The organism is Streptomyces sp. NPDC002870 (genome assembly GCF_042888505.1).
Taxonomy (GTDB): Bacteria; Actinomycetota; Actinomycetes; order Streptomycetales; family Streptomycetaceae; genus Streptomyces.
The window spans coordinates 1-112,477 of record NZ_JBIAPW010000010.1 but is presented as its reverse complement, the minus strand read 5'-3'; the positions used below and the strand labels follow the sequence as shown (position 1 = coordinate 112,477).

Sequence of the window (112,477 nt, the reverse complement as noted above, 5' to 3'; positions counted from 1 at the left end):
CCAGGCCGAGCCCTCTGATCCGGCCAAGCGTGACAAGGACTTTGAGGAGCTCAAGACGAGCCTCAAGGACTTCAATCAGAACGAGGCCGGGTTGATCACGCGTGACGGCGTACTCGTCAACGGCAACACCCGTGCGGCAGCACTGCGCGAGCTTGGTGTCCCGAACATCCGGGTGGGTGTGCTGCCGGAGTCCTGCACTTGGGCTGACGTCAACAAAGTCGAGCTCTCCCTGCAGTTGAGGCATGACACCCGCCGCCCGTACTCGTACATCAACCGCCTGCTAACCATCGATGAGCAGGTAGGGGCCGGCCGGCCCCTACGTGACGTTGCGAGGGATTTCCGCATTCGGAAGGAGACTGCGGAACAGGATCTCTGGGTCCTGGCCTGTCTCCGTGACCTGAGGGACAGGTCCATCACCGCCGAGGCGGAACTGCGCCTGCTGGACTTCGAGGACGCCCAGGAGAAGCTCCGCGAAGTGCACCGCGCCTACGGCAAGGAGTCCAAGGCAAACAAGGAGAAGGCCGAACTGCTCAAGGAAAACCGCCTGGCGGCTATCGTGATGGATTTCTCCAAGACCGACGTGCGCCTCATCGAAGCCGACTTCCGGACGCGGTATCTGGAGCACAGGCTGCCGGAGGAACTCAAAGCTGCTCCCGCTGCCACCGCTCCCGCAGAGCGCAGGATTCCCGGGATCAACCGGCCCGTGAGGGCCGAGGTGCCCCAAGTAGCCGCCGCCCGGGCCTTCACGGACACTCTCCTTCGGGCTAAGGCCGTTATTCGCGCAGGCGACAAGGTCCCGGCAGCCGAGGCTGAGAAGGCCGCCGCTGTGTTCACTCAGGCGCACCGGACTGTAGAGGACGCCCTGGAGCCGGCTGGCAAGGATGCCCGGGTGCGCAAGCGCAAGCAGGCGGCACCCGACCGGCTCAACGATGCTTGCATGGACATTGAGCAGTGCATCACCGACATGGCGCTGGCCCAGGCATCGCGCAGCCTTGATGAGGAGGCTCTCGACGAGGCGGTGCTCAAGCTGAAGGCCAGCATGCGCAAGCTCGCTCTGGCGGCTGCCCAGAGCATCGAAGTGCCCGGTGACGGTGTCGCGTGGCTGCTGGATGCCGTGCGTCAGGAGGAGGCGTGACCGAGACGGCAGAACCGTCCCTGCGGATCGGCTTCGACGTATCGCGGACCAAGGCTGTGCTGCGGGTGGGTGAGCAGTACCGCCGTGAGCTGACCAGGCTGGCTGCCCGCTTTCCCGCGGGTGGCCAGCGCGGCCCCCTTGCTATGGAGCTGACCCTCGATGACTTCCTGGTGGGCATCGACGTCCTCGCTGACTGGCCGCACCCGGATTCCGTTGCGTGGGAGGACGAACTAGCTGCGCTGGTCGGGGGAGTTCTTGACGACGCCGACTTGGCCGAGCAGCGGCTCCAGGAACCTGGCGGCTCGCCTGCCTGGGACGGTAGCCGGGTGGAAGCGGCGCTGGGATCCGAATGGTGCGCGGATCTCACTGAATTCCAACGGCGCGACATCGGACGGCTGTTGTCATTGCAGCACGGCGCCAACTTCAGCGTCCCTGGCTCTGGGAAGACCCGCGTCGGTCTCGCGGTATACGCGGCTATGCGGGAGCGCAAGGAGGTCCGGCGGCTGCTCGTTGTGAGCCCTAAGTCCGCTTATGAGTCTTGGCTGTTCGAAAGCAGGCAGTGTTTCGAGAGGCCTCCTATCACCGCCGTCATGGGGAAGAGCCCCGACCCCAGGGCAGAGATCCTGATCGTGAACTACGAGAGGCTGGACAAGTCACTTGCCACGCTTGCCTCTTGGCTTCGTGTCATGCCCTCTATGGTGATCCTCGACGAGGCACACCGCATGAAGCTCGGGGCGCTGGGGACCTACGGAAGTGCCTGCATGGCCCTCGGGCCGCTCAGTCGCCGTCGTCTCATCCTGACTGGAACGCCGGCACCGAACGGGGCACGGGACTTGGAGAACCTGCTTTCGTTCGTGTGGCCGGGGCACGGCCGCCGGGTGGTGACTCAGGCCGTCGCAGGAGGCGATCTTGCGTACGCCAGCTCAGTGCTCCGTCCCCTGTTCACCCGGACGACCAAGAAAGAGCTGGGACTTCCACCGTTCGAGACCCGCATCAGGCGCCTGAAGATGCCCGATCTGCACCGCGAGGTGTACGACGCCCTCGTAGGGCGTTTTACTGCCCGGGCTGAGGCTTCGCGCGCTGACTTCGATGCCCTCGGCAAGGCGATGCTACGCCTGCTCATGGCGGCCACGAGTCCGGCGCTGCTCGTTGAGGGAGGAAGCCGCTATGAGCCCCTGACGTACCAAGTGCCGCCGCTCGAAGTCCCCGAGGACGAATCGCTGTATTCGCTGATGCGGAACTTGCCACGGCACGAGCTCTCCCCGAAGTACAAGGAAACGCTGAAGATCGTCGCGGAGAACGCCGCGATGGGCCGCAAGACCCTGGTCTGGACGACCTTCGTACGTAGCATCACCACGATGGAGAATATGTTCGCGGCGTATCAGCCTGCTGTGGTGCACGGCGGTACACCCGACCGCGAGGAGCAGATCCGCCGCTTCCGCGAAGACCCCGACTGCCAGGTGCTGCTGTCTAACCCGGCGACCCTTGGCGAGGGCATCAGCCTGCACCACGTGTGCCATGACGCGGTCTACGTGGACCGTGACTTCATGGCGGGTCGCTTTCTCCAGAGCCTGGACCGAATTCACCGGTTGGGCCTTGCGCCCGGTACGGAGACTCGGGTCACGGTCCTCGCGGTCGAGGGGACTATTGACGAGGTGGTGGCAATGCGGCTCGAAGCGAAGCTGGAATTCATGGGACGAATTCTGGACGACCCATCCGTCCAGCAGCTGGCTGACCTTGAGGATGAGCCCGCCGTTGCGGCTGGCATGGATATGGCTGATGTTCGCGCGCTGCTGAGGCACGTCGATGCCGTCGATGCCCAGTGAGGCCACCCGCCGTGCGGCGCTGCGCTGGCTGGCACAGCTCCGCGTGGCGGGTGTTCCCCGGACACAGGTGCTCTTCACCCACCACCCCCGCTATGCGGACCTCACGCCGTCCCAGTACGCAGAGGGCCTTGCCTGGCTGAGGAAGACGGGCATGGTGACAGCGGCCGGCCGTCCAGTCGTGGCAATCAGCGAGACTGAGCTGCGGGGCACGGGGGCGCCCTCTGCCATTCCTCACGTCGTGTGGAGCCGTGCTGCTGAGGAAGCGAGAAGAAAGGTCGGGGCAGCCGGCGAGCAGGCGCTCCTCGGACTGCTCTTCCGGGGTGGGTTATTGCGGGTCAGACATGTGGCAGCACTCTCGGACGCGTACGGATACGACATCGAGGCAGCCCTGTCCGGCTCAGAATTCGCGCATCTGGAGGTCAAGTCCACGACCGACCCGACCAGGCTGCTGGTCCATCTCACGCGTCACGAGTACGAGGTCATGCTGGCGGATGCCGAGTGGAGCATGGCTGCCGTCCTCGTTGGCGCTGACGGCAGCGCATTGAACGTGGCCACCGTCAGCCGACGGTGGCTTCACGCGGCTGTCCCGGGAGACCGGACCAGGAACGGCAGCTGGGAATCTGCGCGGCTTTCCGTTCCGGCTCAGGCCATCACGCCGGGACTCTCAATGGATGCTGGCTGGACGCTCCTGCCGGATAGTTCGCTTCCGAGCCACCCGGTGTGGGGGATGCAGACCTCCGGGGTACTGGTCTGAGTCAGTGCGCTGGCAACGCTGCGGCCAACGGCCTCTGCAACCGGCGGTGGGAACGCGTTTCCCACCTGCCGAAAAGCCGAAGTCTTGCGGCCGGTGAATGCCCAGTCGGGAGGGAAGCCCTGAAGCAGCGCTATCTGGGCCACGGTGAGCTTTACCGGCAGCAGTGCTCCGGGCAGGGGCAGAGCGTCGGCGACACTGGATCCGTTGACGCCGAGTTCGGCCCAGGCCTGCCGGGCGCGGGAAGGGCCAAGGTCGGGACCGCCGTGCTTTCGGGAGCCACCGCAGAGAGTGGGCGCGATGCGGCTCGCGGAGTCCGCCCACTCGCGGGCCTGTTCCCAGCCTCGCGAAGCCATGGACTCGAAGAGGACGCTGCCCACTGAAGGCGCGGTATCTGGGCAGGACGTCGGCTCTGGCCACTTGAAGCGAGTGAATGAGGCCGGCCGCATGGCAACGAGGACCGAGCGTGGCCGGAGTTGAGGCACCCCGAAGTCACAGGCGCGCAGCAGGCGCCAGCTGGTGGCGTAGCCGAGATCCTCTAACTGGCGCAGAATAGCCGTGCGGTAGCTGTCGAATTTCTTCTGCAGGATCCCTTTGACGTTTTCGATCACGACGGCATGCGGCCGGAGCCTGGCGGCCAGCGCCAGCATGACGGGGAACAGGTCTCGCTCGTCGTCTGCGCCGAGTTGTTTGCCTGCGAGCGAGAACGGCGGGCAAGGGACGCCCGCAGCGAGCAGATCGATGCCCTGGTCGGCAGGGCGGAGATCGTGAGCGAGGAGATTCCGGGCATCCGTGTGGAGAACGTTCCAGTGCGGACGGTTTATGCGCAGGGTGTTCGCGGCGTCTGCATCCACTTCGACAAGTGCGATGTGTTCGAAACCGGCACGCTCTAGACCCAGGGCCTGACCTCCGGCGCCGGCGCAGACTTCGATGCCTGTGAGCGCCCGGTTCTGCGTGGCGGTGCCGAGCTGGTTCCGCATGGTGTTCCTCCCGCTTTGGTGCTGCGATCGATATCGCTCACAGCTTGCCGCCACTTGCCGCGGCAAGTGGCGGCAAGCTACTGTGCTCCCTCGAAGGGGCTAGCATTCGGATGTTTGAGCGATTGGTGGAACCGTGGTCGACATGGGGCTGAGCTGGCAGAACGAGTCACTCGGGGCCCGCGTCCGAGTCGCACTATGGCTGCGTGACGAGGTTGGCGAAGGGGGAACGTTCTCCAAGGCCCGAATCCGGGAGGCGGTCAGGGGGACCGAGCAGGTTGACCGTCGTATGCGGGATCTGCGTCCCGCGGGCTGGGTGATCCTCACGTATCGCGACAAGCCCAGCCTTCAGCCGGACCAGCTGTATCTGGAGAAGATCGGGCTGCCGATCTGGGAGGCGGAACACCGCGCTGCCGGTCTGCGCCAGATCAGCGCGAAGGCGAGGCGCTTCGTGTACGAACGCGACGGCCACATGTGCCGTCGCTGCGGAGTCGCCGCAGGCGAGGAGTACGCCGACGATCCGGGGGTCCATGCGCGTCTTACGCTCGGCCACGTCAATCCGCACAAGTCGGGCAATGGGGCGAATGCCGAAGACCTGATCACGGAGTGCGCCCGCTGCAACGAGACAGTGAAACACCTCACTGGTGTGCAGATGACCAAGGAGCAGGTCTGGGACCGGATGAAGGAGCTCCCGCTACGTGGCAAGCGCGACCTGCTGGCATGGATGAAGGTCGACCATCGTCCTCTGAGCCCAGCGGAGAAGGCGTGGGGAATGTACCGGCAGCTCCCGGCTGCTGTGCGTGAGGAGCTCGAGAAGGACCTGGAAGCACTCATGAGGAGCTGAGCGTCCCCTGTGGCTTACGGCTGGTCTCGTGGTTCCTGTCGGTGCGGGATGCGACACTTGCGTGTCTGTCATCACCGCCCCAGGAGGAGCCGATGGGTACCACCGACCACAAGCTGACCTCGATTGAGATCTGCGCGGGTGCCGGTGGCCAAGCTGTAGGGCTTCACCAGGCTGGCTTCCGGCACCTTGCGCTGGTTGAGATCGACAAGCATGCCGCGGAGACGCTGAGGGAGAACATCAAGAATCATCCCAAGTGGCGCTGGGAGAGGGATCATTGCTTGATCCGTGAGGCCGACGTGAAGGAGTTCCACCCGCTCGAGGAAGTGCCCGCTCCCGACGCCTACGGCGAGGGCAAACGTGCCACGTCTGATGAAGTGGAGCTGATCAAGCCGGGACAACTTGATCTCCTCGCTGGTGGCGTACCCTGCCCACCGTTCTCGGCGGCAGGGAAGCAGCTCGGCCGTGAGGACGATCGTGATCTGTTCCCCAGGATGCTCGCCCTTGTGGAGCAGCTCCAGCCGCGTGCGGTCATGATCGAGAACGTGCGAGGGCTGGTTGAGCCAGAGCGTAAGTTCCGCTACTACCGCAACCACATCAAAAACCGGCTGCGCAAGGCTGGCTATGTCATCTGCGGTTGGCGGGTCTTGGAAGCTCGTGACTTTGGCGTGCCTCAGCTCCGGCCGCGGGCCATCCTGGTCGCAATCCGCGAGGACGAATACCGGGGCTTTGACTGGCCGGAGCCGCAGGGAAAGATCGTGACAGTAGCGGAGACGCTGACGCCCTCCATGAAGCGGAGGCTTGGCGAAGACTCTGCGCGTTTCAGGAAGTGGCATAGCCAGGCGGAACTTGGCACAGTCGCTCCCACGCTCGTCGGTGGATCCAAAAAGCACGGTGGCGCGGATCTTGGTCCCACGAGGGCAAAGAAGGCATGGGCTGCGCTCGGCGTCGATGCTATGGGCGTGGCCAACGACGAGGACAAGATGATCGACCCTGATCGTGACCTCGGCACCCTGAAGAGAGGGCCAAAGCTCACTGTTGAACAGGCTGCTCTCATCCAGGGCTTCCCTGAAGAGTGGAAGTTCACTGGCGGCGGTAAGACCGCTCGTTACAGGCAGGTCGGCAACGCGTTCCCACCGCCTGTCGCGGCTGCGGTCGGCGAATGCATCAAGGAGGCGCTGGCTCGCACCGGGCCACTGCGCGAAGACCCAAGCCCGGGCTTCGAGCCGGAAGATGACCCGTCACTCGTCGCTCCTGAGCTTCCGCTCCAGCAGGCGCTGCCGACGATCGAGGACGACGCGGAGGACTGCGCTCGCGCACTTGTCGGGTGACTCGTGCTCCCAGAAGCGCAGGACCGTCCAGCCGGCTTCAGTGAGACGGCGGTCAGTGTCACGGTCGCGGGCCATGTTGCCCGCGACCTTGCCTGACCAGTAACCAGGGTTGGTCTTCGGTGGGACGTAGTGCTCGGGGCAGCCGTGCCAGTAGCAGCCGTCGATAAATACGGCCACCTTCGTTGGCCCGAAGACGATGTCTGCCGTCCGGCGCAGATCGGGGAGCGGCTTAGCGGCTACGCGGTACCGCAAACCCTGGGCGTGAAGCAGGCGGCGAAGAAGCCGCTCCGGCTTAGTGTCCCGGCTGCGGATTGCTTGCATGTTGCGGCGACGGGCAGCGGATGAGGCCCACGAGCCAGCTGGAGGATTCCATGGGTCGGTCACTGTTCAGTCCTAGCGATGCTTCCCACTGCAAAGGGCGGTTTCAGGTAGGCCAGTCAAGAGCCTGCCTCACAGGTTACCTTCAGCCCGTTTCCGAGGAATGACGGGCGCTGCAATCGGCTCATCTTCCGACCTCGCAACTACCCAGTAAGTGCCATTGACTTCAGCCGCGGGCCGTTTGTCTGGAATCGCCGGGGCTGGTGTAACACGGGCGGCAACGAGCTCACCCTTCTTGGGAACTGGCAAACCCAATGCCCGAGCCACCAGAGGATCATTATCTTGATGGCCGAGAACCAGAATTCCGTCTGGCCGCAGTGCGTCGCGGGCGCCCCCGTTGCCTCGGGCACGCTTCATCGGATCGTCGAGGCCGTGACCAACAGTCTCAATGATCGTTCTCCGGAGAATGATCCCTTGGACTTGGACTTCTCTAAAGAGCTGGAAGATTCTGGCTTGACCGTGCCGCTGATTGCGACCCTTCGCATCCATGATGCGCTTACATGTTTCGGGATCAAGGTGTAGCAGCAGGTTTTGCGCAAGTTTCCCGTGCTCGGGCCAGAGCCAGCGAATGGCGGCTACACCAGCCTCATTGAGCCTTCGCTTAGCATCGCGGTTCTGAACGGAGCGAAGATGCATTTCGGTGGCGCGGACAAGCCCGGCCCGCCACGAGCTGTTCTGATCGCTAGCTGTTACTACCAGGCATAGGTGGCCAACCATCTCTGGGCCCATCTCCCAGCCTCCGATGCGCTGGGAGAACTTGCAGTCCACCTCGACCCCACCTATGCGGTAGTCGGTCACGTCTCCGTCGTCGAACTCGAACTCTCTGTGCAGGTTGATTTCAACGAGAGTCCCCATGTGGGTCTTCTCGGTTTTGTGCAGTTTTTGGTACTCGTAGCGTCCGTTGCGGCGCCCGTCCAGTAGCTGGTCGAGCGTCGCTCGCAGGACGTCAGCAAACCGCTGGCCGTCATGGTCGAGGCTGGCCAGATGGGCGGCTACCAACTCCAGTTCGGTGTCGTGGACACCGCGAGAGTGATCTTCAGTCAGATCTGTCACGGGGTCATCTAAGCCGGCTCCGCGGGGGACCGGTTGGGAGGACAGCAGGCATCCCAGCCTGGCGGCCTCAGCCCTGAACCAGCCCCCCGTGGCAATCCCGGTACACCCTCCCCGTCCCGCACCAGCAAGCCGCCCCCTTTGCCGGCGGCCACGCCACCGCGCGGCCCCTTGCCGCCAGCGTCGTTGCGTACTGCGGGAGCAGGTCCGCGTTTGCCGGGGATGACTGTTCCGAGGCTGCGAACGCCTCGTACGACGGGACCGTCGCCCTCACGATGCCCAGGTTTTCCGTGCCCGTGGATGACAGGTCCCGCAGCGAGGCCTCGATGTCCGTAAGGTGCGCCCTCTGGGTCGGGTATTCCGATTCCAACTCGGGGTAGGCCGCGAGCAGTTCGGTCAGTTCGTCCTCCGGCCAGTGCAGGACCGCCACCGGGAACGGGCGGGACAGGGCCGAGCGGTACGAGCCCAGTTCGGAGCGCAGGCGGGCGATTTCCGCCTGTAGTTCGGCCGGGTTGTTGGAGCCCAGGGCCCAGAGGCGCTTCGGGTCGTGGAGTTCGTCCAGGGAGATGTTCGACGCGTGGCCCCGGTCGGCCAGGGCGTCCCACTCGTCGTGGGGCAGGCCCAGCAGGCGGCGGACGCGGTGGCGGCCCGTGAGGAGGGACTGGATGTTGTACGGGACGGGCTCGTCGTCGCCCGCCGGGAGGAGAAGGGTGAGCGCTGTCGTGAAGCAGTCGTGGGACGCCTCGAGCTCGTCGTGGGACTCCAGCGTCTCGGCGATGATCTCCCACGGCGCGGCGTCCAGTGGGGCCGCCGTGCGGATGCCGTTGATCAGGGCGCGGGCTTCGGCTTCGTGGCCGTACTCCCAGAGGTTCGCCGCCTGAAGGGCCTTGATCAGCAGGGGGTGCTCGGGGTCGGCCGCGAGCATGCGGTCGTAGAGGGTCGAGGCGCGTTCGCGGTCGCCCGCCAGCTCCAGATGGGCCACGGCTTGGAGGAGCAGTGGCTCATGGTCCTCGGGGTACTGCGTCGCAGTTCGCAGCAGGCGCTCGGCTTCGGTGATGTGATCAGCAGGCGTGTCGGGGCGCATGGTGGACACCGTACTGCTGTACGGGGGTTCAGAGGGATGAGCCGATTCTCACGAGTACCGCCACCAGGGATCCGAGCCAGAGTGCCGTACCCAGAGTCAGCGTGAGGAGCGCGTTCGAGCGGGTGGACGGTGAGTCGATCTGGGCGTGCTGCGGGTTGTGCGGGGTGTAGAGGACGCGGACCCGCGAGCCCTCGGGGAGCCGGTGGGGACTGCCGGAGTTGTCGATCAGCGGGTGCTCGACCTCCGTGCCCTCGTCCGTCGTCCAGCGCACGACCGGATGGGCCGTGGAGTACGACGCCTCACGCGTGGCTATGTGGCCCGTCACCGTGCCCAGCGCGCTGCGGCCAGTGCTGCGTACGAGCTCCGCCAGGATGTAGTTCGTGCTTTGTACGGCGCAGATCGCCAGGCCTGCGAGGAAGGGCACGAGGGTCAGGAACCAGAAGGGACTCATGGGGCGCCATCGTAGGAGGGCGTAGGAGGTTGGGAGCGCGCGGGAGTCGTATGAGGGCGCGGGCGACGTCCGAGGTCATGGGGCTGGTGAGTTGATGGGGCAGCCCCTATCGTGCCGCCGTGCGGGAGCGGGAGCGGATACCGGTCGTGGTGCAAGGGCGCAGCTCGCGGCGGCGGGCCACGCTCGCCCATGGGCTGTGGGCCGGGGCCGAGATCGCGGTCACCCTCGGGGTCGTCGTACTCCTCCTCGTCGTGCATCAGCTGTGGTGGACCAACCGGCAGGCCCGCCAGGGCGCCGAACACAAGGTCCAGGCCCTGGAGCGGGAGTGGGAGGACCCCGCCGACGATACGGGGGACAGGGGGGATTGGGGGGAGGGCGTTCCTCAGGACACGGGGGACGTCGTCGACGAGACCGTGCCGGGCGAAGCCGCCGCGTCCCCCGTCCGTGATCAATCCGGCGCGCGGAGAACCCCACCCAGCTGGGATCAGGCGTACGCCGTCCTCCGCATCCCCCGCCTCGGCGTCGTCGCCCCCGTCGCGCAGGGCATCGCTAAGAAGGGCGTCCTCGACAAGGGGTATATCGGGCATTACCCACAGACCGCCCAGCCGGGCGAGGCGGGGAACTTCGCCGTCGCCGGGCACCGCAATACGCACGGCGAGCCCTTCCGGTACATCAACCGGCTGCGTGGCGGCGACGAGATCAACGTCGAGACGCGCGACGGGGTCTATGTGTATGTGGTGGACCAGGGGGTGTCGCAGACCTCGCCCCGGGACACCGCAGTGATTGCGCGCGTGCCGCGGAGCATCGTGAAGCCGGACGCCGGGTACAGCGAGCCCGGGTACTACCTCACACTCACCACCTGCACGCCCGAGTACAGCTCCAAGTACCGGCTTGTCGTATGGGGGAAGCTGAAGTCGATGAGCCCGCGCTAGGCTGAGGGTTCGAAGCAGCGAGGAAAGCAGCGAAGGAAGGCGAGGGGGGATCATGGTCGGTCGTTTGACGCGGCTGCTACGTCCCGCCGTGCTGCTGTTGCTTCTCCTCGAGGTCCTGCTCATCGACGGCGGCAGCCTGACCGCCGCGGTCGCGCTCGCCGCGACCGCCACCGCCGCCGCCGGTTCCGCGCTCGTCGTCTGCGCCGTGATCAGCGCGCGCTGCGCACCCGCCGTGCCGCGCACCCGGGTTCGCACCGCCATCCGCGACCGGGAGCAGCGCACCGCCTTCCTGCCGCAGCGCGATCCCGACGCGAAGGGCCGGACCAGGCCCCGAGCGCCCGGTCGTGCCCTCCCGACGGCCGCGTAGGGGCATCTCCTCGAACAACACCCCTCGCGGGTCGTCATGCCGTCATGTCCTCATCCCGGCAAGACGAGACCCTCGGAGGGCTCTCCCATGTCCGTTTTCGCCAGCTTGGTCGCGCACCTCGCCGACCTGCTCCAGCCGCTGTTCCACGCATCCGCCACCGCCGCCGCGATCGTCGTCTTCACCGCGCTCGTACGGCTGGCGGTCCATCCCCTGTCGCGGGCGGCCGCCCGGGGCCAGAAGGCCAAGGCGAGGCTTTCGCCTCAGATAGCCGAGCTGCGCAAGAAGCACGCCAAGAACCCGGACCGTATGCAGAAGGCGCTCATGGAGCTGCATGCGAAGGAGAAGGTCTCGCCCTTCTCCGGCTGCCTGCCGAGCCTGCTGCAGGTGCCGGCGTTCTTCCTGATGTACCACCTGTTCTCGAGCGGGCAGATCGGCGGCGAGCCGAACGGCCTGCTCGCGCACACTCTCTTCGCCGCGCCGCTCGGGGACCGGTGGACCGACGCGCTCGCGCACGGCGGGGTCTTCGGGGGCGCGGGACTGGTGTACGTCGCGCTGTTCGTGATCGTCGCAGCCGTGGCGACGTACAACTACCGGCGTACGAAGGTGCAGATGGCGGGCGCGGCCATGGACCAGCAGGTGCCCGGCATGGGGGCGATGACGAAGGTCATGCCGCTGCTCTCCTTCGCGACCCTCCTCACCGTGGCGTGGGTGCCGCTGGCGGCCGCGCTCTACGTCGTCACCAGCACCACTTGGTCGGCGGTCGAGCGGGCGTTCCTCTACCGGGACATGCCGGTGGCGGGCGCCCTTGCTACCGCTGGGTAAAGGTCCAGGTTGTGAACGGGGTCTTGCGGAGTGGTCCGGCGTCTTGGAGGATCAGCCAACATCCGATCCCTCGATGGCCGCTACCCGTCGCCCGGGTTCGCACTCTCGACCAGGGGAGAAAGACCATGAAGCTGCTACGTGTCGGCACACCGGGCGCCGAGCGACCGGCCCTGCTGGACCAGGACGGGACCACCCTGCGCGACCTGTCGGGCCTTGTCACGGACGTCGACGGGGAGCTGCTCGCCGACGCGTCCGCCCTCGCCCGGATACGGGCGGCGGCCGAGTCCGGCGAGCTGCCCGTGCTGGACGCCGGCGGTCTGCGTACGGGAGCGCCGGTCGCTCGGATCGGCAAGGTCGTGTGCATCGGGCTGAACTACCACGATCACGCGGCCGAGACGGGCGCCGAGGCCCCGGCCGAGCCGGTCGTCTTCTTCAAGGCCGCCGACACGGTCGTCGGGCCGAACGACACCGTGCTGGTGCCGCGCCGCAGCCGCAAGACCGACTGGGAGGTCGAGCTCGCGGTCGTGATCGGGCGTACGGCCCGCTACGTGGAGGACGACGAGGACCCGCTGTCGTACGTCGCCGGGTACGCGGTCGCGCACGACGTCTCCGAGCGTGAGTTCCAGATCGAGCGCGGCGGCACCTGGGACAAGGGCAAGAACTGCGAGACGTTCAACCCGCTGGGCCCGTGGCTGGTGACGGCGGACGAGGTCCCGGACCCGCAGGCATTGAGCCTGAAGCTGTGGGTCAACGGGGAGCTGAAGCAGAACGGTACGACCGCGGACCAGATCTTCCCGGTGGCGGAGGTCGTGCGGTACGTCAGCCAGTTCATGACGCTGTACCCGGGGGACGTCATCAACACCGGGACGCCGGCGGGGGTGGCGCTGGGGCAGCCGGAGCCGAAGCCGTTCCTGCGGGCCGGGGATGTGGTGGAGCTGGAGATCGAGGCTCTGGGCCGCCAGCGACAGGAGCTCAAGGACGCGTAGGCACGGGCGCGGAAGCAAGGGCGCGGAGGTAAGGACGCGTAGGGGGTAACCCGCGGCTGCGGGCGGGGGAGTCCGCAGCCGCGGGTCGGGGAAGGGCCGCGGAGGTACGGGGGATGCCCCCGCGGCCCTGGTCTGTGGGTCTGTGAACGAGCCGCAGCTCGTCCGCCGCCGTCACGTCGCGATGAAACGCTCCAGCGCCTCGACCACCATCGCGTGGTCCTCCGCCTGGGGCAGGCCCGAGACCGTGACCGTGCCGACGACGCCCACGCCGGCGACCGAGAGCGGGAACGATCCGCCGTGGGCCGCGTACAGATTCGGGTCGAGGCGCGAGGAGTCCTCGAACGTTGTGCCCTTCGCGCGGTGGCGGGCGCCGACCAGGTACGAGCTCTCGCCGTACCGCTCGACGACCCGGCGCTTGCGGTCGATCCACGCGTCGTTGTCCGCGCTCGACCCCGGCAGCGCGCAGTGGAAGAGCTGCTGCGCGCCACGGCGGATGTCGATGGCGATCGGGGCCTGCCGCAGATAGGCCATCTCGACCAGCATGCTGCCGAGCGCCCAGGCGTCGTCGTTCGTGAACCGCCGCACCGTCAGCCTGCGTTCCTGGTCGACCATCTCGTCGACGGTGAGCGGCGCGGGCGCTGGTGCGGGGGTGGACGCGGGTGTGGACGCGGGTGTGGGCGCGGTCATGCGGAGACCTCCACCGTGATGCCCTCGCGGGCGGAGCGGCGTGCGGCCTCCAGGACGTCCAGCGCGGCGGCCGCTTCGCGGGCGGTGACCGGCGGGGGCGTACCGTCGCGCAGAGACGTCGCGATGCCCGCGTAGTACGCCGGGTAGTCGCCCGGCACCGTCTCGACCGGGGTGCCGTCGCCCGTCAGCGGGGACTCACCCGCGCCGATCCGGCCCCACAGCGACTTGGGCTCGACGCCCCAGCTCTTGCCCGGCGTCGGGCGCTTGCCCTCGCGCAGGTCGGCCTCCTGCGGGTCCAGGCCGTGCTTCACGTATCCGGCCGCAGAGCCCAGCACCCGCAGGCGCGGGCCGAGCTGCGCGGTCGTAGCGCTCACGTGCAGGTGGGAGCGCACTCCGTTCGCGTGTGTGAGCGCGATGAAGGTGTCGTCGTCGGTCTCGGCGCCCGGGCGGCGTACGTCGGACTCGGCGTAGACCCGCACGACCGGGCCGAACAGGGTCAGCGCCTGGTCGACGACATGGCTGCCCAGGTCGTACAGCAGACCGCCGATCTCCTCCGGGTCGCCGGACTCGCGCCAGCCGCCCTTGAGCTGCGGACGCCAGCGCTCGAAGCGGGACTCGAAGCGCTGTACGTCGCCGAGCCTGCCCTCCGCGATCAGCTGCTGGAGGGTGAGGAAGTCGTTGTCCCAGCGGCGGTTCTGGAAGACCGAGAGCAGCAGACCGCGCTCCTCGGCGAGGTCGGCGAGCTCACGCGCCTCGGCGGCGCTGCCGGCGATCGGCTTGTCCACGACGACCGGGAGGCCGGCCTTGAGCGCGGCGGTGGCGAGCGGGACGTGCGTCTTGTTCGGGGAGGCGATGACGATGAGGTCGAGCTCGCCCGCGCGCTTCCACAGGTTGTCGGGCGAGGCGGCGAAGCGCATGTCGTCGCCGAACTCGGCGCGGGCCTGCTCCCGGCGCTCCGGGTTCGAGGTGACGATCGTGTCGAGGGCGAGGCCCTCAGTGGCTGCGATCAGCGGGGCATGGAAGACGGAGCCCGCCAGGCCGTAGCCGACGAGTCCGACGCGAATGCGGCTTCGGGTGTCGGTACCAGTCATGGTTCTACTTAAGCAACGGTGTTGCCAAACTGCAAGCGCGGAGGAAAATGGGGGCGTGAACAAAACCGCCGGTGGAGTGAATCTGCCCGTGCTGCGCAGTCATAACGCGGCGCTGGTGCTCGATCTGCTCCGGGCGGCCGGGGAGGGCGGCATCAGCCGCCTCGAACTGGCAGAGGGCACTGGGCTCACTCCCCAGGGGGTCAGCAAGATCACCGCGCGCCTGCGCGAGGGGGGCCTGGTGGCGGAGGCGGGCCGCCTCGCGTCGACCGGAGGCAAGCCGCGCACGCTGCTGCGCCTGGTCCAGTCGGCGGGGCATGCGGTGGGCGTGCACCTGGACCGCGACGAGCTGACGACGGTCCTGCTGGACCTGGCGGGCACGCTGGTCGCGTCGCGTACGGTACCGCTCGACCTGGGGGCGGGGGCGGAGACGGTCCTGAAGACGGTGACGGCGGAGGTCGCGGCGGTCCCGGCGGCCGGGCGCGTGCTCGGTGTCGGGGTCGCCATGCCCGGGCCGCTCGACCACACCGCCGGCGTGCCCCAACGCGTCACCGGGTTTCCCGCATGGGACGGGTTCCCGCTCCGGGACGCCCTCACGGAGCGGCTCGGATTGCCCGTCGTACTCGACAAGGACACCAACGCCGCCGCCCTCGGGCTCGCCCTGCGTGGGCCCGGGGACTCGTTCGCGTATCTCCATCTCGGTACGGGGCTGGGCGCGGGACTCGTACTGGGCGGGGCGCTCTACCGGGGCGCGCGCACCGGAGCGGGGGAGTTCGGGCATCAGGTCATCCAGCTCGGCGGGCCCGAGTGCAACTGCGGCAGGCGCGGCTGTATCGAGGCGCTCTGCCTCGCGGCGGTCGGGCACGGCGACCTCGAGCGGGCCGCGGGTGTCCTCGGGATCGGCGCCGCGAACCTCGTCGAGCTGCTCGACATCGATCGGGTGCTGCTCGGCGGCCGGGTCGTGACCGCGGCGGCCGAGCCGTTCGTACGGGGGGTCGGCGAGCGCGTCCGTATCCCTGTGGTCCTCGCCGAAGGCGGCGCGCACGTCGTCGCGGAGGGCGCCGCGCAGCTGGTGCTCGCGCCCGTGTTCGGCCGCGCCGAAGCGTCACCCGCCGGAGTGAAAATACGCTGATAGAGCGGAGTTGCGCGGCTGTTCGGCCCTACGGAGACCCGGAGCCGGTGCCCCTATGCGCGTGCGGGGGGAAGCTTTTGGGGCACGGCCGGGCGATCCCCCGGCCGTAGGCGATCAGCAAAGGCCCCTCATGCGACTGCGCTATGCCCTCACCGTCGGCGTCACCGCGGCCACCATCGCGCCCGCGGCGCTCACCGCGGTGAGCGCGACGGCCGCGACGTCGGTGACGGCAGTGACGGCGGCGGCTCCCGCGGCCGCCCGCGCCGCGGCGGGCACAGCGCTCACAGGCTCGACCGCGACAGCCGCGATCACTGGGGCGGCGGCGGCTCCCGTGGCTCCGCGCCCTGTGGTCGGCACGGCGCTCACTGGCTCGACCGCGACCACCGCGATCCCTGGGGCGGCGGCGGCCTCCATGACCGGGGGCCTGACCGTGCACCCCGCCGCCGACGCGTCGCTCACTGGCGTTACCGCGATGCCGGCCGCTCTCGTTGCTCCGCGCCCCGTCGCCGACGTCATCGCCGCGCCCAAAGCCATACCCCCGGCCCCGCCCACGGACAAGCCCGGCGAGGTGCTCGCCGCCACCCCCCTTCCCACCCGGCTGGAAAGCCGCCCCGCCGACCGGCAGCCCACCTGTGGCAAGGCCACCGACCCCGACTTCCCCATCGACACCCGCGTCCACGGCGGCCCGTCCGTCCACCAGGCCGGCGGCAGCTTCGCGCTGTGGTCCGTCGACCTCGCCAACACGACCGCCGAGGCCTGCCGCAACATCCACCCAGTGATCATCTTCACCGGAAGCGGCCCCGGTCTCACCCCGGCCCGGATCACCCTGGAGTTCTACGACGACGCCGCCGCCCTCTGGCGCCCCGTCGCCCTGGAGACGACCGCCGAGGGCGAGATCGTCGGCGTACTCGGCGGCGACGGCGCTTTCCCCGGCTTCGCCGTCCCGGCTCGCAAGTCCGTCACCGCCAAGGTCCGGCTCAGGCTCGCCGGCGACGCCCCGCCCAACCAGGTCACGGTCAATGCCGCTGTCGTCCAGCGGCAGGGCGACGACGGCGACTGGGTCGGGGAGTCCGGCGACTACCGCTTCGCCGTCCTCGGTGACGACGGCTCCCGCGTCGACAGCGGCGTCGCCCCCGACGAGCTCGCCCCCGACGAGCTCGCCACCACCGGCACCGGCACTGGCTCCCTTCTCCTCCTCGGCGCGGCCTTCTGCGCGGTCCTGCTGGGCAGCGGGGCCCTGGCGCTCGCGTCCCGGTGGCGGCGTACGGGCCGGCGCTGATCGTTCACGTAGGTCTGCGAACATCACCTGGTGGACTACCCGAACGACCAGGCGCCCGGCGCCCCTGTCCGCTCCGGCATTCCGGAGCATGGACGCATCCCCAAGTACTACGCCGTCAAGGCCCATATCTCGCTCCTGATAGAGGAGTTGGGCGAGGGGGGACTGCTGCCCACCGAGCGCGATCTCGCCGTACGGTACGAGGTCTCCCGCGAGACGGTGCGTCAGGCCCTGCGCGAACTCCTGCTGGAGGGCCGGCTGCGCCGCCAGGGCCGCGGCACGGTCGTCGCCGGTCCCAAGCTGGAGCAGCCGCTGTCGCTCGCCAGCTACACCGAGGGGGTACGCCGCCAGGGCCGCAGGCCGGGCCGTGCGCTGATCAGCCTCGACCGGTTCCCCTGCTCCGACGCGCTCGCCGCGGAGACGGGCGCGGAGCGCGGGGAGCCGGTGTGGCACATGGAGCGGGTGCTGCTCGCGGACGACGAACGCGTCGGCCTGGAGAGTACGTACGTATCCGTGGCCCGGGCGCCACGGCTGGACGCGGACTTCGACCCCGACTCGTCCTTCTACGCGTATCTGCGCGAGCGGCTCGGGATCGCCTTCGGCGACGCGGACGAGCGGATCGAGACGGTGCTGGCGACGCCGCGCGAGGCGCTGCTGATCGGCACGCCGCCGGCGCTGCCGATGCTGCTGATCCACCGCGTTTCGCGGGACACGGCGGGCAAGCCGCTGGAACGGGTCCGCACACTCTTCCGCGGCGACCGCTTCAGCTTCACCGCGCACCTGGGCAACGGGCGCTGAGGCGGGCGCTGTAGGGGGACTGCCGTTCGGACTGCCGTTCGGACTGGCCCGTCCCCCTGCGTCCCCCTGCACTCGAACTCTGCGACGCGCTCTGGACGAATCACGCCGATAACGAGAAGGTAACGGGTCTAGTCCAAGCTTGGGTGCCCGTTCACCCTCCCGTTGCCGTCCGGATTCGTCCGGGCCACCACTCCCCAGGAGCGTTGCCGTCGTGAGAGTCATCGTCGTAGGAGCCGGCGTGGTGGGAACCATGCACGCCTGGCACGCAGTGGAGCGCGGCCACCAGGTCGTTCAGATCGAGCGCGAGAGCGAGGCGCGAGGCGCGAGTCTGCGCAATTTCGGCCAGATATGGGTCAGCGGCCGCGCGGGTGGCGAGGAGCTGGAGACCGCGCTGCGCGCCCGTGAGCTGTGGGAGGCCATCGGGGCGCGCGTTCCCGGGCTCGGCTTCCGGGCCATCGGCTCGCTCACTCCCGTACGAGGCGACCTGGAGCTGGCCGTCGCCGAGGCCGCCGTCGCCCGGCCCGATGCCGCCGCCCGCGGCTACAAGCTCGTCACCGCCGCCGAGGCGCGGCGGATCAACCCCGCCCTGCGCGGCGACTTCACCGCCGCGCTCTGGTGCGAGCGGGACGCCGCCGTCGAGCCGCGCCCTGCCCAGCTCGCCCTGAAGCAGGCCTTGCTGGCGTCCGGCCGGTACACCTACCTCGGCGGGCGCGAGGTCCGCGACGTGCTCGGTGAAGGATCCGTCCGCGACGATCACGGCGACGTACACACCGGCGACGCCGTCGTCCTCTGCCCGGGCGCATCGCTCTCCGGCCTCGTCCGCGAACTCGCCCCCGACCTCCCCGTGCGCCGCGTACGCCTCCAGATGATGCAGACCGACCCGCTCGGCGAGCCGCTCACCACCTCCGTCGCCGACGCCGACAGCTTCCGCTACTACCCGGCGTACGCGAGCGAGGCCCTGGACGCCCTCAACTCCGGGCAGCCCCAAGTGCCGACCGCCGCCGCGCACAAGATGCAGCTGCTGATGGTGCAGCGCAGCGACGGCGGGCTGACCATCGGCGACACCCACGAGTACGAGCACCCCTTCGCCTTCGACACCCTCGAGGACCCGTACGAGCACGTCACCGCGGTCGTCGAGTCCTTCCTCGGCAGGCCGCTGCCGAAGATCCGCCGCCGCTGGGCCGGGGTGTACGCGCAGTGCACCGACAAGAGCCGTGTCGTGCACCGGCAGCAGGTGCGCGACGGCGTCTGGCTGGTGACGGGGCCCGGCGGGCGCGGCATGACCTGCTCGCCCGCCATCGCCGAGACAACCGCGAACGAACTGGGCTGGTAAGGAAGTTGACGAGGATGACGACGATGAAGACGACCCGGGCGAACCTTGTCGTCCTGGACATGGCCGGAACGACCGTCGCCGACGGAGGACTTGTCGAGCAGGCCTTCGCGGCGGCGGCGGAGCGCCTGGGCGAGGACCCCGCCTCGATGATCGACTACGTCCGCGCCACGATGGGCGAGTCGAAGATCTCCGTCTTCCGGCATCTCTTCGGCGACGAAGCCAGGGCGCGGGCCGCGAACGCCGCGTTCGAGGACGCGTACGGGGAGCTGGTCGACGGCGGGCGCATCGCGCCGATTCCCGGCGCGCGGGAAGCCGTCGAGGAGCTGCGCGGCCAGGGCCGTACCGTCGTCCTGACCACCGGCTTCGCCCGCACCACCCAGGACGCGATCCTCGGCGCGCTCGGCTGGCAGGACCTGGCGGACCTCACCCTCTGCCCGGCCGACGCCGGCGGGCGCGGCCGCCCCTACCCCGACATGGTGCTCGCGGCCTTCCTGCGCACCGGCGCGGTGGACGGCGTCCAGCAGATCGCGGTCGCGGGGGACACCTCGTACGACATGCTCAGCGGCGTACGGTCCGGAGCGGGCATCGTCGTGGGCGTGCTCACCGGCGCGCACGACAAGCAGCAGCTCCAGACGCACGGCGCGACCCATGTGCTGGGCTCCGTCGCCGAATTGCCGGGGCTGCTGGCCGGGGCGGACCGATGAACAGCGGCATCCGCTTCGAGAACCTCTCCGTCGCGTACGGCAAGAGCGTCGTCCTGGACTCCCTCGACCTCACCGTCGAGCCGGGCGAGGTGATGGCGCTGCTGGGGCCGTCCGGATCGGGGAAGACCACCGCGCTGCGGGCCGTCGCCGGTTTTGTGCAGCCCGTCTCCGGGCGGGTGTTCATCGGCGACCGTGACGTGACCGGGCTGCCGCCGCACCGGCGGGGGATCGGGATGGTGGTCCAGCAGTACGCGCTCTTCCCGCACATGCGGGTCGAGGAGAACGTGGCGTTCGGGCTCCGCGCGCAGAAGGCGCCGAAGCGCGAGATACCGGGGCGGGTCGCCGAAGCGCTCGAGATGACGGGGATGGCGGCGTACGCGCGCCGCTATCCGCGCGAGCTCTCCGGCGGGCAGCAGCAGCGCGTCGCGATCGCGCGGGCGCTCGCCATCAGGCCCGGCGTGCTGCTGCTCGACGAGCCGCTGTCGGCGCTGGATGCGCAGCTGCGCTCCGGGATGCTGGCGGAACTGGCACGGCTGCACCGGGAGTTGCCGGACGTCTCGATCCTGTACGTCACGCACGACCAGGTCGAGGCGCTGACGCTGGCGGACCGGATCGCGGTGATGGACAGGGCGCGGCTGCGGGACTGCGGTACGCCGCAGGAGCTGTACCGGCGGCCGCGTACGGAATTCACGGCGTCCTTCGTGGGCAACGCGAACCTCATCCCGGTCACGGTCGGCTCGGGTTCCGTGTCCTTCGCCGGGACGGACCTGAAGGTCCCCACGGCCGAGGTCGCGCCCGGGGCGAGCGCGACGCTGTGCGTACGCCCGCACCTGATCGGCCTCGGGGACGGCCCGAACGCCCTGCGCGGCACGATCGCCGAGATCCAGTGGCGGGGCTCCACACACCGGCTGTACGTGGACGTCGACGGCCACCGCCTGAAGGCGGACGTCCGCGAACTGCGGGAGACGCCGTCCCTGGGCGCGGAAGTGACGGTGCACTTCGCACCGGAGGACGCGGTGCTGCTGGGCGCGGGGGTGTCCGATGCCTGACGCGACACCGACCTCGGACCGACTCGGGCCCGCCGAGGGCTCTTCCTCGCGGTCGTCTGCGGGCGCGGAGACGTCGGTGCCCCGGCCGTCCGCGCCGGACGCGACCCGGCCGGGGGCCGGAGCGCCTGCGCTCGCCAGCGGCGCGCAGCCCCCGGAGGGGGCGGTGCCCGCCCCGAGCGGTGTCTCGCCGGCGGCGTCTGTCGACAGTCCGCAGCCCCCAGCGCGGCCTGCGCCCGCCCCGAGCGGTGTCTCGCGGTCGGCCTCTGCCGCCAGCCCGCAGCCCCCGGAGGCGTCGACGCCCGGGCCGTCCGCGCCCGCCGCGACCCGGCCGGGGGCCGGAACGTCCGCGTCCGCCGTGGGCGCATCGCCCCCCGGCGGCAGGGCGCAAGCCGGCACGCGTGCCCGGGCCGTACCGCGCTTCGTCTGGGTCCTTCCCCCCGTCGCCGTCCTCGGGCTCGTCTTTCTCTACCCGCTCGCGCTCGTCGTCCAGGAGTCCCTCGCCCCCGGCGCCTACGCCGACGTCTTCGCCTCAGAGGCCTTCCGGAAAGCCCTGACCACCACCGTCTGGCTCGCCGTCGGGTCCACCGTCGGGTGTCTCGTCCTCGGGTTCACCCTCGCCCTGGTCATCGCCTTCGTGCCGTTCCCCGGCGGCAAGGCCGTCGCCAAGTTCATCGACGTCTTCCTCTCCTTCCCCTCCTTCCTGATCACGCTCGCGCTGCTCTTCGTCTACGGCACCGTCGGGATGGCCAACGGCGTATGGACGGACGTCACCGGCGCGGCCGAAGGCCCGTTCCACTTCCTCACCACCCCCTGGGGCGTACTCCTCGCGGAGATCACCTACTTCACGCCCTTCGTGATGCGCCCCCTCCTCGCCGCCTTCTCGCAGCTCGACACAGCCCAGATCGAGGTCGCCTCCTCACTCGGCGCACGGCCCGCCCGGATCGTGCGGCGGGTGATCCTGCCCGAGGCGCTGCCCGCCCTCGCCGCCGGCGGCAGCCTCGTCCTCGTCATGTGCCTCAACGAGTTCGGCATCGTCCTGTTCACCGGGGCCAAGGGCGTCACCACCCTGCCGATGCTCGTCTACGGCAAGGCGATCCTCGAGTCCGACTACCCGGCCGCCTGCGTCGTCGCCGTCGTCAACATCGCGATCTCCGTGGGTCTTTACAGCCTCTACCGGATGGTGAGCCGCCGTGTTGGTGCATAGCCGCAAGGGGAAATGGGCCGTCTGGGCGCTCTTCCTCGTCCTCTTCCTGCCGCTCTTCGCGCTGCCGCTCCTCGTCATCGTCACCGCGTCGTTCTCGACGAACTGGTCCGGCGCCTTCCCCTCCGGGCCGACCGCCGAGCACTACAGCGCGGCGGTACGCGGCGAGTCCCTGCAAGCCCTCACCACCAGCCTGATCACCGCCGTCACCGCGAGCCTGCTCGCGCTCACCGTCGGCAGCTGGGCCGCCCTCGCCGCCGCCTCGCTCAAGAAACGCGGCCGCCGCGCGATCGACGCGCTGTTCATGCTGCCCGTCGCCGTCCCCTCCGTCGTCGTCGGCCTGGCGATCCTCGTCGCCTTCTCCAAGCCGCCGATGCTGCTCAACGGCACCCGCTGGATCGTGATCCTGGCGCACACCGTTCTCGTCACGGCGTTCGCCTACCAGTCCGTCGCCGCCGCCATCGTCCGACTCGACCCGATGTACGAGCAGGCGGCGGCGAGCCTCGGCGCCCGACCCTCGTACGTCCTGTTCCGGGTGAAGCTCCCGCTCCTGCTGCCGTCCCTGAACGCGGCCGCCGGACTCTGCTTCGCCCTGTCCATGGGCGAGTTGAGCGCCACGATGATGCTCTACCCACCCGACTGGATGCCGCTGCCGGTGCGGATCTTCACCGCCACCGACCGCGGGTCCTTGTTCACCGGCTCGGCCGTCGCGGTCGTCCTGATGGGCACGACGCTGCTCGTGCTCCTCGCCGTGTCCCGTATCCGCACCAAAGCCTCTTACCGCTGATCACCTTCAGGAGTGCACAACGCCATGGCCAGCTACCTCAAGCCGATCGCCGCCGTCACCGGCAGCCTCGTCATCGCCGCTTCCCTCACCGCCTGCGGCGGCTCCTCCACTGCCTCCGACGAGAAGGTCGTGACCGTCTACAGCGCCGACGGCCTCAAGGGGGAGAACGGCGACGGCTGGTACGACCAGGTCTTCAAGGACTTCGAGAAGGAGACCGGCATCAAGGTCAAGTACGTGGAGGGCGGCTCCGGAGAGATGGTGCAGCGCGCCGTCCGCGAGAAGTCCAACACCCAGGCCGATGTCATCGTCACCCTCCCGCCCTTCATCCAGCAGGCCGACTCCAAGGGGCTGCTCCAGTCGTACGAGCCCCAGGGCGCCGACAAGGTCAACGGCGCGGACAAGTCCGGTGACGGCAAGTGGACCTCTGTCGTCAACAACTTCTTCGGCTTCATCTACAACAAGAAGGAGCTGACGGCTGCTCCCAAGACCTGGGAGGAGCTGCTGGACGCGAAGTACAAGGACAAGCTGCAGTACTCCACGCCCGGCGTCGCGGGCGACGGCACCGCCGTCGTCATCAAGGCCATGCACGACTTCGGCGGCAAGGAGCCGGCGATGGCCTATCTGAAGAAGCTCCAGGCCAACAACGTCGGCCCGTCCTCCTCCACCTCCAAGCTCGCGCCCAAGGTCGACAAGGGTGAAATCCTGGTCGCCAACGGTGATGTGCAGATGAACTTCGCGCAGTCCAAGTCCATGCCGAACCTCGCCATCTGGTTCCCGGCGAAGGCCGGCGGCAAGCCCACCACCTTCGCGCTGCCGTACGCCGCCGGGCTCGTGAACAAGGCCCCGCACAGCGAGAACGGCAGGAAGCTGCTCGACTACCTGCTCAGCGAGAAGGCTCAGAAGCAGGTCAGCGCGGTGGGCGGCGGCTTCTCCGCCCGTACGGATGTCAAGGCCACCGACGCCAACGCCATCGAGCTCGCCAAGCTGCTCGAGGGCGTCGACGTCTTCGAACCGGACTGGAGGGACATCGACACCAACCTTCAGTCGTACGTCGACGCGTGGAAGTCCGCGACGGGCAGCTGAGTGCGTCAGGTCATCGACGGGGTCAAGATCAGGCCGGTCTGACTAGGCTGGGGACGCCGGAGACTCACAGGGCCGTGCCTCCGGCGTCCCCAGCACACTGCGTACGGCAGGAGTCCGTCTGATGGCAGAGCGCAAGCCGATCGAATCCTGGCTCACCGACATGGACGGTGTCCTGATCCACGAGGGCGTGCCGATCCCGGGCGCCGACGCCTTCATCAAGAGGCTGCGGGAAACCGGGAAGCCATTCCTGGTGCTGACCAACAACTCCATCTACACCGCGCGCGACCTGCACGCACGGCTCGCCCGGATGGGCCTGGACGTGCCCGTGGAGAACATCTGGACCTCGGCGCTGGCCACCGCGCAGTTCCTGGACGACCAGCGCCCCGGCGGCACGGCGTACGTCATCGGTGAGGCGGGTCTGACCACCGCCCTGCACGACATCGGCTACGTCCTGACCGACCACGACCCCGACTATGTGGTGCTCGGCGAGACCCGTACATACAGCTTCGAGGCGCTCACCAAGGCGATCCGGCTGATCAACGCCGGGGCCCGGTTCATCGGCACCAACCCCGACGAGACTGGCCCCTCCGCAGAGGGCCCGCTGCCCGCCACCGGCTCGGTCGCCGCGCTCATCACCAAGGCGACCGGCAAGGAACCGTACTTCGCGGGCAAGCCGAACCCGCTGATGATGCGGACCGGGCTGAACGCCATCGGCGCGCACTCCGAGACCAGCGCGATGATCGGCGACCGGATGGACACCGACGTGCTGGCCGGACTGGAAGCGGGTATGGAGACCTTCCTGGTGCTCACCGGCCTCACCAGCCCCGAGGGCATCGACCGGTACCCCTTCCGGCCCTCCACCGTCGTCGACTCGATCGCGGATCTCGTCGACCGCATCTGAGCACGTCAGCGGCCGCCCAATCGGACTACTGCGCCGCTCCTGCGGATGCGGAAACGGCTCGGACGCGTGAATCTTGCGTATCAGGAGGTTCACGATGCGTTCAGGTTGGATCACTCTCCGTACCGCAGGGGTGGCTGCCGTACTCGTCCTGGCGCCTGCCGCCCCGGCCGCGTACGCCGCCGATTCCGTGAGGGTCACGGTCGTCCCTGCCAAGGTCGTCCCCGGCGGCGAGGTGGAGGTCCTCGTCTCCGGTTGCCAGGGCATGACCGGAGCCGCCAGGTCCCAGGGGTTCGTCACGCTCGCCGCGCTCGCGAGCCGCAACGGTGCGGGCACCCAGCTGTTCGGCGAGACGACCGTGAAGGCCTCCGTGAAGCCCGGCACGTACGACATCGGCGTCACCTGCGACGGCCGTGAGCACCCGGTATCGGCCCGGGTCCAGGTCGTCCAGCTCGCCCCGAACCAGCCGTCGGAGCGGCCGGACGAGCCCCCCAAGGGGCGGGACGAGCCGACCAAGCGGTCGGACGAGTCGACCAAGGGGCGGGACGAGTCGACGAAGCGGTCGGACGAGTCGACCAAGGGGCGGGACGAGCCGACCGAGCGGTCGGACGAGTCGAGCAAACGGGAGGACCGTCCGACGGAGAAGTCGTACGAGCCCACGGAGGACTCGTACGAGGACGACTTGGACAAGGAGGACTCGTACGCGTACGAGGACGAGTCGTCCGATCCGGCCGACGACTCGATGCCCTACGCCCCGGTTCGCGCGGGTGGCGGCGGCTCGGCCGCCCTCGCGGCCGACGGCCCGGCGGACCCGGCCGACGCCGGCCCCGGCATTCCGCAGGCCGTGATCGGCCTGGTCCTCGCGGGAGTGGCAGCGGTCGTCGTGGCTTTCCGCAGCTCACGGCGGCGCCGATCGGATTCGGACTGACATGCCCTCCGCCGATCGCCCGGCCGGGAACGGCCGGCTGCTCACCGGAGTGGCCTGGGCGGTACTCCTGCTTGGGCTCTGGCTCTGGGGCCGCGATATGACCGGCGGCCCAGGCGGAAGCTCCGCGCCCACCACCGGCGACGTGGCCGCGGTCGGCCGGCCGCTGGGCGTGCCGCTGCCGCCCGCCCACGACCCGCTCGAGCCGTCCAGGCCCGACCAGGTGGCCGTGCCGTCGATCGGGATCGCCGCTCCGGTCGTCCCGCGCGGCCTGGACGGCGCTGGCGCCGTCGATCCGCCGCCGTACGCCATGGCGCACGCGGTCGGCTGGTACGACAGCGGTACGCAGCCCGGCGCGGCGGGCACGGCGCTGCTGGTCGGCCACGTCGACACCGAGAAGAAACAGGCCGTCTTCTACGCTCTGAGCGCGGCCCGTCCGGGCGAGAAGGTCCGGGTGACCAGGGCGGACCGCTCGGTGGCAGAGTTCACCATCGACGACGTCCAGGTCTTCGACCGGGACCGGTTCGACCCGCAGAAGGTCTACGGCCCGCGCGAGGACGGGCGTGCGGAGCTGCGGCTGATCACCTGCGGCGGCACCTTCGACCGCGAGACCCGCGCGTACACCGCCAACGTGGTCGTGTCCGCCTACCTGACCGGGGTCACCAAGGGCTAGGGGTGTCCCTCGCCGCCGGGCGGGCGCCGTCTGCACCCCGGCTCGGCCGACGACATGCTCCCCCCAGAGCCGCCGGCCGAGCCGGGTCCTCGACCGCGGGTGCCCGGGCTGCGGGAGAAGCCCGGCGCCGGCGCGGGAGGTGCGGGAAGGTCCGGTTGCGGTCCCGCCAGGGGCTGGGCGGTTCCCGGACACTCTAGGGCCGCGAACGGGCCCGGCCTAGGGTCTGAATGACGTCATGTCGGGAAGTCGTCGGCCTCCGTCCTGTCTGTTCTCCTCCCTCTCGTCCACCGCCCTCCCGGCGCGTTGTCACAGCCTGCCCACGGTGTGCCGGTGGGGCTCGTGGCCCTGCGCCGGGGTGTGCCACGATGAATTCGACCTGACTTGTCCGGCTGCAAGGGGGAGTGGATGTACGGCAGTTGGTCCGGCCGACGTACCAGGGCTTGGGCGGTCGCGGCGGGGGCGGTGCTGCTGCTGGCCTCCTGTTCCTCCGACGACGGCAAGGGAGGGAAACCGGCGGTGACTCAGCAGCCCAAGGACAACGATCCGTACTGGGTCAATCCCGACGGCAACGCCGCCAGGCAGGTCGCCGCCTACCGCAAGGACGGCGACGACAAGAACGCCGAGCTGATCAAGAAGATCGCCGATCAGCCGGTCGGCGAGTGGATCGGCCCGGACAATCCCGAGGCCGAGGCCAAGGGCTATACCGAGGCGGCGGCCAAGGCCGACCGGGACGCGCTGCTCGTGCTCTACAACATCCCGCACCGCGACTGCGGGCAGTTCTCCAAGGGCGGCGCGGCCGACGGCAACGCCTACCGCGCCTGGGTCGACCAGGTCGCGGCGGGCATCGGCGACCGGCGGGCCACGGTGATCCTGGAGCCGGACGCCGTGCTGCATCTGGTGGACTCCTGTACGCCGCAGGAGTTTCACGAGGAGCGGTTCGACCTTCTCAAGGGCGCTGTGGAGCGGCTGAAGCAGCAGCCGAACACGAAGGTGTATCTGGACGCGGGCAACGCCGGCTGGTCCCAGCCCGACGCGCTCTTCGACCCGCTCCGGCGGGCGGGCATCGACAGGGCGGACGGCTTCGCCGTCAATGTCTCCAACTTCTATCCGACTGCCGCGAGCAAGGAGTTCGGCCAGAAGCTCTCCGCGAAGGTCGGCGGCAAGCACTTCGTCATCGACACCAGCCGCAACGGCAACGGCCCCTACACAGGCGGCGATCCGAAGGAGAACTGGTGCAATCCGCCGGGCCGCGCGCTCGGCGAGGCGCCGACCACCGACACCGGCAACCCGCTGGTCGACGCGTATCTGTGGGTCAAGCGTCCGGGCGAGTCGGACGGCGACTGCAGGGGCGGGCCCAAGGCGGGCGAGTGGTGGCCGGAGTACGCGCTCGGCTTGGCGCGCGCCACGAACTAGGCGGTGCGCGGGCCCCTTCCCGAACTGGGGCGGAGCCCCGAAATCAACGGGCCAAGCCCCAGTTATGGGACCTCGACCCACACGCTTTCTGACGGCGTCCCCTTGGCGTCCGTCACAAAGAGCATGTACCACCCGGACGGCACCAGCGCTCGGTTCTTGGGCACCGTGACCTGGATGCCGTCCGCCGTCCTCTTCATACCGAGCGCGATGGAGCGCTGATCGATGTCGGTGACATGCGTGACCGCGCTGGGCCGCATCAGCTTGGCCGACTTCACCGGGCCGCCGTCCGTCCTCACTTTGAACGTGCCGCTCTCTCCGCGCTCGATCGACTTCGGACCGCCGCTCACCTCGGGCCTGGCACCCCGGTAGCGGTACGGCGGGGTGTAGATCTCGATGCGCTGGTCGAAGACGCCGGGCCTGGTGTTGGCCTTGTCGGAGAACAGCGAGTCCGAGCCGAAGATCATGACGCGGCCGTCCGGGAGCAGCACCGAGCCCGAGTGGTAGTTGCGCCCCACCTGGGGGTCGGCGACCCGCTTGTACGTACCGGCCTTCGGGTCGTAGGTACGCGCCTGGAGGACATTGGAGCCACCGCGCCCCCGGTAGTCCGACGAGCCGCCGGTGACCAGGACGGAGTCGTCCGGCAGCAGCGAGGCGCTCGGGTAGCGGGTGCCCTTCTCCAGCGAAGCTCCGTCCCTGAAGCGGGGGTTGTTCTCCTTGAGGTCCACCAGACGGGACTTCTCGCTGGACTTCTCGGACTCGCCGACCCCGCCGCCGCCGATGACCATGAACCGCTGGTCCTGAGCGGGCGGCAGCATCACCGTCGCGGAGGTCTCCATCCTGTCTGGGTCGCTCAGCCCGGGGACCTTGTCGAACTCGTTCGTCGCCAGGTCCCACACGCCCGGTTCCCGGCCGACGTCGGCCGGTCCGTATCCGGCGTTGGAGCCGGAGTAGAAGAGCTTGCCGTTGTCCATCAGGAAGATCGCCGGGTAGGTGGGGAACTTCCGGATGATCCCGGTGTACTTCCAGGTCCTGGTCTTCGGGTCGTAGATCTCGTCCTTGCCGGGAACGATCTGCCCGATCTCGTCGAGGCCGGAGAGCGAGAGGACTTTGCCGTCCTTCAGGGTGGTCAGCGTGGGGTACCAGCGGGCCTCGTTCATCGGGTCGACGGTGATGTACTTCTCCGCCACCGGGTCGAACTCGTAGGCCTCCTTGATGCCCTGGAAGTCCTTCTTGTCGAGCGCGAGCTTCTGCGCGATGCCGTAGACGTTGCGGGCGTCGGAGCCCCTCAGGCCCTGCACCCGGTAGTTGTCCTCGGTGCCGGTCTCGTAGTCCTTGCCCGACTCCTCGGCCTCGACGTAGATCCGGCCGAGCCCTGCCTCGGTCCGCAGGAACCTGCCGGTCTTCTTGTCGAAGATCTTCTTCGCCTTCTCCACGAGGACGGGGTCCCTGGAGACGAAGGTCTTGCCGTTCTCCTTGCCGGTGAACCTGGTGCCCGCGGGCAGCGTCTTGGGCTCGTCCGGGTCCTCGTTGTGGACGATCATCAGGCCGCCGGCCTTGGTCACATCGCCCTGGAGCTTCTCGTACCGCTTGGTGCCGCCCGCGACCAGCAGCTTCCCGTCGGGCAGCTGGGTGTGCCCGGCGCAGAACATGTCCTTCGGCGTGGGGATCTTCTTGAACTCATTGGTCTTCGGGTCCCACAGCACCGACTCGAACTTCTTCGCGTCGAAGTTCTCCTGGTTGTTGCCGGAGCCGGCGATCAGCAGCACCTTGCCGGTGTGCAGCAGGGCCGCGTGGATGGCGTTGATCCGGTACTCGGAGGGGACGTCGAGATAGTCCCAATGGCCGTTCTCGGCCTTGTAGTCCGGCTGGTTGATCTTGAAGTCGTGGTACTTCTCCGAGCCGAGACGCCACAGCGCGGGCCCGTTGAACGCGGCCAGCGCCACCACCACCGCCGCGCCTGTGGCCATACGGCGGGCGCGGCGGCGGTTTGGAGGGGAGTAGTTCACTTCTTACGTCCCCCAATGGCGATCTGCATGGTCTGTTCGGCGGCGTCGCCCTGTTCGTCGGCGTCGCTCCGTTCGTCGGCGTCGCTCCGTTCGGCCGCGGCGCTCCGTTCGTCGGCCTCGCCCTGCCGCTGCAGTGGCACATGGGCCTGAGGATGCCCGGCCGGCGGCTGCCCGCCGCCCTCCCGTTCGCCGCGCTTCTTCTTCTCCGCCTTCTTCTTCTCCGCGCGGATGCCGTGCCGCCAGGCGACGATGGGCGCCGCCGTGATCAGCAGCGCCAGCGTGGCCCAGGTGATCATCGCCGGATGGTCGTGCCCGAAGTAGAAGGAGGAGCCGAGTGATCCGCCGAAGACGAGGATGAAGAAGAGATGGATCCGGAAGGTGCCGAAGAGCGTGTCCGGACTGGACGAGTCGCCCTTGGGGGTCACGACGAACGAGCTCTTGCGGCGCAGTACGGCGTCCATCAGCGAGCGCGCGTAGACCGGCGCGGAGAGCGCGGACATCATCATGCCCGCGAGTCCGCCGGAGCCCTCGGGCTCGTGCGGCGAGACATTGTGGCGGCGGTTCCAGATGTAGAGGCCGATCTGGAGGGCCGATGCGTTGCCGTACAGCATCATCCACATGGCCGGGTCGATCTGCACACCGGAGGCGCCCATGCCCAGGAACAGCGCACAACTGAGCGCCGCCAGGATCCAGTTGAGGGCCGACATCGGGTAGAAGATGATCATCATCGTGTAGTTGAAGAGCTTGCCCGGGGGCAGCGAGTAGAAGCCCTTCCAGTACTGCTTGAGGATCGTCTCGTACGTACCGCGGGACCAGCGCAGCTGCTGCGTGAAGAAGTCGGTCCAGGCGGTCGGGCCCTCGCCGACGGCGAGCACGTCCGGGGTGTAGACCGAGCGCCACTTGTTGCCGGACTCGGGGTTGCGGGCGCGGTGCATCTCGAAGCCCGTCGCCATGTCCTCGGTGATCGAGTCGTACAGGCCGCCGATCTGCTTGATCGCCTTGATCCGCACGGCGTTGGAGGTGCCGACGAACATGGGCGCGCCGTAGCGGTTGCCCGCGCGCTGGATCAGGGCGTGGAAGAGGAACTGCTGCGACTCGGCGGCCTTGGTGACGAACGTGTCGTAATTGCCGTACACCTGCGGGCCGATGACGAAGCCGACGTCAGGATCGCGAAAGTAACCGAGCATCCGCTCCAGGTAGTTGGGCAGCGGGACATGGTCGGTGTCGACGGAGGCGAAGAAGTCGTAGTCGCCGCCGTGCGCCTGGAGCCAGGCGTTGTAGTTGCCGTGCTTGGTCCTGGCCCGGTGCGCGCCCTTGGCCTGGTTCCAGTGCGGGACGCCCTTGCGGGAGAAGTGGTGGACGCCGAGGCGTGCGCAGACCGCCTTGACGGCGGGGTCGTCGCCCTCGTCGAGCAGCCAGACGTGCATCAGCCCGCGGTGGCGCAGCCTGACGGCCGCCTCCAGGGTCTTGGTCACCATCTCGAGGGGCTCCTTGCCCGGTACGAAGGAGGTGAGGAAGGCGACCTTGGTGCCGGTCTCGGGCACCACCGGGACGGGGTCACGCGCGACCAGCGTCGCGTGCGCGTTCGACAGGACGTTCATCGTGCGGAAGAGCTCGATGAGGCCGATCGAGACGAGCATGACGATGTCGAGGACGAGCAGCGTGTCGTTCTTGAGGTTCGGGTCGCGCTCGGTCCAGTGCTGAGGCTGTATCAGCCAGGCGAACAGGCCCAGTGACACCAGCGGCGCCGCGCAGAGCAGCAGGGCGGCCCGGATTCTGTGCGGCTCCTGCGAGAGGAGCGAGCGGTACTGCACGGTGTACGGCTTGTCCGGGTCGGGCTTGGTGAGGGGCCCGGCGAGCCGGCTGTAGTGCTCGTAGTCGTACCGGGACAGCGCCTTCTTGGGGCGCGGCCGGTGGCCGCCGGTGCGCGGATGCGCGGGTATCCGGAGCTGAACCGTCCGGGAAGGGTCGTTGGCCTGGGCCTGCCGGGCGCCGCGTGGCGTCGACGTCATGAGTCATCCCCCCGCACGCATGCTGGCTGCGTGTGATGTGGTCGGTCGGTCCGTCCTGAGCGCGGTCCCCCTGGACCCGCGGCCATGGACGCATCAGTGGCGGGCCACCATCCCTACAGACACAGAAAAGTCATCTGCCGGTTGCAGCGATTTCCCTGGCGTCAAAACACCTCCAACTACGCTTAACGGCTGCCCTATTGGTGACATTGGCCCCCAGACAGGTTCTCCGACCCCTGCTGTGACCGCAAGGGTGGAAACGTGGGCGTAATCGGTCAAACAAGCGATTCGCGAGACTCTTGCCGAAGGGGTGGAAGGGGGGTTGGGGGCGGGGGAAACGGCCGCGGGAACGACCGAGGCCCCCTCACCTGTGGTGAGGGGGCCTCGACTCTGCGTGCGCCGCCAGGGACTCGAACCCCGGACCCGCTGATTAAGAGTCAGCTGCTCTAACCAACTGAGCTAGCGGCGCGTGCTGACCTGGAGAAGTTTACCGGACGGTGAGAGCTGCTCCTGACCATTATCTGATCGTTCCGGCCTGTCGGATCATCTTTTATTACCTTCATACCGTCAAAATGTGGCGAGAGGTGACAGTTAGGACATTACTGCGAAGGGTTTACGTATGACCGTGCCGGTATTCGAGGAGTTCGAGCCCGCCGCCGACTGCGACTGCGCCGGGTGCGTCCAGCAGCGACGGGCTCTTGCCGCCGGAGGCCACCCGTCGGCGCACGGCTGCCGCCGTGCGCTCGTCCTGTTCACCGCGGCGGGCGTGGTGCTCGGCGGCGGGGGAACGGGCGCGGCGGCCGCGGCCGACTTCCCGGCGGGACACGCACGCCCGCACGCCATCACCGACGAGGCAGCCGCCGCATCGACGCCCGCACCGGAGCCGGAGCCGGGCACCGAGCAGGGCCGCTCCGGGCCGCTGCACGGAGGGGCGCTCGGCGGTCCCGCGGGCACGCAGGGCAACGCGCCCGCCCAGCTGCGCAAGCTCACCCGGGCCCAGATCATCAACCGCGCCAAGCGCTGGGTGACCGCCAAAGTCCCGTACAGCATGGAGAAGTACTGGTCCGACGGGTATCGCCAGGACTGCTCGGGCTATGTCTCGATGGCCTGGAATCTGCCCGGCAACGAGTGGACCGGCAGCCTTGCGTCATTCGCCACCAGGATCACGCGCGAGCAGCTGCAGCCCGGCGACATCATGCTCTTCCACAACCCGGACAATCCGACCAAGGGTTCGCACGTCACGATCTTCGGCGGCTGGACCGACTACACGCACAATTACTACATCGCGTACGAGCAGACGAAGCCGCACACCCGCAAGCAGGCCACGCCCATGGGGTACTGGGTCAACTCCGACCGGTATCTGCCCTACCGCTACAAGGGCCTCGCCGCGGCTTCCACCGACACCGCGAGCGGGGCCGCCGCTTCGACCGCGACCGACACCGCGAGCGGGACGGCGACCGCGACCGCGACCGCCACTGCGACCGCGACCGCCACTGCGACCGCGACCGCCACTGCGGCTGCGGACGCCGCCGCGAGCGTGGCGGCGTCCGCCGGCGCCTATCCGGGTCTGACCGCCTTCGGCCCCGGGGCGAGCAACATGTACATCGCTCAGCTCGCCGAGATGCTCGCCGCGCACGGCGGCCAGCAGTACTACCCCAAGGGGCCCGGGACGCAGTGGGACGAGTCGGACCGGCTGGCCACCCGGGCCTTCCAGCTGGCCCAGGGCTGGAGCGGCAGGGACGCGGACGGTATGCCGGGACCGGAGACCTGGCGGCGGCTGGCGAGCAAGCAGGGCGGGAACATCCCGGCCGCGGGCGCGAGCAGTCCCGGCGGCACGAGAGCGGCCGCGCCGAAGTACCCGGGGCGCGGCTTCTTCAGGCCCGGCCAGTCGAACGAGTACGTCACCCAGCTCGGCGCGCAGCTGGTGAAGCGCGGCTTCGGCAGCTACTACACATCGAGCCCCGAACCGCGCTGGAGCGAGGAGGACCGGCGCAATGTCGAGGCCTTCCAGCGGGCCCAGGGCTGGCGCGGCGGCGCGGCCAACGGCTTTCCCGGACCTGAGACCTGGCGGCGGCTCTTCGCCTGAGCCCCACCGGTCCGGGGACGCACCCCAGCAGCTCCGCCGTGGGCCGGACCCCCGGCTCAAAAGCATGTCGGCGGGACTGAACAGACCACTCTTGCGAGGTGAATCGCAGTGAACCCCACGACGTCGGAACCGGAGGGCGGCGCGCCGCCCGACAGCCCGCGGCACACGCCGGTCATCGCCCAGGAGGTGACGACCGAGATCCCGGTGCACCTCCTCTTCCGGGACGACGACACCCACCAGATCGACCTGCGCCCCGCCGTGGTGGCGCGGCGGCAGGGCACCGGCGAACAGCCGAAGGTCGCGGCCCGCAGACCCGCGCCGCCACGCCCGTCCCCGCAGCGGCCCGCGCCGCCGGCCGACCCCGACCTCGCGGAGCGGGCCGCGCCCGCGCTGCCCGGCTGGACCGGGGCGGTCGCCGGGGCGTGCTCGCTCGCCGGGATCGGCGCGCTGCTGTGGGGTACCGGGGCGCTGCCCGGCCGGGTGACCGCGCTGCTCGGGCTGACCCCGTACCCGTACCACGGCATCGGGATCGGCGTGTCGTGCGTGCTCGCGCTCGGCGTGCTCCTGGCGCTCTTCGCCCTCGGCGGGCTCGGGCGCGTCCACGTCGGACACGCCTGGGTGCTCACCCTCTTCGGCGACTACGGCGGGACTGTGCGGCGTACGGGACTGGTCTGGGTGAGCCCGCTGGTGCGGCGCCGCCCGGTCGACGTACGGCTGCGGCACTGGCGCAGCCATCCGATGCCCGCGGCCGACGCCGACGGCACCGCGCTGAGCGTCGTCGTGCTCGTGGTGTGGCGGGTCGAGGACACGGCACGGGCGGCGCTCGGCGTCGGCGACCACGAGGCCTATCTGAGCGAGCAGGTCGAGGCGGCGTTGGCGCGGGTGCTCTCGCAGCTGCCGTCCGACGGGCTTCGCCAGGACGCTCCTGCCGGCTCCGCCGTGGGGGCCCTCACGCTCCGCAATGCCGAGGCGGTCGGCGACGCGCTGACCCGGATGGTGGCGGCGGAGTGCGTGCCGGCGGGGATCGAGGTCTTCTCTGCGCAGCCGACGGCGATCGAGTACGCGCCGGAGGTGGCGGCCGCGATCCAGCGCCGGCAGGTCGTGGCGATCGACGCCAAGAACCGGGACGCCGTGCTCACTTCGGTGGTGGACGCGGTGGACGACACAGTGAACCGGCTGACCGCGCGCGGACTCATCGAGCCGGACGACTACGAGCGCAAGGCTCTGGTCAGGGACCTCACTGTCGCCTTCTACACCGGGCGCTCCGGGGCCGCGGAGGGTTAGCGATTGGTCTGGACATGATGAACTCACGTCAATACATTGGGACTTGGTCTAGACCGGAACAAGCACTCTCGTACAACACGCACGCGTGCGGCACGGCTCACAGAACACCCCCCACGTTCTCCTGGAGCGAAGCATGCGCAAGAAGATAAGTGCGGCCGTGGTCGGCCTCGCCGTGGCGGGCACCACAGTGCTCGCCGGCGGCAGCGCCAGCAGCCACGGCTACACCGAATCCCCCATCAGCCGCCAGAAGCTCTGTGCCAACGGTACGGTCACCAACTGCGGCCCCATTCAATGGGAACCGCAGAGCGTCGAGGGCCCCAAGGGCTTCCCGGGCGCGGGTCCCGCAGACGGAAGGATCTGCGCGGGCGGCCTCGGCCAGTTCGCGCAGCTCGACGATCCGCGCGGCGGGGCCTGGCCGACCACCAAGGTCTCTTCGGGCCAGAACTACACGTTCAGCTGGCGGTTCACCGCCAGGCACCGGACGACCGACTTCAAGTACTTCATCACCAAGAGCGGCTGGAACTCCAACCAGCCGCTGACCAGGGCGGCGCTTGAGTCGCAGCCGTTCCTGACCGTCCCGTACGGCGGCAACCAGCCGCCGGAGACCCTCTCCCACTCCGGCAATCTCCCGCAGCGCTCGGGCAGGCATCTGATTCTGGCGGTGTGGACCGTGCACGACACGGGGAACGCCTTCTACGCCTGCTCGGACGTTCGGTTCTGACCCAGTTCCCCATCGAGGTCAGCGCGGCGGCCATGGCCGGGGCCGCCGTGGCAGGCATCAGCCCGACCGGCGCGGGGCACGAGAAAGCCCCTCGCGTCGGCGAGGGGCTTTTTCCGTCTGTGCGCCGCCAGGGACTCGAACCCCGGACCCGCTGATTAAGAGTCAGCTGCTCTAACCAACTGAGCTAGCGGCGCCTGCTGACTCGAAAATAATACCTGGTCCGCAGGGGTGCTCGTGACACCCGCCGCCGCCCGGCTAGATCGCCAGCGACAGCACCACCGGCGCCGCCCTGCGGTTCAGCGTGTCCGCCGCCGAGCGCAGCCGGTGGGCGTGCTCGATCGGGAGGGAGAGCGCCAGGCACCCCACCGCCGAGCCCGCCGTCAGCGGGACCGCGGCGCAGACCGTGCCCACCGCGTACTCCTGGAGGTCCAGGATCGGGACCGTCGGCGGCTGACTGTCCAGCTTCGAGAAGAGCAGCTTCTCGCTGGTGATCGTCCGCGAGGTGAGGCGGGCGATCTTGTGGCGCGAGAGGTGATCGCGGCGGCCATTGACGTCCAGCTGGGTCAGCAGGCATTTGCCGACTGCGCTGGCGTGCGCGGCCGAGCGGAAGTCGACCCATTCGTTGACCTTGGGAGCGCGCGGACCGTCGGCGTACTGCGTGATCTTGACCTCGCCGTCGATGTACCGGCTGATGTAGACCGCAGCGCCGACCGAGTCCCGCAGCTCGGTGAGCGTCTCCTGGATCTTCGCCTCCAGCGCCTGCTGGCGGGTGACCCCTGAGCCGAGGAGGATCAGGGAGTCGCCGATCACATAGGCGCCGTCCGCGACCTGCTCCACATAGCCCTCGCGACGCAGCATCGCCAGCATGGGGGCCAGGTGGCCGGTCGGCAGACCCGTCTCGCGTGCGATCTGGACGTCGGTGACACCGCCACCGTGCTTCGAGATCGTCTCCAGGACACGCAGGACATATTGCACCGAGTGGAACGGCGCGGTCGGCTCGGGCTTCAGCGCCACGGTTTCCCCCTAGCAGGTTGTGACCGCAAGCTTTCGTACCACGATAGCGGCCAAGAGCCGTTTCGGGGGCGGCTGTTGGCGAGTTTCATGCTGTCGCCCCAGCCTCATGGGCTGGGGCGCAGCACCCTGGCATATGCCAGAGTCACACCTATTCGTCGGAGTGAATGGTCAGAGCACTGCGCCGAGAAACTCGCGAGTACGATCATGCTCCGGCTCGGAGAAGATTTTCTCCGGCGATCCGGACTCGATGACCCTTCCCGCGTCGAACATCAGGACCTCGTCCGAGATGTCCCGCGCGAAATTCATCTCGTGCGTCACGCACAGCATGGTGATGTCGGTGGAGCGGGCGATGTCCCGCAGCACGTCCAGCACACCCGCGACCAGCTCGGGGTCGAGCGCCGATGTGACCTCGTCGAGGAGCAGCACCTGCGGCCGCATCGCCAGCGCCCGCGCGATCGCCACCCGCTGCTGCTGGCCGCCCGACAGCTGGGTCGGCTTCGCGTCGCAGCGGTCGCCGAGCCCCACCAGGTCGAGCAGCTCCTTTCCGCGCTCCTCCGCCTCGTCCTTGGACATGCCGAGCACGCGCACCGGCGCCTCGGTGATGTTCCGCAGGGCGGTCATATTGGGGAACAGGTTGAACTGCTGGAAGACCATGCCGATTTGTTTGCGCGCCTCGCGGCGCTCCTTCTCGGCGGCCGGAAACAGTCTGTTCCCGTTCACCTGGATGGTGCCCTCGTCGGGCGATTCCAGAGTCATCAGCAGCCGCAGGATCGTGGTCTTGCCGGAGCCGGACGGGCCGATCAGCGTCACATGCTTTCCGGGCTGTACCGAGAAACAGAGGTTGTCCAGCACGGTGTTGTCGCCGAAGCGCTTCGTCACATTCTCGAAGCGGATCAGTTCCTTGGACCTGTCGGGAGAAGTGTCGGGGCGGGTGTCAGCGGACAAGGCGGCGCTCCAGGGTTCGTACGAGAAGAGAAGCCGGGTAGGCGATGAGGATGAAGGCGATGCCGATCACGGTCAGCGGCTCGGTGTACTGGAACGTCGACGCGCTCTCCAGCCGCGACTGCTGCAGCATCTCCAGTACGCCGATCGCGGCGAGAAGCGGAGTGTCCTTCAGCATCGCGATGACGTAGTTGCCCAGCGCCGGCGTGATGCGCCGGATCGCCTGCGGCAGGATCACCGCGAACCAGGTGCGGTGGGCGGGCAGGCTCAGCGCCTTCGCCGCCTCCCACTGACCGGCCGGCACGGCGTCGATGCCGGCCCGGTACACCTGCGCGGTGTACGTCGAATAGTGCAGCCCGATCGCGATCGTGCCGGTGGTCAGCGCCGAGAACTGCACGCCCCACTCCGGCAGCACGAAGTAGAGGAAGAAGAGCTGCACCAGCAGCGGCGTGGTGCGGATGAACTCCGTGACGACGCCCACCGGCCACCGTACGAAACGGGACGGCGCCCTGAATCCGATCGCCCAGACCAGACCGAGCGTGAAGGAGATCAGCGAGCCGAGCACCAGGATCTGCAGCGTGACGAGCACGCCGTCCCAGAAGCGCGGCATGAAGTCCGCGACCGCGGACCAGTCCCAGTTCACTTCGCGCCACCTCCGGAGATCGCGACGCCGATATTGCTCTTGGTCTTCTTCTCGAGAGCCTTCATGGAACGAGTGATGCCGAACGCGAGCACGAAGTAGATGACCAGGCTGATGGTGTAGATCTGTGCGCTCTCCTGAGTCGCGAGGCGCACCAGGTACGCCGCGAAGGAGACGTCGCCCACGCCGAGCAGCGACACCAGCGCCGTGCCCTTGAGCAGCTCGATCAGCAGGTTGCAGAACGGCGGGAGCATCTCCGGTATCGCCTGCGGCAGCAGGATCAGCCGCATCCGCTGCCCCGGTGTGAAGCTGAGCGCGACCCCGGCCTCACGCTGCGCCGGAGCGACCGAGTTCAGCGCGCCGCGCACGATCTCCGCGCCGTACGCACCGTAGGACAGGCCCAGTGCCAGCACGGCCGCCCACATCGGGACGAGCTGCCAGCCCAGCAGCGGCGGCAGCACGAAGAACAGCCAGAACATCAGGATCAGCGCGGACGTGCCGCGGAAGATCTCGGTGTAGAAGCCGGCCAGGAAGCGGACGAACCGCGAGCGGTGGGTGCGGGCCATGCCGACCACGAAGGCGACGACGCCGGCCAGCGCCGCGCTGTACACCAGTAGTTGGACGGTGATCCAGATGCCCGGAAGTACCCAGTTCTGCCAGAGTCCGGCTGTCATCGGCACAGCTCCTTGGCAGTGAGCGTGGTCATCTCGTTCTCGGTGAAGCCGAACGGCCGCAGTATGCGGAAGAGTTCGCCGCTCTTCTTCATCTTGTGGATCTCGACGTTGAATGCGTCGCGCAGCTCGGTGTCGGTGGGGCGGAAGGCGAAGCCGCCGCCGTCGATCTTCTTCTCGCCGTCGACGACTGCCGCGAACGGCTCGGTCGCCTCGGCCTTCCGGCTCTTCCTGACCACCTCGCGGGAGGTCAGCGCGGTGCCGGCGAACACGTCGACCCGGCCGGACTCGACCGCGTTCAGGCCCGCCACCTGGTCCTGGAGAATGACGATGTCCTTCTCCGGGAAGCCGGCGGCGACGGCGTAATCGATCTCCGCATAGCCGGTGCCGGTGGCGAACTTGGCCTTCGCCTTCACCACGTCCTCGTAGCTGTGCAGATTCTTGGGATTGCCCTTGCGCACGATGAACGAATCGAGCATCTGGTACTCGGGGTCGGCGAAGATGACCTGCTCACAGCGTTCTTTGTTGATGTACATCCCCGCCGAGACGACATCGAACTGCTCGGAGTTGAGCCCGGGTATGAGGGAGGCGAAGTCGGTGGCGACCGGCTGGACGTTGTCGATCCCCAGCCGCTTGAAGATCACCCGGGCCAGCTCCGGAGCCTCGCCGGTGAACTCGCCCTGGTCGTCAACGTAGCCGTAGGGCACCTCGCCCGCGATGCCCAGGCGCACCGTGCGCTGGGACTTGAGCCGGGCCAGGGCATCACCCGACGGCACCCGGCTGCAGCCGGCCGCGCCCGCGGCGCCGAGCGCGCCGGCGGCAGCGGTACCGAGCAGCACTGTGCGTCTGCGAATTGATCCTGTCAGTGGTGTTCGAGCCATGGGCGCGCGGCTACCCGGGTCCAGGCGGGGTATGCGTACCAAATGGCCGACCGATACATGACCGTAGCCCTCGACAAGCGCGGTGTGCGGTGCACCGCGAAACTCCTCACCGACAAGGCCCCGCTGACCTGCGCGGCTGTGTGGGACGCGCTGCCGCTCGCCGGGGACGTCTACCACGCGAAGTATGCCCGTAATGAGATCTATGCACTTTTTCCGGCGTTCGCGGAACAGGAACCGCCGCTGGAGAACCCGACGGTGACCCCTATTCCGGGCGATCTGTGCTATTTCACCTTCTCGGACGTGCAGTTGGGCACGGCGTCGTACGGATACGGCGAGCGGGCCGCCCACCACGGCCGCCCCACGGTCGTCGACCTCGCGCTCTTCTACGAGCGGAACAACCTGCTGCTCAACGGCGACACCGGCTGGGTCCCCGGCATCGTCTGGGGCACGGTGGTCGACGGCCTCGACCGGATGGCCGAGGCGTGCCAGGACCTGTGGCGGGCGGGCGCGCTGGGGGAGACGCTCAGTTTCCGTCGAGTTGAGTAGCCCCGCCCCGCCCCTTCCCGCTGCGACATTTTGCGTCTCCGCCGCGGAAATTCAAGCCTCGCCGGCGATTGAGGCGTAGGGGGTGGGGGCACCTCCCATGCCCGAAGGGCTATGGGGGAGGTCCGGGGCGGAGCCTCGGTTACGGGAGCGCCGGCGCGGGAATCGTCGCCGCGCCCGACTCGTACAGCGCATGCGCCGCCCGCAGCACCAGCGCGTCCGCGTGGCGCGCGCCGATCAGCTGGACGCCGATCGGCAGCCCGTCCTCGTCCACCCCGCACGGCACCGTCGCGGCGGGCTGCTGGGTCATGTTGAAGGGGTACGTGAACGGCGTCCACCCCGTCCAGCGGCGGTGCCCCGAGCGGGCCGGGGCCTCCACCCCCGCCTCGAACGCGGTGATCGGCAGGGTCGGCGTGACCAGCAGGTCGTACGACGTGTGGAACCGGCCCATCCGCCGGCCGAGGTCCATCCGGACGTCCACGGCCGCCAGATACTCGAGCGCACTGTGCCGCGCCCCGGCCCCGGCGACCTCCCGCAGCCCCGGATCCAGTGCCTCGCGCTGCCGGGACCCGAAATGCTGCAGCAGCCGGGCCGCTCCGCTGAACCACAGGGTGTGGAAGGCCTCCACCGGGTCGGCGATGTCGGGGTCGGACTCCTCGATGTACGCACCGAGGCCCGCGAGCGCCCCCACAGCCCGCCGTACCGCGGACGCGACCGCCGGGCGCACCGCCACCTGTCCGCCGAAGGACGGCGAATAGGCGATCCGCAGCCCCTTCACCCCGTCCGCCAACGTGCCGCGGACGCCCTCCGCGGGGCCCAGGTGGGACCAGTCCCGCCAGTCCTCACCGCTGATCACATCGAGCATCAGCGCGGCGTCCGCGGCGTCCTTCGTCATCGGGCCCGCATGCGAGAGCGTCCCGAAGGGGCTCGACGGATACAGCGGCACCCGTCCGTACGTCGGCTTCATCCCGAAGACGCCGCAGAAGGACGCGGGGATGCGGACCGAGCCGCCGCCGTCCGTGCCGATCGACAGCGGGCCCGCGCCGAGGGCCACCGCCACCGCACTGCCGCCGCTTGAGCCGCCCGCCGTGCGAGTGATGTCGTACGGATTGCCTGTGACCCCGTGCCGCGGGGAGTCGGTGACGCCCTTCCAGCCGAACTCGGGGGTCGTCGTCTTGGCGAGGAAGACCGCGCCGTGCGCCCGCAGCCGCCCGACGGACGGCGCGTCCTCGTCCCAACTCCCTTCCGCGGAAACGGACATGGAGCCGCGCAGGGTCGGGCCGCCACGCTGCAGCAGCAGATCCTTGACCGTCACCGGCACGCCGTCGAGCAGCCCCTGCGGCTCTCCTCTGCGCCACCGCTCGGCGGACGCCTCTGCCTGGGCCAGTGCCTGCTCGGCATCCACCCGGACGAAGGCGTTCACCAGGGGCTGCACCACTTCGATCCTCTCCAGCGCGGCGCGGGTCGCGTCGACGGGGGAGAAGTCGCCCTTCTCGTAGCCGGTGAGCAGTTGGCGTGCGGTGAGGTCGGTCAGCTCAGACGTCATGCATGGGCACGTACCCACGTTTCTTGTCGACCACGTTCGGGAATGACTTTCCGGCCTCCCACAGTTCGTACAACTCGACGAATTGTTCGCCCAGCCGGTCGCGCCAGCCGACCGTGTCGCCGCTCATGTGCGGGGAGACGATCAGCCCGGGCACGTCCCACAACGGGCTGTCGGGCACGAGCGGCTCGGAGCTGAAGACATCGAGGGCGGCGCCCGCGATCCACCGTTTGTTGAGTGCGGCGACGAGATCGTTCTCGACGACCAGCGGGCCGCGTCCCACATTGATGAACCGGGCAGAGGGCTGCATCAGACCGAAGCGCCGCGCGTCGAACATTCCGCGCGTCGCATCGGTGAGCGGCGCGGCGCACACCACCCAGTCGGCGCGCGCGAGCAGCGGATCGAGGTCCTGCGCGCCGTGGATGCCGGGCCGCTCGGTGCGGCCCACGACCGCCACGGTGACGCCGAGGGCCTCCAGCGTGCCGGCCACGGCCCGGCCGATCGGGCCCGCGCCCACCACCGCAGCCCGGGTGCCCGCCACCCGCAGGCCCTCGCGATGGCGCCAGCGCCGCTGCCGCTGGAGCTCCAGGGTGCCGGGCAGGTCCTTCGCCATGGCAAGGACCAGACCGGCGACGTACTCGGCGATCGGTTCCTCGAAGACGCCCCGGGCATTGGTGACCACGGTGTCGGAAGCGATCAGTTCGGGACAGAGCAGCCGGTCGACCCCCGCGCTCGGGGTGTGCACCCAGCGCGGGCGCGGCCCCTCGCCCGGCCAGGCGGAACGCACCGCCTCGGAGAGGAAGTCCCACACCAGCAGGACGTCTGCGTACGGCAGTCGGGCGGCGAGCGTCTGCTCGTCGGCGTACTCGACGCGGACCCGTCCGGTCAGCCGCCCGAGACGGGGCGGCGGGTCTGCTGTCAGCACGAGAAGGGTGGGTTCGGACATCAAGCGGAAGCCGTTTCGATGGGGGCGCCTCCCGTGCCCGGAGGGCATACGGGGGAGTCTGACATGTACGGATTGACCACGCTCGCACCCGAACCTAACGTCGTCAACAACACGTATAGGGGGCCTGCGATGGATGTCTCCTTCCTTGGTGGACCACAGCCCCAACGCGGTGTCGGCGTGGTCGCCCCGTTCGACTTCGCGCTGGACCGCGAGCTGTGGCGCTGGGTCCCCGACGATGTGTCCCTGCGCCTGACCCGTACGCCCTATGTGCCCGTCGAGGTCTCCCTCGACCTCGCCCGCCTGGTGAGCGAGCACGAGACGCTGCGCGAGGCGGTCCAGGCGCTGAGCGTGTCCGAGCCCGAGGTGGTCGCGTACGCCTGCACGTCGGGCAGTTTCGTCGGCGGTCTCGCCGGTGAGCGGGCCATGTGCGAGGCGATGACGTCGGCGGGGGAGGTGGACTCGCTGACCACCTCCGGCGCCCTGCTCGAAGCACTCGACGAGCTGGGCGCCGGCCGTATCGCTCTGGTCACGCCGTATACGGAATCGGTGACCCAGGCCCTGGAGGTGTATCTGGGAGAAGCTGGGGTAACGGTCACGGGCCGCGCCTTTCTTGGACTGACCCGGCACATCTGGAAAGTGCCGTACCGGTCGGTGGTGGACATGGCGCGGCAGGCGGTGGTGGGCGCGGCGGACGCGCTCTTCATCAGCTGCACCAACCTGCCGACGTACGACGCGATCCCGCAGCTGGAGGCCGAACTGAGGATGCCGGTGCTCTCCGCGAACCAGGTGACGATGTGGGCCGCGCTGCGCCGTATCGGGGTGCACGCGGTCGGTCCGTACCAGGCGCTGCTGCTGGATCCCGGCCCCACGGCTGACCAGGCGACCGCGCCGGCGACCGAACCCGAAGAACAGGAAGGCTGGACATGACGACGGTCGGACTTCTCTACCCGGGGCACTCCGCAGAGGACGACTACCCCAGGTTCGAGGTGCTGCTCGACAGCGACATCAGACTGCCCGTCGTACACACCGACATCGGCGAGGACGCCCACCGCGTCGACGCGCTGCTGCGGATGGGTTCGGCGGAGCGGCTCGCCGCGGGTGTGGAGGAGCTCCGGCTGGAGGGCGCGGAGTCGGTGGTGTGGGCGTGCACCAGCGGGAGCTTTGTGTACGGCTGGGAGGGCGCGCGCGAGCAGATCCGCTCCCTGGCGCTGGCCGCGGGGCTGCCGGCGTCGAGCACGTCCTTCGCCTTCGCACATGCCGTACGGGCGCTGGGCGCCACGCGCGTCGCGGTCGCCGCGACCTACCCGGAGGACGTCACGGCCCTCTTCACCGCCTTCCTCAAGGCGTCCGGGGCCGAGGTGGTCGCGGACCGGGCGAGCGGGATCGTCACCGCGGCCGAGGTCGGCGCCTGGGGCCGCGACGAGGTGCTGGAACTGGCGAGGGCGGGCGACCATCCCGACGCGGAGGTGGTGCTGCTGCCGGACACCGCCCTGCACACCGCGTCGTACCTCCCCGACCTGGAGGACATGCTCGGCAAGCCGGTCCTCACGGCGAACCAGGTGACTGTGTGGGAGGGGCTGCGGCTGGCGGAGCGCAAGGCGTGGGTGTTCGGGCCGAAGCTCGGCACGCTGTTCGCGAAGCCGGAATGAATCCCGGGTGACCGGGCGGGAATAAAACGGAGAGGCCCTCCTGTTAGCTGGTCCTGTACGTAATTCATGCTCAGGAGGGCTGCACCGGTGGACGACGCGATTCAGGGTGACGCGATTCCGCGTGACGCGACCCAGCGTGACGGGATTCGAGGCACGGCGTACGGGACGGCCCCGGTGCCCCTTTCCGTACTGGACCTGGTGACGGTCGGCGTCGGTCGCACCGCCACCGACGCCCTGCGCACCAGTGTGGACATCGCGCGCCTTGCGGAGCGCCGGGGCTTCCACCGCCACTGGGTCGCCGAGCACCACTCGATGCCGGGCGTCGCCTCCTCGTCGCCTGCCGTGATCCTTGCCCACCTCGCCGCCCACACCGAGCGCATCCGCCTCGGTTCGGGCGGCGTGATGCTCCCGAACCACGCGCCGCTCGTCATCGCCGAGCAGTTCGGCACGCTGGAGGCGCTCGCGCCGGGCCGCGTCGACCTGGGCCTCGGGCGGGCGCCCGGCACGGACGGCCCGACCGCCGCGGCCCTGCGGCGCACGCCGGAGGCCAGGGGAGAGGGAGCCGACGACTTTCCGCAGCAACTCGCCGAGCTGACCCGCTTCCTGGACGACGACTTCCCGGACGGGCATCCGTACGCCCGCATCCACGCGGTGCCAGGACCGGTCCAGGGCCCCTCCGCCCGCCCGCCGGTCTGGCTGCTCGGCTCCTCCGGCTTCAGCGCCCGGCTGGCCGGCGTGCTCGGACTGCCCTTCGCCTTCGCCCACCACTTCTCGGCGCACAACACCATCCCGGCGCTCGACCTGTACCGAGAGTCCTTCCGGCCGTCCGCGGTGCTGGACGCCCCGTACGCGGTGATCGGTGTCTCGGCCCTCGCCGCGGACGACGAGAAGGAGGCCCGCCGTCAGGTCCTGACCGGCGCCCTGTCCATGGTCCGGCTGCGCACCGGCCGTCCCGGGCTGATACCCACGCCCGATGAGGCGGCGGCCTACGAATTCAGTCCCATGGAGCGGGAGTTCGTGGACAGCTGGCTGGCGAACGTCGTCCACGGCACTGCGGACGCGGTACGGACGGGCCTGGACGACCTCCAGAAGCGCACCGGCGCGGACGAGTTGATGATCACTGCGAATGCGCACGGCGGGGATTCGCGACTGCGCTCCTACGAACTGATCGCGGACGCCTACGACTTGCCGGGTGCCGAGTAAAACCTGGATTTCGCGGGCGGAGTGGTTCACTGCTGAACTGCTTGTCCCCAGGCCCTTAATGGGGCCTTAAGCCGCTCGTCACCGTTGGTGGCGAGCGGTTCTGCGTGCGGGGTGCGGGGGCCTGACGAGCGGTTTCGCATCAAAATTGGTCTAGTCCTCAATTTGGTTCGGACCATTGACGCGGCGGTGGCCGGATCGCTATCTCTTCTCCAACTCGCGTTTCCATTCCTGTTCCAGGTCCCCTTCCGCACACCCCCCCGGAGGCTGTCCGTGCGCTCCCGCAGACCCTTGCTCGCGGCCCTGACGACCGCGGCCCTCGCCGCAGGCGTCCTGGCCGGTTTCGTAGGCCCAGGCACCGCCGACGAGGCGGCCGGCGACAACGTCACCACCGCCGCCGCGTCCACCGGCGGGGTGAAGATCGCGTACTACGACCAGTGGAGCGTGTACGGCAACGCCTTCTACCCCAAGCATCTGGACACCCGGGGCATCGCGGCCAAGCTCGACGTCGTCAACTACTCGTTCGGCAACATCCACCCGACCGAGCTGACCTGTTTCGAGGCGAACAAGGCGGCGGGCGACGACGCCAACCCCAACGCCGGTGACGGCGCGGGCGATTCGTACGCCGACTACCAGAAGTCCTTCGCGGCGGCGGACAGCGTCGACGGCGTCGCGGACAGCTGGAACCAGCCGATCGTCGGGGTCTTCAACCAGTTCAAGGAACTGAAGGCCAAGCACCCCAAGCTGAAGATCAATATCTCGCTGGGCGGCTGGACGTACTCCAAGTACTTCCACGACGCGGCCAAGACGGACGCGAGCCGCAAGAAGCTGGTCGCCTCCTGCGTCAAGCAGTACATCGCGGGCGACCTGCCGGTCGAGGGCGGCTACGGCGGCCCCGGCACGGCCGCCGGGATCTTCGACGGCATCGACATCGACTGGGAGTACCCGGGCTCGGAGGGCGGTCACCTCGGCAACCACTACGGACCCGAGGACAAGGCCAACTTCACCCTCCTGCTGGCGGAGTTCCGCAAGCAGCTCGACGAGTACGGCGCGGCGCACGGCGGCAAGAAGTACCTGCTGACGGCGGCGCTCCCGGCCGGCCAGGACAAGATCAAGCACATCGAGACGGACAAGATCGGCGCGTACCTCGACTACGCGAACATCATGACGTACGACATGCACGGCGCCTGGGACGCGGACGGCCCGACGTACCACCAGTCGCCGATGCACTCGCCGGCCTCCGACCCGACGGATCCCATCGCGCCGGGCACACAGAAGTACTCGATCGACAACGCCATCGACTCCTGGCTCGACGGGAACGCGGCGTACGGCATCGCGGGCGGTTTCCCGGCGAACAAGCTGACGCTGGGGTACGAGTTCTACTACCGCGGCTGGAAGGGCGTCCCGGCCGGTGCGAAGAACGGCCTCGCGCAGTCGGCGACCGGCGCGTCGGCCGCACGACCGGTGAGCCAGCAGGCGGGCATCGCGCACTACAAGGAGCTCGGCGGGATCGTCGACAACGCGGCGACGACGTTCTGGGACGACGAGGCCAAGGCGGCGTACTTCTACAAGGACGGGGAGTTCTTCACCGGCCTCAACAAGCGTGCGATCCAGGCGCGGGCGGACTACGCGCACAGCCGCGGTCTGGCGGGCGCGATGATGTACTCGCTGCTCGGCCTGGACGCGAATGCGACGCTGTTCAACGACATCGTGACGGCCGTCGGCGGCTCCCCGACCCCGGACCCGTCCCCGTCGGACCCGACCCCGACCCCGTCGCCCTCCAACCCGACCCCGACTCCGTCCGACCCGTCGACGGGCTGCACGGCCGGGGCCTGGTCCAGCACCCCGGCGTACACCGGCGGCGCGCAGGTCTCCCACAAGGGCCACCTCTGGAAGGCGAAGTGGTGGACCCAGGGCGAAGAGCCGGGCACGACGGGCGAATGGGGCGTCTGGCAGGACCTGGGCGTCTGCTGAGCAGCTGACCCCCCGAACCCCCCACAGGCCGCCGCCCCCGCCCGGAACGTCCTTCCGGCCGGGGGCGGTCGGCGTCCCACCCGGTCGCCCGGATCCGGCGTCGGACCCGGCGTCAGCCCTGGTGTCAGACCCGGCGTCAGACTTGGCTTGAGACGAGGCGTCAGACCGCGGCGTCAGACCGACAGCGCGCCGACGCCGATCAGTTCCGCGATCTGCTCCGGGGCCACCGCCCGCGAGTAGAGCCAGCCCTGGCCCGTGTCACAGCCGATCCGCCGCAGTCGCGACGCCTGGCCCGCCGTCTCCACGCATTCCGCCGTGACCGTCAGGCCCAGCCGGTGCGCCAGTTGCACCATCGCCTCGACGATCGTCTCGTCCGCCGGGTTCGGGTGCGCCTCGTCCTGGAAGCCGCGGACAAACGATCCGTCGAGCTTCAGTACGGATACCGGCAGCCGGCTCAGATACGCCAGGTTCGAGTACCCCGTCCCGAAGTCGTCGATCGCGATCTGCACGCCCATGTCGCTGAGCGCCTGCAACGCCTGGAGCGGGCGGCCCGCAGAGCCCATCACCGCCGACTCCGTCAGCTCCAGCTGCAGCAGATGCGGCGCGAGTCCCGTCTCCGCCAGGATTCCCGCCACGTCCGCCACCAGGTCGGAGTCCCAGACCTGGCGTACGGCGACATTGACGCTCACGAACAGCGGCGGCGCGTCCGGGTGGTCCTTCTGCCACTGGCGGGCCTGACGGCACGCCGTACGTAGCACCCACCGCCCGAGCTGGACGATCGAGCCGTCCTCCTCCGCGATGCCGATGAACCGATTCGGCGCGAGCGTGCCGAACTGCGGGTGGTTCCAGCGCACCAGCGCCTCCACGCCCCGCGTCACCCCGTCCGCCATCCCCACCAGTGGCTGGTACTCCAGAGAGAACTCCCCGCGCTCCACGGCCGGGCGGAGCGTGGACGACAGCGCCTGACGGGTCATCCGGTGCGCGTTGCGCTCGGGGTCGAAGAGCGTCCACCGGTCCTTGCCGTCAGCCTTCGCCCAGTACAGCGTCGTGTCCGCGGCCTGCATCAGCCCGGTGGCGGTCGTCCCGGACACCGTCCGCTCCACCACCCCGATCGACGCCGAGACCGAAAGGCGCTGCCCGGCCAGGTCGAACGGCTGCTGCAGCGCGGCCAGCACGGAGCGGGCGAGGTCGGCGAGCTGCTCCGTACCGGAGGAGTCCTCGATCAGGATCGCGAACTCGTCGCCGCCGAGCCGGGCCACCAAGTGCCCGCCGCCGCACGCGTATCCGTAGCTCTCCGCGCACTCGGTGAGCCGCGAGGCGACTGCGGCCAGCAGTCGGTCGCCGAGCCGGTGCCCGAGCGTGTCGTTGACCGCCTTGAAGCCGTCGAGGTCGAGATAGCAGAGGCCGATCCGGCCGGTCGTGCCTTGTTCGTACGCCGATGATTCGAGCGCCGCCGACAATCGCTCGAAGAACAGCGTGCGGTTGGGCAGCCGGGTCACCGGGTCGTGCATCTGGAGATGGTGCAGCCGGGCGTGCAGTTCGCGCCGGTCGCTGATGTCCGCGATGGAGAGCAGCACATTGCGGCTGTCGGGCACCGGCGCGACCGTCACCTCCGCCCACAGCGAGCGCCCGTCGGGGTGCTTGAGACGGCGCGCACATCGGAACCGGGAGCGGCGGCCGCGCAGCACTTCGCGGTACGCGTGCCAGGTGCGGCGGTCGGAGGCGAGGTCGACGAGGTCTGCGGCGAACCGCTCCCGCAAGGTCGCGGGTTCGGTGCCCAGCAGGGCGGCGAGGGCCGCGTTGGCGGTGACGACGAGGCCCTCGTGGTCGACGACCGCCATCGCGAGGTGCGCGGCGTTGAACGCGGCCCGGTAGTCCCGCAGTTCGGCGACGGTCCGGCCGAAGCGGTTACGCTCCGTGACTGACGGCCGGGTCTTGTCGGGGACTGCGACTCCCGCGGGCCCTGTTCCTTCGGAGGTTCCGCTCACCGCTCGCTCCCGCAGTGCAGTCGTGTCGTACAGGGTTCGTACCGATGTGATCAGCAAGCAATCCGGCAAGAAGTCCGGCAACGAGTAGGGAAGAAGCCGGGAAAGTCTGCCGATCATAGAGGCTGGCCCGTGGGCCGTTCCAGCTACGCCGCTGTGGGGCGGTGCGTTCACGGCCTTCGGCCGATCGTTTCTGCACAGGTCTGAGCCGGGGTCGATCCATGCTGACCGAATGTGACGTTCCGTGAGCCATCGGAGTGTCGTCGGGTCTCGGGTCGATGTCGAGCCGGTGTCGGGTCGGTCACCCAGGTGGGGCAGCGGAACAGGGCGTACTGCCAGAAACCGTCACAAGGTGGTGGAGGTGTCGCCCATTCCGCAGCCGGAGGTCCACGTGGAGGGTCAGCAGTCGTCCGAGGGAACACCCGAGGGAGTGGAACCCGTGCGCCTGCGGAGCGCCGCTGCTGCCCTCACGTCCCTCATGGCGCTCGCCGCCACGTCGCTCGTGGCCGGGCCCGCGGTGGCCAAGACGGCGGGTGGGCCCTGCGCGCTGCCCCGCACGGCCGCGCACCACTCCCTGGGTGTGGACACCTGGAACGGAGACTATCCGCGCCCGGTCCGGCACATGGACGCGGTGATGATCTTCCTGTCGTTCCCCGATTCCGTGCCGCTGGCCACGCCGGATGAGATGGCGGCCGACCACTTCCCGGCCACCAGCACATTCTTCGCGCGCGCCTCGTACGGGAAGTTCGTGCTGCGCCCGCACCCGCAGCGCAAGTGGGTGGCGATGCCGAAGGCCTCGACGGCCTACGGGATAAAGCGTGACTGGGAGCCCGGGCGGCGCGCCACGTATCTGCGCGACGCGATCACCGCGGCCGACCCGACGGTCGACTTCTCCCGCTACGACATCGTCTATCTGGTCGCCGACCCGGACGCGCCCGGCGTCGACTCCGACGCGACGAAGGTGGTGAACGTCGACGAGCCCCTGGACGCCGACGGCACCGACATCGAGCGGGTCGTCACCGTCTTCGAGCGCCACCCACCGGACCGCAATGTGCTGGCCCACGAGACCGGGCATGTCTTCGACCTGCCCGACCTCTACCACCGGCCGACGAACGACAAGGGCGACTGGGACACGTACGTCGGCGACTGGGATGTGATGGGCAGCCAGTTCGGTCTCGCCCCGGATCTCTTCGGCTGGCACAAGTGGAAGCTGGGCTGGCTGGACAGGCGGGCCGTGCGGTGTGTGACGAACGCCGAGTGGTTCACGCTGGAGCCCGTCGCGGCAGCCCCGACCCCGGGCGGGAGTCTCGGCACGCGGCTCGCGGTCGTCCGGACCGGCGCGGACACGGCGCTCGCGATCGAGGCGCGCAGTTCGACGGGCAACGACGTGTCGACCTGCAGGGAGGGGGTGCTGCTGTACCGCGTGCGGGCCGAGACGGATTCGGGGGGCGGGCCGGCAGAGGTCGTCGACACCCACCCGGGCAGCGCGGCGTGCTGGGACACGTCGGTGTACCCGCAGCTGGCGGATGCGCCCCTGGGGGTCGGTGAGACGTTCACGACGCCGGGGAAGCCGGGGGAACGGACGAGAGTGGAGGTGGCGGACCGGACGCGGTCGGGCGCGTGGACGGTCAAGATCACCACGGCGTAGCGGGGGGTCGCGGGGTGCGGGCGTACGGGCGGGGGCAGGCCGGTCGGGGCATGCGGCATGCGGCATGCGGCATGCGGCACGCGGGGCCCGGGCGTCCGCGGCGGGCGCGGGCCCGTCGGGCTGCGGGGCCCGGTCGCCCCGGTGCACGAAAAAGCCCCTCGCTCTCGCGAGGGGCTTCTCCCGTCTGTGCGCCGCCAGGGACTCGAACCCCGGACCCGCTGATTAAGAGTCAGCTGCTCTAACCAACTGAGCTAGCGGCGCCTGCTGACGTCGTAGACCTTAGCATCCTGATCGGCGCCAGGAAAAATCGATATACGGACGCTGGGAGCCGAGGCCGCGCGGACCGCCCGCACGCACGCCCAGAGCACCACCTCGGGCCCCGGCAGCCACGGGTGCCGGGTGTCCGGGGCCACCAGCCAGCGCGGGCCGCCCGTCGCGGCGTGGCCCTGGGACAGCGGCGGAACGGTGACCGCGTCGCCGGCGCCGTGGCAGAGCATCGGCGGTACGGCGTCGCCGCACTCCTCCCAGCCGAGCAGGGACGGCAGCCGGTGCGCGGTGCCGGGGGCGGCGAAGAGCAGCATCCGGCCGCGGTGCATGGCGGCGGGGCCGGATCCGGGCCCCTCCTCCCAGAGCCGGTCGAGCATGCGGCGGCCGAAGATCGCGGGCACGTTCACGACGTCGAAGACGGAGCCGCAGGGGAGTACGGCGGGGGCGTACGGGTGGGTCTCCCAGAGCGCGAGCATCGAGCGCGGATGGCCGGCGGCAGAGACGAGCCAGCTCGCGCCGGGCGGTGTGACCTGGGCGACGTGGCGCCTGCTCTCGTCGTCGTCACCGGAGCCGAGGGGCAGCGGGGTGTCGTCTTGCAGCCATGCGCTCATGGAATAAGACCTACCGGGAGTGACGTTCCCGTTCCAGAGAGTTGGCGGAAATGAGGACAGGGCGGGGCGGGGAGGCGTATCTTGTGCCCTCGCATATGCCAGGTGCCTGCCGACACCGACGGCGTGGCCTGGCGCGCCGGACCGGGGCTGACCGGGCCGGGGCGGTCGGTCAGGGCGTGGTGTTGCGGAGCAGGTCGCGGCCGAACTCGATCATCTTCTTGGCGTAGTCCTCGGTCCACTCCGCCCGCTGGGCGATGTCCGCGGGGGTCAGCCGGTCGAACCGGCGCGGGTCGGCGAGCTGGGCGGCCGCGAGCGCCTGGAACTCAGCGGCGCGGTCGGTGGCCGCGCGGAACGCCAGGGTCAGTTCGGTCGACCGCGCCAGCAGCTCCCGAGGGTCCTCGATCGACTCCAGGTCGAAGAAGTGCTCGGGGTCGGCGGCAGCCTCCGACGGCTCGAAGAGCAGCGGGGCCGGTCGCAGCTTCCGCTCGCTCCGCTCGGGTTCCGCCATGTGGTTCTCCTCCTCGCCCAGGTGCGAGCCCCTTCCCGGGCCGCCCTCCGTTGACCTTGTGTCCATCGCCTACCCATCGCCGCCTTCTATTGTCGCGGCGTACGCAAGTGCGCCTATGGCCGCCGGCTCACCCGGTGTTCCGCCAGGTCTGCCAGGACCGCGTGATTGGCCTCCCAGCCGTCGGGGGTGGCTCACGCTGTCCGCTTCCCGCCGGCTCATGGGCGCCAGGAGACGCGATGGTTGGACCAGTGATCCCACGTGGACATCATCGCCTCCCAGCCGTCCGGGAACTTGACCGTGACGCCCAGCTGGACCGGCTCCGTCGACGGGTGTTCGTCCAGCAGGTCGGTCACCCCCGCGCGGCACACCACGATGCACGCGTGCCGGTGGCGGGAGGCCAGCACGCACAGCCGGCCCGTCTCCAGGTGGAACGCGGTCGCGTCCGGGCGGCCGGACAGCGGGTGCAGAACGACCGTGACGTCGAACTCGCGGCCCTGGAGGCGGTTCGCCGTGTCCACGGTGACGTCCGCGACCCCCAGCTCGGCGAGCGCCGCCCGCACCGCGGCCGCCTGGTCGCGGTGGGCCGTGCCGACGGCGATCCGGTCGGCGGTGACCGGGACGGGTTCCGCCGACCGCTCGCTGGTCGCCACGCCCCCGCGGTCCAGCAGCCGGCGGACGACCAGAGCCACCGCCCGTACCGCCTCGGGGTCCGTACGGGGCGTGTGGCGGGCGGGCAGCTCCAGCAGGCCCCAGCCCGACTCGGCGGCCTCGTCGAGCACCCGGTCGGGGCCCGAGCCGTCCGACGGCACCCCGAAGGCGAGCCGCCGGTCGCCGGGGCCGGTACCGCTGCGGAAAGGGGTGTACGGGTAGAACGCGTCGGAGACGAGCGGCGCGGCGGAGGCCGGGAGCCGCCAGGAGACGGGCAGCCGGTGCTGCGGCAGCTCCGGATTGTGGGCCAGCAGCGTGGAGACGGCGCTGGCGGAGGGGTCGTACGACAGCCCGGCCCACTGGTCCGCGCCGACGATCGAGAACGGGTCCAGCTGACCGGGGTCGCCCACGAACAGCGCACGCTCGAAGAGCCCGGCGACGGCGAGCAGCGCGTCGGAGCGCATCTGGTAGGCCTCGTCCACGATGGCGTGCCGCCAGGGCTCGACGCCCTGGACATGCGCCCACTTCGCGGCGGTCGAAATGACGATCTCCAGCCCGGCGAGGTCACCGGCCTTGGCGGACTTGCGGACGTTCTCCAGCTCGTCCAGGGCCTTGTCGTAAGGATCGGGCTCATTGCTGTGCAGCCGCCCGACCGGCAGCGCGGGCTCCTTCTCGGCGAGCCGTACGACAAGGTCGTCCACCTGGGCGTTGGTCTGCGCGATGACCATCAACGGCCGCCCGGCGGCGGCCAGTTCCCGCGCGGCGTGCACCACGAGAGTGGACTTCCCGGCCCCGGGCGGCGAGTCCACGACGACACCGCGGTGGGAGCCGTGCAGCGTGTCGTCGAGGATCGCGTCCGTGGCCCGGGCGGCTTCGACGGACGGCTCGAAGCCGGGCCGGCTCACAGGACGCCTCCCTGGGCGATGGGCCGCGAGGCGGAGAAGCCGCGTACCGCGCGGGTGTGGGCCCGCCCCGCGCACCCGCGCTCAAGGGCGGGCGGGTGGGAAAGGCTCACGCCGCCCTGCTCGGGCCGGGTCACAGCACGTCCTCCGGGGTCACCGGGTCCGGGCTCTGCGCCGACGTGCCCGGGGGACCGCCATGGGTCCACGGGGTTTCCTCCGGGGGCGGGAGCTTCGGCCCGCCCCGCTGGTCGTGCTCGAACAGGGTCCAGGCGATCCGGTCGCCCTTCTGCGGGACCGAGCCCTCGGCCGGGTCCTTGGCGCGGCCCATGCGGTCCGTGAGCCGCAGCACCAGCGCCCCGTCCGCGTCGTACCGTACGAACTCCGCCGTCTGCGGCTTGCCCTCAAGCGAGCGGTACACCTTCGTCCGCTCGCCGAGCTGCGGGCGGTCGTCCGTGCGGACCGTGAGCAGCGGACGCGGGCTCGGGCGCTTCGAGTCGGACCAGGCCATCACGACCTCCGTCACCTCGCTCAGAAACGCCTCGCCCGCCAGCCTGCGGCCCGCGAGCACCAGCGGGTCGTCCAGCGCCTCCTGAGCGTCCAGCTGCGCCTGGGCCCTCTCGCGGGAGGCGAGCTTCTGCGCGGCCGTCACCGCGTCGTCGCGGCGCGGCTGCGGCGGCTCGCCCGCCCGTACGCGATCGCGGTGCGCGGTGAACGACCAGCGGTCGCGGGTCCAGCGGTCCGCCGCCCTGGAGCCCTCCGGCAGCTCACGCACCAGCTCCAGGCTGCGCCACACCGCGTGCCAGGTGGGCAGCAGCTGGGTCAGCACGAGCCGGCGGATCTCCCGCTCGGCGACGGTCAGTTCGCCCAGCCGCGCATCCGCCGCCGCGCCGTCCTCCGCCGCGCCCAGCGCCTGCCGCGCCCGGTCGTAACGCTCCACGGCCGGGGCCAGCAGCCTGTTGTCGAAGGCGGGGTCGGTGGCCGGCCCGGCCGGCGGGCAGAGCAGCTGCCCGTACCGGTCGCGCGACAGCTCGGCCCGCAGCGCCGCCTCCGCGCCGGATTCCCCCTCGCGCGGGTCGATCCAGGCGAGCAGGGCGCCCAGATGCTGGTCCTCCAGGCTGGACTGGCCACTCGCCCAGTGCCGGTTCAGCAGATCGGTCGCAGCGAGGAGCAGCGAGGAGCCGGGCACCCGGGCCCGTTCGCCGTAGTGCGTGAGCCAGCGGCCGAGCAGCGGCACGCGCGGCGGCGCGGGGTAGGGCGCGTCGGGCTCCTCCTCCGCAGTACGCCGAAAGCGCATCGACCGGCCGAGCAGCCGTACGAAGTCGATGCCGGCCCGCCCCGGCACGATCAACTGCGGGGCGTCCGCGCACAGTTCGACCTCGACCTTGACCCTCTTGCCGGTCTCGGGGTCCGTCTCGTTGCGCTCGGCGGGCTCGACGTCGTCGGCGTACGCGTCCAGATGCGGCAGCACCGCGTCGGCCAGCTCCGCGAGGAACGTGAAGCGCAGATCACGGTCGCGGGGCTGCGCCACGACCAGCAGCCGCGGCTCCTGCGGATCGGTGCCGACCAGCGCACCCAGCGGCGCCCCCGCCTCACCCGCCGTGGTGAGCGGCACGAAGACCAGCGGCCGATCGGACAGATGCCGGTGCCGCACGGTCGCCAGCGGTGTGGCCCGCCCTGACTCCACGGCCTCCAGCCGGGCAAGCGTGGAGATCAGCGACATGCGGCCGCCTCCAGCGCCTCGGCCCGCAGCGCCGCCGCCCTGCGCAGGGCCGCGACCGCCGGGTCGTCCGGATCGCCCGCGGTCCCCCTTGCCGCCGCCAGGACGTCGCCGATCGTCGTCAACCCGCCCAGCTCGCCGCGCATCCCACGGCCCAGCGCCTCGACCGCGCCCGACTCGCGGGCCCGGTCACGGCAGTGGAAGGCCAGCTCGCACGCGGCCAGGCACTCGGGGGCGTACGCCGCGGACACCGACTCGACCGCCGCCGTCAGCTCCTCCTCCGGCCGCTCCAGGTCGAAGGTCGTGCCCTTGGGCAGCGCCGCGGCGATGTCCTCGATCCGGGTCAGCCGGGCCAGCTGGCGGCGGGTGACCGACAACTGCTTGCGTACGTCGACCACCGATCCGGTCGGCAGATTGGAGAAGTCCTTGGGGCAGACCAGCAGCACCGACTGCGCCACCTCCGCGCCCTCCGTCAGCGCCGCGACCCGCTCCAGCGCCAGCACGTACACCGCGGCCTGGCGCGCGGCAGCGCCCACTTTTGCCGCGTCCGCCGACGCGTCGATCATCGGGAAGGACTTGATCTCGACCACAGTCCACCGCCCGCCGGGGTGGACGACCACCGCGTCCGGCTCCAGATAGGCGGGGGAGCCTGCGACCTCCAGCGCCAGCAGGGGGTGGTCGAGCAGCGTCCACGCCCCGTCCCGGGCGGCGGCCGCGGTCGCCTCACGCAGCGCCAGCGCCGTACGCGCGGCCCGGCCCTCGGGACCGGCCGCCGACAGATCGGGCACCCGGACCTCGGCCGGCACGTCCACGCCGAGCAGCCGCATCAGTTCCGTACCGCCGTCGGCCTTGACCCTGGCCTCGAAGGCATTGCCGCGCATGAAGGCGAACTGCGACTGCCCGAACGCCGCGGGGGATCCCAGCGCGGAGGCGAGCGCCGCCTTGTCCACACCGGCACCGTCCAGCAGCGCGCGCCGTCTGCAGCCGGGGTTCGCGGCGAGGGCGGCCAGCGCGCGGGCGTCGAGCGGATGCGGCTGGGCGGCGGGACCGCGCAGCTCAGCGAGCCGCTGCCGGAGTGCTGTCGTCGGCGCCTGCGGAGGAGGTCCGCTGTCCAGGGATTCGCTCACCCGCGGAAGTCTCGCATCCGGCACCGACAATCGGGGACTTCGAGCCGGAAGGGGTGGGCAGGACACGTGTGCGCACCCGGTCGGCGAGACGCATCGCGGGCCGGGTCAGCAGCGCGCCGGCGCCCATCACGGCGGCGCCGGCGACCGCGTCCAGGAAGTAGTGGTTCGCCGTGCCCATCACCACGAGCGTGGTGAGCAGCGGGTAGGCGACGCCGAGGACCTTCATCAGCGGCGTGCGCCCGTGCCGCCACAGCATCACGCCGCACCACAGCGCCCAGCCGACGTGCAGACTCGGCATCGCCGCGTACTGGTTGGTCATCGCGCCCAAGCCGCGCGGCGCGCTCGCCTCGCCGCCCCACCAGCCGTACGAGCTGTACTGCGCCATCGTGTCGACGAAGCCCTGACCGGCGTCGAGGAGCCGCGGCGGGCAGGTCGGCGCCAGCGTGAAGCCGACGAGGCCGAGCAGCGTGGAGAGCATCAGCCAGGTGCGGGCGGCGTGGTAGCGGGCGGGGCGGCGGCGGAAGAGCCAGACGAGGATGGCCGGGGTGAGGAGATAGTGCAGCGAGGCGTACGCGAAGTCGGCGGGTATGCCGAGAGCGGGGGTCTGGCTGAAGAGGCGGTTGAGCGGGTGCTCGGCGTTCAGGAAGAGAGCCTTCTCGGCCCGGAGTATCGCCATGCCGTTGTCGACCGCGGTCGTCACATCGCCGCGGGCGAGCAACCGTCCCGCCGAGTAGGCGGCGTAGACCACTGCGAGCAGCGTCAGTTCGGTCCACCAGCGGGGCCGATGGCGGGGCGCGGTGTACGGCATCCGAACGTTTCTCCAGTTTGTGTTCAGGCGGCCATCGGCCACCGTCCAACCGTACGGTGTATAAGGCGACGCTCCGTCGGCGGGTCCCGGCCCGCAGAGCCCGAGAAGAGGGACGCTGAGATCGACTTGGAGGTTGCCCCGCGTTCAGGTGCGCGATGATGGAAGGCCACCCGATGTGAACCTCAGGGAGCCCCCCATGGCACCGCGCATCCTGCTCGCCCGGCACGGCCAGACGGAGTGGTCACTGCTCGGCAAGCACACCGGCAGGACGGACATCCCCTTGCTCGAAGAGGGCAGACGCGGGGCGAAACTGCTGGGGGAGCGGCTGCATCGCGCGCCGTGGTCGGGCCTGGAGGGCGTCGAGGTCCGTACGAGCCCGCTGGTGCGGGCGGCGGAGACGTGCGCGCTGGCGGGGTTCGGGGAGCGGGCGACCGGGTGGGACGCGCTGATGGAGTGGGACTACGGGGCGTACGAGGGCCTGGCCCCGGCGGACATCCATGCGGAGCGACCGGACTGGTTCATCTGGCGCGACGGCGTCCCCGGCGGCGAGACCCTGTCGGAGCTCGGCGCGCGGGCGGACGAGGTGGTGGAGTGGGCGCGCTCGGCGGACCGCGACGTGCTGGTCTTCGCGCACGGCCACATCCTGCGGGTGCTGGGGGCGCGTTGGCTGGACATGGACCCGTCGTTCGCGGCGCGGATCAAGCTGGATCCGACGAGCCTGTCGGTGCTCGGGTGGGCGTACGGGGCGCCGGCAATGGAGCGCTGGAACGACACGGCCCATCTGGAGGGGTGAGTCTCGCGCCGGGAAGCGATCCGCGCGCCCAGGGCCCGCGCCTCGCACCCCTTGGCGCCCGCGTCACGCCCTTCGCAGCGACTCGCCGTGCCGCTCCAGGAACGTACCCACACTCCCCGTCCTCCGCTTCGGCAGCAGCACCCTCGCCGTCTGGGACAGCATCGACTGGATGCGTGACGACTGCACCCCCGCCAGCAGGTCCAGCACCTGGTGGCCCGCCTCCGCCGCCTCGTCCGGGGCTCCGGCGCGGGCCAGGTCCGCTGCCAGCTCCGCCCGGTACAGGGCCAGGTTGCGGGTGAAGCGGCTGTCCTGGAGGGTCGCCGCCCGGCGGGCGTGGCGGGCGGCTCGGGGCCAGTCGCCGAGGGCCGACCAGCACTGCGCCTGCAGCGCCTCCAGTTCCGGTTCGCCGAAGAAGGACATCCACTCCGGATCCGAGTCCGACGGGCCCCGGTCGAAGTACGCGTGCGCCCGCGCCAGGGACTTCTCGCAGCCCGAACGGTCCCCGAGCCCCGCCCAGCCGCCCGCCTCCCGGAGCGAGAGCAGGGACAGCAGCCGCGGCGAAGGCAGGTGCCGGGCCGCCCGCTGGCCCGCCTGGGCCGAGCGGACCGCCTCCCGGTGGCGGCCCGCGTCCCGCGCCAGGAAGGACGTGTTGCAGAACGCGTGCGCCTCCAGTGCCGGATCGCCCGCCACCCGAGCCGTCGCCAGCGCCTCCGCGTAGTGCGAGCGCGCATCGTCGAACCGGCCCGAGTCGTGCGCCAGCCAGCCCACCGAGATGGCGAGTTCGCCCGCCCCCGCGTGCAGCCGGTCCGCCGTCGCGCGGCGCGTGGCCGTGCCGGCGTCGAGCAGCGCGTACGCCGCCCGCAGCGGTTGCGCTGCGCGCCGGTAGAGCCCGTCCGCGCCGTGCCGGTCGTCGAGCAGCCGGATCCGCCGTACCGCGTCCTCGACGGCGTTCACCTCCGCCTCGCCGACGCGCCGCTGAGCGGGCACAGGGCCGGGACCGAGCCCGAGGGACGCGGCCGCCACGGTGGCGGAGCCGCTCGTCATGAATGCGCGACGCAGCACGTCGCTCTCCTCGTCGATGTCGCTGTCACTGTTGCTGTCGCTGTTGCTGTCAAAAAGACCGAGGGGGCCGAGGGGGCCGGGGTCGAAAGGTTCGGGCGGCCGCCCCCGGCCGCCGCCCCGCACCTGTTCCCGCGCCGCGAACCCCAGGTCCGCCAGCGTCAGACCGGGGAACATGTGCAGGAACACCCGCTCGTAGGCGTAGTTCGGACAGCGGATCTCGCCGGCCTCGACGCGCCCGATATAGCGGGCGTCGCAACAGACCTGCTCGCCGATCTCTCGAGCCGCCTTGCGCACACTCGCCGCGAACTCCCCCGGCGAACGCTGCCCCCGCAGCCGGCGGAAGGCGAGGTTGGGAACCGCCCGGTCGGGAACTGCCCGTGATGCCTGTGACGATGACGCCATGGCCGAGCCCTCTCTTGGTGCAGCCGTGTTCCGGCGGAGCAAGAACGTACCTGCTGTGATGGGCCGTACACACACGGTTTAGCTACAAAAGGGATATCTCTCCCTCGATCTGCCATGAACTGCCATCCTTTGCGGCGGCGAGCCGCCGTAGCCCTTGACGCGAACGGGCGTTGAACCATTCGGAGACGCGATACGTGTCTCCACTCGAGCGAGGAGGGGATCCCCTTGTTGGAGATCGGCACGGAGACCAGCGCCGACGGCGGCTCACCCACGACTGCGACGACTGCGCGCCACAGGCCAACCCCGGACAGCAGCGCACCGCCCGGCGACGACGCCGAGCCCTGTGATCTGGTGACCGTCCCCGCCCGGCAGGGGCTCGAGGCCGTCGACATCCTGCGCCGCGGCGCCGCACCGGCCGTCGGCCCGGTGCTCCACGACGGCACCTGCGACACCCTCGGCTTTCTGGTGCCGCCCGGCACCGCCGACGGCTGGGACATGCCGGGCAGCGCCTGTACGCAGACGTCGGGACGCGGCCTGCGGATTCCTGCCGAACCCCCGGTCACCGGCTCCGAATCCGGCGTCGGCTCCGAAACCGGCGCCGACTGGCTGCTGCCGCCGGGCGGCGCCGACCCGGTCACCGACCCGGTGGTGCTGCGCGAGGCGCTCGGCGAGGCGGCCCGTCTCATCGAGGCCGCCGACAACTGTTGCTGAGCCCCGGTCGCTGAGCCACCTGCCCTTACTGAGCCGATAATGGGCTGGTGGCGAAGAGCAAGCGGCGCAGCCGTACGGGCGGGGCAGGCAGCCCCGAACCCGTCGTCGAGCAGGTCGACGGCGGGCTCGCCGAGCTGATACCCGACCGCGAGCGGCCGCGCGGCTGGACGCTGCTCCTCGACGGCGCACCGCAGTCCCATGTCGACCTGGACGACCCGGTCCATCTCTCCTTCGAGTACCAGCGCCGCCTCGGCCATGTCGCCGATCTCGTCGCCCCGCCCGGCCGCCCTCTCCAGGTCGTGCATCTCGGCGGCGGTGCCTTCACCCTCGCCCGCTACATCGCGGCCACGCGCCCCCGTTCCACCCAGCAGATAGTCGAGTTGGACGCCTTGCTGGTCCAACTGGTCCGCAAGCAGCTCCCGTTGGACCCCGGCACACGGATACGCGTCCGGTCGGACGACGCCCGCGCCGGGCTCGGCAAGTTCCCGGACGGCTGGGCGGACCTGGTGATCGCCGACGTCTTCAGCGGAGCCCGTACTCCCGCGCATCTGACCAGTACGGAATTCCTCGCCGAGGTGCGAAGGGTCCTGAAGCCGGGCGGCCACTACGCCGCGAACCTCGCCGACGGGCCGCCGCTCGCCCATCTGCGCGCCCAGGTCGCCACCGCCGCCGCCCTCTTCCCCGAACTCGCGCTCGCCGCCGACCCGGCGGTGCTGCGCGGCCGTCGCTTCGGCAATGCGGTGCTGCTCGCGTCCGACGTACCGCTGCCCGTCGCCGAGCTGACCCGCCGCGTCGCGAGCGACCCGCACCCCGGCAGGGTCGAACACGGCAGAGCACTCACCGACTTCACGGGCGGCGCGGCCGCGGTCACCGACGCGAGCGCGAAGCCCTCACCAGTACCGCCGCCGGCGACGTTCCGCCAGCGCGGTGACCGGGGCTAGCGCTCGTCGAACTGGACCATCGGCGGGTGGCCGTTCCAGGTGCAGAAGACCGAGACCTCGTGGCCGTCCCTGGTGAAGGTCACCCGGATCCACGTCGGCTGCTTCCAGACCTGCATCTGCCAGCCGGCGTCCGGCGTCGCCGAGACCAGCTCCGCCGACGACTTGGCGATGTCGAAGACGACCCGGCCGCCGTCGACCGTGTAGCCCTTCACGTTCCCGGACGGCGTCGCCGGGGCGGGCGGCGACGGCGGCTTGGTGCTGCTCGGCTTTCCGGCCGGCGGAGTGGCCGACGGCTTGCGGGCCTTGTCCGAACTGCCCGGCTTCGACGGTGTCGGGCTTTGCGCCCGCTGCGTTGACGATGCCTGCGGCTTCGCGCCCTGAGTGGTGGCGCCGTCCGCGGTGATGGGCAGCGCGCGCGGCCGGTCGTAAGCGGTCCCGGACATGACGGTGTGGACGCCCCACCAGGACAGCGTGACCGCGGCGCCGGTGGACAGCGCCCACGCCATGGCATGTACGAGTCCTCGATGCATCCGGGCCATACTGCACCACGCGCCCCACAACTGTCCTTAGGGGGACCGGCGTACTCCGGATGGCGTACGGTGCCGCCCATGGCAAGTGTGCTCGTGGTCGAGGACGACCAGTTCGTGCGCTCCGCCCTCATCCGGCACTTGACCGAGGCCTCCCACACCGTACGGAGCGTCGGCACGGCCCTCGAGGCGCTGCGCGAGGTGGCCCATTTCCGCTTCGACTTGGTCATCCTGGATCTCGGACTGCCCGATCTGGACGGGTCAGAGGCGCTGAAGATGCTGCGCGGAATCACCGACGTACCCGTGATCATCGCGACCGCGCGGGACGACGAGGCGGGGATCGTCCGGCTGCTCAACGACGGTGCCGACGACTACCTCATCAAGCCCTTCTCGGTGGAGCACCTGTCCGCGCGGATGTCGGCTGTGCTGCGCCGCTCGCGCGCGGCCGGGGACGCCCCGCCCTCGGGCGTCATCCAGGTAGGCGGGCTCTCCATCGACCCGCTGCGCCGCCAGGCGGCGCTGGACGGGGCGGCACTCGACCTGACCCGCCGGGAGTTCGACCTGCTGGCGTTCCTGGCCGGGCGGCCCGGCGTCGTCGTACCGCGTAAGGAGCTGCTCGCCGAGGTCTGGCAGCAGAGTTACGGCGACGACCAGACCATCGACGTCCATCTGTCCTGGCTGCGGCGGAAGTTGGGCGAAACGGCGGCCCGGCCCCGCTATCTGCACACCCTCCGCGGCGTCGGCGTGAAGCTGGAGCCGCCGAACGGACACATGCCATGAGATGGGCGCTGGTCAAGGTCTCGCTGGCCGTCACCGCCATGGTCGTGATCGCCTTCGCGATACCCCTCGGGCTCGTCATCAAGGAGATGGCCAGGGACCGGGCCTTCTCCAACGCCGAGCGGCAGGCCGCCGCCATCGGCCCCACGCTCTCCATCACCGCCGACCGCGATCCGCTGGAGCGGGCGGTGATGTCCACCCAGGCCGGAGCGGCCGGGCGGATGGCCGTGCACATCCCGGCCTCCGGCGAGCCGGGCAGCCAGCCGGTGAACATCGGCACCCGCCGGGCCACCCAGAAGGACGTGGCGACCACGCAGCGGCTCGGCCGCGCCTCCATCACCGAGGTGACCGGCGGCTCCGCGCTGCTCCAGCCCACCGCGATCAGCACCGGACAGATCGCCGTGGTCGAGGTGTTCGTACCGGACGGCGAGGTCTCCAACGGCGTGGACACCGCCTGGCTGGTGCTCGCCGGCGTCGGCATCGCGCTGATCGTCGGCTCGGTCGCGGTCGCCGACCGGCTCGGCAGCCGCATGGTGCAGCCCGCCCAGCGCCTCGCGGGCGCGGCGCACGACCTGGGCGAGGGCAGGCTCGGGGCGCGCGTCCCCGAGGAGGGGCCGACCGAACTGCGCTCCGCCGCGGTCGCCTTCAACTCCATGGCCGACCAGGTGGTCCAGCTCCTCGCCAATGAGCGCGAGCTGGCCGCCGACCTCTCGCACCGGCTGCGTACGCCGCTGACCGTGCTGCGCCTCAACGCCGCCTCGCTCGGCGACGGACCGGCCGCCGACCAGACCAGGGCCGCGGTCGAGCAGCTGGAGCGCGAGGTCGACACGATCATCCGCACGGCGCGCGATGCCAAGCCGCAGACCGCGTCGCCCGGCCCCGGCGCGGGCTGCGACGCCTCCGAGGTCGTCCGGGAGCGGATGGACTTCTGGTCGGCGCTGGCGGAGGACGAGGGCCGCAAGGTGCGGGTCGCGGGCGTCGAGCGTCCCGTACGCATACCGGTCGCACGCCCCGAACTGGCAGCCGCGCTCGACGCGTTGCTCGGCAACGTCTTCCGGCACACCCCGGAGGGCACCGCCTTCTCGGTCGACGTCCACAACGGCGGGGACGCGGTCATCGTGCTGGTCTCGGACGCGGGCCCGGGCATCACCGACCCGGAGGCGGCCATGGCCCGCGGCAACAGCGGGGGCAGGGACGGCTCGACGGGGCTCGGCCTGGACATCGTGCGCCGGGTGGCGGAGTCGACGGGCGGGGACGTGCGGATAGGCAGCTCGGTGCTCGGCGGCACGGAGGTACGGATCTGGATCGGGCTCGACCCGCGCGAGGGGCTGCCGGGGGAGCGGAGGCGGGGTCACCGGGGGAGGGTCAGGCGCCGCAAGGGCGTCCGCCTGGTGAAGTGACCGGGCTCCGTCGGGTGGCCGGTTTGCCAGCTGTTTTGTCCTCAATCGCCGCACGGGCTTGATGGCGAGTGGTCTCGACCATTAATCCGTTCCGATGCCCTCCTTAAGGGCGTCCTAAGAAGCTCAACCCCCGCCCCGAACAGGCCATTTGTCCGTTTCCAGGGCGCTAGCGTGCTGCCACATCCCCACCCCCCGTAACGCAGAGGCAGGCACGCAATGGGCAGCAGTACGCACCGGCGCAGGGCGAGCGCGACGACCAAGGCGGTCGGCGCGGTCGTTGCCGCCGCCGTCATCGGCGGCGCCGCGTTCGCCCTCACGGGCACCGCGCAGGCCGCATCCGTAGGCGCCGCGTACACCAAGACGAGCTCCTGGACCGGCGGTTACACCGGCCAGTACGTCATCACCAATGCCACCGACAAGGCGCAGTCGGACTGGACGCTCGAGTTCGATCTGCCCGAGGGGACCACGATCGGCTCCCTGTGGAACGGCGAGCACACCGCGGAGGGGCAGCACATCACCGTGAAGCCCGCGAGCTGGAACAAGGAGCTCGCCCCCGGCAAGTCGGTGACCGTCGGCTTCGTCACCGCCGCGAGCGGCAAGGCCGCCGACCCGACCTCCTGTCTCATCAACAAGGTCAAGTGCTCCGTCGATGAGGGCGCGACGCCGCAGCCGAGCGGCCGCCCCACCGAGCAGCCCACACCCACCAACACCCCGAGCGCCACGCCCACCAAGCCGCCGAGCGCCACGCCCACGCAGCAGCCGACCCAGACGCCTACCCCCACCCCCACCGAGACGTCCGGTGCCGGCGCGGGCTTCGCGCCGTACATCGACACCTCGCTCTTCCCGGCGTACGACCTGCTGGACACCGTCACGAAGACCGGGGTCAAGGAGTTCAACCTCGCCTTCATCACCTCCGGCGGCAGCTGCGCCCCGCTCTGGGGCGGCGTCACCGACCTCGCCAGCGACAAGGTCGCGGCCCAGATAGGCGCGCTGCGCGCCAAGGGCGGCGACGTCCGGGTCTCCTTCGGCGGCGCGGCCGGCCACGAGCTGGCTCTGAACTGTTCCTCCGCCGACGACCTGGCGAAGGCGTACGGCAAGGTCATCGACGAGTACAAGCTCACCAAGGTCGACTTCGACATCGAGGGCGCGGCACTGCCGGACACCGCCGCCAACTCCCGCCGCTCGCAGGCGATCGCGCAGCTCCAGAAGTCCCACCCGGGCCTCGACGTCTCCTTCACGCTGCCCGTCATGCCCGAGGGGCTGACCCAGCCCGGCGTGGCTCTGATCGCCGACGCCAAGAAGAACGGCGTGAAGGTCGACGCGGTCAACATCATGGCGATGGACTACGGACCGGCCTACAGCGGTGACATGGGCGAGTACGCCATCCAGGCGGCGACCGCCACCCAGGGCCAGATCAAGGGCGTGCTCGGCCTGTCTGACGCCGCCGCCTGGAAGGCCGTCGCGGTCACCCCGATGATCGGAGTCAACGACGTCGTGACCGAGATCTTCAAGGTCGACGACGCCACGCAGCTGGTCGACTTCGCCAAGTCCAAGAACCTGGGCTGGTTGTCCATGTGGTCCTCGACCCGCGACAAGCAGTGCGCGGGCGGCGAGAAGCCGGCCGCGGACGCGACGTGCAGCTCGATCCTCCAGGAGCCGCTGGCCTTCACCAAGGCGTTCTCCGCCTACAAGTAGGTCTCACCAAGCCGCCACCCCCCGGTGGCGCGTCCCGGCCGGACTGCCCCCCACCCGGCCGGGACGCGCGTTTTTGCCTACCGGCCTTCCCTCTCGCCGTACCCGTCCACCCGCCACTCCCCGGCCGGCGGCCGGGCCGGCTCCGCGCCCGCCGGGGCGAGCGGCAGGGCCATGCCCGCCGTGACAGCCAGCAGCGCGGCCGCCGCGACATTCCTGCAGATGGTGCCCGATCCACTCCTGAGCTGCATGGTCAGTGCCTTCTCCGTACGCCGTCGATCTCGTACCACCACGATCGGCTCGACGCGTCTTCGGGAACATCCCGCTGTCCGGTCGGTCCGGGGTGGGGAAAACCCCCGCGGCCGTTGAGTGGTGCAAGCCGTCAGTGCGTACTGAAGGGCATGAACGACACGGTTGCTCCCATCACTCCCATCACTCCCATTACCGCCAAAACTCGCCGAGCGCCGTGCAAGGCCGCGTTCTTCGATGTGGGCGGCACGCTGGTGCGGCAGGCTCTGTGGAACCAGCCCGGCCTCGCCGCGTATCTGCGGCACGCGGTGGCGGGCGATCTGATGGTGCTGGTCTCCAGCTCCCCGCTGCCCGTGGTGGCCCCGCTGGCGGCGCGGCTCGGCGCGGACGAGGTGTTCACCTGCATGCGGGGCCAGGGCAAGGGGTACGCGGCCCGCACGCTGATGCGGGAGTACGGCTTCGACCCGGCGGACTGCCATGCCTACGCGGACGAGGCGGCCGACCTCGCCCTGCTGACCGAGGTCGGCAACCCGGTGGTCGTGGGCGATGACCCGGTGCTGCTGCGTCATGCCCGACGGGGTACGTGGCCGGTGCTCAGCGAGTGAGGTCGCCGGCCGGCTCGGGGAGCACTCCGGACCGGGCCAGCGCCGCGTACCAGTGCGCGCTCGACTTGGGCGTACGGGCCAGCGTCTCGTAGTCCACGTACACCGCGCCGAAGCGCTTGCCGTAGCCGTAGGACCACTCGAAGTTGTCCAGCAGGGACCACAGGAAGTACCCGCGCACATCCGCGCCGTCGGCGATCGCACGGTGAACGGCGGAGAGATGGCCGTGCAGATAGCGGATGCGGTCCGGGTCGTGGACCGAACCGTCCGCCGCGGGCTTGTCGGCGTACGCCGCCCCGTTCTCGGTGATCACCAGCGGCAGGCCGGGGGCCTCGCGGGTGTAGTGCAGCAGCAGGTCGTAAAGACCGGTCGGGTCGATGGACCAGCCCATCTCCGTGCGCTCGCCCGGCGGCTGGTGGAAGGAGACCGAGTCCGCGCCCGGCCAGGGGGTGTGCTCGCTCGCCCCGTGGCCGTCGCTGCGCTCGGGGCGATTGTCAGTGGCAGCCGATACAACTGCAGGTGCGTAGTAATTCAGTCCGAGCGAGTCCAGGGGGTGCTTGATGACGGCCAGATCGTCGCCGTGGACGAACGACCAGTCGGTCAGGGCCGCGGTGTCCGCGAAGAGGTCCTGTGGATATGTGCCCTTGAGCATCGGGTCCGCGAAGACGCGGTTCGCGAGCGCGTCGATACGGCGGCGCGCGTCCATGTCCGCCGGGCTCTGGCTGCTCGCTCTGACCACGCTCGGGTTGAGGCTGACGGAGAGCTGGGCGCCCGCGGGGAGGGCGGAGCGCAGCGCCTGGGCGGCCAGGCCGTGGCCGAGGTTGAGATGGTGGGCGGCGCGCAGCGCGGCGACCGGGTCGGTGCGGCCGGGCGCGTGGACTCCCGAGCCGTACCCGAGAAAGGCGCTGCACCAGGGCTCGTTGAGGGTGGTCCACATATCCACGCGGTCGCCGAGCGCGTCCGCGACGATACGGGCGTAGTCGGCGAAGCGGTGCGCGGTGTCCCGCTCGGGCCAGCCGCCGGCCGTCTCCAGCTCCTGGGGAAGATCCCAGTGGTAGAGGGTGAGCACCGGACGGATGCCGTGGTCGAGCAGATCGTCGACGAGGCCGCGGTAGAAGTCGAGGCCGCGCCGGACGGCGGGGCCGCGACCGGTGGGCTGCACCCGGGACCAGGAGACGGAGAAGCGGTACGCGTTGACGCCGAGGCCCGCCATCAGCGCGACGTCCTCACCGCGGCGGTGGAAGTGGTCGACCGCCCGGTCCCCGGTGTCACCGCCTTCCACCTTGCCGGGCGTATGGCTGAAGGTGTCCCAGATCGACGGCGTGCGGCCGCCCTCCCGAACCGCGCCCTCGATCTGGTACGCGGCGGTCGCGGTGCCCCACAGGAAGGCCGGCGGAAAGGTCATGGACATCGGTGAGCTCCCAACATGTGCGTAGGAACGTCTGCGTAGGAACGTCTGCGTGGGTACGTATGTACAGGAACATCCGCGTAGGTACGGGAATGAGAGGAGGCGTCAGCCCTTGACCGCGCCCTGCATGATGCCGCCGACGATGTGCTTGCCGAAGACGACGAAGGCGATCAGCAGCGGCAGGGTGCCGAGCAGCGCGCCCGCCATGATCACCGACTGGTCGGGGATATAGCCGCGGCCCAGCCCTGTCAGCGCCACCTGCACGGTGGGGTTGCCATTCTGGGTCAGCGCGATGATCGGCCAGAAGAAGTCGTTCCAGGCCATGACGAAGGTCAGCATCCCCAGCACCGCCATCGCGGGCCGTGCCGCGGGGAACACGACGTGCCACACCACACGCCAGCTGCTCGCGCCGTCCACCCGTGCCGCCTCTATCAGCTCGGTGGGCAGCGCCTCGATCAGGTACTGCCGCATGAAGAACACCCCGAAGGCGCTGACCAGGGTGGGCAGGATGACGGACTGCAGCTGGTCGGTCCAGGACAGCTCGGCGATCAGCATGTACAGCGGTACGACGCTGAGCTGCGGCGGGACCATCATCGTGCCGATCACGAGCAGGAGCAGGAGGTTCTTGAAGCGGAAGCGGAGTTTGGCGAAGGCGAAGCCGGCGAGGGTCGAGAAGAGCACCGTCCCGGTCGCGATCGACCCGGCCACGATCGTGGTGTTGAGCAGGGCGGTGCCCATGTTGGCGTCGGTCCAGGCGATCTCGAGATTCTTGAAGAGATTGCTGCCGAACCAGAAGGGCGGAGGAGTCTGCGCGAGCCGGGAGCTGTTGCGGGAGGCGGCAACCGCCGTCCACACCAGCGGAAACAGCGAACCGGCCGTGAAGACGATCAGTACGGCATAGGTGATCCGGCCGCCGTGCAGCTGACGTCCGGCACGTTTGGCGCTCAACATGTCATCCCCTATGGGCTCTTGCTCAGCCGGCGGGCGAGCAGCCAGTTCACCGCGCCGATCACCAGCAGGATCAGGAACATCGACCAGGCGATCGCCGAGGCCCGGCCGAGGTGGAGATTCACCCAGCCCTGCTCGTACAGATAGAGCCCGAGCGTCTGGAACTGATGGTCGGCGCCGCCGGTCGCGCCCGCGCCGCCGTTGAACAGCAGTGGCTCGCCGAACAGCTGGGTCGCGCCGATCGTCGAGACCACACACGTGAACAGGATCGTGGGCCGCAGCGAGGGGATGGTGACATGGATGAACTGCTGCAGGCGCGAGGCCCCGTCGAGCGCGGCCGACTCGTACAGATCGTTCGGTACGGCCTGCATCGCGGCCAGATAGATCAGCGCGTTGTATCCCGTCCACCGCCAGATCACGATCGTGGAGACGGCAAGCTGCGAGGTCCATTCGCCGTTCTGCCAGTCGATGTTGTCGATGCCGGCCAGTCCGAGGGCCCAGTTGATCATTCCGTAGTCGCGCCCGAAGAGGAGGACGAAGACGAGGGTCGCGGCGGCCACCGAGGTGGCGTACGGAGTCAGCGCGGCCACCCGGAAGAACATCGAGCCGCGCAGCCGGTAGTTCAGCAGATGCGCGATGCCCAGTGCGATGAGCAGCTGCGGCACCGTGGAGATCAGCCCGATGGTGACGGTGTTCTTCAGAGCGTTCCAGAAGAACTCGTCCTCGAGCAGGCGGGAGAAGTTGCGCAGCCCGACCCATTCCATGTCGGTGGGTGCGGTCAGCTCCACCCGGTGCAGCGAGGCCCAGCCTGTGTAGAGCAGCGGAAAGAGCCCGAAGGCCAGGAAGAACAGGAAGAACGGCGCCACGAAGGCGTACGGACTCCACTTGACGTCCAGCCGGTAGCGGCGGCTGCGCCGAGCCCGGCGGCGCTCATCGGCCGCGCCGTCGGACAGGTCGCGCGGGGCCGCGCCCTCCTCCCCCTGGGAGGGCGCGGCTGCCGGTGCGTCACTTGCCATACCGGTCACTGGTCCAGCGCGTTGTCGATCGCCTTCACGGCCGCGTCCCACCCCTGCTGGGAGGACCGGCCCTTCTGGTCGACCTGGAGCATGCCGATGTCCGCCAGGTTCTGCGCGATGATCAGGTCCTTCGGCCCGATGATCTGGACCGGCACTCCCTCGGCGGCCTTCGAGAAGATCTGCCCGATGGGCGCGCCGGCGAAGTAGTCGTGCTTGGCGCCGGAGACTTCGGGCAGCGAGTACGCGGCCTTGGCGCTCGGGAAGCTGCCGCGCTCGGCGAAGAGCTTCGCCTGCTGCTCGGGCGCGGTCAGCCAGGCCGCGAGCTTCGCCGCCTCGTCCTTGTTCTTGCCCGCCTCTGGGACGGTCAGGAAGGAGCCGCCCCAGTTGCTGGGCCTGGGCGCCGCGGCCACGTCCCACTTGTCCTTGCCCGCGGCCCCGCCCTTGTCCTGGATGTAGCCGAGCATCCAGGCCGGGCACGAGACGGTGGCGAACGTGCCGTTCGCGAAGCCCTGGTCCCAGGCCGGTGTGAACTGCTGCAACTTGCCGGTCAGACCCTGCGTCGCGAACCGGGCCGCGATGTCCCACGCTTCCTTCACGGCCGGGTTGGTCTTGTAGACGATCTTGCCGTCCGGGTCGTAGAAGCGGTTCTCGTTGCTGCCGGTTATCGCCGCCATCACTCCGGACGCGGAGTCCACGAAAGCGGTGCCCTTCGGTGCCTTCGCCTTGAACTGCCCGCCCGCATCGAGGTACTTGTTCCAGTCGCCCGCCCACAGCTTGCCGACCGCCTCCCGGTCGGTGGGCAGCCCGGCCTTGGCGAAGAGGTCCTTGCGGTAGCAGATGCCCTGCGGACCGATGTCGGTGCCGAGTGCGATCGTCCTGCCGTCCTTGGTGGTGGCCTGCGCCCACTTCCAGGGCAGGAACGCGTCCTTCTGGACCCCCTCGGTCTTGCTGAGATCGACCAGCTTGCCCGCCTGCGTCGCGGTTATCTCGGCGATGTTGTTGACCTCGACGGCCTGGATGTCGGCGAGACCGCTGCCGCTGCCCAGATGCGTCAGCAACTGCGGGTAGTAGTTCTCGTTCCGCTCGATCGAGGTCTGCTTGATCTCGATGTTCTTGTTGAGCTTCATGTACTCGTCGTAGAGGCCGGCCTCCTTGAGGCCGAAGGCGCCGAAGACCCCTACCGTGAGCGTGGTCCTGCCCTGGCCCCCACCGCCGCCGTTCGACGCACTGCCGGTGGGTTCGTCGCTGTCCTCGGCACAGCCGGCCAGCAGCCCGGCGCCGAGCGCGGCGACGACCGCGAGGATTACTGCCCTGCGCATTGCGTCCTCCTTGTGCCCTGACGTGCCGACCCCCCGGCCAACTGGTGTGCAGCGCAGTGCCGTTGAAGCTCTTCGGCTCGGGCGGGGAACGTGCGGGTTGTGTATGAGTCAGGTACGGTGGGAGCGCTCCCATGTGTGATGTGTTGAAGGGTCGCCGCTCCCTGAGGGGGTGTCAAGGCACCCGGCACGTTATGTTCTCGGACGGGAAGCCTGGGGAGGCGGACATGGTGTCTCGGACAATCCGTACGCGAGGCGGAGGGCGGGGCACGGGCAGACCCACCCTCGAAGAGGTCGCCGCGCGCGCCGGTGTCGGACGCGGCACGGTCTCCCGCGTGATCAACGGTTCGCCGCGGGTCAGCGATCGCACCCGCGCCGTCGTCGAGGCCGCCGTCGCCGAACTCGGATACGTACCCAACCGCGCGGCCCGCGCGCTGGCCGCCAACCGCACCGACGCGATCGCCCTCGTCGTCCCGGAGCCCGAGGACCGGTTCTTCGCGGAGCCGTACTTCTCCGACATGGTGCGCGGTGTCGGCGCGGCCCTGGCCGACACCGAGATGCAGCTGCTGCTGACCCTGGCGGGCAGCGACCGCGAGCGCCGCCGGCTCGCGCAGTATCTGGCGGCCCACCGCGTCGACGGCGTCCTGCTGGTCTCCGTGCACGCCGACGACCCCATCCCCGACATGCTGGAGGCCCTCTCGATACCGGCCGTGATCAGCGGCCGCAGGTCCGCCGCGGAGACGCTCGCCGCGGTCGACTCCGACAACTTCGAGGGCGCCCGCAGCGCAGTCGCGCATCTCGCGGCCCGGGGCCGCCGCGTGATAGCGACGATCACCGGACGCCTGGACGTGTACGGCGCGCAGTGCCGCCTGGACGGCTACCGCGCCGCTCTCGCGTCGGCGGGCCTGCGACCCGACGCCCGGCTGATCGCCCCCGCCGACTTCACAGAGGAGGGCGGCCGCCGCGCGATGCGGGAGCTGCTCGAGCGCTGCCCGGAGCTGGACGCGGTCTTCTCCGCCTCCGACGTGATGGCGGCGGGGGCCCGCCAAGTGCTGCGCGAGGCGGGCCGGCGGATCCCGGACGATGTGGCGCTGGTCGGCTTCGACGACTCGGCGGTGGCCCGCCACATGGACCCGGCACTGACCAGCGTGCGCCAGCCGATCGAGGAGATGGGCCGCACGATGGCCGAGGTGCTGCTTCAGGAAATAGAGGGGCGCACGGGCGAGCGGCCGCAGATCGTGCTCCCGACGGAGCTGGTCGTACGCGAGTCGTCGTAGCAGCCCTTGATCATTCAGGGTGAGTAACGGGACTCGAACTCCGTCCCGGAACTCCATCCCGAACTCCATCCCGTTCTTCAACTCCCTTGCCCACGCCCGTACGGCCCTCGCCCACTCCAACCTCGGCGACCGGCAAGCCGCCGTGCGGTCCCTCGGGCACGCCCAGGAGGCATTGGCGAAGGCGTCGTTGGACGAGCCCCCGCCGAGCTGGGTGGCCTTCTACGGGCCTGCGGAACTGACCGCCGTCAATGCCATCGGCTGTTCAGTGCTCGGCATGGCCACTCGCCCACTTGTATCGAGTTGTTGACACAAGAACCCACCCCGGTGCATCTTGTACTAGCCACTCGATACAAACAGGGCTTGCGGCAAGCAGCGTCCGCTACCGCCGGGCGCAAGCCGTGCAGCCGTAACCACTCACTGGGGTCCCCATATGCTCGACACCGACAGGCCCGAATCCGCCCGGCCCGAATCCCGCCTGCGTGCCCGCGCCGACCGCTACGCCCGCTGGGCCGGTCTGGCCGTGGGCGTCGTGGCCGCACCGCTGTGGGCCACCGTAGACATCACCAACTACCCCCTCTACGACATCGGCGTGCCCTGGGTGAGCTTCGCCACCGCTTTCGGCCTGTGCGCGGTGGGCGGCGTCCTGCTCGGCGACGCCCTCACCCCCCGCCCTCGGGAGGCGATGCGCACCGCCAGCCTCACCCCGCGCCGGGTCCGGGACCACGTGCCGCCCCGTATCACCCTTCTCCTTCTCCTCCAGGCCGTAGTCCTCGTCGTGCTGGTGGGCATCGGGGATGCGACGGCCACCCAAGGCGCCATGGACCGGGCGATCGGGGTTACGACTTACGGCTGTGACGGGACCGAACCACCTGTCATCCTCTGGCCCGGCATCTTCCACAGCCGCCAGATCCTCGGCTCTCTCGTCATCGGCACAGTCGCCTGCGCCTGGGCCCTGCGCCGTGTCGCCCGCCGTGGGGGCGACGATCAGCAGCGCCGCGACCGCTCGTGGGCGATCATCGCAGCCTGGGGGGTGCTGGTCTCGACCCAGCTGTTGCTCGTCGTTTTGATGATCGCCACCTGGCTGACGGACAAGAACTGCGCCGACATGATGGGCTCCGTCACCTCCTCGGCGATCTACCCCCTGGGCCTGCTGTCCCTGTTCACCCTGGCATGGTCCCTGTTCACCGTTGTGGCGCCCGGGGCGGCCCGACGATGAACGCACTCGCCGTCCGCGTCGACACCACCAGCCCGGTACCGCCGTACGAGCAGATCCGCGCCCAGCTCGCCGCGCTGATCGCCACAGGCCGGCTGACCGAGGACGAACGCCTGCCGACCGTGCGTCAGCTCGCCACCGACCTGGGCCTGGCGCCGGGCACCGTGGCCCGCGCATACCGCGAGCTGGAGACCGCCAAGCTGATCCGCACCCGCCGTGGGGCAGGCACCCGGGTCGCCGCGCTCCCGCCCGCACCGAAGCACCCGGATCCAGCCCAACTCGCCACGCTGGCCGGGGACTTCACCGCAGCCGCCCGCGCTCTGGGCGCCGACGCCGAAGCCATCCTGACCGCCGTCCGCAAGGCCCTGGACTGACGATGACCGGCCCCGCCGTCCGCAACGTAAGGAACCCGACACGTGAACCTGCGCAAGCACCGGGACGAGGTGCTGGAATTCGAGGAGTACGTACGCACACGGCAGGACGCGCTGCTGCGCAGCGCCCGGCGCCTGGTCCCCGACCCGCTCGACGCGCAGGATCTGCTGCAGACCGCGCTCGTACGCACGTACCGCCGCTGGGACGCCATCACGGACAAGCGCCTGACGGACGCCTACCTGCGCCGAGTGATGATCAACACGCGAACCGAGTGGTGGCGTACCCGCAAGCTGGAGGAGGTCCCCACGGAGCAGCTCCCGGACGCATCCGTCGAGGACTTCACCGGACAGCACGCCGACCGCGCCCTGCTGATGGACGCCCTCAAAGTGCTCGCCCCGAGGCAGCGCAGTGTCGTCCTGTTGCGCCACTGGGAGCAGATATCCACGCAAGAGACGGCTGCCGCCCTCGGCATGTCGATCGCCACTGTCAAGAGCACGCTGCACCGGGCACTCGCCCGCCTCCGCCACGAACTGGAGCGCCGCGACCTCGATTCCAGCTCGGTATCAGCCGCAGGTGGCGGGTACGCAGCCGCGGACCGTCACGAATGACGATCACCGCCTCCCAGCGGCCCACCCGGATCCACGGTGCTGGCCCGCACAGCCAGGTACGCGCCTAAGCATCGCGCCCGGGATTCGCAGATCTGCTCGGGCCACACGAGCCACCGCACACCCGACTAGGGCGCGTTCCTGGATCTGATCACGTGGTTGAGCGGAGGCTGCGGAGCCAGATATCCGCATGGTGCCACACGTGGGCCGATGTTCCACCCGGGGCAAATGCCGGGTGCTGGATGCTGCCGCGCCTCTGGCAGGCTGGGCACGTGACGTCAGGGAATGCCGAGGAGTTCACTGCCCACCGCCCCAGGATGTTCGGCTTGGCCTACCGGTTGCTGGGCTCCGCCGAGGAGGCGGAGGACGCGGTGCAGGACGCGTATCTGCGCTGGAACGGCGCCGACCGTGCGGCGATCGAGCACCCGGGGGCCTGGCTCGCCAGGGTCGTCACCAACCTCTGCCTCAACCGGCTCACCTCGGCCCGTGTGCAGCGCGAGGAGTACGTGGGGCCGTGGCTGCCGGAACCGGTGTTCACGCAGGACGGTGCGCTCGGCCCCATGGGGTCCGCCGAGCAGCGCGACGCCGTGTCGACGGCGCTGCTGGTGCTGCTGGAGCGGCTCACGCCGACGGAGCGTGCGGTCTACGTTCTGCGCGAGGCGTTCGGCTACCGCCATCGGGACATCGCCGAGGTGCTCAACCTGAGCGAGGCCAACTGCCGCCAGCTGTACCGCAGGGCGGTCCAGCGGATGGCGACGCCCGAGGCCCGGTTCACACCGGCAGCCGAGCGACAGCACGAACTCGTCGAGTCCTTCGTCATGGCAGCACGCGAGGGCGATCTGGCAGGGCTGGAGAAGCTGCTCGCCAAGGACGTTACCTGGTGGAGCGACGGCGGCGGCAAGGTCACCGCGGCCCGGCGGCCCCTCGTCGGCCGGGAGACGGTTATGCGCTTCCTGGTGGGCAGCGCGCAGCGGTACTCCGGCGGCTGGGGCATCAGGGTCGCCGAGGTCAACGGGGCGCCGGCGCTGGTGGCGCACGCGGCGGAGCAGCTCATCGCCGTCGCCTCCTTCGACCTGCGGGACGGCGTCATCGCCCAGGTGCAGGTCGTCATGAACCCGGACAAACTCGCGTTCGCGGGCCGACAGTTCTCCGCAATGGCCCCCGGGGCGTGACCCACGGGTGAGTGCTGTCACGAGGCGGCTGTCACATCTTTGGGTGCTCGTCGGTTCTCAGCGGATGACGGGCGCTCCACCGGGGAGCGCACGCCCACCGAAGGGATGAGAACTGCGATGACCATGATCCTGGTGACCGGCGGCACCGGAACGCTCGGCCGGCTCGTCACCGAGCGGCTGCGCACGGACGGGCACGAGGTGCGCGTACTGAGTCGGCACTCGCGGCCGTACGCCGTGGACCTGCGCGAGGGCACGGGGCTGGCCGCAGCCGTCGCGGGCGTGGACACGGTCGTGCACTGCGCGACCAACCCGCGCGGCGGCGACGAGCAGGCGGCACGCCATCTGATCGAGGCGGCCCGCCAGGCCGGGGTGCGGCATCTGGCATACATCTCGATCGTCGGCGTCGACCAGGTGCCGCTCGGCTACTACCGGACCAAGCTCGCCGTCGAGAGGCTGCTCGAGGAATCAGGGCTCGGCTGGACCGTGCTGCGCACGACACAGTTCCACGACCTGGTGCTGCAGCTCCTGCAGGGCGCGGCAAATCTGCCGGTCATGCTGCTCCCGGCGGGGGTCGCCGACCAGCCGATCGAGGTGGCGGAGGTCGCCGCCCGGCTGGCCGAGCTCGCAACCGGGGCGCCCGCGGGGCGGGTGCCGGACATGGGCGGCCCCGGGGTCCGTACGTTTCCGGAGCTGGCCCGGGCCTATCTGCGCGCGAGCGGACGGCGCCGTTCCCCGCTGAACGTGCGCCTGGCCGGCCAGGCCTACCACGGGTTCCGGGCGGGCGGGCATCTGACGCCGGAGCGGGCCGTGGGCAAGGTCACGTTCGAGCAGTTCCTGGCGGGGCGTTTTCCTGCGGGCTGACGCCTGGGTGAGGGCGCGTACCGGGCGGCGTGGGTGGGAGCGTGCCCCCACGAACTGGGGCCCAATGTGAGATCCGGCTTCGGGCCGCTGGACGGTCTGGTGGAACGCCAGCGTGGTGCGTGCGGAACTTACTGACGAAGAATGGGAGTTGATCGAGCCGTTCCTGCCAATAGGCAGGTTCGGCCCGTACCTCGAGCGGTTGCGGCAGCAGTTCGAGGGGATCGTCTGGCGGTTCCGCACCGGCAGCCCGTGGCGGGACATGCTGACCGAGCACGGCGCCTGGCAGACCGTCGACCACCGGTTCCTGCAGTGGCGTGACGCGTGCGTCTTCGAGCAGCTGATGGACGGGATGATCACCGAGGCGGCGAGGCGGGTGCAGAAGAAAGGCCGCCGCGGTGGGCGGCCCGTCTCCCACGACGCGCAGCTCTACCGCGACCGCAACAGCGTGGAACGCTGTATCAACAAGATCATGGCATGGCGCGGCCTCGCTGGGCCCTTTCCTTGATCCCGGTGGCCACCGGTGTGGCCACGGGGAGAGACGAAAGAGGCAGCTGCCCTGCTTTCGCAGGGCAGCTGCCTATTCTTCAGAGGGTGAGTAACGGGACTCGAACCCGCGACATCCTGGACCACAACCAGGTGCTCTACCAGCTGAGCTATACCCACCACGACCGGTCTCTTCTTCCCGACCGGCCGAGAAAAAGTGTACAGGGTCGGGGAGGGTGCTCGCGCCCGGGTTTAAGCCCCCTTCCCGTGGTGGCTACTGCGCAGGCAGGACGTGCTTCGCCGCGATCGCCTTCGCGGTCTCCGAGTCGGGTCCGGGCTGCGGCACGAAGACCGCCTCGCGGTAGTAGCGCAGCTCAGCGATGGATTCACGGATGTCTGCCAGCGCCCGGTGGTTGCCGTTCTTCTCCGGACTGTTGAAGTACGCCCTCGGGTACCAGCGGCGGGCCAGTTCCTTGACCGAGGAGACATCGACGATCCGGTAGTGGAGATAGTCCTCCAGCGTCGGCATGTCGCGCAGCAGGAAGCCGCGGTCGGTGCCGACCGAGTTTCCGCACAGCGGGGCCCTGCCGGGTTCCTTCACGTGCTGGCGTACGTACGCCAGGACCTGCTCCTCGGCGGCGGCGAGCGTGGTGCCGCCCGCCAGTTCGTCGAGGAGGCCCGAGGCGGTGTGCATCTGCCGCACCACCTCGGGCATCGTCTCCAGCGCCGCGTCCGGCGGGCGGATCACGATGTCCACCCCTTCGCCGAGCACGTTCAGTTCCGAGTCGGTGACCAGTGCGGCCACCTCGATGAGTGCGTCGTCCGTCAACGAGAGCCCGGTCATCTCGCAGTCGATCCACACCATGCGATCGTTCATGCGTCCTACCTTAGGCCGACCGGCGGTCGGAGGACGCCGGTCGGCCTAAGGTGCACTCCGCTGGCCGGGCACGCTTGGACGGCCGTGACCTGTCGCGTACGCGTCAGAAGGAGGCTTTCCCAGCTCCGGCGGAGCGGCCGAGGTGGCCGCGGGTCCCGAAGCTCCCGCCGCCGCGGCGGCTCGTCTGGCCTGGGCGGTGGCCTGTGCCGGGACGACCGCCTCCACCACCGCCGACGGGGCGGAGTCGTTCTGCGGTCGGCGGACCCGGTAGGCGGCCCGGTACGCAGCCGGGGACGAGCCGAGCTGACGCCGGAAATGCCCACGAAGCGCCACCGGCGAGCGGAAGCCGCAGCGGCCCGCGACCTCGTCGACCGAGTAGTCGGAGGTCTCGAGCAGCCGCTGTGCCTGCAGCACCCGCTGGGTGATCAGCCACTGCAGCGGCGCGCTGCCGGTCAGCGAACGGAATCGCCGGTCGAAGGTGCGCCGGCTCATGTACGCCCGGGCCGCCAGGGTCTCCACGTCGAACTGTTCATGGAGATGCTCCAGCGCCCACGAGACGACCTCGGCCAGCGGGTCCGACCCGATTTCCTCTGGTAAAGACCTGTCCAGATAGCGCTCCTGCCCGCCACTGCGGCGCGGCGGCACGACCAGCCTTCTGGCCAGTGCCCCGGCGGCCTCGGTGCCGTGGTCGGTGCGCACGATGTGGAGGCAGAGGTCGATTCCGGCCGCCGTCCCCGCGGAGGTGAGCACATCGCCGTCGTCGACGAACAGCTCGCGCGGATCGACATGGACGGACGGATACCGCTTGGCCAGCGTCGGCGCGTACATCCAGTGGGTGGTGGCCGGGCGGCCGTCCAGCAGACCGGCCGCGGCCAGCACGAACGCACCGGTGCACAGTCCGACGATCCGGGCCCCCTCCTCATGCGCCCGGCGCAGTGCGTCGAGCGCCTCTGGCGGTGGCGGCGAGGTGATCGACCGCCAGGCCGGTACGACGACGGTGCCCGCTCTGCCGATGGCCTCCAGGCCGTACGGCGCGGTCAGTTCGAGCCCGCCGGTGGTCCGCAGCGGGCCTTCCTCGCCACCGCAGACCAGCAGTCGGTAGCGGGGTACTCCGGCGTCCTGACGGTCAATTCCGAACACCGAGAGCGGGATGGAACTTTCAAAAATGGGGCCGCCGCTGAACAGCAGCACCGCGACGACCTCCCGGCGCCGGCGCCCGGAGAGCTTCCGTGCTGCCTCCGGTGCGGCGGAGTCCTGACTCATGACGCTAAGCCCCCCTCGGTGTTCGCGTCTCCCCGTTCGTTTCGGGCCTTTCGCTCCTGCACGTTTCCCCTCGGTTTCGCACGAGTCCCGAGCCTTCGATACTCATGATCGAATCTACTGTGTCCCGTGGCGCCGACGTGACAAGTTCGGCATGCCCCGCTATGTCGACAAGGCAACTTGGCGCGAAGCATTCGATCACGAAGCGTTCCACTCGCGGGCTCTGCATGGAAGTGCGCCTCACGCGCATGGCCCGTCCGCGTAGGGTGCGAGCGCCACGACTGGTCCTTTCTTCCCTGGTGGCAAGGGGGTTGGCAGGCCATTTCGCCAAGGGGAGGCCGGTGGCGTGAAGTTGGCTGAAAACATACGGTTGTGGGTGTGTGAACGCGTCAGTCACCGGGCGCATTTCCCGCGCCGCGCCGACCGCCCCGGTGCGCCCCTGGGGCGGTCCGCGTGCGCCGGCCCCGGGGGTGCGCCGACTCGGTGACCGGGGTGCGCGGCGCGCCGCGTTCGGACTTGCGCAGCAACACCCGGCAGGCGGCCGTCACGGCGGCGAGGCCGAGGGCGGCGGCGGCCGCCCCGCCGACGGACGTCCCGTACACGACCAGCACGACAGGGACGACCACACAGCTGAACGCCGCCCAGCGCACCACGTCGCTCGCCGAGTCGGACGAGGGGCGCGGGGCGGCCTCGACGCGCTGTCCGCGCTGCGGGGCCGGGGAGGGGTCGGGGGCCGGGGCGGACGGGCGTGCGGGCACAAAAGCTCCCTGGAGGCGGCGGGGTGACCGAAGTGCAACGAGGAGCGGAGCCTTCCGGTCACTGGCGCGGACGTCAACAGGCGGATCAGTGACGGATCGGTGGACAGATTCGGTGGACAGATTCGGTGGACAGATTCCGTGGGTGGCCGACGGGCGGTCGACGGCGGTCGACGGGCGGTCGACGGGCGGTCGACGGGCGGTCGGCTGGCGGCCCGGTGGACGGCCCGGGCAGACCGCTGTAGACGCCAAGCGGCATTGCCATCCGGGACAGGCTCGGGCATGCTCCCTGGAACGCCGCGTAGGGGCAGCAGCACTGGGCAGGAGAGGAGTGTCGCCGTACCCTTGGGGTATGGGCCAGGGAAGATGATTCCCGGACACAGCTCCGCCGCGATGCCAACCGACGCACCCTCCCTGAGACGATCCCTCACAAGAGGACCTTCTTCGCCGAGACACCGATGGCCGGTCACGAAACTCCTGAACCCGCGGACCGCAAGCAGGTAGCCGACCCCCTGTCGGACCTGCAAGCGGCGGAAGAAACACGTCACTCCTGCGATCCGGCGTTCCGGCACGGAGTCGTCGTCGGCTTCGACGGCTCGACCTCCAGTGAGCGGGCGCTCGCGTACGCCATCGGCATGGCCAGACGGTCCGGTTCCGGCCTGATCATCGTCCACGTCGCCAACCGGCTGCCGACCACCGTCTGGGCGGGCTGCGAGCCCCCCGTCTTCGTGGACGTCCCCGATCACCGCACCGAGGTGCTCGGCCTGGAGCTGGCCTGCGCCGACTACCTCACCGAGGTGCCCTGGATCCTGGTCGAGCGCGGCGGCGACATCTGCCACGAGCTGGAGGAGGTCGGCCGGGAGTATTCGGCCGACGCGATCGTGGTCGGCTCGACACACGGCATCGTCGGGCGCATCTTCGGCTCGGTGGCCGGGCGGCTCGCGCGGCGCGCGCAGCGCCCCGTCGTCGTGATCCCGTAGCGCCCACCCCGTAACGCGCGGTCGTCCGCTCGTCACTGATCGTAATCCGCCGTACGCCTTGGCGTGTCCATTCCGTAATCCCGGCGTCAGCCCAGGTGAGGCGGCGTCAACTCCCTTCCGCTCGCTGGAAATCTACCCGTCCGTACAGGTGGATTGTGCGCTTGTGAAGGGTACATAGCGGTCGCTGGGAAGCAGCACAACTGCACAGACACGAAGGGAGCCCGCCGTGGACAACGAAGTCTCTGCGGGAAGCGCTACTCCATCGACACAGACTCTCGGCCATCTCGCCCTCGGACTGACCCTGCTGGCGTTCGGCGTTGGCAATACAGGCGTGATCGACAACGTAGCGGCGGCAGACGCGGCCGGTCTTGCGACCTGGGTCGGCGGCGTCGCACTGTTCATCGTCGGGCTGCTCGAATTCCGCGCGGGCAACGCCGGTACGGGCACGGCGTTCTCGGGCCTCGGCGCCTTCTGGTTCACCTGGGGGACCGGCGTCGGCGGCGAAGTCACCGGAGAGGCGGCGGGCCTCTTCCTGCTGCTCTGGGCGCTGCTCGCGCTGACCCTGACGGCCGCGTCCGCAGGCAGCGGACTGTTCGGACAGGGCGTGTACGGGCTGCTGTTCGCCTCGCTACTGCTGCTCGGCATAGCGTCGTTCGCCGAGAACGACGCTCTCGCCAAGGCGGGCGGCTGGGTCGGCGCGGTCGCGGGTCTCGCCGCCTGGTACGGCGCGACGGCCGCACTCGCCAAGTGGCCGACCTTCTCCGGACGTGCTGCCGGCCGTGGAGTGACGGCCACCGGCTGAGGCAGCCACAAGCCGGCGCGCTGGACAGCGCCGGCTGACGAAAAGGGCGGTCCCCCCGCGCGTAAGGGTGGCAACGCGCGGGGGGACCGCCCCTGTCTGTACGAGCTGTTGGGGCCTGGACTACTCGACCGTGACGGACTTCGCCAGGTTGCGCGGCTTGTCGATGTCCCGGCCCATGGCCAGCGCGGTGTGGTACGCGAAGAGCTGGAGCGGGATGCCCATCAGGATCGGGTCCAGCTCGTTCTCGTTCTTCGGCACGACGATCGTGTGGTCGGCCTTCTCCTGCTCGCGGTGCGCGACCGCGAGGATCTTGCCGCTGCGCGCCTTGATCTCCTCCAGGGCCGCGCGGTTCTTCTCCAGCAGCTCGTCGTCCGGGACGATCGCGACCGTCGGCAGCGCCGGCTCGATCAGGGCCAGCGGGCCGTGCTTGAGCTCGGACGCCGGGTAGGCCTCGGCGTGGATGTAGGAGATCTCCTTGAGCTTCAGCGAGGCCTCGAGCGCCACCGGGTAGCCGCGCACCCGGCCGATGAACATCATCGACTTGGCGCCCGCGTACTCCTCGGCCAGCTTCTTGATCTCGGCCTCGTTCTCGAGGATCTCGGTGATCTGCTCGGGCAGCTTGCGCAGGCCCTCGATGATCCGCTTGCCCTCGGAGACCGACAGGTCGCGGATCCGGCCCAGGTGCAGCGCGAGCAGCGCGAAGGCGACCACCGTGTTGGTGAAGCACTTGGTGGAGACGACGCAGACCTCGGGGCCGGCGTGCACGTACGTGCCGCCGTCGGCCTCGCGGGCGATCGCCGAGCCGACCACGTTCACCACGCCCAGGACGCGCGCGCCCTTGCGCTTGAGCTCCTGGACCGCGGCGAGTACGTCGTACGTCTCACCCGACTGGGAGACAGCGATGTAGAGGGTGTCGGGGTCCACGACCGGGTTGCGGTAGCGGAACTCCGAGGCCGGCTCGGCGTCCGCGGGGATGCGGGCCAGCGACTCGATGAGACCGGCGCCGATCATGCCCGCGTGGTACGAGGTGCCGCAGCCGAGGATCTTCACCCGGCGGATGCCGCGCGCCTCGCGGGCGTCCAGGTTCAGGCCGCCCAGGTGCACGGTGGAGAACCGGTCGTCGATACGGCCGCGCAGCACGCGGTCCACGGCGTCGGCCTGCTCGGAGATCTCCTTGTGCATGTACGTGTCGTGGCCGCCCATGTCGTACGACTCGGCCTCCCACTCCACGGTGGTCGGCGTAGCCGTCGTACGGGAACCCTCGGTGGTGTACGTACGGAAGTCGTCGGACTTGAGGGTGGCCATCTCGCCGTCGTCGAGGGTGACGATCTGCCGGGTGTGGGCGACCAGCGCGGCGACGTCGGAGGCGACGAACATCTCCTTCTCGCCGATGCCGAGGACGACCGGGGAGCCGTTGCGGGCGACGACGATGCGGTCGTTGAAGTCGGCGTGCATGACGGCGATGCCGTACGTGCCCTCGATCAGCTTCAGCGACTGGCGGACCTTCTCCTCCAGGGTCTCGGCCTGGGAGCGGGCGATGAGGTGGGTGAGCACCTCGGTGTCCGTCTCCGAGGCGAAGACGACACCGTCGGCGACGAGCTTGGCGCGCAGCTCGGAGGCGTTGTCGATGATCCCGTTGTGGACGAGCGCGACCTTGTTCTCGGGGTCCAGGTGGGGGTGCGCGTTCTCGTCGCTGGGGGCGCCGTGGGTGGCCCAGCGGGTGTGGGCGATGCCGGTGGTGCCGGCGAAGCGCTTGGGGACCCGGGCCTCCAGGTCACGGACCCGGCCCTTGGCCTTGACCATCTTCAGTCCGGCGGCCTTGGGGCTCGTGATCACGATGCCCGCGGAGTCGTAACCCCGGTACTCCAGCCGCTGCAGGCCTTCGAGCAGCAGCGGTGCCACATCACGCTTGCCGATGTATCCGACAATTCCACACATAGAGTTCTTACCCCTCCATAGATCAGGTCTGTGCTCGACCGCCTGGTCGCCCTGGCCGTCCCTGGCCGATCGGACCGATGCGCCGGTCAGCCGTATACGATGCGGCGCATCTGGCGGAGCGAGAGCTCCGGCGGCGCCACGGCGCGGTGCGGCAGTTCGGCAGCGATCCGCTCGAAGATCTCCGTGTTCGCCAGGCCACCGGACTGCAGCTCGCGGTGGCGGCGGCGGACGAATTCGTCGGTCTTCTCGTCGAAGTACGCCAGCACGTCGAGTACCACCCGGGCCGCCTCACCGCGCTGGAGCGCGGTGCTGCGCACCAGATGGTCGATGAGGTCGTCGTGTGACGAGGGACGGCGATCGAGCACCCGTAGATATTGCGGGGTCGCCTACCGTAAATGCAAGAATCCTGCCCGATCGCGGGCACGTGGAGCTCACATTCGCTTCAATACGGCCTGTTTCGCGGTGGTGAACTCCTCAGCCGTCAGTATTCCGGCCTGATGGAGCTCGCCCAGCTCGCGCAGCCGGCGCAGCAGCGCGTCATGATCGCCGCCGTCGTTCGCGGGGACCGCGTCGGCAGGCTCGGCCCGGCCGGGACGTGCGGGACCGGCGACGGGGGAGGGGGCGTACGGATGCCGCAAACGGGCCACCACGGCGGCCCCGACCAGCGCCATCAGCGGGTCCTTGCGGAAGCCCCACAGCTCCACGGCATGCGGGTCGTACTTGGGCGGAGCCTTGGTCGGGGCCTTGGCCACGGCGAAGCGGAGGTAGCCGTTCTCCAGCCCGGCCGACGGCAGCCACTCCACCGACTCCACGTCCTGGACCGCGAGGGTGCGCGCGCCGCCGGAGGACTTGGACTCCTCGGTCTTCCAGTTCCACTCCAGCCGGATCCGCTCCCTGTCGAAGGTGGCGGTGCCGTCGCCCGCGCCCACCGTGATCGGCAGGGCGGGACCGGGCAGCAGATATCTGTCCACCGGGCCTGTCTCCACCTGCTCCAGCAGCAGCGCGTTGCGCACCTCGTCGACGAAGTACTCGGCGACGCCGGTGCGGTCGCTGTCCACGGTCAGCCGGTAGGGGTCGGAGCTGTCCTCCAGCTTGCCGCCGGTGATCTGCAGGAGCGGGTCGGCGCCGTTGCGTAGGCGCAGCCGCAGCCGTCCGGACTTCTTGCCCGGCTCGAAGGAGATCCCGGCCAGCGCCCCCAGCGGCACGGCGATCTCGCCGAGGGTCTTGCGCAGCAGGCTCACGCTCTTGTCACTGCCGGGCACGATGCGCACCGTGTCCCCGTCGAAGGTCCAGGTGCCGTCCTTCTGGATGATTTCCGCCATGCCGGGATTCTCGCACCGCGGATGGCGTACGTGGGCTCGCCCAGGGGGAGTTGGCGAGGGCGGGCGGCGGGCGCGGGCATCGGCTCATTCCGCCCCGGACGGCGCAGCATCCGCAGAGTGAGTAAGTGGTCGAGTAAGTGGTCTACACCTTGACCGGAGTTGGGGCGCGCGGTACGCATGATGACTGCCGTTCGGTTGCTCAGTACCACAGTTGCGACGCCCGTCGAAGGGACCCAGCCTGTGAGACAGCCCAGAACGTTCCCCCGCCTGTTCGGATCGCTGCTGCTCGTCGCGGCCGCAGGCATCGCCGGGATCGGCGCCGGTCCGGCCCCGGCCGCCCCCGAGGCCCGGCCGCTCGGCCAGATCGTCCCCGCGCCCGCCTCCGTACGCCCGGGCGGATCCGCGTACACCCTCACCCCATGGACCCGGATCCGGGTCGACGACGACTCCCGCGAGTCCCGCCGGATCGGCAGCTATCTCGCCGAGCTGCTGCGGCCGTCGACCGGCTACGCCCTGCCCGTGACCGACGACCGCGGCCCGGGCGGTATCCGGCTGCGGCTGAGCTCGGGGGACCGCTCCCTGGGCGACGAGGGCTACCGGCTTCAGTCCACGCGCGGCGCGCTCACCCTCACCGCGCGCAAGCCCGCCGGGCTCTTCCACGCCGTGCAGACGCTGCGCCAGCTGCTGCCCGCGTCGGTGGAGAAGGACACCCGGCAGAGCGGCCCGTGGAAGGTCGCGGGCGGCACCATCACCGACAGCCCGCGCTACGGCTACCGGGGAGCGATGCTCGACGTCTCCCGGCACTTCTTCACCGTCGACCAAGTCAAGCGCTACATCGACCAGTTGGCGCTCTACAAGATCAACAAACTCCATCTGCACCTCTCCGACGACCAGGGCTGGCGGATCGCCGTCGACTCCTGGCCGCGACTGGCGACGTACGGCGGTTCGACCCAGGTCGGCGGCGGTCCCGGCGGCCACTACACCAAGGACCAGTACAAGGAGATCCTCGGCTACGCGGCCTCGCGCTACATGGAGGTCGTCCCCGAGATCGACATGCCGGGGCACACCAACGCCGCCCTCGCCTCGTACGCCGAGCTGAACTGCTCGGGCGTCGCCCCGCCCCTCTACACCGGGACGGAGGTCGGCTTCAGCTCGCTGTGCGTGTCGAAGCCCGTGACGTACGACTTCGTGGACGACGTCATCCGCGAGCTGGCCGCGCTCACGCCCGGCAAGTACCTCCACATCGGTGGCGACGAGGCGCACTCCACCAGCCACGCGGACTATGTGGCGTTCATGGACAAGGTGCAGCCGATCGTCGCCAAGTACGGGAAGACGGTGGTCGGCTGGCACCAGCTGACCGGCGCGACCCCGGCGAAGGGGGCGCTCGCCCAGTACTGGGGTCTGGACAGCACCAGCGCCGCGGAGAAGGCGCAGGTCGCGAAGGCCGCGCAGAACGGCACCGGGCTGATTCTGTCGCCCGCGGACCGGATCTACCTCGACATGAAGTACAACAAGGACACCCCGCTGGGGCTGGCCTGGGCCGGTTATGTGGAGGTGCGGCGGTCCTACGACTGGGACCCGGCGGCGTATCTGCCGGGCGCGCCGGCGTCGGCGGTGGCGGGGGTCGAGGCGCCGCTGTGGTCGGAGACGATCTCGACCAGCGACCACATCGAGTTCATGGCGTTCCCGCGGGTGGTGGGGGTGGCGGAGCTCGGGTGGTCGCCGGCGTCCACGCATGACTGGGAGGGATACAGGGTGCGGCTGGGGGCGCAGGGGCCGAGGATGTCGGCGCTCGGGATCGACTTCTACCGGTCGCCGCAGGTGCCCTGGCCTGCGGGCTGAGCCGCCCGCCGGGGCTCCGCCCCGGACCCCGCGCCTCAAACGCCGGCGAGGCTTGAGTTTCCGCCGGTCGGCCTGATAACTCAGGTCGACCGGCGGAAATCAAGCCCGTTGGGGGTCCCCCCGGACGAAGTCTGGGGGAGATTGAGGACACGGCCGGAGGCCGTACCCGGTCTGGGGCCAAGCCCCAGTTCGGGATGGGGGTACCTCCCACGGCCGTCAGGCCGTCCACCGCGCCCGGCGAGGGGCACACGGGGGCGAGGGCCGGGTAGGGGAAAACTCCCGGCCCCGTCAGTGGGCGAAACGCGCGATCGGGTTTTCCAGGGTGCCGATCAGCTGGAGCGCGCCCGCCGGGTCCGCCAGGTCCACCATTTGCTCGTTGTTGCGCAGCTGAAGCCGGTTCAGGCAGGACAGCGCGAACTCGCCCGCGAACATGTCGTACTCCCCGAACTTGTCCGCCAGATGCGGCATCGACCTCTGGTACGCCACGACGCACTCCGCGATCGTCCGCCAGAACGTCTCCTCGTCCAGCCGCTCCTCCGTGACCAGCGTTGCCGCGAGAAAGCGGAAGAAGCAGTCGAACACGTCCGTGAAGACGGAGAGCAGCTTCAAGTCGTCGGGCACGTCCGCGCGGATGCGCTCGACGGCCGGCGGCAGCACCGCGTCCGGGTCCAGCACCGCGATCTCCTCGGCGATGTCCTTGAAGATCGCCCGCCGGACCGTGCCGTCCTCGCCGATGACCAGGATGACGTTCTCGCCGTGCGGCATGAAGACCAGGTCGTACTGGTAGAAGCTGTGCAGTACGGGCGTGAGATACGCGTCCAGGTAGCGGCGCAGCCAGTCCGCAGCGGCCAGGCCCGACTCGTCGATCAGCGCGCCCGCGAACGACGCGCCGTCGCGGTCCACATGGAGCAGCGACGCCATCGTCGCCAGCCGCTCCCCGGCCGGCAGCTGAGACACCGGGCTCTCGCGCCACAGCGCGGCCAGCATTTTGCGGTACGGGGAGTAGCGGTCGGTCGCCCGCTCGTACTGGCGGTGGTGGTAGCCGATAGCCGCCCGCTCCCGGATGATCGAGAAGCGGGCCGCCTTGAAGAAGTCGTCGCTGTCGATCAGGCCCGCGAGCCAGTCGTTGATCGCGGGGGTCGCCTCCATGTACGAGGCAGAAAGGCCGCGCATGAAGCCCATGTTGAGTACGGACAGCGCGGTTTTGACGTAGTGCTTGGCCGGGGCGCTCGTATTGAAGAACGTGCGGATCGACTGCTGCGCGAGATAGTCGTCGTCGCCCGGACCCAGGAACACCAGCCGCTGCTGGGCGATCTCGGCGGCGAAGGTGACGGAGAGCTTGTTCCACCACTGCCAGGGGTGGACGGGCAGCAGGAAGTAGTCGGCGAGGTCGAGGCCGAGGGCGTTCAGCTGCCCTCCGAAGCGGGCCAGGGCCGCTTCGCCGAGCTCGTCGCGGACCAGCGACTCGTAGTCGAGCCCCGCGCCGGCGGTGAAGGTGGCGTGGTCGCGGCCGGCTGCGAGCCAGACCAGGCGGACCTCGCTGCCCGTCTCGGGGGCGTACGAGAGATATTCGTGCACCCCGAAGCCGAGCCGGCCGTTGTTGGCGACGAAGCAGGGGTGGCCCTCGGTCATGCCGGTCTCGATGGCCTGGAAGCCGGCCGTGGCCAGCTCGGCGGAGGTCACCGGCTTCTTGGTCAGTTTGTACGCGGTGCCGGAGAGCGTGGAGGAGATCTCCTCCAGATAGACCGGCAGTATCGTCTCGCTCAGGCCGAGTGAGCCGCGCAGCTCGATGAAGAAGTCGAGCGCGTCCAGCGGCTGCTCGCCGCCGTCCCTGTGCCGGGTGATGGAGTCGGCGAAGACCTGCCAGTGGTCGAGGGCGAAGCGGCGCGCGGTGAAGCGGTACTCGGTGGCGGCGTCGTCGCTGAGGACGCGGTAGCGGTCCTCTCCGAGGGACTCGGGGGCCAGCAGCCGCTCGTGGGAGAACTCCGCGAGCGCCTTGCGTACGAGGAGTCGGTTCGCCTGCTCCCACAGCTCGGGCGTCAGATGCGATACGGCGTCGGACAGGGTCATGCCGTCACTCCTCGTGCGGTCTCTCGTGCTGCCTCGAACCGGTCGCGTGCTGCCTCGAACCGGTCGCGGGTGCAGAAGCTCAACAGGGAGTCCTTCTCCGGCTTCTCGATCTCCCGGGCGGGCACGAAGCCGACGGCCTCGTTGAGCGCGTGCACGGCCTTGTTGCGTACGTCCGGCTCGACGACCACTCGCCGGGTGGCCGGGTCCGCGAACAGCGTCTCCAGCACCGCGGTGATCACGGCGCGGGTGAAACCGTGCACGGGTGTGTCGGTCGGCGCGACCAGGAAGTGCATGCCGACATCGCCGGGCTCGGCGTCGTACAGCCCCTTCAGCTCCACATGCGCGGGGTCGTAGCGCTCCATCAGGAAGACCGGCTCGCCGTCCTTGAGGCCTATGAAGGCGTCGTGGTGCTCATGCGCGGCTATCGCCATGTACTCGCGCTCGACGTCCTGCAGTTTCGCGTCCTGCATCAGCCAGAACGCGGCTTTGGGGTGGGTCACCCAGCCGTGCACCAGCTGGGCGTCGGCAAAGGGATCGAGTGGGCGGACGGTGAACGTCATGCGCTGAACTCCTGGAACGCGATGGACTTTTCGACGGTGTAGTACTCGGACCCCAGCAGCTCGCCGATGATGTAGGCGTTGCGGTACGCGCCCATGCCCAGGTCGGGCGAGGTGACGGAGTGCGTGTGCACGCCGGCGTTCTGCAGGAAGATCTCGCGTCCGGCCGTGTCGATGCTGTAGTTGCGGGCGATGTCGAATCGGCCCTGTCCGTCCCTGCGGATCCGGTCGGCGACCGGCTCCAGGAACGGCGGCTCGGCGTACTTGTAGCCGGTGGCCAGGATCAGGCCCTCCGTGCACAGCTCGAAGTCCTTGCCCTGCTCCTCCTGGCGCAGTCCGAGGGTGTAGGTGCCGTTCTCGTAAGCGGCTTTTCGGAGCGCCGAGTTGGTGAGCAGTCTGGTCGGGACGGGGCCCTTCAGGTTCTTCTGGTAGAGCAGGTCGAAGATCTCGTCGATGAGATCCCCGTCGATCCCCTTGAACAGGCCCTTCTGCTGCGACTCCAGCCGGTAGCGGGTGGCCTCCGGCAGCGCGTGGAAGTAGTCGATGTACTCGGGCGAGGTCATCTCGAGTGTCAGCTTGGTGTACTCCAGCGGGAAGAACCGCGGGGAGCGCGTGACCCAGTTGAGCCGGTAGCCGTGCACGTCGATCTCGGAGAGCAGGTCGTAGTAGATCTCCGCGGCGCTCTGCCCACTGCCGACGAGGGTGATCGACTCCTTCCGCTGCAGCGCCTCCTTGTGGTCGAGGTAGCGCGAGTTGTGCAGGAAGTCGCCGCCGAGACCCTGGCAGGACTCGGGTATGCAGGGCGGGGTGCCGGTGCCCAGGACGATGCGGCGGGCGCGGAACCGCTCGCCGGCGGCGGTGTGGACGACGTACAGCTCACTCTCGTACTCGACGCGCGTCACCGTGGTGCTGAAGCGGACGGAGGTCAGTTTGGCGGCGGCCCAGCGGCAGTAGTCGTTGTACTCGGTCCGCAGCGGATAGAAGTTCTCGCGGATGTAGAAGGAGTACAGCCGTCCCGATTCCTTCAGATAGTTGAGGAAGGAGTAGGGGGATGTGGGGTCGGCGAGGGTGACCAGGTCCGACAGGAACGGCGTCTGGAGGTGCGCGCCTTCAAGGAACATCCCCGAATGCCACTCGAAGTCCGGCTTGGACTCCAGGAAGAGGCCGTTCAGCTCGTCGATCGGCTCGGTCAGGCAGGCGAGGCCGAGATTGAAGGGCCCGATCCCGATACCGATGAAATCGAGGGGCTCAAGACGCGTGGACAAGGTTCTCTCCCAGGTACTGCTCGGCGTGGCCGGCGATCAGATCGAGTACGGCTGCGATGTCTTCGGTCGTCGTCTCGGGGTTGAGCAAGGTGAACTTCAGGTACTGGCGGCCGCCGACCTTCGTCCCGGCGACCACGGCCTCGCCGGACGCGAACAGCGCTTTGCGTGCGTAGAGGTTGGCCCGGTCGATCTCGGTGGGGCTGGTGCCGTCCTCGGGGATGTAGCGGTAGACCAGCGTCGACAGCTGCGGCTGGACGACCACGTCGTAGCGCGCGTCGGCGGCGAGCAGCTCCCAGCCTGCCGCGGCCAGATCGCAGACCTCGTCGAAGAGCTGTCCGACGCCGTCCGCGCCCATCACGCGCATGGTCATCCACAGCTTCAGCGCGTCGAAGCGGCGGGTGGTCTGCAGGGACTTGTCGACCTGGTTGGGGACGCTCCCCCGTGGCGCTTCGGGCGCGCCGGACGCCCCTGCCTCGACGGTGGGCCGGGGGTTGAGGTAGTCCGCGTGGTACGTGGCATGGCTCAGCGTCGCCCCGTCCCGTACCAGCACCGCGGACGAACTCACCGGCTGGAAGAAGGACTTGTGATAGTCCACGGTGACCGAGTCGGCGTGCTCGATGCCGTCGAGGAGATGACGGCGGGTGGGCGAGGCCAGCAGTCCGCAGCCGTACGCCGCGTCCACATGCATCCAGGTTCCGTACTGCCCGGCCAGCCCGGCGATCTGGGGCAGGGGGTCGATGGAGCCGAAGTCGGTGGTGCCCGCGGTCGCGACGACGGCCATGGGGACCAGGCCCTCACGGGTGCAGCGCGCCAACTGGGCGGCGAGAGCGACCGTCTGCATCCGCTTGTTGCGGTCGACGGGGATCGAGACGACGGCTTCGCGGCCAAGGCCCAGCAGCGTCGCCGACTTCTGCACGCTGAAGTGGCTGCACTCCGAGGTGAAGATGCGCAGTCTCCCGAGGTCCGCGGTCTTGGCCTCTTCGCGGGCGAGCAGCAGCGCCTGGAGATTTGACTGGGTGCCGCCGCTGGTGAAGACACCGTCGGCCGCCGGGCCGAGGCCGATCCGCTGCGCGGTCCAGTCGATGAGGCGGCGCTCGATCAGGGTGCCGCCGGCGCTCTGGTCCCAGGTGTCGAGCGAGGAGTTGACCGCAGAGAGCACGGCCTCGCCGAGGACGGCCGGGATGACGACCGGGCAGTTGAGGTGGCCGAGGTAGCGGGGGTGGTGGAAGTAGACGGCGTCCCGCAGGTAGACGCTCTCCAGCTCGTCCAGGGCGGCGGAGGCGTCGCCCAGCGGCTGGTCGAGGTCGACAGCGGAGATCACCGGGGCGAGCTCATCGACGGTCACGCCGGTGAACGGCCGCCGGGTTGTGGCGAGTCGGCTCGCCACCCGCTCGACTCCTTCGGTCACGGAGCGCCGGTAGCTCTCCGCCGTTACGTCATTGAGCAGGTGCGCGCGCATGCAACGTCCTCCCGGATGCGGGGACTTGGTCGCCCCTCGGGGTGCGACTGTTATGGCGCTGTTTACATGGCAGTGGCCCCATCGGCCTCGGCGGCCTCGCCGGTCTCGTCCACCGCGCCGGTCTCGGCCTCGGCGCGGAGGCCGTCCTCGCTCACTCCGCGCCGCCAGTAACCGACGAACGTGACGCGGCGGCGGTCGAGTTCACGCTCGCGCACCAGATGGCGGCGGAGCGCCTTCACATTGCCCGACTCGCCCGCGATCCAGGCGTACCCGGCGCCCTCGGGCAACTCGGCCGCGCTGACCGCCTCCAGGGCGGACGGCGCGCCCTCCTCCCGTACCAGCCAGGTGATCCGGGCGTCCGCCGCGGTCCTGAGGTCCTGGCGGTCCTCGGTGTGCTGCACCTCCAGCCATACCCGGGCCTTCATGCGGGCAGGCAGCCACTCGAGGATCGCCGCGGCGGCAGGCAATGCCGTCTCGTCGGCCCAGATCAGCACCCAGTCGGTGTCCTCGGGCGGACGGCAGCGTACGGCGGTGTTGTCGGCGACGGCCGGGCCGAGCACCATCACGCGGTCTCCGGGCGCGGCCCGGCCGGCCCAGCGGCAGGCGGGGCCGCCGTCCTCGTGCAGCGCGAAGTCGATGTCCATCTCGCCTGCCTCGCCCGGCAGTTGACGCTGCTCGCGCACGGTGTACGACCGCATCACGGCCCGTACGTCCTCGGGCAGCGCCCGCCAGGCGGCGAATATCGCGCTGCCGTCACCGGCGTCGACGGGCACCACCGGTGCCTGCTGGCCCGGGTGTGGCAGGAACAGTGACAGGGACTGGTCGCGGCCCCCGGCGGTGAAGTGCTTCAGGTCCTCGCCCCCGAAGGTGACGCGGACCATGGACGGGCCGAGCCGCCTGGTCCGTACGACCTCCAGGCCGAAGAAACGGAAGGGGGCGATCTCGGCCGCTGTCGTCATGGTCAGGCGACCTTCTTCGCGGTCTCGATGGCCTTGGCGAGGTCCTCGAGGATCGGCGCGCACTTGTCGTAGGAGTAGATCGGTTCGGTGACGCGCGGGACGACCTGTCCGGCCTTGACGGCGGGCAGCTTGCCCCAGGTCGGCTTCTTGGTCAGGGCGTCGGGCTGAAGGGTCCCGGTACGGTTGTCCAGGATGATGATGTCGGCGCCGTACTTGCCGGCGTTCTCCCAGCTCAGCTCCTCGAAGAAGCCCTGCGCGTTCGGCTTCGGCTCCACGAACTTCACGCCCAGCTCCTGGAAGTACAGGGTGTCGGCGGACGTCTTCGGGACGGAGACGTAGAAGAGCTCCTGACTGCCGGAGCCGATCAGGACCTTGATGTCCGGCTTCGCCTTCGCGGCCGCGCGCAGCCGGGCCGCGGCCTTCTCGAAGCGGGCCTTCGCGTCGGCGGCCTCCTTGCCCTTGACGTCGCCGCCCAGGGACTCGGCGAGTTCGGCGTGGCGCTGCAGGGCCTTGGCCATCGTGGTCTCGGCCGCCCACAGCAGAACGCTGGGGGCCAGCTTCATGATCTTGTCCTTGGACTGCGGCGGGACGTACCACGGGTCGTCCTTGGCCCACATGTTGGTGATCAGCAGCTCAGGGGCGAGGGCCGCGTACTGCTCGATGTTGAACTCGCCGTAGACATTTCCGACGATCTTGACCTTGCTGATGTCGAGGTCGCCGGCCTGGACGTCGGGCTTGCCGTCCTTGGTCCTGGTCGGGCCGAACACGCCCTTGACCTCGACGCCGTAGTCGTGGAGGGCGGCGGCGGTGCCGGTGAAGGCGACGATGTTCTTCGGGACGGCCTTCAGCTCGACCGCCGTGCCGCGGTCGTCCTGGAACTTCCAGGGGCCGGACTTCTCACCGGCCTTGCCGGCGCCGCCCTTGCCCGCGCCGCCCTTGTCGTCGCTCGTGCCGCAGGCGGCCAGCGCGACGCCGAGCCCGAGGGCGCTGCCCGCGGTGAGCAGACCGCGACGGGTGAGATGGGAAGCTCGGGCGTTGGGCATGATGGAGTCCGCTTTCGTACGTGCCGGGGTCGGCCACTGGGCAGTTCGAAGGTAGGTTAGCCTAACCTCACCTCTTGTCCGGAGGGTGCCTTCCCCGGCCGTACGGACGGCGGCCCCGTGCGTCAGGCGGGCAGGCCCAACTCCCGTGCGATCAGCATCCGTTGCACCTCGCTCGTGCCCTCGCCGATCTCCAGGATCTTGGAGTCGCGCCACATCCTGGCCACCGGATACTCGTTCATGAAGCCGTAGCCGCCGTGGATCTGGGTGGCCTCGCGGGCGTTGTCCACCGCGATCGTCGAGGAGTACAGCTTGGCCAGCGCCGCCTCCTTCTTGAACGGCTCGCCCCGCACCAGCCGGGACGCCGCGTCGCGCCAGCCGACCCGGGCCATGTGGGCCCGCATCTCCATGTCGGCGATCTTGAACTGGATGGCCTGGTTGGCGCCGATGGGCCGGCCGAAGGCGTGCCGCTCACGCGCGTACTTCACGGACTCGTCCACACAGCCCTGGGCGAGGCCCGTCGCGAGCGCGGAGATGGCGATCCGGCCCTCGTCGAGGATGCGCAGGAACTGGGCGTAGCCGCGGCCCTCTTCGCCGAGCAGATTGGCCAGCGGCACCCGGACATCGTCGAAGGACAGCTCACGCGTGTCCGAGGCGTTCCACCCGACCTTGGAGTAGGGGGCGGCGACAGTGAAGCCCGGGGTGCCGGACGGGACGATGATCGAGGAGATCTGCGGCTTGCCCCCGTCGGTGCGGCCGGTGACCGCGGTGACCGTGACCAGGCCCGTGATGTCCGTACCGGAATTGGTGATGAAGCACTTGGAGCCGTTGATCACCCACTCGTCGCCGTCCCGCACGGCCGTGGTGCGGGTGCCGCCGGCGTCCGAGCCCGCGCCCGGTTCGGTCAGGCCGAACGCGCCGAGGATCTCACCGGAGCACAGGCGGGGGAGCCACTGCCGCTTCTGCTCCTCGGTACCGAACAGGTACAGGGGCATCGCGCCGAGCGAGACGCCCGCTTCGAGGGTGATCGCGACGGACGAGTCGACGCGCGCCAGCTCCTCCAGGGCGATGCCGAGGGCGAGATAGTCGCCGCCCATGCCGCCGTACTCCTCGGGGAAGGGCAGCCCGAACAGGCCCATGCGGCCCATCTCGCGGACGATTTCGTACGGGAACTCATGGCGCTCGTAGAAGTCACCGATCTTGGGCGCCACGACGTCGTGCGCGAACGCCTCGACGGTGCGGCGGAGTTCCTCGTGTTCGGCGGAGAGCCGGTGGTCGAGCGACATTTCTACGACTCCTTGTGGGAGAGGGCGCGAACGGTGCGGGAGGGGCTCGGTCGCCCCAGTTCTCCGGCCAGCCAGACGCTGGTGGCGACGAGCCGGCCGAGGTCGACCCCGGTCTCGATGCCGAGGCCGTTGAGCATCCACACGAGGTCCTCGGTGGCGAGATTTCCGGTCGCGCTCTTCGCGTATGGGCAGCCGCCGAGGCCGCCCGCGGAGGCGTCCACGGTGGTCACACCGTGCTGCAGCGCGGCGAGGGTGTTGGAGAGTGCCTGCCCGTACGTGTCGTGGAAGTGCACGCCGATCGCGGAGGTGGGCACGCCCTCCTCGTTGAGCTCGGCGAGCAGGCTCTGCACATGGCCGGGCGTGGCCACGCCGATGGTGTCGCCGAGGCTCAGCTCGTCGCAGCCGAGGTCCATGAGCCGCTTGGCGACCTGGACGACCTGGTGGACGGGGACGGGCCCCTCCCACGGGTCGCCGAAGCACATCGAGAGATAGCCGCGGACATGGATCTTGTCGGCGCGGGCCTTGGCGACGACCGGCTCGAACATCGCGAGCGACTCGTCGATGGTGCGGTTGAGGTTGCGCTTCGCGAAGGTCTCGGTCGCGCTGCCGAACACAGCGATACGGCGCGCGCCGAGGGCGACGGCACGCTCCAGCCCGCGGGCGTTCGGCACGAGGACGGGCAGGCCGACGCCCCCGATGTCGCCCAGAAGAGGGAACAGCTGCTCGGCATCGGCCAGTTGGGGCACCCAGTCGGGATGCACAAAGCTGGTCGCCTCGACGGTGGTCAGTCCGGCGTCGGCCAGTCGGTGGATGAACTCCGCCTTGACCTGCGTCGGTACGACCGTCTTCTCGTTCTGCAGACCGTCGCGCGGGCCCACTTCGTGGATGCGCACCCGTGGCGGCAGGTCCTGCGAGGGGAACTCCATCGGCAGTCGGCCTGTCATCGCTAGTCCTCCTCGTGCGGGATGACCACGGCCAGCACCTGGTCCATGGCGACGGTCGAGCCCGCGGTGACGTCGAGCTCGGTGACGGTGCCGGCATGCGGGGCGGAGATGACGTGCTCCATCTTCATCGCCTCTACGACCAGCAGACTCTGGCCGGCGGCGACCTCGTCCCCGACGGCGACCTTGACGACGGTGACCGTCCCCGGCATGGGCGCGGCCAGCGTGTCGGCCCCGGAGCGCGCGGCGCCGGTGAGGGAGGCGGCGACGGGGTCGTGGTCCTGGACGTGCCAGGAGTCACCGTCCCGGCCCAGCCAGTCGCCGGCCCGCCAGAAGGTGTGGACCACGCCGTCGAGGGTGACCGAGACCCGGTCGGCCTCAACGCGGTGGCTGCCGCGGTCCCGTACGTCATAGGCCACCGGGTCGAGTCCCGGCGCGCGGAACCAGTGGGTGAGGGGGGCAGGCAGCCCGCCCATGCGCCAGCCGCTCGGCACGGAGAAGGGGTCGGTCCAGCCCGCGCCCCGCTGCGGGCTCAGCTCGGCGAGCCGCACCGCGGCCGCGGCCTCGTACACCTCGTCCGGGATCCCGGACGGCACCAGTCCGTCCGCCTCACGCTCGACCAGGCCGGTGTCCAGGTCGCCCGAGACGACCGACGGGTGGGCCAGCAGGCGGCGCAGGAAGCCCGCGTTCGTCGGAACGCCGAGGGTGACCGTGTCGGCGAGGGCCGCGCGCAGACGGCGCAGGGCCGTCGCGCGGTCGGGGCCGTGGGCGATGACCTTCGACAGCATCGGGTCGTACAGGCTGCCGACCTCCGCGCCCTCGCTGAGGCCGGAGTCGGTGCGCACGCCGTCACCCTGCGGTTCACGCAGGGCGAGCACTGTGCCGCCCGATGGCAGGAAGCCGCGGGAAGGGTCCTCGGCGCAGATCCGGGCCTCGATCGCGTGGCCGGTGAGAGTGATGTCCCGCTGGGCGAACGGCAGTTGCTCGCCCGCAGCCACCCGAAGCTGCCACTCCACCAGGTCCAGGCCGCCCCTTCCCGTGATCGACACGGCCAGCTCCGTCACCGGGTGCTCGACCTGGAGGCGGGTGTTCATCTCCATGAAGAAGTACGAGGAAGGGTCGGTGCCCGGGACGATGAACTCCACTGTGCCCGCGCCCCGGTAGCCGCACGAACGCGCCGCCTGCACGGCCGCCTCGCCCATCGCGGCACGGGTCTGCGGGTCGAGCAGGACGCTCGGCGCCTCCTCGATGATCTTCTGGTGGCGGCGCTGGAGCGAGCACTCGCGCTCGCCGAGGTGGACCACATTGCCGTGGCCGTCCGCCAGCACCTGGATCTCGATGTGCCGGGGGCGGTCGATCCACCGCTCCACAAGGAGTGTGTCGTCGCCGAACGAGGCACGCGCCTCCCTGCGCGCAGCCGCGATCTCCTCCAGGAGCACCGACTCCACCCGGGTCAGGCGCATGCCCTTGCCGCCGCCGCCCGCCGAGGGCTTGAGCAGCACCGGCATGCCGATCTCCCGGGCAGCGGCGGCCAGTTGGTCGTCGGTCAGGCCGGAGCCGGACGAGCCCGGCACCACCGGGACGCCCGCCGCCTGCACGGTCTCCTTCGCGCGGATCTTGTCGCCCATCAGCGAGATCGCCGAGGCGGGCGGCCCGATGAAGACCAGGCCCGCGTCGGCGCAGGCCTGAGCGAAGCCCGCGTTCTCCGCGAGGAAGCCGTAGCCGGGGTGGACGGCCTCGGCGCCGGTACGGGCCGCGGCCTCCAGCAGGCGGTCCACACGGAGGTAGCTCTCGGCCGCGGGTGCGGGGCCGATGCGGACCGCCGTGTCCGCCTCCCGTACATGCCTCGCGTCCGCGTCCGCGTCGCTGAAGACGGCGACCGAGCGGATGCCCAGGGCGCGCAGCGTACGGATGACCCGGACCGCGATCTCGCCCCGGTTGGCGACAAGTACTGTGCTGAACATCGTCATGGTCCGTCTCACATCCGGAAGACGCCGAAGGCGGGGTCGGTCAGCGGGGCATTGGCGCAGGCCGTGAGCGCGAGGCCCAGCACCTGCCGGGTCTCCAGGGGGTCGATCACGCCGTCGTCCCACAGCCTGGCCGTCGCGTAATAAGCATTGCCCTGTTGTTCGTACTGCGCTCGGATCGGCTCCTTGAAGGCCTCTTCATCGGCGGCCGGCCACTGCTCGCCGCGGCCCTCCAGCTGGTCCCGCTTCACCGTGGCCAGCACCGACGCCGCCTGCTCGCCGCCCATCACGGAGATCTTGGCGTTGGGCCACATCCACAGGAAGCGCGGGGAGTACGCCCGGCCGCACATCGAGTAGTTCCCCGCGCCGTACGAGCCGCCGACGACGACCGTCAGCTTCGGCACGCGGGTGCAGGCCACCGCCGTGACCATCTTCGCGCCGTGCTTGGCGATGCCGCCCGCCTCGTAGTCCCGGCCGACCATGAAGCCCGAGATGTTCTGCAGGAACAGCAGGGGGATGCCCCGCTGGTCGCACAGCTCGATGAAGTGCGCGCCCTTCTGGGCGGACTCGGAGAACAGGATGCCGTTGTTGGCGACGATGCCGACCGGGTGGCCGTGGATCCGGGCGAAGCCGGTGACCAGCGTCGTGCCGAATTCCGACTTGAACTCCGCGAACCGGGAGCCGTCCACGATCCGGGCGATCACTTCGCGTACGTCATAGGGGGTGCGGGAGTCCACCGGCACCGCGCCGTACAGCCCGGCGGGGTCCACCTTCGGCTCCTCGGCCGGTTCGACCGACCAGGGGAGCGGGCCGCGCTCGGGGAGCGTCGCCACGATGTTCCGTACGATCCGCAGCGCGTGCGCGTCGTCCTCGGCGAGATGGTCGGTGACGCCGGAGATCCGGGAGTGGACCTCGCCGCCGCCCAGCTCCTCCGCCGTGACGACCTCGCCGGTCGCGGCCTTCACCAGCGGCGGGCCGCCGAGGAAGATCGTGCCCTGGCCCCGCACGATGACGGCCTCGTCGCTCATCGCCGGGACGTATGCCCCGCCGGCCGTGCAGGAACCGAGCACCGCCGCGATCTGCGGGATGCGGGCGCCGGACATCCGGGCCTGGTTGTAGAAGATCCGCCCGAAGTGCTCGCGGTCGGGGAAGACCTCGTCCTGCATGGGGAGGAAGGCGCCGCCGGAGTCGACGAGATAGACGCAGGGCAGGCGGTTCTCCAGCGCCACCTCCTGGGCGCGCAGGTGCTTCTTGACCGTCATCGGGTAGTACGTGCCGCCCTTGACGGTGGCGTCATTGGCGACGACGACCACCTCGCGGCCGCTGACCCGGCCGATCCCGGCGATCACTCCGGCCGCCGGGGCCTGGCCGTCGTACATCCCCTCCGCGGCGAGCGGGGCCAGCTCCAGGAAGGGCGAGCCCGGGTCGAGGAGGGTGTCCACGCGGTCACGCGGCAGCAGCTTCCCGCGCGCGGTGTGGCGGGCCCGGGCCTTCTCGCCGCCGCCGAGGCGGGCCGCGGCCAGCTTGGCGCGCAGGGCGTCGGCCAGCTCCTGGTGCGCCTCCTCGTTGCCCTGCCAGGCCGGGGAGGCGGGGTCCGCCGCGCTCGCCAGCACGGGTGCCTGCTGCATCGTCGTGAGCCCCCTTGCCGTACGCCTTCGTACGAGAAAAAGTTAATGAGCGTTAACGCGTTTCCTTCAGGTTAACGACCGCTAACAGCGTTGTCTAGAATCAATGTCATGACCACCAGGACGGATGCCCCGACGCGCCGCGAACAGATCCTCAAGGAGGCCGCGCGCCTGTTCGCCGAGCGCGGCTTCCACGGCGTCGGCGTCGACGAGATAGGGGCGGCCGTCGGCATCAGCGGACCCGGCCTGTACCGCCACTTCCCCGGCAAGGACGCGATGCTCGCGGAGCTGCTGGTGGGCATCAGCGAACGGCTGCTGAGCGGCGGCCGGCTCCGCGTCGAGGAGGCGGACGCCGACCCCGAGGTGCTGCTCGCCTCGCTCATCGACGGGCACATCGACTTCGCCCTCGACGACCGCCCGCTGATCACGCTCCACGACCGCGAGCTGGACCGGCTGCGCGACAGCGACCGCAAGCTGGTGCGGCAGCTGCAGCGTCAGTATGTCGAGCTGTGGGTCACGGCGGTCCGTGAACTCCACCCGGACGTAGCGGAGTCGGAGGCCAGAGCGGCGGTCCACGCGGTGTTCGGCCTGCTCAACTCCACGCCGCACCTGGGCTCGTACGGCGGCGGCCTGCCGGGCCGCGCGGCGACGGAGACACTGCTGCGGCGCTTGGCGCACGGGGCCTTCGCGTCACTGGCGGGCTGAGGACCTGGGGGCTGCGCCCGGGCGCCCGCCGCTGCCGTCCAACGTTCGGGACGCAGGGCGCCGCGGGCATGGCGGACGGCACAATGGGCTCATGCCGATACCCAGCCGTGCCGCCCTCGTCGACCACCTCGTCCGCACACGTATCGCCGGAGATGTCGCCACCCCTCGCGACAACAACCTCTCCCACTACCGCAAGCTCGCCAACGGCGACCGTCACTTCTGGCTCGGTCTCGAACTCGGGGACCGCTGGACCGATGAGCAGGACGTGCTGGCCGTGATGGCCGAGCGGTGCGGGGTCAACGACGATCCCGAGCACCGGACCGGACAGGACACCATCGACCCCGAGCTGACGGTCGACGCCCTGGACCGGCTGGCCGCCCGGCTGCGCAAGGCCGCCGCAGGGCGGGAGCGGGTGCTGTTCGCGACCGGGCATCCCGGCGGGCTGCTGGACGTCCACAGACAGACCGCCGACGCGCTGCGGGCCGCCGGGTGCGAGATCGTACGGATTCCGGGCGGGCTCACCGCCGACGAGGGCATGGTCTTCCAGTTCGCGGGCATCGCGATGCTGGAGCGCGGCGCGACCCTGTGGCACACGCACTCCCCGGCACCCATGGCCGCGATCCTGGACGCGCTCGAGCGGGAGGGCCGCCCGCAGCCCGATCTCGTCGTGGCCGACCACGGCTGGGCCGGGTGCGCGGGACAGCGCGGGCTCGACTCCGTCGGATACGCCGACTGCAACGACCCCGCCCTCTTCATCGGGGAGGCGGAGGGGACCCTCCAGGTGGCGGTGCCTCTGGACGACCACGTCACCGATCCGCGGTTCTACGACCCGATGGCCGAGTATCTGCTGGACGCGGCGGGGCTGACGTCCCAGGGCTGACGTCCCAGGGGCTGACGGCGGGCGTCAGCACGGGTCCGACACCTCGCGGGTCGCCTTCACCGCGCACACGCCCGCCGCCTGACCGCCCTCAGGCGCGGGGTACGCGAACGACGCCCTCCTGGATGACCGTGATCGCCAGCTGCCCGTCCTGCGTGTAGATCCGGGCCTGGCCCAGACCCCGGCCGCCGGACGCCGACGGTGACTCCTGGTCGTACAGCAGCCAATCGTCCGCCCTGAAAGGGCGGTGGAACCACATCGCGTGGTCGAGCGAGGCGCCCACCACATCGCCGACCGCCCAGCCGCCCCGGCCGTGCGCGAGCAGCACCGAGTCGAGCAGTGTCATGTCGGAGACGTACGTGGCGAGGCAGACGTGCAGCAGCGGGTCGTCGGCGAGCTTGCCGTTCGCCCGGAACCACACCTGCGAGCGCGGCTCGCGCGCCTCGCCGACCGTTCCGTACGGCGGGGCGTCGACGTACCGGAGATCGACCGCCGCCCGCGCCTCCAGGAAACGGTCGACCACGCCCGGATCGATGAAGCGGTCCGCGTAGCGCGGCAGCATCTCGGCCGCCGTCGGCAGCGTCTCCGGGTCCGGCGCGGTCGGCATCTCCGCCTGGTGCTCCAGCCCCTCCTCGTGCGTCTGGAACGACGCCGAGAGATGGAAGATCGGCTGCCCGTGCTGCACGGCCACCACCCGGCGTGTGGTGAAGGAGCGGCCGTCGCGGATCCGGTCGACCGTGTAGACGATCGGCGCGCCCGGGTCGCCCATGCGCAGGAAGTACGAGTGCAGGGAGTGGGCCGTGCGGTCGTCGGGCACGGTGCGGCCCGCGGCGACGAGAGCCTGGGCCGCGACCTGCCCGCCGAAGACGCGCGGGACCACCGCGGACCGGGACCGGCCGCGGAAGATGTTCTGCTCGATCTGCTCCAGGTCGAGCAGATCGAGCAGGTCGTCGAGCGCTTGGTTCACGGACGGAACCTACAGGCCCATCGACTTGGCGATGATGGACTTCATGACCTCGCTGGTGCCGCCGTAGATGCGGTTGACGCGGTTGTCGGCGTACAGGCGGGCGATCGGGTACTCGTTCATGTAGCCGTAGCCTCCGTGCAGTTGGAGGCAGCGGTCGATGACGCGGTGCGCCACCTCCGTGCAGAACAGCTTCGCGGACGCGGCCTCCGCGGCGGACAGCTCGCCCGCGTCCAGCGCCTCGAGGGCACGGTCGGCCACGGCCTCGGCGGCGTCCACCTCGGCCTGGCAGGCGGCCAGCTCGAACTTGGTGTTCTGGAACGAGGCGACCGGCTTGCCGAAGACCGTGCGGTCCTGCACGTACTGCTGGGCGAACCGGACGGCGGCCTTGGCCTGCGCGTACGCGCCGAACGCGATGCCCCAGCGCTCGGAGGGCAGGTTCTGGCCCAGGTAGTAGAAGCCCTTGTTCTCCTCGCCGAGCAGGTCCTCGACCGGCACCTTCACGTCGACGAAGGCCAGCTCGGCGGTGTCGGAGGTGCGCAGGCCGAGCTTGTCCAGCTTGCGGCCGACCGAGTAGCCCTCCGACTTGGTGTCCACAGCGAACAGCGAGATGCCGAAGCGGCGGTCGTCCTCACGCGGGGCGGAGGTGCGGGCGCACACGATCACGCGGTCGGCGTGCACACCACCGGTGATGAAGGTCTTGGCGCCGTTGAGGACGTAGTGCGTGCCGTCCTCCGAGAGCTTGGCCGTGGTCTTCATGCCCGCGACGTCGGAGCCGGTGCCCGGCTCGGTCATCGCCAGCGCCCACATTTCCTCGCCGGTGACGAACTTCTCGAGGTAGCGCTTCTTCTGCTCGTCGGTGGCGAGCAGCTTGATGTAGGGAAGGGCGAGCAGCACATGCACGCCGGAGCCGCCGAAGTTGACGCCCGCGCGCGAGGTCTCTTCGTAGAGCACGGCCTCGAACTTGTGCGTGTCCAGACCCGCGCCGCCGAACTCCTCGGGAACGTTGATGCCGAAGACGCCCAGTTCACCGAGCTTGTAGTAGAAGTCGCGGGGCGCCTGGCCGGCCGCGAACCAATCGTCGTAGACGGGGACGACCTCGGCCTCGATGAAGGCGCGTATGGTCTCGCGGAACGCCTCGTGGTCCTCGTTGTACACGGTACGGCGCACGGGGACGCCCCCTTCCCTTTGCGGCTAAACCGCCGCCGCTCTCGCGGAGGTGGTCCAGCGCCATCGTGGTTGCTCAATTGATGGTGCAACTAAGCGCTTGCTCATACAGAAGTTACCGGGCAGTCACCGCGGCTGTCCAGGGTGAGGCTCGGCACACTCCCATGCCACCCGACCGCCCTCAGCCACCCCGACGACTCCGAACAGCCGGCCCCCGCTCCCTGCGCCCTCCGCCACGACGCCCGGAACTCTCCCCCTCGTCCCGCTCTCGATGCTTGATGCAGGTCGCTTCGTTGCCGCCGATCGGAGATGCTCTCAGCCCGGAGCCAGAGGCGCGCCGCCCGGCAGGGAGCCCTCACCGTCGTACGCGGCCAGCGCGATCTGACGGGCATCCAGCAGTTCGCGCAGGTCTTCGGGAGTCAGCTGCTCATGCGCCAGCTTCAGGCCCGCCTTGCCCTCCAGGTCGGCCCACGCCCCGCGGGCGCGTTTGTTGGCGATGCGCCTGGCGTCGCTCCGCAGGAAGCCCGCCCCGGCCGCGAACCCGGCTGAGGCCAGGGCGATCAGTGCCGCGGGGACGCGTGCGTCCGCCGTGGCCAGCCCCGCGGCACCCGCGATGCCCGCGAGCAGAGCTGCAGGAAACCCCAGCGCGATGTGGGCCTTGTTCCAGAACTCGGCTCGCCGGTGGGCGAGTGCCCGCTGTCGCGTCGCCTCGTCGTGCAGACGCTCGATCTCGGCGCGCAGGCGGCGCCTGGGTTCATCGGCGGACAGGCGCATGGAACCGTCAGCGGTGGTTGTCATGTTTGATTCCAACACGCCTTCCCCACGGGGGACTTGAGGCAGCGACGACAGCTTTCGAGGCCGGGATTGGTGGGCTCCCGCCAGAACCGTCCGCACCCCGGCCGGGCTCACCTCAGCCGTGCCGCAGCGCGAACCACAGCTCCATCCGTACATCCGCGTCGTCCAGGTCCTCGTCGAGGAGCGTCTGGCACCGGGCGATGCGCTGGCGGACCGTGTTGCGGTGGATCTCCATCGCCGCGGCCGTGCGGTCCCAGCTGCCGTGCAGGGACAGCCAGATGCGCAGCGTCTCGACGAGGGCAGGGGAGTCCGCGAGGGGTGCGAGGCGATGGCGGGCCTCGTCGAGGGAGACGGGGGCGGTCTCCCGGTGGCGGACCAAGGCCTTGCGGGTGGCCGTGGCGCGGCGCACCGCCCTGGCTGCCTGTGCGTCGGCCGCCGCGAGATCCTCGGGGAGCGCGGGTGCGCTCACGCCCAGCGTCCAGCCGGGCTGTGCGCCGACCTCGCGCCCGGCGGGGAGCAGGACGCGTACGCAGCCGTCAGCGTCCGGATCGACCAGCGCGCTGCCGAGCGCCGCGCCCAGTGCCGTCGCGGCGAAGGGGCTGTCGTCGCCGCCCCGCCCGTGGACCACTGTCCAGGGTCCCGGTCCCAGCAGTGGGGCGGCCTCGGCGGGACTCCTGCCGAGCAGCATGCGTACGAGGGCGGCGCTGCGGCCCGCGGCGTCGGCGCCCTGGTGCGGGGCCGTGAGGAGCGAGAGCAGGACGACGGCGACCCCGGCGACCGTGTGGTCCCCCGCTTCGCGGGCGGGCGCCGCGAGGCCGAGGACGAGGCCGCGGCTGCCGCCGAGGGCGTACGCGGAGAGGTGGGAGACGGCGGACGCGGCCGGGGCGGTGCCCGGCCCTGCGGGTTCGGCCGCCCCGGGCTCCGAAGCCGGTGGCGGCGACACCGTGTCTGTCGCCGAGGCGGGGGTCGGGCGTGGCGACGGACCGGTGCCCGGGCTCACCACCCGCGCCAGCCGGATCACCCCCGCCCTGGCCTCGGCGGACGGCGCGCGGCCCGACGACGACAGTTCCGTGCCGTCCGGGCCCAGCAGGACCGCCCAGCCCTCCAGCCGTACCGCCAGCTGGTGCAGGACCGCCGGGACCGGGTCCGGGCGGGCCGCCGCCGCGGCGAGGCCCTGCTGGGCCTGGGTCACCCGGCGCAGTTCCCGGTGGCGCGCCTCAGCCATCAGGCGCCACACGGCGCGCGCCACCGCCGTGAACGTCGTCTTCGGCGGCACTTCGAGCAGCGGCAGCCCATGCCGGTCGCACGCCTCGATCAGTTCCTGGGGCACGGTGTCGTACACCGGCGCCACCCCGAAGCCCAGCGCCGCCGCCCCCGCCTGCACGATGCGCGAGACGTACATGTCGGGGTCCTTGAGCAGCACCCCCGCGCTCAGCAGCAGTTCGCCGCCGAGCAGATACGGATAGGGGTCCGCCATCTCGGAGGTGTGCACCATGTGCACCGCCGCGCCCGCCTCCACCGGCCCGGCGATCTGGCGCAGACCGAGTTCCTCGCGGGCCAGCAGTGCGGCGAGAGGGATCGGCGGGTTCGGTGGGGCTGCTGTGGTCTCCGGCATGGACAGTCCATCCATCAGCGGCGTGAAGAATGGATAAAACGTACACTTCAGCGATGCTTTCCGGCCACCTACCGTCGTCGCACAAGACCTGAGGACCCGGGGGACGAGACGAGAGGAAGCCGATGGCTGTCGACTATGCAGTAATCGTCGTTTACCTGGCCGGCATGCTCGGCATGGGGTGGTGGGGCATGCGCCGCGCCAAGTCCAAGAGCGAGTTCCTGGTCGCGGGCCGCCGGCTCGGCCCCTGGATGTACTCCGGCACCATGGCCGCCATCGTCCTCGGCGGCGCCTCCACCATCGGCGGCGTGGGCCTCGGCTACAAGTACGGCCTCTCCGGCGCCTGGATGGTCTTCGCCATAGGCCTCGGGCTGCTCGCGCTGAGCATCTTCTTCTCCGCGCGCATCGCCCGCCTCAAGGTCTACACCGTCTCCGAGATGCTCGACCTGCGCTACGGCGGCAAGGCAGGCGTCATCACCGGTGTCGTGATGTGGGCGTACACCCTGATGCTCGCCGTCACCTCGACCATCGCGTACGCCACGATCTTCGACGTCCTCTTCGACATGAACCGCACCGTCGCGATCATCCTCGGCGGCTCGATCGTCGTCGCGTACTCCGCGCTCGGCGGCATGTGGTCGATCACCCTCACCGACATGGTGCAGTTCGTCATCAAGACGGTCGGCGTGCTGCTGCTCCTGCTGCCCATCGCGGTCGTCAAGGCCGGCGGCTTCGCCGAGATGAAGGCCCAGCTGCCGAACGAGTACTTCGCACCGCTCGGCATCGGCGGCGAGACGATCTTCACGTACGTCCTGATCTACACCTTCGGCATGCTGATCGGTCAGGACATCTGGCAGCGCGTCTTCACCGCCCGCACCGACAAGGTCGCCCGCTGGGGCGGCACCGTCGCCGGTACCTACTGTCTCGTCTACGCCCTGGCCGGCGCGGTCATCGGCACCGCGGCCAAGGTGCTCTACCCCAAGCTGGGCAACGCGGACGACGCCTTCGCCACCATCGTCAAGGACGAACTCCCCATGGGGGTACGCGGCCTGGTGCTCGCCGCCGCGCTCGCCGCGGTGATGTCCACCTCGTCCGGCGCGCTCATCGCCTGCGCCACCGTCGCCAACAACGACATCTGGTTGCGGCTGCGCGGCGCGGTCTCGGGGAGCGGCGACGATCCGCACGACGAGGTCAAGGGCAACCGCGCCTTCATCCTCATCATGGGCGTCGCCGTCATCTGCATCGCCATCGCCCTGAACAACGTCATCGAGGCGCTGACCGTCGCGTACAACCTCCTCGTCGCCGGTCTGCTGGTGCCGATCCTCGGCGGTCTGCTGTGGAAGCGAGGCACGGTCCACGGAGCGCTCGCCGGAGTCGTCGTCGGCGGCGGGTCCGTGATCGCCCTGATGGCGAAGTACTCGATCCTTGCGACCGAGCCCATCTACTACGGCCTGCTGGCCTCGCTCGCCGCGTACGTGATCGTCAGCCTCTGCACCCGGCCGACGGACGAGGCGATCCTGGCGAACTGGCGCGAGCGGCTGGCCGGCCGCCCGGGCGCCGATGCCGAGGCCCCGGCCGAACCCGCCGTCGTCCCCAGCTAGCGCCCCCAGCTAGAGTCGAACCGCAACGAAGCGTAGGAAAGAAGGCAATTCACATGAGCAGCACCGAGCAACCGCGCGGCCCGATCGACTCGTCCCGTATCCCGCGGTACGCCGGACCCGCCACGTTCGCCCGGCTGCCCCGGCTCGACGAGGTCGGCCGCGCCGATGTCGCCGTGGTCGGCGTTCCCTTCGATTCCGGGGTCTCCTACCGGCCCGGCGCGCGCTTCGGCGGTAATGCGATCCGCGAGGCGTCGAGGCTCCTGCGCCCGTACAACCCGGCGCAGGACGCCTCGCCCTTCGCTCTCGCGCAGGTCGCGGACGCGGGTGACATCTCCGCGAACCCGTTCAACATCAACGAGGCCGTCGAGACGATCGAGGCCGCGGCCGACGAGCTGCTGGGCACTGGCGCGCGCATGATGACGCTCGGCGGCGACCACACCATCGCGCTGCCGCTGCTGCGCTCGGTCGCCAAGAAGCACGGCCCGGTCGCCCTGCTCCACTTCGACGCGCACCTGGACACCTGGGACACGTACTTCGGCGCGGAGTACACCCACGGCACGCCGTTCCGCCGGGCGGTCGAGGAGGGCATCCTCGACACAGAGGCGCTCTCGCACGTCGGTATCCGCGGCCCCCTGTACGGCAAGCAGGACCTGACCGACGACGAGAAGATGGGCTTCGGCATCGTCACCTCCTCCGACGTCTACCGCCGGGGCGCCGACGAGGTCGCCGACCAGCTGCGCCAGCGCATCGGTGACCGCCCGCTGTACATCTCCATCGACATCGACTGCCTCGACCCAGCCCACGCCCCGGGCACCGGCACCCCCGAGGCGGGGGGCATGACCTCCCGCGAGCTGCTGGAGATCCTGCGCGGTCTGGCCTCCTGCAACCTCGTGTCGGCGGACGTCGTCGAGGTCGCGCCCGCGTACGACCACGCCGAGATCACCTCGGTCGCCGCGTCGCACACGGCGTACGAGCTGACCACGATCATGTCCCGGCAGATCGCGGCCGCCCGATGACCCACGACCACGACGTGGTGCTGCGGCCGACCGAGGCGCAGACCGCTGCCGCGCTGAACCCGCCGCCCGGCCGCAACGGGGGCGACCTCGTGGTCGAGACGCTCCAGGGCCTTGGCGCGACGACGGTGTTCGGCCTGCCCGGCCAGCACGCGCTGGGCATGTTCGATGCGCTGCGCCGCTCCTCGCTCTCGTACGTCGGACTGCGCGTCGAGAACAACGCGGGCTTCGCCGCCGACGCGTACGGCCGTCTGACGGGTGAAGTGGCCCCGCTGCTGCTCTCGACGGGCCCGGGTGCGCTGATGTCGCTTGCCGCGCTCCAGGAGTCGGCGGCGGCGAGCGCGCCGGTGCTTGCGATCGGCAGCCAGGTGCCGACGGCCGGTCTCGGCGGCGGGCGCCACGGCTATCTTCACGAACTGCGCGACCAGCAGGCCTCGTTCCGCGACATCGTGAAGTCCGTGCACATCGTGCGTACGGCTTCGCAGATCCCTTCGGCGATCGCGGCGGCGTGGGAGTCGGCGCTGACGGCTCCGCACGGCCCGGTGTGGGTGGAGATCCCCCAGGACGTTCTTCTGGCGAAGACGACGCTGCCGGTCGTCACCGCGATGGACGCGACTCCGCACGAGGTCGTGCCGCGCCCCGAACTGACCGCGGTGGCAGCCGACTTGCTGTCTCGCGCCGCCCGCCCGGCGATCATCGCGGGCGGCGGAGTCGTACGCTCCGACGCGTCCGGAAAGCTGCTCGCGCTCGCGGAGAAGCTGGACGCCCCGGTCGTCACGACCTTCGGTGGCAAGGGCGCGTTCCCCTGGGAGCACCCGCTCTCGCTCCAGTCCTGGCTGGAGGACCGCCACACCACGGAATTCCTCGAGTCCGCGGACGTACTCCTCGTGGTCGGCTCCGGGCTGGGCGAACTGTCCTCGAACTACCACACGTTCGCCCCGCGCGGCCGGGTCGTCCAGATCGAGGCGGACGCCGGCAAGCTGGAGTCCAACCACCCGGGCCTCGGCATCCACGCGGACGCGCGCCTCGCGCTGTCCGCGCTGCTGGAGACGGTGGAGGCGCGCGAGGACCGGGCGGCGGCGGAGCGTGTCCGTACGGTCCTGACGCAGGTCCGCGAACGAATCGCGTCCCAGGACCTCACCCTGGAACAGCAGTTGCTGGCGTCCGTGCGCGAGGCCCTGCCGGACAGCTCGCCCAGCTTCTGGGACATGACGATCCTGGCCTACTGGGCCTGGTCCGCCTTCGACGCCCGCCACCCGAACACGATGCACTCGGCCCAGGGCGCGGGCGGCCTCGGCTACGGCTACCCGGCGGCGCTGGGCGCCGCGGCGGCGGACCGTTCCCGCCCGGTCCTCGCGGTCTCGGGCGACGGCGGCGCGATGTACTCGATCGCGGAACTGGCCACGGCCAGGCAGTACGACCTCCCGGTCACCTGGCTGATCGTGGACGACGGCGGCTACGGCATCCTGCGCGAGTACATGAAGGACGCCTTCGGCGAGCCGACGGCGACGGAACTGTCCCGCCCGGACTTCGTGGCGCTGGCGGAGTCCTTCGGGGTGCCTGCGGTCCGTACGACCCCGGAGTCCCTGACGGAAGACCTCGGCAAGGCGCTCACGGAGCCGGGCCCGTCGGTGGTCGTGCTCCCCGCGGTCCTGCGAATGTTCGCCCCGACCCACGCCTGACCGCCCTCTGATCCCTGGCCCCGCTGCCCCATCCCCCGAGGCAGCGGGGCCAGGCCATGTCGAGCCAACGCCGACGAAGGCTACGGGCTCATTTCTTGTCAGGCAGACCGGGGCTTCAACAGCGCGCGCGACTGGTCCACTTTTCAACCGGCCTTGACAGCTGTTCCCCCCCGCTTCGGCCTGTCGCTCGATGCGAGTTCCGAAATCCACCGATGAGTTCCGCAGGCTGGGCCGGTCTCCCCCGGCGTACACCATCGAACCTCGGACTGGAGACCCACCATGACCACTCCCGCACACGCCGGCCGCATGCTGTTCGTGAACATCCCCGTGGCGGACATCGAGCGCAGCAAGGCGTTCTTCGCGCGGCTCGGGTTCAACTACAACCCGATGTTCACCGACGACACCGCCGCCTGCATGCTGGTCGGCGAGCAAGCCTCCGTCATGCTGCTCAGCCACGAGACGTTCGCGCAGTTCGCGAAGCTGCCGATGGCCGATCCCACCACGCACACGCTGGCCCTCTACTGCTTCAGCGTGTCAGCCCGCGATGAAGTTGACACGGTCGCTGAGGCTGCGCTCGCCGCGGGCGGCTCCGAGGCGGATGGCCCCGAGGACCACGGCTTCATGTACTCACGCAGCTTCTTCGACCTCGACGGCCACGGCTGGCAGGTCATGTGGATGGATCCGTCGAGCGCCTCGGACAGCTCGACTTCCTGACCGCCCGCGAGAACGTGATCCTGCTCGGCCCACCCGGCAGCGGCAAGACCCACCTCGCCGTCGCGCTCGGGATCCGCGCCTGCCTCGCCGGGCAGCGCACGCTGTTCGTGACCGCCACCCAAAACCACCCACGGCCACCCCGCCGAGGGCCGCCGTGGGCGCGGGGAACGGATGGGGGTCAGTAATCCGGTCGCCTGACGGCGACACCCTGTGTGCGTGAAAATCGGTGTGTGGTCGTCCGGCGGACGTCGTATCGCCTTGGCGCGTTCC

At 70.0% G+C, this 112,477-nt stretch carries 105 protein-coding genes, 4 tRNA genes and 1 pseudogene (1 of these 110 cut by a window edge); 55 read left to right on the top strand and 55 right to left on the bottom strand.

The features are described from left to right. Positions 1 to 1,135: the 3' portion of a transcriptional regulator gene (locus ACFYWY_RS15210; RefSeq protein WP_389185422.1), read on the top strand. Its footprint begins 296 nt before the window's first position; 1,135 of the gene's 1,431 nt are visible here — the last part of the coding sequence; its start codon lies beyond the left edge, outside the window; its stop codon occupies positions 1,133 to 1,135. Continuing rightward, positions 1,132 to 2,961, top strand: coding sequence for a DEAD/DEAH box helicase (locus tag ACFYWY_RS15205; RefSeq protein ID WP_389185419.1), 1,830 nt, complete (start codon positions 1,132 to 1,134; stop codon positions 2,959 to 2,961). Before ACFYWY_RS15210 ends, ACFYWY_RS15205 begins: the two co-directional genes overlap by 4 nt. 642 nt (positions 2,962 to 3,603) lie before the next feature. Here ACFYWY_RS15205 and ACFYWY_RS15200 read toward each other — a convergent pair. After that, positions 3,604 to 4,692 (bottom strand): DNA cytosine methyltransferase, encoded by a 1,089-nt coding sequence (locus ACFYWY_RS15200; protein WP_389185416.1) that lies wholly within the window; start codon positions 4,690 to 4,692, stop codon positions 3,604 to 3,606. Positions 4,693 to 4,978: 286 nt separating this feature from the next. On the opposite strand from ACFYWY_RS15200, the gene ACFYWY_RS15195 reads away from it, so the two are divergent. Then, entirely contained in the window at positions 4,979 to 5,533 is a 555-nt protein-coding gene (locus ACFYWY_RS15195) for an HNH endonuclease (protein ID WP_389185413.1), read from the top strand. Between the two features lie 92 nt (positions 5,534 to 5,625). Beyond that, positions 5,626 to 6,861, top strand: a complete 1,236-nt coding sequence (locus ACFYWY_RS15190) for a DNA cytosine methyltransferase (protein WP_389185410.1) — start codon at positions 5,626 to 5,628, stop codon at positions 6,859 to 6,861. Here ACFYWY_RS15190 and ACFYWY_RS15185 read toward each other — a convergent pair. The 4 genes from ACFYWY_RS15185 to ACFYWY_RS15170 form a co-directional block, all read right to left on the bottom strand. Beyond that, complete coding sequence (locus tag ACFYWY_RS15185; RefSeq protein ID WP_389185407.1) at positions 6,772 to 7,245, bottom strand: very short patch repair endonuclease; 474 nt, start codon at positions 7,243 to 7,245, stop codon at positions 6,772 to 6,774. The genes ACFYWY_RS15190 and ACFYWY_RS15185 overlap by 90 nt on opposite strands. Before the next feature lie 66 nt (positions 7,246 to 7,311). Beyond that, positions 7,312 to 8,292, bottom strand: coding sequence for a NaeI family type II restriction endonuclease (locus ACFYWY_RS15180; protein ID WP_389185404.1), 981 nt, complete (start codon positions 8,290 to 8,292; stop codon positions 7,312 to 7,314). A 67-nt stretch (positions 8,293 to 8,359) separates the two neighbouring features. Continuing rightward, the gene (locus tag ACFYWY_RS15175; RefSeq protein ID WP_389185401.1) at positions 8,360 to 9,373 is read right to left on the bottom strand and encodes an SEC-C metal-binding domain-containing protein; all 1,014 of its coding nucleotides are present in this window, start codon (positions 9,371 to 9,373) and stop codon (positions 8,360 to 8,362) included. Between the two features lie 28 nt (positions 9,374 to 9,401). Next, positions 9,402 to 9,824, bottom strand: coding sequence for a DUF3592 domain-containing protein (locus ACFYWY_RS15170; protein WP_389185398.1), 423 nt, complete (start codon positions 9,822 to 9,824; stop codon positions 9,402 to 9,404). Between the two features lie 119 nt (positions 9,825 to 9,943). Between ACFYWY_RS15170 and ACFYWY_RS15165 the strand changes: the two genes are divergently transcribed. The 4 genes from ACFYWY_RS15165 to ACFYWY_RS15150 all read left to right on the top strand — a co-directional run bounded on the left by ACFYWY_RS15165 (position 9,944) and on the right by ACFYWY_RS15150 (position 12,931). After that, on the top strand, positions 9,944 to 10,756 hold the full coding sequence (locus ACFYWY_RS15165) for a class E sortase (RefSeq protein ID WP_389185395.1): 813 nt from the start codon (positions 9,944 to 9,946) through the stop codon (positions 10,754 to 10,756). 52 nt (positions 10,757 to 10,808) lie between these two features. Continuing rightward, positions 10,809 to 11,123: a DUF6412 domain-containing protein gene (locus tag ACFYWY_RS15160; RefSeq protein WP_389185392.1), complete on the top strand. Its 315-nt coding sequence runs from the start codon at positions 10,809 to 10,811 to the stop codon at positions 11,121 to 11,123. An 87-nt stretch (positions 11,124 to 11,210) separates the two neighbouring features. Beyond that, positions 11,211 to 11,945 (top strand): YidC/Oxa1 family membrane protein insertase, encoded by a 735-nt coding sequence (locus ACFYWY_RS15155; RefSeq protein ID WP_389185389.1) that lies wholly within the window; start codon positions 11,211 to 11,213, stop codon positions 11,943 to 11,945. A gap of 125 nt (positions 11,946 to 12,070) precedes the next feature. Then, complete coding sequence (locus ACFYWY_RS15150; RefSeq protein ID WP_389185386.1) at positions 12,071 to 12,931, top strand: fumarylacetoacetate hydrolase family protein; 861 nt, start codon at positions 12,071 to 12,073, stop codon at positions 12,929 to 12,931. A 171-nt stretch (positions 12,932 to 13,102) separates the two neighbouring features. Here the strand turns inward: ACFYWY_RS15150 and ACFYWY_RS15145 are convergent, their stop codons facing one another. Both ACFYWY_RS15145 and ACFYWY_RS15140 read right to left on the bottom strand, forming a co-directional pair. Then, positions 13,103 to 13,543: a heme-degrading domain-containing protein gene (locus tag ACFYWY_RS15145; protein WP_389185769.1), complete on the bottom strand. Its 441-nt coding sequence runs from the start codon at positions 13,541 to 13,543 to the stop codon at positions 13,103 to 13,105. Between the two features lie 71 nt (positions 13,544 to 13,614). After that, complete coding sequence (locus ACFYWY_RS15140) at positions 13,615 to 14,709, bottom strand: Gfo/Idh/MocA family oxidoreductase (RefSeq protein WP_389185383.1); 1,095 nt, start codon at positions 14,707 to 14,709, stop codon at positions 13,615 to 13,617. A gap of 55 nt (positions 14,710 to 14,764) precedes the next feature. On the opposite strand from ACFYWY_RS15140, the gene ACFYWY_RS15135 reads away from it, so the two are divergent. From ACFYWY_RS15135 to ACFYWY_RS15075, 13 genes are all read left to right on the top strand, one after another. After that, on the top strand, positions 14,765 to 15,838 hold the full coding sequence (locus tag ACFYWY_RS15135) for an ROK family protein (RefSeq protein ID WP_389185380.1): 1,074 nt from the start codon (positions 14,765 to 14,767) through the stop codon (positions 15,836 to 15,838). 130 nt (positions 15,839 to 15,968) lie between these two features. Next, on the top strand, positions 15,969 to 17,117 hold the full coding sequence (locus ACFYWY_RS15130) for a hypothetical protein (protein WP_389185378.1): 1,149 nt from the start codon (positions 15,969 to 15,971) through the stop codon (positions 17,115 to 17,117). A 30-nt stretch (positions 17,118 to 17,147) separates the two neighbouring features. Continuing rightward, entirely contained in the window at positions 17,148 to 17,912 is a 765-nt protein-coding gene (locus tag ACFYWY_RS15125) for a GntR family transcriptional regulator (protein WP_389185375.1), read from the top strand. Positions 17,913 to 18,123: 211 nt separating this feature from the next. Beyond that, complete coding sequence (locus ACFYWY_RS15120) at positions 18,124 to 19,245, top strand: TIGR03364 family FAD-dependent oxidoreductase (RefSeq protein ID WP_389185372.1); 1,122 nt, start codon at positions 18,124 to 18,126, stop codon at positions 19,243 to 19,245. A gap of 14 nt (positions 19,246 to 19,259) precedes the next feature. Beyond that, entirely contained in the window at positions 19,260 to 19,949 is a 690-nt protein-coding gene (locus tag ACFYWY_RS15115; RefSeq protein WP_389185369.1) for a phosphonatase-like hydrolase, read from the top strand. After that, positions 19,946 to 20,998 carry an ABC transporter ATP-binding protein gene (locus ACFYWY_RS15110; protein ID WP_389185366.1) on the top strand — a complete coding sequence of 351 codons (1,053 nt, stop codon included), beginning with the start codon at positions 19,946 to 19,948 and terminating at the stop codon, positions 20,996 to 20,998. Before ACFYWY_RS15115 ends, ACFYWY_RS15110 begins: the two co-directional genes overlap by 4 nt. A gap of 355 nt (positions 20,999 to 21,353) precedes the next feature. Beyond that, on the top strand, positions 21,354 to 22,202 hold the full coding sequence (locus tag ACFYWY_RS15105; protein ID WP_389185363.1) for a 2-aminoethylphosphonate ABC transporter permease subunit: 849 nt from the start codon (positions 21,354 to 21,356) through the stop codon (positions 22,200 to 22,202). Next, a complete protein-coding gene (locus ACFYWY_RS15100) occupies positions 22,189 to 22,986 on the top strand; it encodes an ABC transporter permease (protein WP_389185360.1) in 798 nt (265 codons plus the stop codon). Before ACFYWY_RS15105 ends, ACFYWY_RS15100 begins: the two co-directional genes overlap by 14 nt. 24 nt (positions 22,987 to 23,010) lie before the next feature. Continuing rightward, positions 23,011 to 24,069, top strand: a complete 1,059-nt coding sequence (locus ACFYWY_RS15095; RefSeq protein ID WP_389185358.1) for a 2-aminoethylphosphonate ABC transporter substrate-binding protein — start codon at positions 23,011 to 23,013, stop codon at positions 24,067 to 24,069. A gap of 121 nt (positions 24,070 to 24,190) precedes the next feature. Beyond that, positions 24,191 to 24,970 (top strand): HAD-IIA family hydrolase, encoded by a 780-nt coding sequence (locus ACFYWY_RS15090; RefSeq protein WP_389185355.1) that lies wholly within the window; start codon positions 24,191 to 24,193, stop codon positions 24,968 to 24,970. A gap of 94 nt (positions 24,971 to 25,064) precedes the next feature. Continuing rightward, positions 25,065 to 25,895, top strand: coding sequence for a hypothetical protein (locus tag ACFYWY_RS15085; RefSeq protein WP_389185352.1), 831 nt, complete (start codon positions 25,065 to 25,067; stop codon positions 25,893 to 25,895). Between the two features lies 1 nt (position 25,896). After that, positions 25,897 to 26,565, top strand: coding sequence for a class F sortase (locus tag ACFYWY_RS15080; RefSeq protein WP_389185349.1), 669 nt, complete (start codon positions 25,897 to 25,899; stop codon positions 26,563 to 26,565). A gap of 405 nt (positions 26,566 to 26,970) precedes the next feature. Then, a complete protein-coding gene (locus ACFYWY_RS15075; RefSeq protein WP_389185346.1) occupies positions 26,971 to 27,978 on the top strand; it encodes a glycoside hydrolase family 6 protein in 1,008 nt (335 codons plus the stop codon). 62 nt (positions 27,979 to 28,040) lie between these two features. Here ACFYWY_RS15075 and ACFYWY_RS15070 read toward each other — a convergent pair whose 3' ends face one another. The 3 genes from ACFYWY_RS15070 to ACFYWY_RS15060 form a co-directional block, all read right to left on the bottom strand. Then, a complete protein-coding gene (locus ACFYWY_RS15070; protein WP_389185766.1) occupies positions 28,041 to 29,945 on the bottom strand; it encodes a galactose oxidase-like domain-containing protein in 1,905 nt (634 codons plus the stop codon). Between the two features lie 35 nt (positions 29,946 to 29,980). Beyond that, positions 29,981 to 31,996, bottom strand: coding sequence for a glycosyltransferase family 2 protein (locus ACFYWY_RS15065; RefSeq protein ID WP_389185343.1), 2,016 nt, complete (start codon positions 31,994 to 31,996; stop codon positions 29,981 to 29,983). Positions 31,997 to 32,388: 392 nt separating this feature from the next. Further along, positions 32,389 to 32,462: transfer RNA gene (locus tag ACFYWY_RS15060), tRNA-Lys, on the bottom strand. Between the two features lie 150 nt (positions 32,463 to 32,612). Here ACFYWY_RS15060 and ACFYWY_RS15055 point away from each other — a divergent pair. From ACFYWY_RS15055 to ACFYWY_RS15045, 3 genes are all read left to right on the top strand, one after another. After that, entirely contained in the window at positions 32,613 to 34,079 is a 1,467-nt protein-coding gene (locus tag ACFYWY_RS15055) for a peptidoglycan-binding protein (RefSeq protein WP_389185340.1), read from the top strand. 108 nt (positions 34,080 to 34,187) lie between these two features. Further along, positions 34,188 to 35,363 carry an SPFH domain-containing protein gene (locus ACFYWY_RS15050; RefSeq protein WP_389185337.1) on the top strand — a complete coding sequence of 392 codons (1,176 nt, stop codon included), beginning with the start codon at positions 34,188 to 34,190 and terminating at the stop codon, positions 35,361 to 35,363. Positions 35,364 to 35,496: 133 nt separating this feature from the next. After that, entirely contained in the window at positions 35,497 to 36,084 is a 588-nt protein-coding gene (locus tag ACFYWY_RS15045) for a lytic polysaccharide monooxygenase (RefSeq protein ID WP_389185334.1), read from the top strand. Positions 36,085 to 36,204: 120 nt separating this feature from the next. On the opposite strand, the gene ACFYWY_RS15040 is transcribed toward ACFYWY_RS15045, so the two are convergent. The 6 genes from ACFYWY_RS15040 to ehuB all read right to left on the bottom strand — a co-directional run bounded on the left by ACFYWY_RS15040 (position 36,205) and on the right by ehuB (position 40,232). Continuing rightward, a tRNA-Lys gene (locus ACFYWY_RS15040) sits at positions 36,205 to 36,278 on the bottom strand. Between the two features lie 61 nt (positions 36,279 to 36,339). Beyond that, positions 36,340 to 37,098, bottom strand: coding sequence for an IclR family transcriptional regulator (locus ACFYWY_RS15035; RefSeq protein WP_389185331.1), 759 nt, complete (start codon positions 37,096 to 37,098; stop codon positions 36,340 to 36,342). Positions 37,099 to 37,266: 168 nt separating this feature from the next. Beyond that, positions 37,267 to 38,043 (bottom strand): ectoine/hydroxyectoine ABC transporter ATP-binding protein EhuA, encoded by a 777-nt coding sequence (gene ehuA, locus ACFYWY_RS15030; protein WP_389185328.1) that lies wholly within the window; start codon positions 38,041 to 38,043, stop codon positions 37,267 to 37,269. After that, a complete protein-coding gene (gene ehuD, locus ACFYWY_RS15025) occupies positions 38,033 to 38,683 on the bottom strand; it encodes an ectoine/hydroxyectoine ABC transporter permease subunit EhuD (RefSeq protein WP_389185325.1) in 651 nt (216 codons plus the stop codon). Before ehuD ends, ehuA begins: the two co-directional genes overlap by 11 nt. Next, positions 38,680 to 39,354, bottom strand: coding sequence for an ectoine/hydroxyectoine ABC transporter permease subunit EhuC (ehuC, locus tag ACFYWY_RS15020; RefSeq protein WP_389185322.1), 675 nt, complete (start codon positions 39,352 to 39,354; stop codon positions 38,680 to 38,682). The genes ehuD and ehuC overlap by 4 nt, the downstream gene beginning before the upstream one ends. Then, positions 39,351 to 40,232 carry an ectoine/hydroxyectoine ABC transporter substrate-binding protein EhuB gene (gene ehuB / locus ACFYWY_RS15015; RefSeq protein ID WP_389185319.1) on the bottom strand — a complete coding sequence of 294 codons (882 nt, stop codon included), beginning with the start codon at positions 40,230 to 40,232 and terminating at the stop codon, positions 39,351 to 39,353. Before ehuB ends, ehuC begins: the two co-directional genes overlap by 4 nt. Positions 40,233 to 40,274: 42 nt before the next feature. On the opposite strand from ehuB, the gene ACFYWY_RS15010 reads away from it, so the two are divergent. After that, positions 40,275 to 40,778 carry a DUF3830 family protein gene (locus ACFYWY_RS15010; RefSeq protein ID WP_389185316.1) on the top strand — a complete coding sequence of 168 codons (504 nt, stop codon included), beginning with the start codon at positions 40,275 to 40,277 and terminating at the stop codon, positions 40,776 to 40,778. 139 nt (positions 40,779 to 40,917) lie between these two features. Here the strand turns inward: ACFYWY_RS15010 and ACFYWY_RS15005 are convergent, their stop codons facing one another. Both ACFYWY_RS15005 and ACFYWY_RS15000 read right to left on the bottom strand, forming a co-directional pair. Continuing rightward, positions 40,918 to 42,321, bottom strand: coding sequence for an amidase (locus tag ACFYWY_RS15005; RefSeq protein ID WP_389185313.1), 1,404 nt, complete (start codon positions 42,319 to 42,321; stop codon positions 40,918 to 40,920). Then, entirely contained in the window at positions 42,311 to 43,264 is a 954-nt protein-coding gene (locus ACFYWY_RS15000) for a D-2-hydroxyacid dehydrogenase (protein ID WP_389185310.1), read from the bottom strand. The genes ACFYWY_RS15005 and ACFYWY_RS15000 overlap by 11 nt, the downstream gene beginning before the upstream one ends. A gap of 129 nt (positions 43,265 to 43,393) precedes the next feature. Here ACFYWY_RS15000 and ACFYWY_RS14995 point away from each other — a divergent pair, with 129 nt between their 5' ends. From ACFYWY_RS14995 to ACFYWY_RS14980, 4 genes are all read left to right on the top strand, one after another. Then, entirely contained in the window at positions 43,394 to 44,191 is a 798-nt protein-coding gene (locus tag ACFYWY_RS14995; protein ID WP_389185764.1) for a decarboxylase, read from the top strand. Continuing rightward, positions 44,188 to 44,913, top strand: a complete 726-nt coding sequence (locus tag ACFYWY_RS14990) for a decarboxylase (protein WP_389185307.1) — start codon at positions 44,188 to 44,190, stop codon at positions 44,911 to 44,913. Before ACFYWY_RS14995 ends, ACFYWY_RS14990 begins: the two co-directional genes overlap by 4 nt. A gap of 87 nt (positions 44,914 to 45,000) precedes the next feature. Then, positions 45,001 to 46,116, top strand: coding sequence for an LLM class flavin-dependent oxidoreductase (locus tag ACFYWY_RS14985; RefSeq protein ID WP_389185304.1), 1,116 nt, complete (start codon positions 45,001 to 45,003; stop codon positions 46,114 to 46,116). Positions 46,117 to 46,386: 270 nt separating this feature from the next. Beyond that, positions 46,387 to 48,087, top strand: a complete 1,701-nt coding sequence (locus ACFYWY_RS14980; RefSeq protein WP_389185301.1) for a glycosyl hydrolase family 18 protein — start codon at positions 46,387 to 46,389, stop codon at positions 48,085 to 48,087. 173 nt (positions 48,088 to 48,260) lie between these two features. On the opposite strand, the gene ACFYWY_RS14975 is transcribed toward ACFYWY_RS14980, so the two are convergent. Beyond that, entirely contained in the window at positions 48,261 to 50,075 is a 1,815-nt protein-coding gene (locus ACFYWY_RS14975; RefSeq protein ID WP_389185298.1) for a putative bifunctional diguanylate cyclase/phosphodiesterase, read from the bottom strand. Between the two features lie 388 nt (positions 50,076 to 50,463). Here ACFYWY_RS14975 and ACFYWY_RS14970 point away from each other — a divergent pair, with 388 nt between their 5' ends. Next, positions 50,464 to 51,720: a M6 family metalloprotease domain-containing protein gene (locus tag ACFYWY_RS14970; RefSeq protein WP_389185761.1), complete on the top strand. Its 1,257-nt coding sequence runs from the start codon at positions 50,464 to 50,466 to the stop codon at positions 51,718 to 51,720. 187 nt (positions 51,721 to 51,907) lie between these two features. On the opposite strand, the gene ACFYWY_RS14965 is transcribed toward ACFYWY_RS14970, so the two are convergent. The 8 genes from ACFYWY_RS14965 to ACFYWY_RS14930 form a co-directional block, all read right to left on the bottom strand. Continuing rightward, positions 51,908 to 51,981 (bottom strand) — tRNA-Lys (locus ACFYWY_RS14965). Continuing rightward, positions 51,972 to 52,598, bottom strand: a complete 627-nt coding sequence (locus tag ACFYWY_RS14960) for a bifunctional DNA primase/polymerase (protein WP_389185295.1) — start codon at positions 52,596 to 52,598, stop codon at positions 51,972 to 51,974. The genes ACFYWY_RS14965 and ACFYWY_RS14960 overlap by 10 nt, the downstream gene beginning before the upstream one ends. A gap of 169 nt (positions 52,599 to 52,767) precedes the next feature. After that, the gene (locus ACFYWY_RS14955) at positions 52,768 to 53,106 is read right to left on the bottom strand and encodes a hypothetical protein (protein WP_389185292.1); all 339 of its coding nucleotides are present in this window, start codon (positions 53,104 to 53,106) and stop codon (positions 52,768 to 52,770) included. Between the two features lie 215 nt (positions 53,107 to 53,321). Continuing rightward, positions 53,322 to 54,659: an AAA family ATPase gene (locus ACFYWY_RS14950; RefSeq protein ID WP_389185289.1), complete on the bottom strand. Its 1,338-nt coding sequence runs from the start codon at positions 54,657 to 54,659 to the stop codon at positions 53,322 to 53,324. Continuing rightward, on the bottom strand, positions 54,656 to 54,793 hold the full coding sequence (locus ACFYWY_RS14945) for a hypothetical protein (RefSeq protein ID WP_389185286.1): 138 nt from the start codon (positions 54,791 to 54,793) through the stop codon (positions 54,656 to 54,658). Before ACFYWY_RS14945 ends, ACFYWY_RS14950 begins: the two co-directional genes overlap by 4 nt. Beyond that, positions 54,790 to 56,376 carry a hypothetical protein gene (locus tag ACFYWY_RS14940; RefSeq protein ID WP_389185283.1) on the bottom strand — a complete coding sequence of 529 codons (1,587 nt, stop codon included), beginning with the start codon at positions 56,374 to 56,376 and terminating at the stop codon, positions 54,790 to 54,792. The genes ACFYWY_RS14945 and ACFYWY_RS14940 overlap by 4 nt, the downstream gene beginning before the upstream one ends. Then, positions 56,367 to 57,500, bottom strand: coding sequence for a hypothetical protein (locus ACFYWY_RS14935; protein WP_389185280.1), 1,134 nt, complete (start codon positions 57,498 to 57,500; stop codon positions 56,367 to 56,369). Before ACFYWY_RS14935 ends, ACFYWY_RS14940 begins: the two co-directional genes overlap by 10 nt. Continuing rightward, positions 57,430 to 58,308 carry a phosphatase PAP2 family protein gene (locus tag ACFYWY_RS14930; protein WP_389185277.1) on the bottom strand — a complete coding sequence of 293 codons (879 nt, stop codon included), beginning with the start codon at positions 58,306 to 58,308 and terminating at the stop codon, positions 57,430 to 57,432. Before ACFYWY_RS14930 ends, ACFYWY_RS14935 begins: the two co-directional genes overlap by 71 nt. A 196-nt stretch (positions 58,309 to 58,504) precedes the next feature. Here ACFYWY_RS14930 and ACFYWY_RS14925 point away from each other — a divergent pair, with 196 nt between their 5' ends. After that, positions 58,505 to 59,101: a histidine phosphatase family protein gene (locus tag ACFYWY_RS14925; protein ID WP_389185274.1), complete on the top strand. Its 597-nt coding sequence runs from the start codon at positions 58,505 to 58,507 to the stop codon at positions 59,099 to 59,101. Positions 59,102 to 59,164: 63 nt separating this feature from the next. On the opposite strand, the gene ACFYWY_RS14920 is transcribed toward ACFYWY_RS14925, so the two are convergent. Next, positions 59,165 to 60,565 (bottom strand): tetratricopeptide repeat protein, encoded by a 1,401-nt coding sequence (locus ACFYWY_RS14920; protein ID WP_389185271.1) that lies wholly within the window; start codon positions 60,563 to 60,565, stop codon positions 59,165 to 59,167. Between the two features lie 228 nt (positions 60,566 to 60,793). Here ACFYWY_RS14920 and ACFYWY_RS14915 point away from each other — a divergent pair, with 228 nt between their 5' ends. Continuing rightward, entirely contained in the window at positions 60,794 to 61,276 is a 483-nt protein-coding gene (locus tag ACFYWY_RS14915; protein WP_389185758.1) for a hypothetical protein, read from the top strand. Between the two features lie 47 nt (positions 61,277 to 61,323). Further along, positions 61,324 to 62,217: a spermidine synthase gene (locus ACFYWY_RS14910; RefSeq protein ID WP_389185268.1), complete on the top strand. Its 894-nt coding sequence runs from the start codon at positions 61,324 to 61,326 to the stop codon at positions 62,215 to 62,217. On the opposite strand, the gene ACFYWY_RS14905 is transcribed toward ACFYWY_RS14910, so the two are convergent. Next, the gene (locus ACFYWY_RS14905; protein ID WP_389185265.1) at positions 62,214 to 62,756 is read right to left on the bottom strand and encodes a hypothetical protein; all 543 of its coding nucleotides are present in this window, start codon (positions 62,754 to 62,756) and stop codon (positions 62,214 to 62,216) included. The two genes, ACFYWY_RS14910 and ACFYWY_RS14905, sit on opposite strands and share 4 nt — an antisense overlap. A gap of 69 nt (positions 62,757 to 62,825) precedes the next feature. Here ACFYWY_RS14905 and ACFYWY_RS14900 point away from each other — a divergent pair, with 69 nt between their 5' ends. From ACFYWY_RS14900 to ACFYWY_RS14890, 3 genes are all read left to right on the top strand, one after another. Next, positions 62,826 to 63,524, top strand: coding sequence for a response regulator transcription factor (locus ACFYWY_RS14900; protein ID WP_389185262.1), 699 nt, complete (start codon positions 62,826 to 62,828; stop codon positions 63,522 to 63,524). After that, on the top strand, positions 63,521 to 64,921 hold the full coding sequence (locus ACFYWY_RS14895; RefSeq protein WP_389185259.1) for a sensor histidine kinase: 1,401 nt from the start codon (positions 63,521 to 63,523) through the stop codon (positions 64,919 to 64,921). Before ACFYWY_RS14900 ends, ACFYWY_RS14895 begins: the two co-directional genes overlap by 4 nt. Before the next feature lie 216 nt (positions 64,922 to 65,137). Continuing rightward, the gene (locus ACFYWY_RS14890; protein ID WP_389185257.1) at positions 65,138 to 66,616 is read left to right on the top strand and encodes a cellulose binding domain-containing protein; all 1,479 of its coding nucleotides are present in this window, start codon (positions 65,138 to 65,140) and stop codon (positions 66,614 to 66,616) included. A gap of 77 nt (positions 66,617 to 66,693) precedes the next feature. Here the strand turns inward: ACFYWY_RS14890 and ACFYWY_RS14885 are convergent, their stop codons facing one another. Further along, positions 66,694 to 66,864 carry a hypothetical protein gene (locus ACFYWY_RS14885; RefSeq protein ID WP_389185254.1) on the bottom strand — a complete coding sequence of 57 codons (171 nt, stop codon included), beginning with the start codon at positions 66,862 to 66,864 and terminating at the stop codon, positions 66,694 to 66,696. A gap of 150 nt (positions 66,865 to 67,014) precedes the next feature. Between ACFYWY_RS14885 and ACFYWY_RS14880 the strand changes: the two genes are divergently transcribed. Continuing rightward, complete coding sequence (locus ACFYWY_RS14880) at positions 67,015 to 67,467, top strand: HAD family hydrolase (protein ID WP_389185251.1); 453 nt, start codon at positions 67,015 to 67,017, stop codon at positions 67,465 to 67,467. Here the strand turns inward: ACFYWY_RS14880 and ACFYWY_RS14875 are convergent. From ACFYWY_RS14875 to ACFYWY_RS14860, 4 genes are all read right to left on the bottom strand, one after another. After that, on the bottom strand, positions 67,457 to 68,875 hold the full coding sequence (locus ACFYWY_RS14875) for a GH1 family beta-glucosidase (RefSeq protein ID WP_389185248.1): 1,419 nt from the start codon (positions 68,873 to 68,875) through the stop codon (positions 67,457 to 67,459). The genes ACFYWY_RS14880 and ACFYWY_RS14875 overlap by 11 nt on opposite strands. Positions 68,876 to 68,977: 102 nt before the next feature. Next, entirely contained in the window at positions 68,978 to 69,823 is an 846-nt protein-coding gene (locus ACFYWY_RS14870; protein ID WP_389185245.1) for a carbohydrate ABC transporter permease, read from the bottom strand. Positions 69,824 to 69,831: 8 nt separating this feature from the next. Next, complete coding sequence (locus ACFYWY_RS14865; RefSeq protein WP_389185242.1) at positions 69,832 to 70,836, bottom strand: carbohydrate ABC transporter permease; 1,005 nt, start codon at positions 70,834 to 70,836, stop codon at positions 69,832 to 69,834. A gap of 5 nt (positions 70,837 to 70,841) precedes the next feature. Continuing rightward, positions 70,842 to 72,155, bottom strand: coding sequence for an ABC transporter substrate-binding protein (locus tag ACFYWY_RS14860; protein WP_389185239.1), 1,314 nt, complete (start codon positions 72,153 to 72,155; stop codon positions 70,842 to 70,844). Positions 72,156 to 72,379: 224 nt separating this feature from the next. Between ACFYWY_RS14860 and ACFYWY_RS14855 the strand changes: the two genes are divergently transcribed. The 8 genes from ACFYWY_RS14855 (at position 72,380) to ACFYWY_RS14820 (ending at position 78,157) form a co-directional block, all read left to right on the top strand. Further along, a complete protein-coding gene (locus ACFYWY_RS14855; protein ID WP_389185236.1) occupies positions 72,380 to 73,429 on the top strand; it encodes a LacI family DNA-binding transcriptional regulator in 1,050 nt (349 codons plus the stop codon). 19 nt (positions 73,430 to 73,448) lie between these two features. Beyond that, positions 73,449 to 73,736 (top strand): hypothetical protein, encoded by a 288-nt coding sequence (locus tag ACFYWY_RS14850; RefSeq protein ID WP_389185233.1) that lies wholly within the window; start codon positions 73,449 to 73,451, stop codon positions 73,734 to 73,736. 123 nt (positions 73,737 to 73,859) lie between these two features. Next, positions 73,860 to 74,645 (top strand): hypothetical protein, encoded by a 786-nt coding sequence (locus tag ACFYWY_RS14845; protein ID WP_389185231.1) that lies wholly within the window; start codon positions 73,860 to 73,862, stop codon positions 74,643 to 74,645. Then, positions 74,642 to 75,016 carry a GntR family transcriptional regulator gene (locus ACFYWY_RS14840; protein ID WP_389185228.1) on the top strand — a complete coding sequence of 125 codons (375 nt, stop codon included), beginning with the start codon at positions 74,642 to 74,644 and terminating at the stop codon, positions 75,014 to 75,016. Before ACFYWY_RS14845 ends, ACFYWY_RS14840 begins: the two co-directional genes overlap by 4 nt. Before the next feature lie 48 nt (positions 75,017 to 75,064). Then, the gene (locus ACFYWY_RS14835; protein ID WP_389185755.1) at positions 75,065 to 75,622 is read left to right on the top strand and encodes a SigE family RNA polymerase sigma factor; all 558 of its coding nucleotides are present in this window, start codon (positions 75,065 to 75,067) and stop codon (positions 75,620 to 75,622) included. A 269-nt stretch (positions 75,623 to 75,891) separates the two neighbouring features. Continuing rightward, positions 75,892 to 76,791 (top strand): RNA polymerase sigma-70 factor, encoded by a 900-nt coding sequence (locus ACFYWY_RS14830; RefSeq protein WP_389185225.1) that lies wholly within the window; start codon positions 75,892 to 75,894, stop codon positions 76,789 to 76,791. A gap of 117 nt (positions 76,792 to 76,908) precedes the next feature. Further along, positions 76,909 to 77,652, top strand: a complete 744-nt coding sequence (locus ACFYWY_RS14825; protein WP_389185222.1) for an SDR family oxidoreductase — start codon at positions 76,909 to 76,911, stop codon at positions 77,650 to 77,652. Positions 77,653 to 77,764: 112 nt separating this feature from the next. Beyond that, the gene (locus ACFYWY_RS14820; protein ID WP_389185219.1) at positions 77,765 to 78,157 is read left to right on the top strand and encodes a transposase; all 393 of its coding nucleotides are present in this window, start codon (positions 77,765 to 77,767) and stop codon (positions 78,155 to 78,157) included. 85 nt (positions 78,158 to 78,242) lie between these two features. Here the strand turns inward: ACFYWY_RS14820 and ACFYWY_RS14815 are convergent. The 4 genes from ACFYWY_RS14815 to ACFYWY_RS14800 all read right to left on the bottom strand — a co-directional run bounded on the left by ACFYWY_RS14815 (position 78,243) and on the right by ACFYWY_RS14800 (position 81,030). Further along, a tRNA-His gene (locus ACFYWY_RS14815) sits at positions 78,243 to 78,315 on the bottom strand. 94 nt (positions 78,316 to 78,409) lie between these two features. Beyond that, on the bottom strand, positions 78,410 to 79,012 hold the full coding sequence (gene orn, locus ACFYWY_RS14810; RefSeq protein WP_389185216.1) for an oligoribonuclease: 603 nt from the start codon (positions 79,010 to 79,012) through the stop codon (positions 78,410 to 78,412). Between the two features lie 45 nt (positions 79,013 to 79,057). Further along, a complete protein-coding gene (locus ACFYWY_RS14805) occupies positions 79,058 to 80,275 on the bottom strand; it encodes a GlxA family transcriptional regulator (RefSeq protein WP_389185213.1) in 1,218 nt (405 codons plus the stop codon). Between the two features lie 386 nt (positions 80,276 to 80,661). Beyond that, positions 80,662 to 81,030: a hypothetical protein gene (locus ACFYWY_RS14800; RefSeq protein WP_389185210.1), complete on the bottom strand. Its 369-nt coding sequence runs from the start codon at positions 81,028 to 81,030 to the stop codon at positions 80,662 to 80,664. A gap of 455 nt (positions 81,031 to 81,485) precedes the next feature. Here ACFYWY_RS14800 and ACFYWY_RS14795 point away from each other — a divergent pair, with 455 nt between their 5' ends. After that, on the top strand, positions 81,486 to 82,007 hold the full coding sequence (locus tag ACFYWY_RS14795; protein WP_389185207.1) for a universal stress protein: 522 nt from the start codon (positions 81,486 to 81,488) through the stop codon (positions 82,005 to 82,007). A 226-nt stretch (positions 82,008 to 82,233) separates the two neighbouring features. Then, positions 82,234 to 82,809 (top strand): acetate uptake transporter, encoded by a 576-nt coding sequence (locus tag ACFYWY_RS14790; protein ID WP_389185204.1) that lies wholly within the window; start codon positions 82,234 to 82,236, stop codon positions 82,807 to 82,809. A gap of 120 nt (positions 82,810 to 82,929) precedes the next feature. Here the strand turns inward: ACFYWY_RS14790 and glmS are convergent, their stop codons facing one another. From glmS to ACFYWY_RS14775, 3 genes are all read right to left on the bottom strand, one after another. After that, positions 82,930 to 84,747 carry a glutamine--fructose-6-phosphate transaminase (isomerizing) gene (glmS, locus tag ACFYWY_RS14785; RefSeq protein ID WP_389185201.1) on the bottom strand — a complete coding sequence of 606 codons (1,818 nt, stop codon included), beginning with the start codon at positions 84,745 to 84,747 and terminating at the stop codon, positions 82,930 to 82,932. Positions 84,748 to 84,833: 86 nt separating this feature from the next. Beyond that, positions 84,834 to 85,112 carry a hypothetical protein gene (locus tag ACFYWY_RS14780; RefSeq protein ID WP_389185198.1) on the bottom strand — a complete coding sequence of 93 codons (279 nt, stop codon included), beginning with the start codon at positions 85,110 to 85,112 and terminating at the stop codon, positions 84,834 to 84,836. 66 nt (positions 85,113 to 85,178) lie between these two features. Beyond that, positions 85,179 to 86,069 carry a DUF4429 domain-containing protein gene (locus tag ACFYWY_RS14775; RefSeq protein WP_389185195.1) on the bottom strand — a complete coding sequence of 297 codons (891 nt, stop codon included), beginning with the start codon at positions 86,067 to 86,069 and terminating at the stop codon, positions 85,179 to 85,181. Between the two features lie 240 nt (positions 86,070 to 86,309). On the opposite strand from ACFYWY_RS14775, the gene ACFYWY_RS14770 reads away from it, so the two are divergent. Next, positions 86,310 to 87,911, top strand: coding sequence for a beta-N-acetylhexosaminidase (locus ACFYWY_RS14770; RefSeq protein WP_389185192.1), 1,602 nt, complete (start codon positions 86,310 to 86,312; stop codon positions 87,909 to 87,911). A 288-nt stretch (positions 87,912 to 88,199) separates the two neighbouring features. Here ACFYWY_RS14770 and ACFYWY_RS14765 read toward each other — a convergent pair whose 3' ends face one another. The 10 genes from ACFYWY_RS14765 to ACFYWY_RS14720 form a co-directional block, all read right to left on the bottom strand. Next, positions 88,200 to 89,981, bottom strand: a complete 1,782-nt coding sequence (locus ACFYWY_RS14765; RefSeq protein WP_389185189.1) for an IucA/IucC family protein — start codon at positions 89,979 to 89,981, stop codon at positions 88,200 to 88,202. Beyond that, positions 89,978 to 90,541, bottom strand: a complete 564-nt coding sequence (locus ACFYWY_RS14760) for a GNAT family N-acetyltransferase (protein ID WP_389185186.1) — start codon at positions 90,539 to 90,541, stop codon at positions 89,978 to 89,980. Before ACFYWY_RS14760 ends, ACFYWY_RS14765 begins: the two co-directional genes overlap by 4 nt. Further along, entirely contained in the window at positions 90,538 to 91,803 is a 1,266-nt protein-coding gene (locus tag ACFYWY_RS14755) for a lysine N(6)-hydroxylase/L-ornithine N(5)-oxygenase family protein (RefSeq protein WP_389185183.1), read from the bottom strand. Before ACFYWY_RS14755 ends, ACFYWY_RS14760 begins: the two co-directional genes overlap by 4 nt. Then, positions 91,787 to 93,262, bottom strand: a complete 1,476-nt coding sequence (locus tag ACFYWY_RS14750; protein WP_389185180.1) for a pyridoxal phosphate-dependent decarboxylase family protein — start codon at positions 93,260 to 93,262, stop codon at positions 91,787 to 91,789. The genes ACFYWY_RS14755 and ACFYWY_RS14750 overlap by 17 nt, the downstream gene beginning before the upstream one ends. Positions 93,263 to 93,324: 62 nt before the next feature. Continuing rightward, on the bottom strand, positions 93,325 to 94,221 hold the full coding sequence (locus ACFYWY_RS14745; protein ID WP_389185177.1) for a siderophore-interacting protein: 897 nt from the start codon (positions 94,219 to 94,221) through the stop codon (positions 93,325 to 93,327). Between the two features lie 2 nt (positions 94,222 to 94,223). After that, the gene (locus ACFYWY_RS14740; protein WP_389185174.1) at positions 94,224 to 95,264 is read right to left on the bottom strand and encodes an ABC transporter substrate-binding protein; all 1,041 of its coding nucleotides are present in this window, start codon (positions 95,262 to 95,264) and stop codon (positions 94,224 to 94,226) included. 122 nt (positions 95,265 to 95,386) lie between these two features. Further along, the gene (locus ACFYWY_RS14735) at positions 95,387 to 96,547 is read right to left on the bottom strand and encodes an acyl-CoA dehydrogenase family protein (protein ID WP_389185170.1); all 1,161 of its coding nucleotides are present in this window, start codon (positions 96,545 to 96,547) and stop codon (positions 95,387 to 95,389) included. Between the two features lie 2 nt (positions 96,548 to 96,549). Continuing rightward, positions 96,550 to 97,491, bottom strand: coding sequence for a hydroxymethylglutaryl-CoA lyase (locus tag ACFYWY_RS14730; protein WP_389185167.1), 942 nt, complete (start codon positions 97,489 to 97,491; stop codon positions 96,550 to 96,552). 2 nt (positions 97,492 to 97,493) lie between these two features. Further along, the gene (locus tag ACFYWY_RS14725; RefSeq protein ID WP_389185164.1) at positions 97,494 to 99,452 is read right to left on the bottom strand and encodes an acetyl/propionyl/methylcrotonyl-CoA carboxylase subunit alpha; all 1,959 of its coding nucleotides are present in this window, start codon (positions 99,450 to 99,452) and stop codon (positions 97,494 to 97,496) included. Between the two features lie 14 nt (positions 99,453 to 99,466). Beyond that, positions 99,467 to 101,083, bottom strand: a complete 1,617-nt coding sequence (locus ACFYWY_RS14720) for a carboxyl transferase domain-containing protein (protein ID WP_389185162.1) — start codon at positions 101,081 to 101,083, stop codon at positions 99,467 to 99,469. Positions 101,084 to 101,191: 108 nt separating this feature from the next. Between ACFYWY_RS14720 and ACFYWY_RS14715 the strand changes: the two genes are divergently transcribed. Together ACFYWY_RS14715 and ACFYWY_RS14710 are read left to right on the top strand one after the other, a co-directional pair. Continuing rightward, positions 101,192 to 101,785: a TetR/AcrR family transcriptional regulator gene (locus ACFYWY_RS14715; protein WP_389185159.1), complete on the top strand. Its 594-nt coding sequence runs from the start codon at positions 101,192 to 101,194 to the stop codon at positions 101,783 to 101,785. A 91-nt stretch (positions 101,786 to 101,876) separates the two neighbouring features. Further along, positions 101,877 to 102,665, top strand: a complete 789-nt coding sequence (locus tag ACFYWY_RS14710) for a phosphatase (protein ID WP_389185156.1) — start codon at positions 101,877 to 101,879, stop codon at positions 102,663 to 102,665. Between the two features lie 88 nt (positions 102,666 to 102,753). Here the strand turns inward: ACFYWY_RS14710 and tesB are convergent, their stop codons facing one another. The 4 genes from tesB to ACFYWY_RS14690 form a co-directional block, all read right to left on the bottom strand. Continuing rightward, the gene (gene tesB, locus ACFYWY_RS14705; protein ID WP_389185153.1) at positions 102,754 to 103,629 is read right to left on the bottom strand and encodes an acyl-CoA thioesterase II; all 876 of its coding nucleotides are present in this window, start codon (positions 103,627 to 103,629) and stop codon (positions 102,754 to 102,756) included. A 9-nt stretch (positions 103,630 to 103,638) separates the two neighbouring features. After that, on the bottom strand, positions 103,639 to 104,796 hold the full coding sequence (locus ACFYWY_RS14700; protein WP_389185150.1) for an acyl-CoA dehydrogenase family protein: 1,158 nt from the start codon (positions 104,794 to 104,796) through the stop codon (positions 103,639 to 103,641). Positions 104,797 to 105,108: 312 nt separating this feature from the next. Beyond that, positions 105,109 to 105,591 (bottom strand): hypothetical protein, encoded by a 483-nt coding sequence (locus ACFYWY_RS14695; RefSeq protein ID WP_389185147.1) that lies wholly within the window; start codon positions 105,589 to 105,591, stop codon positions 105,109 to 105,111. A 112-nt stretch (positions 105,592 to 105,703) separates the two neighbouring features. Continuing rightward, entirely contained in the window at positions 105,704 to 107,203 is a 1,500-nt protein-coding gene (locus ACFYWY_RS14690) for a PucR family transcriptional regulator ligand-binding domain-containing protein (RefSeq protein ID WP_389185144.1), read from the bottom strand. A 122-nt stretch (positions 107,204 to 107,325) separates the two neighbouring features. Between ACFYWY_RS14690 and ACFYWY_RS14685 the strand changes: the two genes are divergently transcribed. From ACFYWY_RS14685 to ACFYWY_RS14665, 5 genes and pseudogenes are all read left to right on the top strand, one after another. Continuing rightward, positions 107,326 to 108,798, top strand: coding sequence for a sodium:solute symporter (locus tag ACFYWY_RS14685; protein WP_389185142.1), 1,473 nt, complete (start codon positions 107,326 to 107,328; stop codon positions 108,796 to 108,798). A 53-nt stretch (positions 108,799 to 108,851) separates the two neighbouring features. Further along, positions 108,852 to 109,814 (top strand): agmatinase, encoded by a 963-nt coding sequence (gene speB, locus ACFYWY_RS14680; protein ID WP_389185139.1) that lies wholly within the window; start codon positions 108,852 to 108,854, stop codon positions 109,812 to 109,814. After that, positions 109,811 to 111,493, top strand: a complete 1,683-nt coding sequence (locus tag ACFYWY_RS14675) for a thiamine pyrophosphate-binding protein (protein ID WP_389185136.1) — start codon at positions 109,811 to 109,813, stop codon at positions 111,491 to 111,493. Before speB ends, ACFYWY_RS14675 begins: the two co-directional genes overlap by 4 nt. Before the next feature lie 279 nt (positions 111,494 to 111,772). Continuing rightward, positions 111,773 to 112,207 carry a VOC family protein gene (locus ACFYWY_RS14670; RefSeq protein WP_389185133.1) on the top strand — a complete coding sequence of 145 codons (435 nt, stop codon included), beginning with the start codon at positions 111,773 to 111,775 and terminating at the stop codon, positions 112,205 to 112,207. Next, positions 112,177 to 112,317: pseudogene (locus ACFYWY_RS14665) on the top strand (ATP-binding protein); the annotation flags it as partial. The gene ACFYWY_RS14670 and the pseudogene ACFYWY_RS14665, both read left to right, overlap by 31 nt. Positions 112,318 to 112,477 lie beyond the last annotated feature (160 nt).

Coding starts and splice junctions, on each gene's coding strand:
- ACFYWY_RS14865 (WP_389185242.1), bottom strand. CDS start 70,836: ATGGCAAGTGACGCACCGGCAGCCGCGCCCTCCCAGGGGGAGGAGGGC.
- ACFYWY_RS15095 (WP_389185358.1), top strand. CDS start 23,011: ATGGCCAGCTACCTCAAGCCGATCGCCGCCGTCACCGGCAGCCTCGTC.
- speB (WP_389185139.1), top strand. CDS start 108,852: ATGAGCAGCACCGAGCAACCGCGCGGCCCGATCGACTCGTCCCGTATC.
- ACFYWY_RS15195 (WP_389185413.1), top strand. CDS start 4,979: ATGCGGGATCTGCGTCCCGCGGGCTGGGTGATCCTCACGTATCGCGAC.
- ACFYWY_RS14860 (WP_389185239.1), bottom strand. CDS start 72,155: ATGCGCAGGGCAGTAATCCTCGCGGTCGTCGCCGCGCTCGGCGCCGGG.
- ACFYWY_RS14930 (WP_389185277.1), bottom strand. CDS start 58,308: ATGCCGTACACCGCGCCCCGCCATCGGCCCCGCTGGTGGACCGAACTG.
- ACFYWY_RS14675 (WP_389185136.1), top strand. CDS start 109,811: ATGACCCACGACCACGACGTGGTGCTGCGGCCGACCGAGGCGCAGACC.
- ACFYWY_RS15065 (WP_389185343.1), bottom strand. CDS start 31,996: ATGACGTCGACGCCACGCGGCGCCCGGCAGGCCCAGGCCAACGACCCT.
- ACFYWY_RS15080 (WP_389185349.1), top strand. CDS start 25,897: ATGCCCTCCGCCGATCGCCCGGCCGGGAACGGCCGGCTGCTCACCGGA.
- ACFYWY_RS14715 (WP_389185159.1), top strand. CDS start 101,192: ATGACCACCAGGACGGATGCCCCGACGCGCCGCGAACAGATCCTCAAG.
- ACFYWY_RS14890 (WP_389185257.1), top strand. CDS start 65,138: ATGGGCAGCAGTACGCACCGGCGCAGGGCGAGCGCGACGACCAAGGCG.
- ehuB (WP_389185319.1), bottom strand. CDS start 40,232: ATGGCTCGAACACCACTGACAGGATCAATTCGCAGACGCACAGTGCTG.
- ACFYWY_RS15140 (WP_389185383.1), bottom strand. CDS start 14,709: ATGACTGGTACCGACACCCGAAGCCGCATTCGCGTCGGACTCGTCGGC.
- ACFYWY_RS14725 (WP_389185164.1), bottom strand. CDS start 99,452: ATGTTCAGCACAGTACTTGTCGCCAACCGGGGCGAGATCGCGGTCCGG.
- ACFYWY_RS15150 (WP_389185386.1), top strand. CDS start 12,071: ATGAAGCTGCTACGTGTCGGCACACCGGGCGCCGAGCGACCGGCCCTG.
- ACFYWY_RS14720 (WP_389185162.1), bottom strand. CDS start 101,083: ATGCAGCAGGCACCCGTGCTGGCGAGCGCGGCGGACCCCGCCTCCCCG.
- ACFYWY_RS15045 (WP_389185334.1), top strand. CDS start 35,497: ATGCGCAAGAAGATAAGTGCGGCCGTGGTCGGCCTCGCCGTGGCGGGC.
- ACFYWY_RS14845 (WP_389185231.1), top strand. CDS start 73,860: ATGCTCGACACCGACAGGCCCGAATCCGCCCGGCCCGAATCCCGCCTG.
- ACFYWY_RS14925 (WP_389185274.1), top strand. CDS start 58,505: ATGGCACCGCGCATCCTGCTCGCCCGGCACGGCCAGACGGAGTGGTCA.
- ACFYWY_RS14875 (WP_389185248.1), bottom strand. CDS start 68,875: ATGTCCATGACCTTTCCGCCGGCCTTCCTGTGGGGCACCGCGACCGCC.
- glmS (WP_389185201.1), bottom strand. CDS start 84,747: ATGTGTGGAATTGTCGGATACATCGGCAAGCGTGATGTGGCACCGCTG.
- ACFYWY_RS14870 (WP_389185245.1), bottom strand. CDS start 69,823: ATGTTGAGCGCCAAACGTGCCGGACGTCAGCTGCACGGCGGCCGGATC.
- ACFYWY_RS15000 (WP_389185310.1), bottom strand. CDS start 43,264: ATGTCCGAACCCACCCTTCTCGTGCTGACAGCAGACCCGCCGCCCCGT.
- ACFYWY_RS14900 (WP_389185262.1), top strand. CDS start 62,826: ATGGCAAGTGTGCTCGTGGTCGAGGACGACCAGTTCGTGCGCTCCGCC.
- ACFYWY_RS14805 (WP_389185213.1), bottom strand. CDS start 80,275: ATGAGTCAGGACTCCGCCGCACCGGAGGCAGCACGGAAGCTCTCCGGG.
- ACFYWY_RS14920 (WP_389185271.1), bottom strand. CDS start 60,565: ATGGCGTCATCGTCACAGGCATCACGGGCAGTTCCCGACCGGGCGGTT.
- ACFYWY_RS14685 (WP_389185142.1), top strand. CDS start 107,326: ATGGCTGTCGACTATGCAGTAATCGTCGTTTACCTGGCCGGCATGCTC.
- ACFYWY_RS14880 (WP_389185251.1), top strand. CDS start 67,015: ATGAACGACACGGTTGCTCCCATCACTCCCATCACTCCCATTACCGCC.
- ACFYWY_RS15055 (WP_389185340.1), top strand. CDS start 32,613: ATGACCGTGCCGGTATTCGAGGAGTTCGAGCCCGCCGCCGACTGCGAC.
- ACFYWY_RS15160 (WP_389185392.1), top strand. CDS start 10,809: ATGGTCGGTCGTTTGACGCGGCTGCTACGTCCCGCCGTGCTGCTGTTG.
- ACFYWY_RS15075 (WP_389185346.1), top strand. CDS start 26,971: ATGTACGGCAGTTGGTCCGGCCGACGTACCAGGGCTTGGGCGGTCGCG.
- ACFYWY_RS14895 (WP_389185259.1), top strand. CDS start 63,521: ATGAGATGGGCGCTGGTCAAGGTCTCGCTGGCCGTCACCGCCATGGTC.
- ACFYWY_RS14940 (WP_389185283.1), bottom strand. CDS start 56,376: ATGTCGCTGATCTCCACGCTTGCCCGGCTGGAGGCCGTGGAGTCAGGG.
- ACFYWY_RS15145 (WP_389185769.1), bottom strand. CDS start 13,543: ATGGTCGACCAGGAACGCAGGCTGACGGTGCGGCGGTTCACGAACGAC.
- ACFYWY_RS15110 (WP_389185366.1), top strand. CDS start 19,946: ATGAACAGCGGCATCCGCTTCGAGAACCTCTCCGTCGCGTACGGCAAG.
- ACFYWY_RS14955 (WP_389185292.1), bottom strand. CDS start 53,106: ATGGCGGAACCCGAGCGGAGCGAGCGGAAGCTGCGACCGGCCCCGCTG.
- ACFYWY_RS14710 (WP_389185156.1), top strand. CDS start 101,877: ATGCCGATACCCAGCCGTGCCGCCCTCGTCGACCACCTCGTCCGCACA.
- ACFYWY_RS14775 (WP_389185195.1), bottom strand. CDS start 86,069: ATGGCGGAAATCATCCAGAAGGACGGCACCTGGACCTTCGACGGGGAC.
- ACFYWY_RS14795 (WP_389185207.1), top strand. CDS start 81,486: ATGGCCGGTCACGAAACTCCTGAACCCGCGGACCGCAAGCAGGTAGCC.
- ACFYWY_RS15005 (WP_389185313.1), bottom strand. CDS start 42,321: ATGACGTCTGAGCTGACCGACCTCACCGCACGCCAACTGCTCACCGGC.
- ehuC (WP_389185322.1), bottom strand. CDS start 39,354: ATGACAGCCGGACTCTGGCAGAACTGGGTACTTCCGGGCATCTGGATC.
- ACFYWY_RS15010 (WP_389185316.1), top strand. CDS start 40,275: ATGGCCGACCGATACATGACCGTAGCCCTCGACAAGCGCGGTGTGCGG.
- ACFYWY_RS14905 (WP_389185265.1), bottom strand. CDS start 62,756: ATGGCCCGGATGCATCGAGGACTCGTACATGCCATGGCGTGGGCGCTG.
- ACFYWY_RS14745 (WP_389185177.1), bottom strand. CDS start 94,221: ATGACGACAGCGGCCGAGATCGCCCCCTTCCGTTTCTTCGGCCTGGAG.
- ACFYWY_RS15200 (WP_389185416.1), bottom strand. CDS start 4,692: ATGCGGAACCAGCTCGGCACCGCCACGCAGAACCGGGCGCTCACAGGC.
- ACFYWY_RS14885 (WP_389185254.1), bottom strand. CDS start 66,864: ATGCAGCTCAGGAGTGGATCGGGCACCATCTGCAGGAATGTCGCGGCG.
- ACFYWY_RS15170 (WP_389185398.1), bottom strand. CDS start 9,824: ATGAGTCCCTTCTGGTTCCTGACCCTCGTGCCCTTCCTCGCAGGCCTG.
- ACFYWY_RS14690 (WP_389185144.1), bottom strand. CDS start 107,203: ATGCCGGAGACCACAGCAGCCCCACCGAACCCGCCGATCCCTCTCGCC.
- ACFYWY_RS14825 (WP_389185222.1), top strand. CDS start 76,909: ATGACCATGATCCTGGTGACCGGCGGCACCGGAACGCTCGGCCGGCTC.
- orn (WP_389185216.1), bottom strand. CDS start 79,012: ATGAACGATCGCATGGTGTGGATCGACTGCGAGATGACCGGGCTCTCG.
- ACFYWY_RS15115 (WP_389185369.1), top strand. CDS start 19,260: ATGACGACGATGAAGACGACCCGGGCGAACCTTGTCGTCCTGGACATG.
- ACFYWY_RS14670 (WP_389185133.1), top strand. CDS start 111,773: ATGACCACTCCCGCACACGCCGGCCGCATGCTGTTCGTGAACATCCCC.
- ACFYWY_RS14765 (WP_389185189.1), bottom strand. CDS start 89,981: ATGACCCTGTCCGACGCCGTATCGCATCTGACGCCCGAGCTGTGGGAG.
- ACFYWY_RS15190 (WP_389185410.1), top strand. CDS start 5,626: ATGGGTACCACCGACCACAAGCTGACCTCGATTGAGATCTGCGCGGGT.
- ACFYWY_RS14695 (WP_389185147.1), bottom strand. CDS start 105,591: ATGACAACCACCGCTGACGGTTCCATGCGCCTGTCCGCCGATGAACCC.
- ACFYWY_RS14760 (WP_389185186.1), bottom strand. CDS start 90,541: ATGACGTTCACCGTCCGCCCACTCGATCCCTTTGCCGACGCCCAGCTG.
- ACFYWY_RS15130 (WP_389185378.1), top strand. CDS start 15,969: ATGCGACTGCGCTATGCCCTCACCGTCGGCGTCACCGCGGCCACCATC.
- ACFYWY_RS15090 (WP_389185355.1), top strand. CDS start 24,191: ATGGCAGAGCGCAAGCCGATCGAATCCTGGCTCACCGACATGGACGGT.
- ACFYWY_RS14735 (WP_389185170.1), bottom strand. CDS start 96,547: ATGTCGCTCGACCACCGGCTCTCCGCCGAACACGAGGAACTCCGCCGC.
- ACFYWY_RS15070 (WP_389185766.1), bottom strand. CDS start 29,945: ATGGCCACAGGCGCGGCGGTGGTGGTGGCGCTGGCCGCGTTCAACGGG.
- ACFYWY_RS14730 (WP_389185167.1), bottom strand. CDS start 97,491: ATGACAGGCCGACTGCCGATGGAGTTCCCCTCGCAGGACCTGCCGCCA.
- ACFYWY_RS15175 (WP_389185401.1), bottom strand. CDS start 9,373: ATGCGCCCCGACACGCCTGCTGATCACATCACCGAAGCCGAGCGCCTG.
- ACFYWY_RS14960 (WP_389185295.1), bottom strand. CDS start 52,598: ATGAGCGCATGGCTGCAAGACGACACCCCGCTGCCCCTCGGCTCCGGT.
- ACFYWY_RS14740 (WP_389185174.1), bottom strand. CDS start 95,264: ATGCCCAACGCCCGAGCTTCCCATCTCACCCGTCGCGGTCTGCTCACC.
- ACFYWY_RS14855 (WP_389185236.1), top strand. CDS start 72,380: ATGGTGTCTCGGACAATCCGTACGCGAGGCGGAGGGCGGGGCACGGGC.
- ACFYWY_RS15085 (WP_389185352.1), top strand. CDS start 25,065: ATGCGTTCAGGTTGGATCACTCTCCGTACCGCAGGGGTGGCTGCCGTA.
- ACFYWY_RS14990 (WP_389185307.1), top strand. CDS start 44,188: ATGACGACGGTCGGACTTCTCTACCCGGGGCACTCCGCAGAGGACGAC.
- ACFYWY_RS15155 (WP_389185389.1), top strand. CDS start 11,211: ATGTCCGTTTTCGCCAGCTTGGTCGCGCACCTCGCCGACCTGCTCCAG.
- ACFYWY_RS14995 (WP_389185764.1), top strand. CDS start 43,394: ATGGATGTCTCCTTCCTTGGTGGACCACAGCCCCAACGCGGTGTCGGC.
- ACFYWY_RS14750 (WP_389185180.1), bottom strand. CDS start 93,262: ATGCGCGCGCACCTGCTCAATGACGTAACGGCGGAGAGCTACCGGCGC.
- ACFYWY_RS14840 (WP_389185228.1), top strand. CDS start 74,642: ATGAACGCACTCGCCGTCCGCGTCGACACCACCAGCCCGGTACCGCCG.